Raw genomic sequence first — 82,312 nt, forward strand, 5'->3', positions numbered from 1 at the left:
TGTGTATAAGAGACAGCTCTCGTCGTTTCGCTCACGCAGGAGGCAGGAAGGCGGCGAGCGGCTCGGACCCGGACCAGTCGTGGCCCCAGTAGCTGTCGGCGGTGATCTCCTCCGCGGTGTAGGAGGCCTCGTCGACGAGCATGCCCTCGCACCCGTACTCGAGGTCCCAGCCGCCGGGTGCGCGTACGTAGAACGACACCATCTTGTCGTTGGTGTGCCGGCCGAGGGTCGAGGAGAGCGAGAAGCCCGCCTTGTTGACCTTGTCGAGCGCGCGACCGACCGCGTCGAGGCTGTCGACCTCCATCATCAGATGGACCAGGCCGGGCGCCTCGCCGTGCGGCGCGGGGCAGACCGCGAGGCTGTGGTGGCGCTGGTTGACGCCCATGAACCGGACCCGGCGCGGCGGGAGGGCCGCACCCATCCGGATCGCGCCACGGGGCAGGAAGCCGAGCACCTCGGTGTAGAAGGCGACCGTCTCGTCCGCCACGGTGGTCGGGAGGACGACGTGGCCCATCCCCTGCTCGCCGGTGACGAACGACTGGCCGTGGCCGGTGAGGACCGGGCTGTGGTCGAGCACCGGGCCGAAGAACACCTCGACAGGCGTACCGGCGGGGTCGTCGAAGCGGATGGCCGCCTCGACCCGGCGCTCGTCGCACTCCTCCTGGCTCAGCTCCTTGACGGGTACGCCGGCGGCCTCGAGCGCACCGGCGATCTCGGCGAGGCCGAACTGGTCGCGCACCTCCCAGCCGACGGCGACCACGCGGTCGTCGTCACCGGGCAGCACGACGAGCCGGGCGTACCGCTCGTCCATCCGCAGGTAGAGGCCGTCGGCCACCGGGCCGGTGGTCTCCTGCATCCCCAGGCAGTCCACCGTCAGCTCGCGCCAGCGGGGCAGGTCCTGGCTCTGCACGATCAGGTAGCCGAGGCCACGGATCGCCTTCATGTTGGTTCTCCTCAGTGGTGGGGTCAGATCATCGAGAGCATCGGTCCCGGCGGCGGCGTGACGTCCAGCGCAGTCAGCGACTGCACGTGGAAGACCGAGCCGGGGACGTGGATCGCGTGCGCGAGGCCCATGTGGCCGTCACGCCAGAACCGCTGGATGGGGTTGTCCATCCGCATGCCGTTCCCACCGGACCGGGCGACGATCTCGTCCATCGCCCGGACCGCGCGCCAGGCGGCGGAGACCTGGGTACGCCGTGACTCGGCCCGTTCGGCGAACGTGACCTCCTCGCCGCGTACGGCCTTGTCGTAGAACCTGCGGGCGTTGTCGAGCATGGTCACGCGGGAGGCGTGGATCTCGGCGGCCGACTGGCTGATCGCGTTCAGCACGTGCGGGTCGTCCTTCACCTTGGTGCCGGTGATCTGGACCCGGGTGCGCTGGTAGGCGAGGTGCGCGGCGAGCGCGCCCTCGGCGATGCCGATCACCGCCGAGGTGATGCCGAGCGGGAAGGCCGTGGTGAACGGGATGTGATAGGTCGCGTTGGTCAGCCCGGCGTCACGCGGCTGGCTGCCGTCGGTGAACCGGGAGAACCGGACGACGCGGTAGTCCGGGATGAAGGCGTCCTCGACGATGATGTCCTTCGAGCCGGTGCCACGGAGCCCGACGACGTCCCAGGAGTCCTCGACGATCGTGTAGTCCGAGCGCGGCAGGATGACGTGGTGGACCTGCGGCGGCACGGTCGCCTCGCCGTTCTCGTCACCGAGGAAGGCGCCGAGGAAGATCCAGTCGCAGTGGTCGGTGCCCGAGGAGAACTGCCAGCGGCCGTTGAAGACGTAGCCGCCCTCGACCGGGCGGAGGACGCCCATCGGCGCGTACGGCGAGGCGATCCAGGTGTCGTTGTCCTCACCCCACACCTCCTCCTGCACGCGCGGGTCGCACATCGCCATCTCCCAGGGGTGTACGCCGACGATGCCGGCGACCCAGCCGGTGGAGCCGTCCAGGCTCGCGAGCCTCATCACGGCCTCGGCGAACTCGGCGGGATGCGCCTCGGCGCCGCCGTACTTGGCGGGCTGCAGCATCCGGATCACGCCGGTCTCGCGCAGCAGCTCCGCGGCTCGGTCGTCAAGCCGGCCCAGCTTCTCGTTGCTGGGGCCCAGCGCGGCGATCTCCTCGGCGCGGGCCTCGATCCTCTCCAGCACACTGCTCATCTCGCACTCTCTTCCTGCTGCGTCCTGGACGCGTTGTCCATCGATCCCACGGTGGCACCCGGCACGGTCGTGGCGGGTGGTGTCTCCCGGTGATCGGAAAGGCCGGCGGCGTGGCGCGCGGCCAGGTAGCCGAAGACGATCGAGGGGCCGATCGTCGCGCCCGGACCGGCGTAGTCGTTGCCCATCACCGACGCGGCGCAGTTGCCGGTGGCGTAGAGGCCGGCGACGACGGAGTCGTCCTCCCGGAGCACCTGGCCGTGCTCATCGGTGACCAGGCCACCCTTGGTGCCGAGGTCGCCGACCTCGATGCGGACGGCGTAGTAGGGCGCCCTGTCGATCAGGTCGAGATTGGGGTTGGGGAGGGTGGGGTCGCCGTAGTAGCGGTCGTGGGCGCTCTCGCCGCGGTGGAACTCCTCGTCGATGCCCGCCCTCGCGTAGCCGTTGAACCGGGTCACGGTCGCTTCGAGAGCCTCGGCAGGTACGCCGATCGCGGTCGCCAGGTCGGAGACCGTCTCGGCGCGGTGCACGATGCCCTGCTCGTAGAAACCCTGCGGGAAGGGCGCTCCCGGCAGGATCTGGGCGAACGGGTAGCGCGAGCGGGCCCGGGAGTCCATGACCAGCCAGGCCTTCTCGTTGCCGCTGGCGAGCTGGTCGTGCACGAAGTTCACGTAGGGCGAGGCCTCGTTGGTGAACCGCATGCCGCTGGTCCCGACGATCACCTGGCCGGGGATGGCGCGCTCGGAGACGAGCGGGATCGTGGCGCCGGCGGGGTGGGTCACCGACGGCATCCACCAGGCGTCGTCCATCAGGTCGACGGCACCACCGACGGCGCTGCCGGCGAGGATCGCGTCACCGGTGTTCTCCACTGCTCCGAGGCTGTGATCGGGACGGGCACCTTCGGGAAGGTGCTCGCCGCGCATCGCCGCGTTGTGGTCGAAGCCGCCGGCGGCGAGCAGTACGCCCTTGCGACCGCGGACCCGGATCTCGGCGCCGTCGCGGGTCGCGACGATGCCGGCGACGCGGCCGTCCTCGACGACGAGCGAGGTCATCGTGGTCTCCAGCCACAGCGGGATGTCGGCGTCCTTGAGCGCCATCCGCAGCCGTGCCACGAGGGCCCGGCCACCGGTGGCCATGTGGCGGCGGCGAACCGCGTTCGAGCTGACCCGCCACGCGGCGCGCAGCGAGGCGCGGCGTCCCTGCCAGGTCCGCTTGACCATCGCGAGGTCGTGGTAGTCCTTCGCGGTGACCCACAGCCCGAGCGGGCCCTTCATGTTGTTGGGCCGCTGGAACGCCTCGTCCGCGCCGAGCTTGCGGGTGTCGAACGGCTTGGCCTCGATCGACCGGCCCTGGGGGCGGCCGCCGGCGAACTCCGGGTGGTAGTCGGCGTAGCCCTTGGTCCAGTCGAACCTCACCCACGTCGAGCGCTCCAGGAGCTCCATCGCAGCCGGGCCGTGATCGACGTACGCCTCCAGGCGAGCGGCCGGCACGTTGCCCGCCGTGATGGTGGTGAGGTAGTCCAGCACCGAGGCGCGGGAGTCGTCGTGGCCCGCCCTGCGCAGGGTCGGGTTGTTGGGCACCCAGATCCCGCCCCCGGAGATGCCGGTGCTGCCACCGAACTTCTGGCCCTTCTCGATGACGACGACGGACAGGCTGGCGTCGACCGCGGCCAGCGCCGCCGTCATCCCGCCGCCACCGCTGCCCACGACGACGAGGTCGAACTCGTCGCTCCACTCGCTCATCGGGTGCCCTCCTCGTCCTGCTCGGTGAGGAAGGCGAGGACGGTCCGCTCCCAGGCGCGCTCTGCTCGATCATCGCCCAGTGCCCGCAGTTGGGGAACACGTGCACCTCGGCCTCGGGGATCGTGCGCATCGGGATGAGCATCATGTCGAGCGGGCTGACCCGGTCGTCGCGGCCCCAGGTGAGCAGGGTGCGCGCCTTGATCTGGTCGAACTGCGCCCAGCCGGGCGTCGCCTGCGCGGAGCTGCCGGCGCCGGCGAAGGCGGCGGCGATCGCGGCGCGGCCGTACATCCGGCGCGCGACCTCCAGGGTGTCGGGGTCCGTGGCCTGCGCCCAGCGCTGCTCGATCAGGTCCTCGGTGACCATCGACTGGTCGTAGACCATCGAGCGCAGCCAGGCGACGAGGTTCTCGCGGTTCGGGTTCTCGACGAACTCGACGAGCAGGTTGATGCCCTCGCCCGGAGCAGGGCTGAAGATGTTGCGGCCGATACCGCCGACCGTGACCAGCCGCCGCACCTGGTCGGGCCGGCTGATCGCGAGCCGGGTCGCGATGCCACCGCCCATCGAGTTGCCGATGACGTCGACCCGGTCGAGGCCGAGGCCGTCGAGGAAGCGCTGCACGGCGGGCAGCGCCGCCATCATCGGGTGCTGGTCGGTGGTGTCGCTGACCCCGAAGCCCGGCAGCTCGAGGACCAGGCACCGAAAGTGCGGGGCGAAGGCGGAGAGGTTGTCGCCGAAGTTGCGCCATCCGGTCACCCCGGGTCCTGACCCGTGCAGCATCAGCAACGGCGGGCCGTCGCCGGCCTCGTGATAGCGGAGTACGCCGGCGTCGGTGACGAGCTCGCGGCGGGTGGAGTCATGGGTCAGGTCTGTCACGTCCCTCACGCTAGGACCCGCCGCCTCCACGCACCGGCCGCTTTCCCGGTGACCGGAAGTGCCGTCCTCACCCGGTCACTCAGCGGGACATCGCCCCATGCCCGGCACCTCGACGGCCTAGCGTCCGATCATGACCACCGACGCACCAGGAGGCGAGCAGATGACGACTGACGTGGCGTACGAGGACGGGGCCGTGGGCACCGCCCCGTCCCCTCTCGAGATGCGGGCCGCCATGGGTGGTTTCGCCACGGGTGTGACGGTCGTGACCGGCATCGAGGACGGCGAGCCGGTCGGCTTCGCCTGCCAGTCCTTCGCGTCGGTCTCGCTCGATCCCCCGCTCGTCCTGTTCTGCGCCGACCACCGCGGTCGGGCCTGGCCCCGGATCCAGCGATCCGGGCGCTTCACCGTCAACGTCCTCGGCGAGGACCAGACCGACCTGTGCCAGCGGTTCGGTTCGAGCCGCGGGAGGAAGTTCGAGGACCTTGCCTGGGAGCCCTCGGCGCTCGGCACCCCGAGCCTGCCCGGCGTCCTGATGCGCGTGCACGCGACGGTTGAGACCGTGCACGTCGCCGGCGACCACGACGTCGTCATCGGCCGGGTGACCGGCCTCGAGACGCCCCACCGCGAGAACCCGATGCTGTTCTTCCGTGGGAAGTTCGGTGTGGAGGACCAGCACGAGCACGTCGCGCCCGACCTGTGGGGCTGGGGCGAGCACTGGGGATGAGCACCCGGGAGTGAGCACCGGAAGGCCCCGGCCCGAGAAGCTCGGGCCGGGGCCTTCGGCGACCTGACGACCGATCAGGCAGCGGGCGAGGGTTGGTGCAGATCCGTACGCTCCCGGAACTGCGGGAAGAGCTCCTGCGACGCACGTTGGGCCGCCTGGAGGACGAGCGGCGCGACCCGCTCGACGGGCGCGCGCAGGTCGCCGACGAGAGAGATCGCACCCACCGGCCCCTCCGGGCCACGGATCGCCGCGGCCACACAGGCGATGTCGGGGTGTGCCTCGCCGCGCTCGAAGGCGACGCCGCGTCGCGACCGGACCAGGTGCAGCTCCTGGTGGAGGCGGGCGAGGTCGCCGATGGTCGCCGGGGTCAACGGTGAGAGCGCCGGCGCGACCAGGTCATCGACCCGCTCCGCGGGCAGCCAGGCGAGGATCGCCTTGCCGAGGGCCGTGGCGTGAGCAGCCACCCGACCACCCACCGTCGAGGGCACCTTGACCGCGAACCGGCCGCCGATCTTGTCGAGGTAACGGACCTCGGCCCCGTCGAGCACGGCGAGGTGGGCGACCAGACCGGTCGTCACCTGGATCTCGTGGAGGTGCGGGGCGGTCACGCTCCTCAGCTCGGTGTCGGCCCGGCCGCCACCGCCGAGGCCGAGGGAACGCGGACCGAGGCCGAACCCGAACGGCGTCTGCGTGAGCCACTCGAGCCGGACCAGCTGATCCAGGATCCGATGGACGGTGGTGCGAGGGAGGTGAGTGATCCGCGAGACCTGTTCGGGGGTATGACGGATCCCCGGCGTCTCGAAGGCATCCAGAATCAGCGACACCCGCTCGACCATCGACGGCGGGAGGTCCCGTCGGGTGCGGTTGTCCGGCTCGACCGCTTGTGCGCTCATGGTGACCCCATTTCCCCAAAACTGAAATGAATTCTTGTTTTCTGATCGCACCGTAGCAAACGGCTCGGCCGCTGCCAAGACTCTTGACCCCCGGAGACACCAGCGAACCGCTCAGCGGGATGACGGGGTCTCCGCGGCCCGCACGAGTGCTTGACTCGGCCGGATCGAGTGACCTACCCGCAGGAGGAGCCGCCGTGAAGCTCGGCATCGTCAGCCCGATCGTCACCGCCAACCCCGGCGCCCACGCGGCGTGGGAGGCGAAGGCGGGAATCGCCGAGCTCGCGCAGGTCGCCCGCACCGCGGACCGGCTCGGGTTCCACCACATGACGTGCAGCGAGCACGTAGCCGTCCCTCGAGAGGCCGCTGCCCAGCGAGGCGGCACGTACTGGGATCCGCTGGCGACCTTCGGCTATCTCGCCGCGGTCACCGAGCACCTGCGGCTAATGACCCAGGTGCTGGTCATCGGCTACCACCACCCCTTGGAGATCGCCAAGCGCTACGGCACCCTCGACCTCGTCAGCAACGGCCGGCTCCTCCTCGGGCTCGGCGTCGGCTCGCTCGAGGAGGAGTTCGCGCTCCTCGACCGGCCCTTCGCCGGTCGGGGCGAGCGCGCCGACGATGCCCTGGCTGCCCTGCGCGCGAGCCTCGGACGCCGCGAGCCGACCTACCACGGCAGCCACTACGAGTTCGACGATCTCGTCGTGGAGCCGTCCGCCCTCCAGGAGCGGGTGCCGCTCCTCATCGGCGGACGTACGGCCCGCAGCCTGCGCCGCGCCGTCGAGCTCGGCGACGGCTGGGTGCCGTTCGGGCTCGCGGTCGAGGACCTTCGCACCATGCTGAGCGCCCGCGATCTCCCCGACGGGTTCGAGGTGGTCCTCTCGCCCGGCCGCATGGTCGATCCGATCGGCGACGCAGAAGGTACGACCCGACGGCTGACCAGGCTCCGAGCCGCCGGCGCCACGCTCGTCACCACCGCGGTGGAGGCCACCTCGGTGGATCACTACTGCGACCAGCTGGAGACCCTGGCCGTGCTGGCCGAGGAGATCTCATGACTCTTCAGGAGACCACGATGGAAGACCGCCTCGCCCTGCTCGAGCGCCGCCTGGCGTCCCTGGAGGACGAACGCGAGATCGTGCAGCTGCTCACGACGTACGGGGCGCTGGCCGACTCGGGAAGCTCCGCGGAGGTCGCCGCGATCTGGACGGAGGACGGCGTCTACGACAACGACGTGATCTCGATGACCGGTCGCGACCAGATCTTCGCGATGGTCGAGTCCGCAGCTCACCAGGGCTACATCGCGCGCGGCTGCGCCCACTTCAACGGGCCGGTGTCGGTCCACGTCGACGGCGACACGGCCGTCGCCGTGAGCCACTCGCTGATGGTGCTGCACGAGGACGGTGCCTTCAGGATCAACCGGGCGACCGCCAACCACTGGCAGCTGCGGCGTACGGAAGAGGGCTGGCGCGCGACCGCTCGAGTCGGCCGGATCCTCGATGGCAACGAGCTCGCGCCGCTGCTGCTCCGGACCGGCGCGCTCGGGCAGCTCCCGCCCGACCCTGCCAGCTGACGCCGCCCGGCCGCCCGGTCAGTCCGCGGGGCGGAGCACGGCGAAGTCGCCGAGCCCGATCCTGATCGTGAACGTCCGCCGGCTGATCAGCCAGCCACGATCGGTGCGGGACCAGCGGTCGTCGTACTCCCCCAGGCACTCGTAGAAGGAGCCTTCCTTCGGCCCCGCCCCCACGTGGTAGACGCGGGCATAGGTGAGCGTGCGAGCACGATCCCCGTCGACCTGCACCCGATGGTTGCCGAGCAGGTGCTGGGTCGCGCCCACGCCGCCGAGGTGGGCCTGCATCCTGGCGACGATGGCCTCCGGACCACCGTCGACGCCATAGCCGTGCGCGTCATCGGTGACGGCACCGCGGATCGTGTCCCAGTCGCGGGCGTCGATGGCGGCGGCGATCTCCGCGAGTCGCTCGATCAGGGTGTCGCGGTCGTTCATCGGATGCCTCCTGTGGAAAGGGTGGTGCCCCGGACGTGCAGCACGTCCGGGACACCGGGCTGTCAGGGTCGGTCGGGACCGGTCAGTTGTCCACCCAGGCGTCGTCGAAGAGCACGGCGGTCTGCGTGGTGGGAGTGATGCCGTGGACGTTGTCGTTCCACGCCTCGAAGAAGCCGCCGAAGCCCACGTTGACGTAGGCGGCATCCTTCTTCCACAGCTCCTCGATCTCGGTCATGACCGTCAGGCCGTCCTCCGGATCGGTGACACCGCGGAGCTCACCGAGCAGGCGGTCCATCTCCGGATTGGCGTAGCGGCCCGGGTTCGCGGCCGACGTGCTGTTCATCGCGGTGTCCAGAGCGCTGTACGGGTCGGCGTCGGGGATGCTGTTGGAGGCGCGGGCGAGATCGAACGCACCCTCGACATAGACCTTCGACACCACGTCGGCGACGGAGCTGACCAGGTCGAGCTGGACGTCGAAGCCGACCGCGTCGAGCATCGCCTTGATCGCCACGGCCCCGGCCTTCGAGTCGGCGTCACCCATGCCCACATAGCGGAGCTTGCCGTCGAAGCCGTCGGCCTTCGCCTCCTCGACCAGCTTCTTGGCGGCCTCGGCGTCGGTCTCGACCGGCTCGACGTCCGTGCGCCAGATCGACGTCGGTGCCATCAGGCCGCGGTCGGCGAGGTCTTCCTGGCCGGTGGTCCGCTTGAGGTAGTTCTGCGCGTCGAAGGCCAGCTGGATGGCCTGCCGCACCCGCAGGTCGCTGGTCGCGGTGCCTTCGCGGTGGTTGAGGTTGAGGACCGGCGCACCGCTGATCCCGCTCATGTTGCCGCTCACGCCGTCGTCGACCAGCTGAGTGATGACCTTGTCCTGCGAGACGTAGATCAGGTCGGCCTCCTCGGCCTGGAGCGACTCGAGCTTCGCCTGGTCCGGGCCCAGCTGGAGGAACTCGATGCCGTCGAGGTTCGGGCGTCCGTCGAAGTAGTCCTCGTTGGCCTTCACGACGGTCTTCTCGCCGGGCGACTGGCTCTCGAGGACGAACGGACCGGCGCCGATCGGCTTGAACGCCTTCTCGTCCGCGTACGCAGCAGGCGCCAGGATCAGGCCGGGACCGGCCGCAAGGAGGGCCGGGAAGCGGGGCCAGGGCGCGGTGAAGGTGAAGGTGACCGTCGAGGCGTCGGTCGCGACCATCGACTTCAGGTTCGCCTGCAGGATCTGGCCGTGGAGCCCACGGTTGGTGATGAAGCGGTTGATGCTGGCGACGACCGCGTCCGCGTCGAGGGGTGTGCCGTCGGTGAACTTCACGCCGTCGCGCAACGCGAGCGTCCAGGTCGTGGAGTCGTCGCTCGAGAGCGACTCGGCGAGCTGCGGCTCGTACTCCGTCGTCTCGGGGTCGTAGCGCATCAGGGTGTCGTAGATCGAGGCCATCACGTTGAGGCCGGTCGATCCGGTGGGATAGGTCTTGGTCGGGTCGAGGACGGCGGCCTCGGAGTACTCCGCGACGCGCAGGGTCCCACCCTTCGTGGGCTCACCCGAGTCCTTCTCCACGTTGATGAGTCCGTCGCGGTAGATCTCCTCCGGCGCAACCTTCCTGGCCGTCGCGGAGCCATCGTTGCTGCCGCTGCCGCAGCCTGTCGCGGCCACTGCGAGTACGCACAGGGTCGCGGCCAGACGCGTGCGCATCGAGATGGGTGTCTTCACTGTTCACTCCAGTTGGTCTCGTGCATCGGAACGTGCGGTGCCTGCAGGCCCCCGAACGACCTGTGTTCGCCGTCACACTAGAAACCGTGCGATCGACCCACGACCGACGCTCCCGCTCAGTGGGTCGACAGCGGCGACGCGCCCCTGTGCTCGGCCGTCTCCGCCTCGATCCGGTCCCGGCCCTCGGCGTCGAGGAGGCGGTACTCCGCTGTCCTGCCGACGCGCATCCAGACCTGATCCGGCGTCCTCCACGCCGCCCGGCGCAGCGGGGCCTTGTCGATCTTGCCGCTGCCGGTGAGCGGCATCTGGTCGACCACGCGGACGTACGTCGGCCACCACTTGGCACCGAAGTCGGGCTGCGCCGCGAGGAACTCCCCGAACGCCACCGGGTCGAAGGAACCGCCCGGCTCCAGCTCGAGCGCCACCATCACGTTGTCGCCGGTGCGCGGGTCCGGGACGGCGTACACGGGCGCGGCGGCCACCCAGGACAGGCGCTGGATGACGCGCTCGACGGGCGCGGCGGAGAAGTTCTCGCTGTCGACGCGCAACCAGTCCGAGGATCGGCCGGCGAAGTAGAAGTAGCCCGCAACGTCTCGGTAGGCGAGGTCGCCGGACCAGAAGTCGTCGCCGCGGACCCGGTCGGCCATCGCGCCGGCGTTCTTGTAGTAGCCCTCGAAGGTGGGGACTGCTCCGACGGCGACCATCTGGCCGACCGCGGCGGCGTCGACCAGCCGCCCTCCGGAGTCGAAGCGGGCGCGGGGGCATTCCTCGCCCGTGGCCTCGTCCAGGACACGCACGTCCACACCGGCGGCGGGGAGACCGAGCGAGCCGACCGGGGTGTCGGGCGTCCGATTGATCCGGAAGACGCCTTCGCTGAGGCCGTACCCCTCCATCACCTCGCACCCGAACCGCTCGCCGAACAGACGGACATCGGTCTCGGAGGCCTCCGTGCCGAAGGCGAGCTCGAGAGTGCCGGTCCGGTCCTGCGGGCCCTCGGGGCGGGTCAGGACGTAGGAGAGCGCCCGGCCGACATAGTTCACGTACGTCGCCCCGTGGCGGTGGATGTCCTCGGCGAAACCGCTGGCCGAGAACTTCCTGGTCATCGCGACGGTCGCGCCCATGGCGATGGCCGGCGCGAGGTTCATCATCACGGCGTTGCCGTGGAAGAGCGGCATGCACAGGTACGTCACGGAGTCCCGCCGCATCCGGACCCGCTCGGAGATGGTCGCGGTGAGCCGCCCGAGCCGGCCCTGGCTGACGATCACCGCCTTCGGCGCACCGGTGCTGCCGGAGCTGAAGAGCAGCAGGGCGAGCCGATCGGGATCCGGCATCGCGGACTCCGCGGGCAGCCCGGCACCGCGATGTGGCGCCAGCCAGTCGTCGTAGGCGGGACTGAGGACGTCGAGGATCCGCACGCCGCTGATGTCACCGGCCAAGTGCCCCAGCCGGGGCTCGGTGACGATCAGGTCGACGTCGGCATGCCGAGCGTCCTGGGCGATCTCCGCTGCGCTGCGGCTCGCGTTCAGGCCCACCACCACGGCATCGGCAAGAGAGGCCGCGACGATCCAGAACACGTAGTCGGGCACGTTCTCGAGCAGGACGCCGACATGGACCTGCCGCCCCGCCGGGGCGGGCACGGCGCTCCGCAGGGCCGCGGCACGCACCGCTCCCTCGCGGAGCACCTGGCCCCAGGTCCACTGCCGGTCCTCGAAGCAGAGGCCGGGCGCATCGTCGCCGGCTCGGCTCGCCACGATCTGGGCGAAGGTCTCCATCACACTCACTCCTCGGCCGGCTGCTGCGCCGGCTGGTCGACACTTTCGGGACGTTCGGGACTTTCGGGTGCGGCCCTCCCGGTGCGGCCGAGGACCAGGCACGTCAGCGCCGCGAGCAACGACACGGCCGCGCCGACCAGGCCCGCGGCGACGAACCCGGACTCGCTCGTCTGCCGACCTTCCTCGGCGAAGACGTCGAGCACGGCCAGCGCGAGCGCGCTGCCGACCGACATCCCGAGGAACCGGAGGACCAGGTTGAAGCTGAGCGCGCTGCCCGTCTCGGCGGCAGGCACGAAGCGCACCATCAGCCAGGGCATCGAGTTGAAGGTCATCCCGCTGCCGAAGCCACCGATGACGACGGCGAGCGTGACCTTCACCAGCGAGTCGTGACCCACGGCCAGTGCCAGGCAGGCCGCGGTGAACAGGGCGCAGCCGCCGGCCAGGAGCCGGTCGGGTGTCACGAACCGGCTGGCCCACAGCGCGATCCGCGATCCCAGGACGCTCGTGACGGCGTACGGGGCCAGCATGAGGCCCGCGACGGCGACCGAGCGTCCGAGACCGTAGCCGTGCTCCTCGGTGGTCTGCACGAGGATCATCGCCAGCGAGAGCAGCAGGAACATGCCGAGCGCGGCCAGCAGTCCGCAGACGTTCGCGACCAGTACGCCGGGGCGGACCGCCACGCGCAGGTCGACCAGCGGGCGCTCGACCCGGAGCAGCCACCAGCCACAGGCCAGGTAGCACGCGACGCCGGCCAGGAGCAGCCCCAGCGTCAGCGGGGACGTGATCCCCCATGTCTTCGCCTGCGTCACCGCGAACAGCACGGCCGCGGTCGCGGCGCTCAGCAGCAGCGCGCCACCCCAGTCGACACCGCGGGGTGCGTCCTCATCGCTGTCCGGAACGACCACGAGCGCGACGACGAGCGCCGCGACCGACAGGCCGCACGCCCACCCGAAGGCCCCTTTGGTGCCCGCGAACGTCGCGATGAACGCGGTCACCGGGAAGCCGAGGCCGGCGGCGGTCACGTTCGCGACCGAGATCGCTGCCACCGCGCCTCTGACCCGAGGCTCCGGCAGCTCGCTGCGGGCGATCGAGAAGGCCAGGGGCACGATCGCGAAGGCGAGGCCCTGCAGGATCCGGCCGAACAGCAGCGGCCCGAAACCGAGCGGCAGCGCACCGAGCGCGGTGCCGAGCACCACGAGAACCAGGCAGCCGATGAGCACGGGCCTGCGCCGGCGTCCCACCCCGAGGCGGCCGGCGATCGGGCACACCACCGCCGCGGTCACGAGCGTCGAGGTGATCGCCCACTGGGCGGTCACCAGCGACACGCCCTCGGTCCGGGCGACCCCGGTCACCAGGGGCGTACCCAGGCTGCCGACGACCCCGGTGACGGTGGTGACCAGGAGGATGCCCGGGAGCACCCAGCGGGTGTCCCGGACATCCGTGCCTGCAGTCATCCGGATCAGTCGACCCAGGCGTCGTCGAGCATGATGATCGAGTTCGCCGCACCCGTGATGCCGTGCACGTCCTTGTTCCACACGCTCAGCTCGGAGTACGGACCGAAGGTCACGAACGGGACGTCCTCGTTGACCTGCTCCTGGATGGAGGCGATCGCGGCGAGCTGATCCTTCTTCGTGGTGGCGGCCTGGAAGGAGGCGATCAGAGCGTCCATCTCCGGGCTGGTGTGCATGCCGTAGACCTGCGTCCCGCCGCTGTGCATGGTCGCGTACATCCGGGCGAAGGGGTCGGCCTCGACGAAGTTGATGCTCCAGCCGGCGAGGTCGTAGTCACGCTCGACCGCGATCTTCGTGATCTGCTCGGAGATCGTGCGCGTCGGCTGGGGGTCGAGGGTCATCCCGACCGCCTCGAGCGATGCCTTGACCGCCTGGATCGAGGCCCGCGAGGCGGGGTCGGTGCCGTCGACGTAGGTGATGACGCCGTCCCAGCCGTCGGCCTTGGCCTCCTCGACGAGCTTGGTCGCCTCGGCACGATCGGGCTGGAGACCGGCGACGTCGGTGTGCCACACCGAGTAGTCGGGGAACAGGTCGGAGGAGGCGATGCCGGAACCGCCGAACATCCGCTCGAAGATCAGCGCGGGGTCGATGGCCAGGGCGATGGCCTTGCGGACCCGCGGGTCGTGGCCGGCCGCTCCTTCGGACGCGTTGATGATGGCCACGTTGCCGGCGGCACGCATGTTGACGTACGCCGGCAGGTCCTCCTCGAGCACCTCGTCGACCAGGTCGGGGTCACGAATCAGCGCGGAGTCGACGCCGCCGCTCAGCAGCGAGTCGAGGCTCGTGCGCTGGTCACCGAGGAACGCCATCTTGACGGTGTCCAGGTGAGGGGAACCGTCCCAGTAGTCCTGGCGCGCCTTCAGCTCGAGAGACTCACCGGGCTCCCAGGCCCCGAGGGTGAACGGGCCCGCACCGACGGGCGTGAACGTCCCGTCCGCTCCGACCGACGACTTCGCGACGATCAAGCCGGGGCCGGTGCTGAGAACACCCGGGAAGAGCGGCCACGGCCGGGCCAGCTCGTACGTCACGGTGTGCTCGTCGGTCGCGGTGACCGAGGTGACGTTGTCGACCCACAGAGCGGTCTCAGGTGCCTTCGCCGAGCCGTAGCGCTGCTGGCTCCAGACGACCGCCGCCGCGTCGAGCGGGGTGCCGTCGGAGAACGTCACGTCGTCGCGGAGTCTGAGCGTCCAGGTCGTGAAGTTCGCGTCCGGCTCGATGGACTCGGCCAACCGCGGCACGAACTCCTGCTTCTCCGGGTCGAAGGTCACCAGCGTGTCGTAGATGTTGGCCATCTCGTTGCCGCCGGTCGTCGCCGCGGCGATGGTGACGGTCGGATCGAGCGACGTCGGCTCCGTGTAGGCGCCATAGGTCAGCGTGCCGCCGTCCACCGGGTCGCCGCCGTCGGCGACGTTGCGGATCCCTTCCTCGAGGGCCTGCCCCTCCCTCGCGGGCTTCTTCCCGTCGCTGGACGCGCAGCCACTGGCGAGCATCGCCACGGCGATCAGGGCGGCAGCGGCGCTGCGCCCGATCAGACGTACGGACATGCGGACTCCTTCTCGTCGGTCCCCTGCCTCGGGCGAGGTGGGGCAGCTGTGCTCAGGTCAGCCGGACGTCGCGGCGGTTGACCTTGCCGGTCGCGTTGCGGGGCAGCTCGTCGAGCGTGATCTGCCAGCGGGTCGGCACCTTGTAGCGCGCGATCCCGGCCGCGGTGTGAGCGCACAGGTCCTCCGACGAGACGCTCTCCCCCGGGTGCAGCACCACGACCGCAGCGACCGCCTGGCCGTAGTCGGGGTCGGGGACACCCATCACGATGCACTCGCGCACCGCCGGGTGAGCGACGATGCGGTCCTCGACCTCGGCCGGGTAGATGTTCTCGCCGCCGCGCAGGATCAGGTCGGACCGGCGGCTCGCGATGTGGAGCTGACCGTCGGCGAGATGGCCGAGATCGCCGGTGCGGAACCACCGGTGCGGCGCGGTCGACGCGGCCGTCGCCTTGGCGTTGTTCCAGTAGCCGAGCATCATCTGAGCGCCGCGAAGGTGGATCTCACCCTCGATCCCGTCGGCCACCGGGCGGCCGTCGGTGTCACGGATCTCGACCTCGACCGTCGGCACCGGGCGTCCCACCGTCGACGGGTCCGCAGCCAGCTCGGCCGCCGAGGCGAGGGTCGCTGCGGTGCAGGACTCGGTGAGGCCGTACGTCGTGCCGAGGGACCGGCCGGCCTGGGGAATCGCGGTCCGCAGCGCCTCCTTGAGGCCGGGCGAGGACGGTGCGCTGCCGACCGAGAGGCTGCGCAGGGAGGAGAGGTCGAACTCCGCAAGCCGGTCACCGAGCTCGATGATGCGGGTCAGCATGGTCGGCATCGCACCCCAGTTGGTGACCCGCTCCTTCTCGATGAGCCGCAGCACCTGCTCGATGACGAACTTGCCCTGATAGATGACCGCGACGTCCCCGACGACGAGCCGGACGACCGCCAGGTTGTGCAGCGAGGCGATGTGGAACAGGGGCGAGACCAGCAGGAACCGGCGGTCCGCCTGCGGCAGCCCCAGCTCGGCGGCGACGGCGTCGTTGAGCAGGTGGAACCACACCGCGGCGATGACGTTGCGGTGGGAGTGGGTGGCGCCCTTCGCCCGACCGGTGGTGCCGCTGGTGAACAGGATCACCGCGGGATCGTCCTCGTCGATCTCGTGGTCCAGCTCCGGCAAGGGCGCGCCCGGGTGCTCGGCCGCGATGCGCGGCAGGTCCGACTCGACGCTCAGCAGCGGGACGTCCAGCCCCTCGGCCAGTCGGGCCCGCGGCTCGTCGACGATCAAGACCTTCGGCTCGGTGAGCTCGACGCCGTGGGCGAGCTCGGGTCGGGCCCACATCGAGTTCATCCCGACGGCGACGGCGCCGAGCGAGACCGCGGCCCAGAACCCGACGATCCACTCGGGGCAGTTGGCCGCGCACAGTCCGACCCGGTCGCCTCTGCCGACGCCGTGCTCCTCACGCAGCACCTTGGCGAGAGCGGCGACCTCGTCGTAGTGCTCGGCGAAGCCGATCCGCCGCTCTGCCGTGACCAGATAGTCCCGATCACCGTGGCTTCGCGACGACTCCAGGAGCTCACGCAGCGACCGTTGCCGGTTCACGTAGACGTCCATGGGCTCGCCGAGGACGTCCTCCGTCCGGATCTCGAGAGGCGCTCCGGGCGCGGTCAACAGGGCGACGGCCTCGTCACGGGTGCTCATGCTGCTTCGGTGTCCTCTCGTCCTTCGATCTGTGCTGGCTGAGTGCTGGCGACGCGGTCATCTGACCGTCAGCTGTCCGCCGTCGACGTTCCACGCCTGCCCGGTGACCCACGCGGCCTGGTCGCTGGCGAGGAAGGCCACCACGGCGGCGACCTCGTGCGGTTCTCCGCTCCTGCCGAGTGGCAGGTTGGCGCGGACGTACGCGCGCCACGACTCCGGGTCTCGATCGTCGAGACGTCCGGTCTCGGTCACGCCGGGGCAGACGGCATTCACCCGGATGCCGTGCGTGCCCAGCTCCTTGGCGGCCGAGGACGTCAGCGACTGCACCGCGGCCTTCGACGCCGAGTAAGCACCGGTCCCGGCTCCGCTCAGCTTCCCGCCGATCGAGGAGATGTTGATGATGCTGCCGCCGTCACCCTGCGCGACCAGGTGTCCCCCGAAGGTCCGCATCATCAGGAAGGTGCCCCGCAGGTTGACCGCCATCACCTGGTCGAACGCCTCGATCGACAGGTCGGTCAGCGGTACCCGGTCCTCTCCTCGTGAGGCCGCGGCGTTGTTGACGACGACGTCCACCCGACCGAGCTCGGCGAGCGTCAGATCCAGGAGCCGGCGTACGTCATCGGGATCTGCGACGTCGCAGACCACGGCCAGCGCCCGGCGGCCGAGGGCCCGGACCTCGTCGGCGACGGACTCGATGTCCCGCCACTCGGCGGCGACCTCGTCGGCGGGACGGTCCTCGGGACGCCGCCCGGTCCCGGTGACGACCACGTCGCAGCCGGCCCGGGCGAGCTCGACGGCCAGGGCGCGACCGATCGAGCGCATCCTGCCCGCGCCGGTGACGACCGCGACCTTGCCGTCGAGGCCGGTCAGCTCGTAGCCCATGGGATCTCCTCGAGCTCGATGAAGAGGCCGGTGGCCTCGACGGTGCGCTCGCCGTCGACCTCGACCCAGGACTCCGCGACGATCTTGCGACCCGAGATCTTCACGATCCGCGCCGCGAGGTCGACGGGGACGTCGAGCGGAGTGCGAGCGCGATATCTCATGTCGAGGGTCGCGGTGACCGCCCGGCGCCCGGTGGCCTGCACCAGCGTGCCGACCATGCAGTCCATCAGGTGCGCCAGGAACCCACCGTGCACCGAGTCCGGCGGCCCTTCGTAGAGCGCGTTCGGGACCGTCCTCGCCCGCGCCGTGTCGCCCTCGAGGTGCAGCGCCAACGGGAGCGCCTGCGGGTTGAACCGGAAGATCGGCAACGGCTGGTCCGCACCGGCCTCGCGGGCCCGCGCCGGGGCGTGGAAGTCGGCGCGCAGCACCCGGGCACGGCTCCGGCGGCCGAGCTCGTCGGTGAGTGCGTCCATCCGGGTCCTGGCAGCGCGGAGCTCGTCGACGTCGAGGTCGGCGGTGGCCGCGGCCAGCATCAGGCGCCGCGTGGCCGACGCGAGGGCGGCGACCTCCTCGGCGAGCTCGTCGGTGTGCTCCGGCGTGAGGGTCACGAGATCAGATCCTCTCGATGATCGCGCCGGTCACCTGGGCACCACCGGCACAGATCGCGACCATCGCGAACTGCTGGTCGCGCCGTTCGAGCTCGTCGAGCGCGGTCGCGATCAGGCGTACCCCGGTCGAGCCGACCGGGTGGCCCAGGGCGATCGCACCACCGTTGACGTTGAGCCTGTCGAGGTCGACGCCGTGCACGCGGGCGAAGGACAGCGGAACCGCGGCGAAGGCCTCGTTGACCTCGAACAGGTCGATGTCGCTGATGCTCATCCCGGTCCGCTGGAGGAGCCGCTCCCCTGCCCGGACCGGGCCGTCGAGGAGGTACTTCGGCTCGGCGCCGAGCAGGGTCTGGGCCACGATCCGGCCGCGGGGACGCAGCCCGAGCTCGGCGGCACGTGTCGCGGACATCAGCAGCGCGGCGGTGGCGCCGTCGGAGATCTGCGAGGCGGTGCCGGCGGTGTGCAGGCCACCCTCGCGGATCGTCTTCAGCCCGGCGAGCGCCTCGAGGCTGGTGTCCCGCAGGCCCTCGTCGCGGGTCACGACGGTGCCGTCGGGCAGCTTGACCTCGATCACCTGGTGGGCGTAGCGGCCGGCGTCCCACGCCTGCCGGGCCCGCTGCTGCGAAGCCAGGCCGAAGGAATCGAGGTCCTCCCGGGTCAGGCCCCGACGATCGGCGATCCGGTCGGCGGCCTCGTACTGGGCCGGTAGGTCGATGGTCCAGTCGTCGGGTCGGGGCCGGCCGACCGTGCCGTCGCCGAGGTTGGCGAGCAGGGGCACCCGCGACATGGCCTCGACACCGCAGGCGATGCCGGTGTCGATGTATCCGGCGGCGATCTGCGCCGCGACCAGGTGGACGGCCTGCTGGGCCGAGCCGCACTGGGCGTCGAGGGTGGTCGAGCCGACCTCCTCGGGGAGACCCGCGTGCAGCCAGGCGAAGCGGACGACGTTCCCGGACTGCTCTCCGGCCTGGGTGACGCAGCCGCCGATGACCTCGTCGACGGTGGCGGGGTCGACGCCGGTGCGCTCGAGGATCCCGCGCTGGGCGCGGCCGAGCAGGTCGACCGCGTGCAGGCCGGACAGGACACCTCCGCGGCGGCCGTACGGGGTGCGGATCGCGTCGACGATGACGGGCTCGGACATGGGGATCTCCTCGGTGGTCAGGCGGGCGCGCCGATGCGCGGAGCGGTGGGCAGTACGTCCCCGAGCTCGGCCGCGATCGCATCGCCGCTGCCGAAGGAGAAGGCGACCTGGCGGCCCCACAGGAAGTAGCGGTGGATCGGGTAGTCGATGTCGGCGCCGATCCCGCCGTGCAGGTGCTGCCCGGCGAGGACGACCCGCAGTCCCCCGACCGAGGCCCACCACTTGGCGACCAGGCTGGCCGGCTCGGCCGGCTCCTCGCCGCCCTGCTCGGGGTTGTCGAGCAGCCAGGCAGCCCTGTGGGTGGTCAGCCGGATCGCCTCGGTGTCGAGGTAGGCGTCGGTGGCGCGTACGGCGACAGCCTGGTTCGTGGACACCGGACGGCCGAACTGGACCCGCTCGGAGGTGTAGGCCGCGGTGATCCGCAGGTCCTCCTCGCAGACGCCGAGCGCGACCGCGGCGAGCGCGATCCGCAGCCGGCGTCGGGTCCACGCCGTCACGGTGGCGCCGTCGGCAGGCAGCAGATCGTCCTCGGTGAGGACGACGTCCTCGAAGACGATCGCACCGGCGCTCTCGTTGCTGGTGGCCGCGACGGGCACCACGGTGACGCCGGCCCGGTCGAGCGGGACGAGCGCGACCCGGAGGCCACCGTCCTCCGCCGTCACCGGTACGACGACCGCCTGGGCCACCGGCGCCGCGGGCACCTGGGGCAGCTCGCCGGTCACCCGCAGCCCGCCGTCGACCGCGAGACCGGTCAGCCGGGCGACCTGGCCGGGAGCGGCGTCGAAGGCACCGGTCACGATCGCGGTGCCTTCGATGATCGGGCCGACCCACTGCTCCACCTGGGCGGGCGAGCCGAACTCGGCGAGCGGCAGCGCGGCGCCGGCGACGACCGACCACAGCGGCACCGGCGCGACGTGGCGGCCCTGCTGCTCGAGGAGAGCGACCAGACCACCCATCCCGAGGCCCGCACCCCCGACGTCCTCGGAGAGGGCGATGCCGATCAGGCCGGAGGAGGCGAGCGTCTCCCACAGCCGGGCGTCGAAGCCGCCCTCGTTGCGCTCCACCTCGACGACGCGCTCCACCTGGGCCAGGTCGCCCAGGATCTGCGCGGCGAGGTCGCGTACCTCGGCGTGGTCCTCGGTGAGGTCGAAGTCCATGTCAGCTCCCCTTCTTCGTGTCGGTCGTGGCGGTCTGCGGAGTCTCCTTGCGGCGGGCGCCGAGCGTCATCCCGAGCGTCTTGGCCGCGACGATCTCGCGCATCACCTCGTTGGTGCCGCCGCCGAAGGTGTTGTTCTGGGCACGCCGTCCCAAGGACTCGACCCGGCCGTCGATCGCGGCCCCCGGCGAGCCGGGCCGCAGCAGCCCGGCCGCGCCGAGCACCTGCTGGAGCCTTCCGTACGCCGTCACGACCGCCTCGGTGCCGAAGATCTTGGCGGCGGCGGAGTCGCCCGGGCCGAGCGTGTTGGCGGCGACGTCGGAGACCAGGCGCAGGTTCATCAGGTCGGCGGCGCTGAGCAGCGCGTAGACCTCGGCCAGCGCGCTGCGCACCCACGGGACGTCGTAGAGGGTGGTGCCGGGGCCGAGCTTCTCGGCCTGCGCCCAGGCGAGCACGGCGTCGTACATCTGGTTGGCGATCCCACCGCGGGCGGCCAGCGCGACGCGCTCGTGGTTGAGCTGGCTGGTCATCAGCCTCCAGCCCTGGTTGAGCCCGCCGACCACGTTGCTCAGCGGAACGCGTACGTCCTCGTAGTAGGTCGCCGACGTGCTGATCCCACCCACGGTGTGGATCTCGGTGACCGAGAAGCCGGGGCTCGAGGTCGGCACCAGCACGACGGAGATGCCCTGGTGACGCGGGGCGTCGGGGTCGGTGCGGACCGCGAGCCAGACCCAGTCGGCGAACACACCGGCGCTGGTGAAGATCTTGTTGCCGTTGATGATCAGCTCGTCGCCGTCGATCCGGGCCCGGGTCTGCAGGCTGGCGAGGTCGGTGCCGGCGCCGGGCTCGGTGTAGCCGATCGCGAACATCAGCTCGCCGAGCAGGATCTTCGGGAGGAAGAAGTCCTTCTGCTCCTGCGAGCCGTGCTTCATCAGCGTCGGCGCGACGGTGTTGAGGGTGACCAGCGACAGCGGGGCGCCGGCGCGCAGCGCCTCGTCGTAGAAGACGTAGAGCGCCTCGGGGTCCTCGCCGCGGCCGCCGTACTCGGTCGGGAAGCCGAGGCCGAGCCAGCCGTCCTTGCCCATCCGGCGCAGGACCCGGTCAAAGACCGGACCACCCTCGGTCTGCTCGGCGAGCGCCGCGCGGTCCTCCTCGTCGATGGTGGCGGCGAAGTAGGCACGCAGCTCGGCGCGCAGTGCCTTGGAGCTGTCGGAGAGCTCGGGGTACATATCGCAGTTCCTTGCGGTCGATGGTGGAGGTCAGCGCGGGAGCCGGAGCACCCGGCGGGCGATGACGTTGAGCTGGATCTCGAGGGTGCCGCCGCCGACGAGCACGGCGGGCAGGCCGATGTGGTCGATGACCGGGCCGTCAGCGTCGTCGGTGTGCCTGCCGGTCGGGGGCACGGCGACCAGGGCGTGGCGGCCCAGGACGCGGAGCAGGTCACGGGAGTTGTCGCGCTGGGCGATCGCGTTGCAGACCTTCTGCACGCTGATCTCGGCGCCGAGGTCGAGCCCGTCGATGCGGGCCAGGACCGAGCGCAGGTTGAGCGCGGACAGCGCCATCTCCCGGCCGACGCACCGGCCGAGCACCTCGACGACGGCGTCCCGGGAGGCCTGGTGGTCGCCGGAGTCGAGCACCGCGCGGACGAGGTCGCTGGAGCCGTGGCTGAGCCGCGCGCCCATGCTGAGCCGCTCGTTGGCGAGCGTGGTGACGGCCAGCCGCCAGCCGGCGCCCGCCTCGGCGACCAGACAGTCGTCGGGCACGAAGACGTCGTCGAGGAAGACCTCGTTGAACTCGGAGAGACCGGTCGCCTGGCGCAGCGGACGTACGTCGACACCCTGGCTGCGCATGTCGACCAGGAAGTAGGAGATGCCTGCGTGCTTGGGAGCGTCGGGGTCGGTACGCGCCAGGCAGACTCCCCAGTCGGCCTCGGCGGCCATGGAGTTCCAGACCTTCTGACCGCTGATCAGCCAGCCGCCCTCGACCTTGCGGGCCCTCGTGGACAGGCCGGCGAGATCGGATCCGGCGCCGGGCTCGGAGAAGAGCTGGCACCAGAGGATCTCGCCGCGCAGGGTCGGGTCGAGGAAGCGCTGCTGCTGCTCGGTGGTGCCGTGCACGAGCAGGGTGGGCAGCACCCACTCGCCGATCACGGTCGAGGGCTGCGCGAGCGCCCGGCGGGTGAACTCCTGGGCGATGACGGCCTGCTCCTGCGGCCCTGCCGCACGCCCCCACGGTGCCGGGTAGTGCGGAGCCACCAACCGTGCCTCGGCGAGGTGCTCCTGACGGCGACCGCCCCGCGAGGACCCCCACCCGGAGGCAGGTACGCCGTCGTCGGGCAGCTCCAGCGCGGCGTCGAGGATCGTGGCGAGCTCTGCTCGCAGCTCGGGCAGCGCATCGTCGGCGACGAAGCCGAAGTCGCGATCGGCCTCGAGCGCCACCGCGCCGAGCCGGGCCGCCCACCTGCTCTCCTCACCGAGGACGGCGGAGAGGCTGATCGCGCGGCGCCAGTAGAGGTGGGCGTCGTGCTCCCAGGTGAAGCCGATGCCGCCGAAGAGCATGACGCCCTCCCCGGCCACGTCGACGACGGCCGGGAGTGCGGTGAGGCCGACCTGGGCGGCGGCGAGACGCTGCTGGTCGGCGGTGTCGTCGCCGGCACGCGCGGCGTCCCAGGCGACGGCGCAGATCATCTCGGCCTTGACCAGCATCGATGCGATCTTGTGCTGCACCGCCTGGAAGCTGCCGACCGGGACGCCGAACTGCCGGCGGGTGCCGACGTACTCGACGATCGTGTCGACGAACCAACGGGCGACACCGGCCGCGTCGGCGGCCAGCAGCGTGGCGGTGAGCAGGTCCACCGCGTGGTCGCTCGGCGCGGCCAGGACCGCGCTCGCCTCGACGGCGTGGCCTTCGAGGACCAGGCGGCCCACGGGACGGGTCAGGTCGGTGGCGGGCTCGACCCGGACCTCGCCGGCGGCAGGCGTCAGCGCGCACCACACCGGCTCCCCGGTCGCCGTGAGCGCGCGCACCACGACGATCTCGGCGCCGGGTAGTCCGAGCACGGGCAGGCTGGCGCCGGAGAGGGTCCAGCCGCCGTCGCACGGTGCCGCCGCGATGCCCGGTCCGTCGACCAGGGCGCCGGTGGCACCTTCGACGAAGCGCTCCAGCACCTGGCTCCGGACGAGACCGGTCGGCGCTGCCGCGACGGCGCCGCTGGCCAGGACGGTCGGCAGGAACGGACCTGGATGCAGGGCTCGGCCGAGCTGCTCGGCGACGACGGCGAGCTCCATCAGGCCGCCGCCCGCGCCACCGTCCGCCTCGGGCAGGTGGATGGCATGCAGGCCCTGCCGCAGCAGGGCGTCCCAGGCCTCCGGACGCTTGCCGGCGGCGAGGTCGTCGAGCCGGTCACGGGTCGCCTCGATCGGGGCGGCGCGGCGGGCCCAGGCGGCGACGGAGTCGGCCAGGTCGCGGTGGTCGTCGGTGAGAGCCAGAGGCATGTCAGAGCCGTTCGAGGAGGAGGCAGGTGGTGGCGGCCGAGGCGCAGATCGCGACCATCGCGACCTGGGCGTCACGGCGCTCCAGCTCGGCGAGCGCGGTCGCGATCAGCCGGATGCCGGTGGCGCCGGCCGGGTGGCCGAGGGCGATGGCGCCACCGTTCGGGTTGAGCCGGTCCTCGTCGACGCCGTGGACCTGCGCGAAGGACCTCGGGACGGAGGCGAAGGCCTCGTTGACCTCGAACACGTCGACGTCGCCGATCTTCATGCCCGCGCGGGCGAGCACCTTCGCCGCGGCCTCGATGGGGGCGTCGAGCATGTACTCCAGGTCGCCGCCCATCACGCACTGGTTGAGCAGTCGCGCCTTCGGCTTCAGCCCCAGGTCGCGGGCACGGTCCTCGGACATCAGCAGCGCGGCGCTGGCGCCGTCGGAGACCTGGGAGGAGGTTCCGGCCGTGTGCAGCCCACCCTCCTTGACCGGCTTCAGCTTGGCCAGGCCCTCCATCGAGGACTCCCGCAGGCCCTGGTCACGGGTGACGCCGGCCACCGGGATGATCTGGGGGTCGAAGACCCCGGCGTCCCACGCGGCAGCGGCGCGCTGTTGGGAGCGCAGGCCGAAGGCATCCAGGTCCTCGCGACCGAGGCCGCGGCGTACGGCGATCCGGTCGGCAGCGGTGTACTGGTCGGGGTTGGTGACCGACCAGCTCTCCGGCCGCGGAGTGCCGAGACCCTTCCCGGCCTTGTACGTCAACGGGACCCGCGACATCAGCTCGACGCCGCAGGCGATACCGACATCGAGCGAGCCGATCGCGATCTGGCCGGCCACCAGGCTGACCGCCTGGGCGGCGGTGCCGCACTGCGCGTCGATGGTCGTGGTACCGGTCGCGGTCGGCAGCCCGGCGTGCACCCAGGAGGTCCTGGTGATGTTGCCGAACTGCTCACCGATCGGGGTGACACAGCCGCCGATGGCCTGCTCGACCAGCTCGGGATCGATGCCGGTGCGTTCGAGGACGCCACGCTGGGCGTACCCGAGGAGCTCGGCGGCGTGGATGCCCGAGAGCCAGCCCTCGCGCTTGCCGAACGGGGTGCGGGCGGCGTCGACGATGACGGGTTTCATGCCGATCTCCTCAGCGGTCCGCGGACAGGACGAGGGCCGAGTGCGGCACCGGCGAGCCACCGGTGACCAGCACGTTCTCGAGCGTCTTGGCCGGTTGGTTGACCGAGGTCCCGCGGATCAGGCGTACGCCCTCGGCGATCCCGTTGACGCCGTGGATGTAGCCCTCGCCGAGCTGGCCGCCGTGGGTGTTGACCGGCAGCCGGCCGTCGACCTCGAGGTTGCCGTCGGCGATGAAGTGGCGGGCCTCGCCGCGGCCGCAGAAGCCGTACTCCTCCAGCTGCAGCAGCACCATCGGGGTGAACGCGTCGTAGAGGATCGCGGCGTCGATGTCGTCGGGACCGATCCCGGCCTGGCGCCACAGCTGCCGGGCGACCAGCTCGACCTCGGGCATCGCGTCGATGTCGTCGCGGTAGTAGCTGCTCATCGAGATCTGCTGCGGGCCGACGCCCTGCGCGGCGCCGGTGATGACGGCCGGCGGGTGCGGCAGGTCGCGGGCGCGCTCGGCGCTGACGATGACCAGCGCCTGGCCGCCGTCGCTCTCCTGGCAGCAGTCGAGCAGGCGCAGCGGGTCGGCGATCAGCCGCGAGGACTGGTGGTCCTCGATGGTGATCGGCCGCTCGTAGAACCACGCCTGCGGGTTGGTGGCGGCGTGCTTGCGGGAGAGCACGGAGATCTGGCCGAAGTCGGCACTCGTGGCGCCGTACTTCTCCATGTAGAGCCGCGCCAGGAAGGCCTCCTGCTGGGCCGGCGTGAGCAGGCCGTAGGGGTTGATCCAGTTGCGGTACTCCTGGTCGGTGTTCGCGGTGTAGGCGAACGGCGGCGGGCCCTGACCGAAGCGGTGTCCCGAGCGCTCGTTGAACGCGCGGTAGACCACGACGACGTCGGCGACACCGGAGGTGACCGCGAGCGCCGCCTGCTGGACCGGGGCGCAGGCGCCACCGCCGCCGTGCGGGATCCGGCTGAAGAACTTCAGCTCCGGGATGCCGAGGGCACGGGCGACCGCGATCTCCGGGTTCGTCTCCATGGTGAACAGGGCGAACCCGTCGACCTCCTCAACACCGATCTGGGCGTCCTCGAGGGCGGCGAGCACGGACTCGCATGCCAGCTGCCACTCGCTGCGCCCGGACTTCTTGGAGAACTCGGTCGCGCCGATCCCGGCGATCGCGGCGCCGCCGGAGAAACTGCTGCTCATCGGTTGCCTCCGGTGGACTGGTCGGTGGACTGGTTGGTGGGCTGGTCGAGGGTGACGGTCGCGGTGACGTGCGCACCGCGGGCGTTGCGGCCGGCGACGTTCAGCACGACAGCGCTCTCGGTGACCTCGGCGACGTCCCCGGAGAAGGTCATCGTGTCGCCGGGGAAGTTGGGGACGCCCAGGCGCAGGGCCACCTTGCGGATCCGGGTCGCCGGGCCGAACAGGTCGGTCACGTAGCGGTCCAGGAAGCCGTTGGTGGAGTTGATCGACATGAAGATGTCGGGCGTGCCCCGCTCGTTGGCCTTGCCGGGGTCGTGGTGGACGTCCTCGAAGTCCTGGCTGGCGATCGCGGTGGCCACGATGGTCGTGCGGTCCAGCGGCAGGGCCAGCTCGGGAAGGGTGGCGCCGGTCGTCACGGTCGCGAGGTCGAGGCTCACGCGGCACCTCCGACCGGACGCAGCTGCGGCAGCATCTCGCCGTGGGCGTGCTCGGCGAACCCGACCTCGAGCTCCATGCCGAGGCGCAGGTCGTCGTGGTCGACGCCGCTGATGTCGGCGACCAGGCGGGTCCCCTCCTCCAGGTCCACGAGCCCGACGGCGAGCGGGTAGGTGAAGGCGGGGTCCTGGGGGTGGTGGATCACGGTCCAGCTGTGCAGCGTGCACCGACCGCTCGCGGTCACGGTGTCCCAGGCGAACGACCGGCACGACGCGCACGCGGGCGCCGGCGGATGGCGTAGGGTCTTGCAGTCGCCGCACCGCTGGATCTCCAGCCGCCCCTCACGGGCCGCGGTGAAGAAGAACTCGTTGTCCTGGGTGACGGTCAGACCAGGGACGGACGTACGCCGCTCCTGAGGTGCTTCGGCGCTCATGCTGCGGGCTCCTTCGGGGCGTCCTTGGTGGTGGGATCGAAGCGGAGGATCACGAACCTCTCGTCCACGAGGAGCTGGTCCTCCTGGTCGACGTAGCGCTTGCGCAGGGTGATGAAGCAGCCGTTGCCGAGGCCGGTGCGCTTGATCGGCGAGATGTCCTCGATCGTGAAGTGGCAGGTCACGCGTGTTCCAGGAGTGAGCTCGCGGACGTACTCCTGCTCCTGGGCCGTGGCCACCACGGAGGTGAAGCCGTGCTCGTCGAGGAGGGCGAGGAGCCGGGAGTACGCGTGGTCCTCCTGAACGCCTTCCGCGCGCAGAGCCTGGACCTGACGCCAACGGCGGTAGCCCTGCATCACCCAGGTCGTGACCATGGCCGGCGGGCAGACGACGTCGTCGCGGCCGGTGGCGCGGGCGGCCTCGGCGTCGACGTAGACCGGGTTGAGATCGTCGTGGGCCTCCACCCAGTTGCGGATCATCGCCTCGTTGACGGCGTACCGCGACACCCGGGGTGGTTCGGCCACCTCGCCGACGAAGTCCCCGAATCGGGCCTCGAGCTCTTCCATCGATCGTCCTCCACCTGGCCGGAATTGAGCAAGCGCTTGGTCCATCATGTGCCTCGCCGCCGATCGGCGCGAGGAGTCCTCCCGCCCAGCGGACGTTCTCCCCCTCGATCAGCGCCGCAGCATGTCCTGGACCGCGCGCCAGCCGAAGGCCATCGCCGTCCCGATCGGGACGCCCGGACCGGGGTAACAGGCTCCGGAGAGCGAGGCGCTGGCGTTTCCGGTGGCGTAGAGCCCCTCGACGGGACGGTCGTCGGCACCCAGGACCCGGGCGTCGACGTCGGTGCGCAGACCGCCCTTGGTCCCGAGGTCGGCAAGGACCATCCTGGCGGCGTAGAACGGCGGCCGGTCGAGCGCGACGAGCGCCGCGTTGGGCCCGTCCCCGACCGCGAAGAACCGGTCGTACTCGTCCTCACCTCGGCCGAAGTCCGCATCGGCGCCGGAGGCGGCGAAGCCGTTGAACCGGTCGACGGTCTCCTGCAGCGCCTGCTCCGGGAGGCCCGTGCCGGCGGCGAGCTCGGCGAGCGAGTCAGCCCGGACCCAGGTCCCTGCGGCGAGGTGCTCCTCGGCCGGCGCGGCCGGCATCGTGATCGCCGGCGCGACGCCGCCGGAGCGCGAGTCGAAGACGAACCAGGCCGGGATGCGGTCGGGTTCGGCGGAGAGCCGGCGGCCCATCTGGTCGTAGGGCAGCGACTCGTTGGCGAACCGGTGCCCGTGCTGGTCCACGATGACGCCGCCGCGGAAGCCGAGCGTGAACGCGGCCTGGCCGTCGGGGGTGACCAGGCCCGGGCACCACCAGCCCTCGTGCATCAGCTCGGTGGTCGCGCCCACCGCCGTGGCCGCCGCGATCGGCTCGCCCGTGTTGGTCCCGGCCGGCGCCATCGCCCACTCGGCAGCCCCCGGGACGGCGTACTTCGTCCGCAGGTCCTGGTTGCGCTCGAACCCGCCGCTGCCGAGGAGGACCCCGCGCGTCGCGGCGATGCGCCGCGGTCCGTCCATGGTCGAGACGACCACGCCGCTGACCCGGCCGTCGGTCGTGATCAGCTCCGTCATCGGCGTCTCGGTACGCACCGTTCCGCCGTTGTCGTGGAAGGCGTGCAGCATGCGTCCGATCAGGGCGCGACCGCCGACCAGCGGCTGGTCGGGATCGTGGCCGAGTCCGGCGCGATCACGGTCGACGACCGGGCGTACGAGCTCGGCCAGGCCGGCCGGCAGCGCGTCCTGCGCCAGTGGGCGCGGCACGATCGAGCGTCCGCCCGGCACCCGCCCGGGCGCCTCGAAGTAGTCGGGGAAGGCCTGGGCGACCAACTCGATCGCCGGCTCGGCCTCCAGCTCGGCCACCACGGCGGGCGCGGCCTCGAGGAACGCCTCCTGGCGGTCCAGCTCGTCCTCGCCGAGCAATGCCCGCAGGTACGTCCTCCCCGACTCGGTCGAGTCCGCCGACCCCGCCCGGCGGGTGGCGTCGTTGCCCGGCAGCCAGGCCGCGGCCCCGGAGTACGCCGACGTACCACCGAGGAGCGCCGACTTCTCCAGCACCACCGTGCTCAGGCCATTCCGCGCCGCGGTGACCGCGGCGGCCATCGCGCCGGCTCCGGAGCCGACCACGACCACGTCGTAGGTCTCGTCGTACTGGGTTGTCATGGAGCCTCCTGCCTCGGGGGATGATCCCGGCCACTGTGGCGTCCGCGCGCGATGCGCCGAGCGTCTCCTCCCGATCAGCGGGCGCAGCCCGTCCCTGAGACCCGGAAGAGCGGCACGCTGCCCCGGTGCAGACCTCGCCACCCAACCCGACCTTCAAGCACCTGCTGAGCCCCGGGGCGATCGGCCCGATGAGCCTCGCCAACCGCGTGGTGATGCCCGCGATGGACATGAACCTCTGCGACGAGGGTGTCCTCGAGGACGGGGACATCGCCCACTACGCCGCGCGCGCCGCCGGCGGGACCGGCCTGGTGATCACCTCGGCAGCCGCCGTCGCGTACCCGATCGGGGCGACCAGCCGCAAGGAGCCCGGCCTCTCCGACGACAGGTTCATCCCCGGCCTGCGTGCGCTGGCCGACGCCGTCCACGCCGAGGGCGCCAAGCTCTGCGTCCAGGCCACCCACCACGGCAAGATGTCGAAGGTCGACACCGCCGACGGGCGCCCGCTGTTCGTACCGTCGATGCCGGTCGGCGAGCGGGACATGTCCGCCCTGCGCGACAACACCCCCACCGAGCTCGGCGCGATGGCGACCGCCGTGTCCGAGGGCAAGACACCCAGCTTCCGTGAGGCGACCGAGGAGGACATCGCCTGGCTGGTCGGGCAGTTCGCCGACGCCGCCCGCCGAGTCATGCGGGCCGGAGCGGACGCGTTCGAGATCCACGCCGCCCACGGCTACGTGCTCGGCACCTTCCTCAGCCGCGCCGACAACCGTCGTACGGACCGGTGGGGCGGGTCGCTGGAGAACCGGGCCCGGCTCGCCTGCGACGTCATCCGCGCCGTCCGCGCCGCTGTCGGCGACGGCCTGGCGATCCTGGTCCGCGTCGCCGGCAAGGAGTACGGCGAGGAGGGCTCGCTCACCACCGAGGAGGCCGTCGCCGCCTCCCGCCTGTTCGAGGAGGCGGGCGCCGACGCGATCCACGTGACCGGCTGGGCTCGCAACCCGTTCCGCGACTTCACCGACGGCCCGCTGCCCAACCTGGTGGGCGCGTACGTCGACCTGGCCCGTGCCGTGAAGGCCGCGGTCACGATCCCGGTGATCGCGGTCGGCCGGGTGCTCCCGGCCGTCGGCGAGGAGCTGATCGCCGGCGGCGGCGCCGACTTCGTGGCGATGGGACGCCAGCTGCTCGCCGACCCCGAGCTGGTCGGCAAGCTGCGCGAGGGTCGCGCGGCATCGGTGCGCCCGTGCATCAACTGCTACGTCTGCGTCGAGCAGAACTTCTGGGACGGCGTCCCCGTGTGCGCGGTCAACCCGGCACTCGGCAACGAGACCCTGCTGCCGTTCCCGAAGCTCGCCGCGCGCCGCCACGTCGTGGTGGTCGGCGGCGGGCCTGGCGGCATGGAGGCGGCCCGCGTGGCCGCCGAGCGCGGCCACCGGGTCACCCTGGTCGAGAAGGGCGACCGGCTGGGCGGATCGGCCTGGTTCTCCCAGCTCACCACCCCCGCCAACGGACCGCTGCTCGACTGGCTGCAGCACGAGGTGGAACGGCTCGGCGTCGACGTACGCCTCAGCGAGACCGCCGACGCCGACGCGCTCGCAGCCCTCGCCCCGGACGTCGTCGTGCTGGCGACGGGCGCCCACCGCGGCATCCCCTCCGTGCCCGGCGCCGACCTCCCCCACGTCCACACCGGCGACACCCTGCGCGGGCTGATCACCGGCGAGAGCGACTCCGGCAGCCGTACGCTGCGCCTGCTCGGCAAGGCGGGCCGGATGAGCGGGCTGACCCGTGACCCGGAGCGGATCCGGGAGCTGACCCGCAAGGTGCTGCCCATCGGCAAGGACGTCGTGGTCATCGGCGGCACGCTCGTCGGCCTGGAGCTGGCCGAGTTCCTCGCCGAGCGCCGCAAGAGCGTCACCGTCCTCGAGCACGGCTCCCAGGCCGGGCTGCCGATGGCGATCCCGCGCCGGTGGACCGCCGTGCGCCAGGCCTCCGAGCACGGCGTCACGATCCATCGCGACACCGAGGTCGTCGAGATCACCCCGACCCAGGTCCGCTACCGGCTCGGCGAGGAGACCTCCGCCGTCGCCGCGGACCTCGTCGTCGTGGCCTCCCACGTCGAGTCCGGCGCGCCGCTCGCCGACGACCTCCAGGCCCGCGGGCTGGAGGTCCACGTCGTCGGCGACGCCGGCGAGGTCGGCTACATCCAGGGCGCCATCCACTCGGCCTGGCGAGTCGCCCGCGCCCTGTGAAACACATCCCATCCACCGAGGAGACCGTCATGACCGAACGCATCACCTATGCCCGAGCGACGCACGGCGAGGAGGAGATCCAGGCCGTGCTCGACGTCCTGCACCGGGGACACCAAGGCCTGCGGATCGGACCGTCCGTCGCCGAGATGGAGACGCGGGTCGCCGCACTGAGCGGCAAGGAGTACGGCGTGATGTGCAACTCCGGCTCCTCGGCGCTCTACGTCGCCGTCGAGCTGCTCGGCCTGCCCGCGGGCAGCGAGGTGATCACCTCGCCGCTCACGTTCTCGACCGACGTGGCTCCGCTGGTGCGCGCGGGCCTGGTGCCGGTCTTCGTCGACGTCGAACCGGCCACGTTCAACGCCGATGCGGCGAAGATCGAGGCGCTCGTCACCGAGCGCACCGGTGCGATCCTGCTCCCGAACCTCGCCGGCAACGCACCTGACTGGGACGTCGTACGCGACGTCGCCGACCGGCACGCCCTCAAGGTCATCGAGGACACCTGCGACGCGCTCGGCGCGACCTTGCGCGGCACCCCGACGGGCGCACGAGCCGACTACAGCTGCACCAGCTTCGCGATGGCCCACATCATCACCTGCGCCGGCACCGGCGGCATGGTGATGACCGACGACGTCACCGACCGCGACCAGGCGCTGCTGCTGCGTCGCTGGGGTCGTCGCTCGGAGCCCAACCTGTTCGGGAACGGCACCAGCCGGGTCTTCCGTGAGCAGCTCGACGGTGTCGACTACGACAACGACTTCATCTTCGACACCCTGGCGTGGAACTTCGAGCCCTCCGAGCTGGGCGCCGCCTACGGGGTCGTCCAGCTGAACAAGCTGGCCGCCAACTACGAGCGCCGCAAGAAGACCTTCGCGGCCTACACGGCGGCGTTCGGGGCGTACCCGGAGCTCTTCACCACCCCGGTCGAGCTTCCCGAGCTCGACACCGCCTGGCTGTGCTACCCGGTCCTGGTCGACGCCGACGCGCCGTTCTCCCGTGGCGACCTGCAGGAGGCGATCGAGGCGGACGGCATCGACACCCGCACCGTCTGGAGCGGCAACGTGACCAGGCACCCGATGATGGCCGGCATCGACCATCGGGTCCCGGACGACGGGCTGCCCCACGCCGACGCGGTCTTCGAGCGCGGGATGAGCCTCGGCATGAGCCACGGCCTCACCGACGCTCATGTCGAGCGGGTGACCGACTCGATCCACCGGTACGCCGCCCGCTGGGTCTGAGCCGAGATCGACTCTGCCGCCCCACTCCAGGAGTGGGGCGGCAGAGTCTTTCGTCGGAGATCAGCCGAAGAACGCCTGGCCACCGTCGAGCGGGATCGTGGCGCCGGTGAGGTAGCGCATGTCCTCGCCCAGGAGAGCGACGACGGCACGGCCGATGTCCAGCTCGCAGTCCCCGATCCGGCCCATCGGGATGGCGGCGACGAACTCCTCGGCCTCCTCGGGGTTCTGCTCCGTCCACCACTTCAGCCCCGGCGAGAGCGCGTGCGGGGCGATGCTGTTGGCACGGATCCCGTCGCGGGCCCACTCGACGGCCGCGGTGCGGGTGAGGGCGCGGACGGCCTGCTTGGCCGCGGCGTACACGCCGTAGGTCGTCGGGTCCCAGCGCACCATCGCGGAGGTGACCAGGTTGACGACGTTGCCGCCGCCGCGGGCGACGAAGTGCGGGTGGCACGCCTTCATGAACGCCAGCGTCGCGAACGGGCCCGACGCGAAGCTCCGCTCGACGGCTTCGTCGTCGATGGTGAGCAGCGGCCCGTACGCACCGGAGTAGGCGTTGTTGACCAGGATGTCGACACCGCCCATCGTCTCGACGACTTGGGCGACGGTGGCCGGGATCGTGCTGGTCTCGGTGATGTCGCAGACGAACGGGACGGCGCGCACCCCGCGCTCCACGAGCAGCTCGCAGGTGGTCTCGAGCTTCGCCGCCGTACGACCGACGACAGCCACGTCCGCGCCCTCGGTCGCCAGTGCCAGCGCGATGCCTTGCCCGACGCCCTGCCCCGCTCCGGTCACCAGCGCGACCTTTCCCACCAGGGAACCCATCTCCAACCTCCTAGATCATGACCGCACGACGCGGCACGCAGTCATGATGGTTCTCGGCGGCGGGATCGGTAGGGGTCGTTACTGCTGAGCGGAATCAGCCGAAGACCGCCCGGGCGGCGGTGATGGCCGGCCCGCGTTCGGTGACCACGTCCAGGCCACCGTCGGCCCAGCCGCGGACGGTCAGCGGCTCGCCGGGGAACACGGGAGCGGCGAAGCGTCCCTCGAGCTGGGTCAGGTCGGCCGGGTGGGCGCCGGTCTCGCGCGCCGCGACGAGGGTCGCGGCCGACAGGGTCGCCAGGCCGTGCAGGATCGGTCGCGGCTGGTCGATGGCCGCCGCGGCCGCGGGGTCGACGTGGATGTGGTGACGGTCGCCGAGCAGCCGGTAGATCAGGGCCGCGTTGTCCGCGGTGGCGAGCTCGGTGCTCCACGCCGGAGCATCGTCCGGGGGCGACACCCGACCGGGGCCCCGATCGCCGCCGAACCCGCCCCGACCGGGGGCGAACAGCGACCAGGTGGCGACGAAGTGCTCGCTCTCGACAGCGAGGTCGTAGACCGCGGCCGCGCCCTTGTCCCAGACGCCGGTCACCCGCGCGGTCATGGTGATCTCGCCGCTGGCCGGCAGTGGTTTCAGGACGGTCAGCGCCTGAGCACCGTGCAGTGCCGTACGCGTGTCCCAGGCCCCGGCCGCACCGAGCACGTCCGGGGCCCACTGAGCGAGCGTGAGAGCGAAGCCGGGAAGCACCCGGAGCCGCTCCTCGAAGACGAGGTCGATCTCGTCCGGCCGGGCGCCGACGGCAAGGGCGAACAGGATCGGGTCCCGGTCGGACCAAGCGACCGTACGCTCACCGACGGTCAGCCCGATCCAGTCACCGGCCGGCGCATCGGCGTGGGGGAGGGCGCTCACGAGCGCCGACGCGACCTCACCTGTCCTGTCGATCTCGTACGCCATGGTGCTCCCGTTCTCGAGTCTCAGCACGAACAGACGCATCCTGCTGACGCGCGAGATACCGGTCGAGCCGCGCTCCCGCTCACCGGGCGCCGACCCGATGAGCGGGAGCACTGCTCGCGCCCGGGCCTTCGGCGTACCTATCGTCACGGGCGCCGACCCAAGACCGACCGAAGGAGCAATCGTGGGCAACATCGACCTCACCGGACGGACCGCCGTGGTCACCGGAGCAGGCGCCGGGCTCGGCCGGGCCGAGGCGCTCGCCCTGGCCGGGCAGGGCGCGAACGTCGTCGTCAACGACATGGGCGACGCGGCCGACCAGGTTGTCGCCGAGATCGAGGCCCTCGGCCGCAAGGCGATCGCCGTCAAGGGCGACGTGAGCAGCTGGGCGATGGGCCAGCAGCTCGTCGACGCCGCGGTCGACACCTTCGGCAGCCTCGACGTCGTCGTCAACAACGCCGGCATCCTGCGCGACACGATGCTCTTCAACATGAGCGAGCAGCAGTGGGACGACGTGATCCGGGTCCACCTCAAGGGCCATGCCGCGGTCTCGCGGGCGGCGTCCGTCTACTTCCGCTCCGCCTCCAAGACCGCCGGCGGCCCGGTCTTCGGCCGGGTCGTCAACACCGCCTCGGAGGCGTTCCTCTTCGGCGCCGCCGGCCAGTCCAACTATGCCGCCGCCAAGGCGGGGATCGTGGCCCTGACCCTGTCGACCTCTCGCGGTCTGGAGCGCTACGGCGTGACCGCCAACGCGATCTGCCCGCGGGCGCGCACCGAGATGACCTCGCACGTCTTCGCCGAGGACGGCGACACCGAGCGCCTGGACATCCTCGCCCCCGAGCGGGTGGCCTCCTTCGTCGGCTATCTCGCCTCCCCCGCTTCGGCAGGCATCAGCGGCCAGGTCTTCGTCGTCTACGGGGACATGGTGGCCCTGATGGCGGCCCCGACGGTCGAGAACAAGTTCGTCGCGGCCGACGGCACGTTCTCCGTCGACGAGCTCGACGCCCAGCTCACGCCCTACTTCGAGGGCCGCTCGCCCTACCAGACCTACGCCGCGTTCAGCGTGGCGAAGCTGGACACCACCGGCATCGAGAACGTCGCCGGCTGATGACTCCCGCTCCCGACCCACGCACCGTGGCCGAGCTGATCGACGCGGGAGCGAGACGCTTCGGTGACCGGCCGGCGCTCGTCGAAGGCGCCCGCACCTGGACCTACGCCGAGCTCGCCGAGGACGTACGCCGCACCGCGCGGGCCCACATCGCCGCCGGGGTCCGCCCCGGCGGCCGGGTCGCGATCTGGGCGCCCAACCGGTCCGAGTACGTCCTCGCGATGCTGGGTGCGCAGCTGGCCGGCGCGGCCGTCGTACCCCTCAACACGCGCTACCGAGGCCGCGAAGCGCGCGTCGTGCTCGAGCGGTCGCGAGCGGTCTCGCTCGTCGTCGCGAACGGCTTCCTCGGCAACGACTACCTGGCGATGCTGCGAGAGTCCGCGCCCGGCGGCGGTCTCCCCCATCTGCGCACGATCGTCGATCTCGACGGCGGCACGAGCGAGGGGGTCCTGAGCTGGCCGGACTTCATGGCCGGAGCCGACCGGGTCACCACCGACGAGCTGGCGGCCGCGGAGGCGACGCTGACGCCGGACACGATGTGCGACCTGCTGTTCACCTCGGGCACCACCGGCGTACCCAAGGGCGTGATGAGCGCCCATCGGCAGACGTTGGGCGTCGCTCAGGTCTGGGCGGAAGGCGCTGGGCTCACCGAGCTCGACCGGTACGCCATCGTGAACCCGTTCTTCCACGGGTTCGGCTACAAGGCAGGGATCATGGCCGCGCTCTCGGCAGGCTCCGCGATCCACCCCGTCGCCAGCTTCGACCCCGAGAGGCTCATGGCCCAGGTGGAGCGTGAGCAGATCACCGTGCTCCCGGGGCCGCCGACGATCTTCATCACCCTGATCGACCATCCGCGCCTCGCCGACTTCGACCTGTCCTCGCTGCGGTTCGCGATCGCCGGGGCGGCCACCGTCCCGGAGACGCTCTTCGAGCAGATGCTCGACGTGCTCGGGTTCGACCAGGTGGGCCAGGCGTACGGACTCACCGAGTGCCTCGTCGCCACCCAGTCCCGGCCCCACGAGGACCCGCGTCACGTCGCCGACACCACCGGTCCCGCCGTGCGCGGGATCGAGGTGCGGGTGGTCGACGCCGCCGGCGTCGATGCGGCGCTCGGCGAGGACGGCGAGATCTGGCTGCGCGGCGAGAACGTCATGCTCGGCTACTTCGAGGACCCCGAGGCGACCGCCGAGGCCATCGACGGCGACGGCTGGCTGCGCACCGGTGACGTCGGCCGGCTCGACGAGCACGGCTGTCTGAAGATCACCGACCGGATCAAGGACATGTTCACCGTCGGCGGATTCAACGTCTATCCGGCCGAGGTCGAGAACGTTCTCACCGGTCACCCCGACGTCATCGAGGCTGCCGTCGTCGGCGTCGCGGACGAGCGGATGGGCGACGTCGGGCACGCCCACCTCCGGCTCCGTGCCGGTGCCGCACTCGACGACACCGTCCTGACGGCGTACTGCCGTGAGCGGCTGGCGAACTTCAAGGTCCCGCGGGCGTTCACGGTCGTGGAGGAGTTCCCGCGCAACGCGAGCGGGAAGATCCTCAAGCACGCCCTCTGAGCTGCCGGTCTCCCTCAGCCGTAGGTGACCTTCACCGTGTCGGTGACCGGCACCGACTGGCAGCCCAGCCGGATGCCGTCGGCGAGGTCGTCCTCGTCGAGCACGTCGTTGCGGAGCATCTTCACATCGCCCTCGAGGAGCTGGACCGCGCAGGCGGAGCACTCCCCCTCACGGCAGGAGAACGGCGCCTTCACCCCCTTGCTCTCCAGGAAGTCGAGCAGGGTGGTGCCCGGGTCCCAGTCGTCGAAGATGCGCTCGCAACCGTCGAGCTCGACCTCGAGCTTCACCGGGGCTGCTGCGCTCTCGTCGACGGCGAGCGCGGGCTCCGGCTCGGTCTCCCGCTCGACGTGCCCGAACGGGTTCCCGCCGAGCGACACGAACTTCTCCTGGTGCCTCCGCTCACGCGGGAACCCGAGCTCTTTGAGCGCGGCCGTGACCATGCTCATGAACGGCGCCGGGCCGCAGGTGAACGCATCCGAGGAGAGATGCTCCGCCGCGTACGCCTTCAGCTGCTCGGTCGTCGGCAGCCCCTGGACCGACTCCAGCCAGTGGACCACCTGGAGCCGATCGGGATGCCGGGCCGCCAGCTCGGACAGCTCGGGGGCGAAGATGACCGAGTCCTGGTCGCGGTTGGCGTAGAAGATCACGATCCGGCCGTTGCCCTCCGACAACGCAGCCCTCGTGATCGACATGATCGGGGTGACGCCCGAGCCCGCGGCGAAGAGCAGCAGGTCACGGTCGTACGAAGCCGGGGTGAAGATGCCGGAAGGCGGTAGCACCCGCAGCGTGTCGCCGACCACGAGCTCGTCGCAGATCCAGTTCGAGGCGTACCCGTCGACCGTACGCTTCACCGTGACCGTCAGGTATCCGCCGTCGTAGGGGCTGCTCGACAGCGAATAGCAGCGGGCCGCTATATCGGTGGTGTCGCTCGGGACGGCGACCGTCAGGAACTGGCCGGGCCGGTAGGCGAACGCCTCTTCCGCACCTGCCGGCACGGCAAAACGGATCGACTTCGCGTGCTCCGTCTCGTCGACGATGTCGACGATCTCCAGAACGAAGGACTCGGTGTCCAAGGATCTCCCCTAGCGCGGTTGAGAGGGTGGCGACGATGCTGCCACCGACCGCCCGCCGGATCAGGTGCCCCTCCCGCCCACCGGAAGCCACCGCTCACGCCTCAGCGCGTGACATCGCCACCAGACTCCTCACGACGGTCACCGCCTGACGACCCAACGCCGATCGGTCGTCCCGCGACAACCGATCGGCTGGGCCCGAAACTGTCTACCGCGCAGCCACGCGGAGCGTGCTGTTCGCGGGCAGGTCGACGCTCTCGGCGTTGGAGCTACCCTCGAAAGATGCGGTGACCTCCTGACCCGGCCGCAGGCCGCGGTCGAGAGTGCAGGTCGCAACCCCCGTGTCGTCCGTGACAGCGGTGCAGATGTCGCGGGAACCAGTCACACCGAAGGTCACGGTCTGGCCGGCCACGACGCCCCAACCCGGCTCTGTGTCCGGTGATCCCCACCCGGTCTCGAGCTGTGCCGTGACAGTCTTGGCCCGGGCCTCGGGCTGCTCGATCTCGAGCGAGACCACCCGCCACACAGGTACGTCGGTAGCCGGGTCGACGCTGGCGAGCCAGGCGGCCGCACACCCGCGCCAGATCGCGGCGGCACGCAGCGTCCGGTCCTCCCCGATGACGAACGGGTTCGGCGAGCGGGTGCCCGCGCGGTCGATGGCCTGCATCCTGACCAGCGACCCGTCTGAGGTGGGGTGGGTCAGGATCGAGCCGTCCGCGTCGTACTCGTCTACGAGTCGGTAGGTGCGCTCGGTGCCGGTCAGATAGCCCTTCGCCGCCTCGACTCCACGCGGGTGGCCCTGGCGGCCGCCCAGGAGCATCAGGTGTCGCTCCTTGCCCTGGCTCACCGGGATGAGGAAGTTCAGCGCTCCCGGAGTGTGCCCGGGGATGGACTGGACGACGATGGTGGTGCCGCCGACGGTCATCTCCTGCGGCTCTGCGATGCCGGAATCGATGAGCTCGGGGTCGTACGCCTTTCCGGGCGCGTCGGCGGAGCCGATGTAGATGTCGAGGTCGGGACCGAACTCGGCGCGGAGCTGGTTCGCACCGCCGTCGTGATCACCGTGACCGTGGGAGACGAAGACGGCCTCGAGCGGGTGTTTGTCCCCCAGGCCGAGCGTACGCAGGGATGGCATCGTGTATTCGGCGACCTCTGCGGCGTTGTTCTGGGTGTCGAAGAGCACGAAACCGCCGGTCTCGGTCCGGAGGATGTACTGGCCGACGTACTGAGTGCCGACGTACCAGAGATCGTCGAAGACCCGGGTGAGCGGCACCTTGGTGTCGTGGCGCTCGGCGCTGGTCCGGTCATAGAAGTCCGGATCCTCCACCGCATCGCACGAGTAGGTCCGGATCGTGTTGACGAGGTCGAGATCACCGCCTGAATTCTTCGTCGCCTCGGTGAGATGCTCCTCCACCTCGCTCGCCTGATCCTGCGCGCCGGCGGCCGTCCCACCCGCCGCGTTCCCGACACAGAGCGCCGCGGTCAACGTCAGAGCAACGGCCGCCTTCGTCGCCACACCGCGACTGAGGACACCGGTTCTTTTCCGCATGATGCTTCCTTCCAATCGAAGTCCCGCATAGGTTCGAACGCCCGATCGTTTCTCACACAATGAGAAGCTTTATCACCAGATGTGACGGAGGTTACGCCGCAGCGTTTTGAACCGTCAAGGGCTCGTCCGCCGAAGTGCGCGATCGGCAGCTCCGGCCGGACAACGGATCCATCCAGTGGAGAAGCGGCCCGAGGAAGGACATGAAATAGACGAAACCCGGTCCTGACGGCCATGTCACGGCCGGCCAGAACCGGGGTTTCTACTGGCGGAGCTGAAGGGAGTCGAACCCCTGGCCTTCTCGGCGGGTTTCAGAGAACCGCCGTTTGACCTGGGCAGGAATCTGCCATCGACGTAGGTGACACTCTTCACGCTACCCCGTGGTCTCGGGCGATCGCGGGGCCCTCGGAGGGCTTTCGCGGAGTATTCGCGGAGTCGGCCCGGCAACGCCTGGACTCGGATCGCATGTCCGGCGCCCACCGGCCGGGTGCTTGTCCGGCCGACCGGTATTGGCGCAGCGAGCTCAGGGTAGGTTCACGAACCCGGCGAGGAAGTCGCGGGCGGCTGGGGTGTCCACCCGGTAGGTCACGTCGATGGCTTTACAGAAGGTGTCGCCGGTAACCGTGATGGACGTCACGACGTTGGTCTCGGTTGCTCCGGCGCCGAGGAAGTGCGGCCCTCCGGAGTCCCCGGAACAGGTGCCCCCGTCGCCGGTGGCCTGGTTGGCCGACAGGGTCAGCCAGGTGCTGGTCAGCGATGCCGGGGTCTGGACGGCGAATCGTCGCTCGGTGTTGTCCAGGATCCCCGCAGGCCCTCCCTTGCGGGTCTCGCGGACCGCCCCGTAGCCGACGGTTGTGAACTCGGTGCTCCTCAGCTGGTGTGCGGCCTTGAGGCCATCCAGGAGGCCGGCTTCGGGGAGCTGGGCCGGCTGGATCCCGACGGGTTCGTCGAGCACGATCACGGCGATGTCGTGCGGCTCGGAGCGGCCACCGGCCCCGGAGTAGCCGTAGTCAGGGTGAGTGTGCGCGGTGCCGCGGTGCAGGGTCATGCCCGGGCCGATCTCGTCGTCGAAGGTCACCACGGCCTCACCCTCGCCGACGCCTTGCGCGTCGAGGAAGGCGGTGCAGTGCGAGGCGGTCAGGAACACGGTCTGCGAGATCAGGGTCCCCGAGCACGCCTGGTCCAGCGCACCGTCCCCGTCGAAGTCGTAGACCAAGCTGCCCACGGCCGGATGCCGCCCTTGGTCGGGCGCCCCGTACACGATGGCAGCCGCCGGTGACACCACCGCCAGCACCACCGCGCTCGCCGCCGAGACCACCAGTGCGGACCGAAGCCAAGCCCCCATGATTCCCTCCGCTAGTCGCGGTGTGTCGTTGCGTCCCGAGACCCTTGCAGCATGCCCAGCGCAGCACGTCGGCGTCATGCCCCATTTGGGGCGATCCGTCCGAGTAGCGGCGAGATCCTCCCGACCCACCAGATCGAACCCGAGAAGAGCGACTGGCGACACACGCGAAGAAGCCCGGGCCGATGGCCCGGGCTTCCTGTCGCGCAAGTCGCGACTCAGGGGTCACCTCTGTCGCGACCAGAGTTCAGGACCATCCCCGGGCCTCAGCCCGCCACTGCGCAGTACCTATGGCATCCGCACTCAACACCGGGTCGGCGAACCGGACCGCCATCGCCACGACGTCCTCGAAGGTCGCAGGGAGATGCTCGCCATCAGCACCCAGGCCGCGTCGATACGCGACGTACGCGGAGGCCCTGACCCTCACCAGGTCACCGATGGCGTCAGACAACGGCCTGACTTCGACCCCTCGGAAGGCCATGGTGGCAGCGACCGCCGTACGCACCTCGGCGCAGCCGAGGTCATGGGTCGTGACGAGCGTGTAGATGTCGGCCCAGTCGCGCACTCTCGTGCTCGCGGGCCCGAGGTCGATCGCGGTCGAGATCTTCTCCGCGAGCACTGTTGCGATCGGGTAGCCCAAGATCCGCACCGGCGCCGTGCCGGGCCGCAGCGCCGGAAGCTCGACCACCGACGGCTCCGGGGTGACCGGGTCTCCGAAGTTGATGTCCAGCTTGAGCTTCAACCTCGCCGTACCAAGCTCCGCGTCCATGGTCACGCGGACCCCGGAATAGAGCGCATCGTCTCGGATCATCGCCGCCTTGACGGTCTCGGTCAGGTAGATGACTCCGTCGTCAGGGTCGGCCAGACCCGCGATCTCGACGACACGGGCCGCGACAGCGCTCTCATCGGCCGGCATGTTCCGAGCCAACGCGTCCGCATCGGTGGTCGGGCGTCGGCTCCCGAAGCTCGCCAGGAGCATCCCGCCCTTGAGGACGAAGTCACCGGCGTACGGCGATGTGCTCATCCGGGCCAGCCATCGCTCCACGACATACATCGTCAACAGGTCCTGGGTACGTCTGCGCTCCCGACGGGCACGATTCTGCAGGTCCAGGTAGGCGCGCCCCGCGGCGGTCTCTCGCGTCGCTCGACTCATCGTGCCCCCGCGATGTCCAGCGCCAAGCGCACTGGCCCCACCGCACCCAGGACGCTGGCGTACTCCAGCACCCTCCCCGGCTTCGCACCTGGCGATGCCAAGTATCTGTTCAGCACCGTGTGTGCCAACGGCTCACCAAGTCGGTGCCGCAGGCGCATCAGGTCCACCACTGTCCGCGCGGAGTCGTAGATTCGCGTGTATTCATCCGGGGCGACCTCCATCCGCGTGAGTCCGACCTCGAACGTCTCAGCGTCGAACCGGAACACCGTAGTCGGCGGATAGGCGATGCGCACCGGATGCCGTCCGGAGGAGACCGCGATCTGGACGGCCGGCTCCATCTCATCAGTGAGTCCGTGTGCCACCGCTGCGCTCACACAACACACAATCGCGTGCGGAGCCCGCATCCCAACCGCCAACAGATCAGGAAACGAAGGCTGCGGCGCATCCGCGTGTCTGAACACACCCCGCGAGAGCTCGATGATGTCACCCTCGTCCCGCCATCGATACAGGTCCCGCGGATGCACTCCTGACCGCAGGGCCGCCCGCGTCGTGAATGTCACCGGAAGTGACTCCAAACCCGTCATGGATAAAAACCATACACTCTCAAAGTGAGGGTGTATGGTTTTTATCCATCCTCACAGGCCCGCACGGACGCGTCAGAACCTGACATCTTCGTAGAAGCGACCACGCCGTAGCTTTCATGAAAGCGAGCGGGCACAGGCCGAGGTGGCGCCTGGGTCACGAGTCGATCGCGACCACGAATCTCTACCTTCACTTCCTCGGCACAGGTGCCGATGCTGCGGGCCTGGATCGGCTCAACGACACGGGCCACAGGGTGCTCGGAAGCCTCCGGGGGACCAGGGGGCACATGACGAGGAGACCGGCGAATGACAAGCAAGAAACCCGGCTCTCACCGCCGTGTTGTGGCTGGTCAGAACCGGGTTTCTACTTGTGGAGCTGAGGGGATTCGAACCCCTGGCCTTCTCATTGCGAACGAGACGCGCTACCAACTGCGCCACAGCCCCAAGCGATGAGAAACGTTAGCACCTCGTCGCGGGTGTTACCCAATCAGGAGCCCGTGGCGCGACCGCGTTCTGCCTCGGCGGCCTCGGCGGCGGCACGCTCGGCTTCCTCGGCCTGGCGGACGAGCTCGGAGTCGGCAGCGTTGCGGCCCGAGCTCCACACGCCGGTGGCGTCGAGGTCGATGGTGCGGACGGTGCGGCGCGGCGCGGCCTCCTTGGAGACGTACGTCGGCAGCGGGGTCTCCACCGGCTTCCAGGAACCCGCGGGGAGGTGCTCGCCGGTGTCGTCGTGCTCGACGACGGCCACCAGGTCGCCGGTGTCCTGGTCGATGTCGAAGGTGACCCGGGGCGGGGCGACGGGCTCCGGCTCGGGCAGGTCCTCGGGGAACGGGATCCGTGCCCAGACCTCCCGCTGGTGGCGGACGCTGAACCGGCAGGTGACCAGCCAGGCGACGACCAGGCCGGCCGGGATCGCGATCCAGACCGGACCGAAGACCCCGAAACCAGCGAGAGCGCCGACCACGGCCAAGCCGAGGACCAGCACTCCCAAGACGATCGAGCGGCGCTTGGCCGCGGCGCGAGCCGCACGGCGGCGTACGGCCATCGGGACGGCTCGCGGTACAGGCTCCGCGGCTGCCTCGGCCTCCGCCTCAGGCTTCGCCGACTTCTCGGTCACCAGATCGGTGGAGTCCTTGCCGGTGGCTTCTCGTCGAGCGAGGATCCGGCGGGACTTGGAGATGGCGGCGCTGGCCCGGCTCTTGGTCCCGTCCTCTGCCGCCGCCGACTGTTCGAGCGCTTTGGGCACCAAGTACACCGCCCACGCCACGGCGAGGGCGACGAAGATGAGTGCGCTCGGGTCCACGTTAAGAAGCGTAGGAGCCATTACCAGCCCGTAGGCGGACGTGCAGTGGTGTGTCGCGTGTGACTTGTGTGATTTCAGCAGGACACGCCGAGTCAATGCCTCATTCAGGTGACAAACCGAGCCTGGCCAGCATTCCTTGGTGACATTCTTCAACCGTTATCGCGAAGATACGGTGATCTCTCCAGGCCCCGTCGATATGCAGAAATCGGGGCGCATATCCGATCTCGTCGATGCCCAGTTTCTCCACGACGCGGAGCGAGTTGGAGTTCTCCGGGCGGATGCAGATCTCGACCCGGTGCAGCCGCGCGGTGGTGAAGCAGTGGTCGATGACCAGCGCCACCGCCAGCGGCATCACGCCGCGGCCGGCGAAACTCTGGTCGATCCAGTAGCCGATCGAGGCGAACTGCGCGGAGCCCCGCACGATGTTGTTGACCGTGACCTGACCAGCGAAAACACCGTCGACCTCGATCGCGAACGGATAGGTCACGCCACGCTTGGCCTGACGCCGAAGACGACGTACGAGGCTGGCGAACGTCGTGGGCCGCGCGCTCGAACCCGGCGGAACGGTCGCGTCCCACTGATGCAGCCAGGTCGCCGAGCGGCGGCGCGCCTCGGTCCATGCCTTGGCATCGGTGCGGTCGAGAGGGCGTAGGGTCACCGCGCCGTGGGAGAGGACGGCAGGCCAGCCGGGATCGGTCACCGGTGGTCGCTTCCCACAGACTGTTCGACGGCGTGAGGCAGCACCGGACGCAGCACGTCGATCGCATCCTTCACGCCACCCCGGGACCCGGGAAGGTTCACCACCACGCACGCTCCGATCTGACCGGCCAGACCGCGGGACAGTAGCGCCGTCGGGATCCCCTTGGCCACTCCGGCCGCCCGAATGCCCTCGGCGATGCCGGGGATCTCGCGGTCGAGCAGCGGACGAGTGACCTCGGGGGTGCGGTCGGTCGGGGTCAGCCCCGTGCCTCCGGTGGTGAGGACGACCCGCGCCCCCTCCTCCGCCGCCCGCGCGATCGCGTCGCCGACCGGGTCGCCGTCGCGTACGACCTCGGGAGGGCCGACCACGAATCCGAGCTCTTCCAGAAATGTCACCAAGAGGGGGCCGGTGGTGTCCTCGTAGACACCCGCCGAGGCGCGGTTGGAGGCGACGACGACGGTCGCTTTCAGACTCATCGGGCGACCTCCGTAGCGCAAGCGCCAGGATACGGACGCCGCCCGATGAGGTATTCGATGGTCGCTCGCTGGCGCTCGCTCATCGGGCGAAGTCTCCCGACTTTCCACCGGTCTTCGTCTCGACGCGGATATCGGTGATGACCGCCCGTTTGTCGACCGCCTTGATCATGTCGACCACGGTGAGGCCGGCGACGGCGACCGCGGTCAATGCCTCCATCTCGACACCGGTGCGGTCGGCGGTCTTCACGGTCGCGGTGATCTCGACGGCGTCGTCGGCGACGCTCAGCTCGACCTTGACGCCGGAGACGGCCAGCGGGTGGCACAGCGGGATCAGGTCGGGGGTCTTCTTCGCGCCCATGATCCCCGCGATGCGGGCCACGGCGAGCGCATCACCCTTGGGTACGCCCTCGCCGCGGAGCAGCTCGATGACCTCTGGTGAAACCAGCACCCGCCCGGATGCGGTCGCGGTGCGGGTCGTGACCGCCTTCTCGGAGACGTCGACCATCCGGGCCGCGCCGGTCTCGTCGACATGGGTGAGTCGGTCAGCCATCAGAACTCCACATCCAGCTCGATCACGTCCACCTCGGCGTCCTTGTCCAGCGAGGTCGTCTCCGGCGGGATGACGATCAGGCAGTTGGCGCCGGCGAGATCCCCGATCAGGTGGGACCCCGGGCCACCGATGGGCGAGACGCCGGCACGGGAGCCGTCGTACCAACCGCGGAGGTACTGCTCCTTGCCCTTCGGGGACCGCACCGGGTGGGTCAGGGCGGCGCGACGTACGGGCCGGGCCTCGGGGGTCATGCCCATCAGCCGGCGCAGCGCCGGGAGCACGAAGAGCTCGAAGGAGACGAACGAGGAGACCGGGTTGCCGGGGAGGCAGAGGACCGGCACCCCCTCCTCGCCGATCCGGCCGAACCCCTGCGGCTTGCCCGGCTGCAGGTTCACCGGGCCGAACCAGACACCCTCCGGGGTCAGCGCCTCCTTGACCACGTCGTAGTCGCCCATCGAGACGCCGCCGGAGGTGACCACCAGGTCGGCACGGACGAGCTGGTCGGAGAGCGCCGTCATGAACGCCCGCGGCTCGTCAGGGACGATCCCGACGCGGTACGCGATCGCGCCGGCCCGGCGGGCGGCGGCGGCCAGAAGGAAGGAGTTGCCGTCGTAGATCGAGTCGTGGCCGAGGGTCTCGCCCGGCTCGCGCAGCTCGGTGCCGGTCGAGAGCACCACGACCCGGGGGCACGGGCGCACCGCGACCTGGGCACGGCCGACGGACGCGATCAGGCCCAGATGGCGCGGGCCGAGCACCGTGCCCGCCGGGATGAGCAGGTCGCCCTTGGCGACGTCCTCGCCCGCGTAGCGAACGTGCTGAGCCTCCTCCGGCGTCTGCCGGATCTCGACCTCGGCGACGCCGCGGTCGGTCCACTCGTACGGCACGACCGTGTCGGCACCCGTCGGCAGCGGAGCGCCGGTCATGATCTTCGCCGCCGCGCCCGGCGGCAGCGCCAGCAGCGAGGCCTGCCCCGCGCCGATCTCACCGAGCACTGGCAACCGCACCGGAGCCTCGGCCGAGGCGCTCGCGACATCGGCGTAGCGGACCGCGTAGCCGTCCATCGAGGAGTTGTCGAAGCCCGGCAGCGAGACCTCGGCATGGATGTCCTCGGCCACCGCCAGCCCGAGGCAGTCCATCAGGGGCTGCGGGTAGGCCGACATCGGCTCGAGGTCGGCCAGGATTCGCTCGCGGTACTCGGCGGGGGTCACCCCGCCAACACTAGTCGGAGAGGACTGTGGCCGGAGCGACCCGTTCGGCGTTGGCGCCGTCGAGCGAGACCGCGCCGATGACCTGGACGCCCTTGCCGAAGGTCCAGTCGCCGTTGACGGTGAGCGAGGCCGCCTGGCGCAACGACGGCGCGCCTTCGGGGAAGCGCTCGTCGAAGTTCGCGACGTACTTGTAGTAGTCGCCGTCCAGGTCGATGAACGGCACCACGTCGGCGACCTGGTCGAGCACGAAGTTGTCGCCGATGTCGTAGACGTCGGAGCGGAGGACGAGGAGGTCGTTGGTCGTCTTGACCGGGACGAACCGGTCGCGGCCGACCTCGATCAGCTGCGAACCCTCGAAGACCTCGATCGCGGCGCCCATGGCGGTCTCGATCTGGACGACCTTGGGGGTCTTCGGGTCGGCGGGGTCGACGGTCTTCTCGTTGCGGATCAGCGGCAGGCCGAGGATGCCGTCGCGCTCGGAGAGGACCTTCTTGAGCGCCTTGAGGTCGAACCAGATGTTGTTGGTCGAGCAGTACTTGTGGCGGTTGAGGTCCTGCAGCGTCACCTTGTCCGCGTCCAGCGTCTGCGCCGTCTCACGCAGGATCAGGCGGCCGTCGGACTTACGGCGCGCGAAGTGACCGCCCTTGCGGTCGCTCGGGGTGCGGCGTACGGCCTCGATGGCGAAGGGGGCACCGGACTTGGCGAACCAGCCGGCGACCTTCTCGTCGGGGACGGCGCCGAGGTTGTCGGAGTTGGAGACGAAGACCCGCTCGTAGCCCTGCTCGATGAGCTGGTCGAGGAGCCCGGTGTCGAGCAGGGCGGTGTAGATGTCTCCGTGGCCGGGCGGGCACCACTCCAGCTCGGGATCCTTCGGCCACTCGACCGGGCTCAGGTCGTCGACCAGCAGGCGCGGCTCGCGGTTCTGCAGGAACTCCAGCGGCAGACCCTCGACGGGCAGGTCCCGGTAGCGCTCGAGCGCGGCCAGGCTGTCCTCGGAGGTGCGGAAGGAGTTCATCAGCAGCAGCGGGAGACGTACGTCGTACTTCTCGCGCATGTGCAGGATCTGGCGGGCGATCACGTCCAGGAAGCTCAGACCCTTGCGCACGCACAGCAGCGACTTCGCGCGGTCCATGCCCATCGAGGTGCCGAGGCCGCCGTTGAGCTTGATCACCGCGGTGGTCGAGATGGCGGCGTGCGCCTCCTCGTCGGTGACCTCGACATCGCTGATCGACGGGATGTCGACCGGCTCGATCGTGTCCTCCGGGATCATCCCGGTCTCACCGTGCTCGAGCTGGCGGTAGTAATGTGCGAAGGTCTGCACCGCGACGTCGTCAACGCCGGCATCGCGCATCTTCGCCATTGCCTTGGCCAAACCTGGGCTACCCATAGAGGAAAGCCTAGGCTGTCGTTGTGTCGGGTTCACACACCCCTCCGGGTTCTGATGGTCCAGCCCCCGCTGACTTCGTGGGGCGCAAGACTGCCTTACGTGACCAGTTGTTGACTACCCGGGGGCGCATCGGGCTCCCCCGCCTGGGTTCGCTGGCGCGCTCCCTGTCGCAGGTGGTCACTGATATTCCAGACGTACGCAGCGCCGCAACGGTTGCGCTCTACGTCTCGATCGGCACCGAACCGGGCACCGGACCTCTTATCGACGAGCTGGACGCAGCCGGGAAACGCATCCTGCTGCCCTGTCTTCTACCGGACAACGACCTGGACTGGGCCCTCTACGACGGAGAGCTGGTCCGGGCGCCTCGTGGCCTGCTGGAGCCCGGCGGGGAGCGCTTGGGGGTCTCCGCGGTCACGGGTGCCGACGTCGTGCTCGTCCCCGGCCTGGCGGTCGACTCGCACGGGCATCGGATGGGACGTGGCGGCGGTTCCTACGACCGCGTCCTGGCTCGGGTGCCGGCCGGAACGTTCACCTGCATCCTTCTCTATCCGTGGGAGATCGACGTCGCGGTGCCGGTCGAGGCGCACGACCGGGCGGTGGGAGCGGTCGCGAGCGCGGAGGGAATGCGGCGCTTCTCCTAGGCGTTCGCTAATATTGGCAGTCGCGCCCGTCGAGTGCCAGATTCTGTTCTAGGAGAAACGTGCCCACCTATCAGTACGCCTGCACCGAGTGCGGCCACGCCTTCGACCAGTTCCAGAGCTTCAGCGATGCCTCGCTGACCGAGTGCCCCGAGTGCGGCGGCAAGCTGCGCAAGGTCTTCAGCGCCGCCGGCGTCGTCTTCAAGGGCTCCGGCTTCTACCGCACCGACTCCCGCTCCGGGTCCTCCTCGTCGACGTCGTCCACGTCCTCGACGACATCGTCCTCGAGCACCTCCTCCTCCCCGGCGCCCGCCTCCTCCGGTTCCTCGGACTGAAGCACCTAGTTATCCACAGGGCTGTCCACAAGCTCTGGAGCGCTGTGGATAGCGAGATGCGGGAATCGCGCGGGCGACTTAGCGTGCCCGCATGTTCACTCGAATCACGTCCTTCTCCCGCCGCGTACGCCGCGGGGTCCTCGCCCACCGACGCCTGCTGGCGTTCCTGCTGACCGCCTCCGCGGTCGCGGTCGGGTTCTCGGCCACCCGACCGGACCCACCCGACACCTCGACGATGGCGGTCGCCTCCCGAGATCTGCCGGTCGGCACGGTCCTCACCGCCGCCGACCTCACCGACGTCTCGACCGACCCCGCCAGCGTGCCCGTCGACATCGCCGAAGCGCCGCTCGGTGAGCGCCTCGCGGCTCCCCTACGGCGCGGCGAGCCCGTCACCGACGTACGTCTCGTGGGCCCCGGGCTGACCGAGGGACACCCCGACCTGGTGGCCGTTCCTGTCCGGCTTCCCGACGCCGAGATGGCCGGGTTGCTGCATGTCGGCGACACCGTGGACCTCTACGCCACCGACCCCGCCACCGCCGAGACCGCCCAGGTCACCACCGACACGCTGATCCTCAGCCTCCCTCAAGCCGCGGAGCCGAGCCGGGATGATTCCATGGCACAGGGAAAGACCGACGGATTTGGCGTCACGAACGCTTCGGCGGGGCGTCTGGTCATCGTCGGAGTCGCCGCGAACAGCGTCGAGGACGTCACATCAGCAGGGGTGGGTGGCTACCTCACCTTTGCGTACTGACGGCCAATCGCACGCCATATCCGGGGTCTCCTTCACCTCACACAATGAGCAACAGGAGAAAGCAAGACATGGACGGTTTCAAGAAGTTCCTGCTCCAGGGCGACCTGATCAAACTCGCGGTCGCCTTCATCATGGGTGCCGCGTTCGCCTCAGTGGTGACAGCCACCGTCGCGGTGATCATGGATCTGCTCGGCAAGCTCGGCGGCACGCCGGACTTCTCCAACTGGAAGCCCTATGGCATCCACTTCGGCGACTGGTTCACCGCAGTCATCGCCTTCCTCATCATGGCTGCGGTCGTCTACTTCATGATCGTGAAGCCCTACACCGCCGCCAAGGAGCGCTACTTCCCGGACCCCGACCCGGGCGAGACCGAGATCGACATCCTCAAGCAGATCCGCGACAGCATCGCCGTTCGCTGACGCATTCGCGCCAGAACGGATTGCCTCGGGCTCCGCTTCGGCAGGTGCCGTCTCACCCACCGTGGTGAGGCGGCACCTGCGATTTCAGCCATCGATCCGACGCCGACTCCTCCGACTCCGCCGACGACTCCCGCTCGTCGCTGGTCGTCTCGGGGAGTACGTCACCGAAGATCCGCGCCAGCCGCTGCTTGCGCTTCCACTCCGGCTCCTCGGGCGCTTCTGGTTCTTCGGGGTCGGCCATCAGCACAGTCCCGCGCGCTCGCGCTCAGCCTTCGCCTGCTCGGCGATCTCGGCCAATTCTTCCTCGGTCGCTCCGCTGCTGGCGTTGCCGGACGCGTCGCTCGAGGCGTCGCCCGAGGCGGCGCCCGACGAGGCATCGTCGGAGGGCTCCGAACCAGCGGTCTCGCCGTCGGTGCCCTCACCCGAGTCACCGGACTTCTTGTCCTTATCGCCCGAGGCCTGCCCGGCGTCCAGCGATCCTGCCGCGATCTTCTTGGTCAGCGGCTTGTCGTTCGCGATGGCCTTCCAGACGTTCTTGGCCTTCTCCTCGTCGAGGACGACTCGGTTCTCGTTCTGCGGGTCCGCCGCCACGGGGATGGTGAGGAACTTGATGTTCTCCATCCCGATGCTCTGGAAGCCGGCACCGATCTTGGCCATCGTGTCGAGGTTGTCCTTGAGGCCCTCGTCCATCGTGAGGCCCTTCGTCGCCGCATTCAGGAAGCCGAGGACCTTCGTCGGACTCGACAGGGTGTCGCCGGAGAGCAGCTTCCCCGCCATCGAGCCGATGAACGCCTGCTGGCGCTTCGCCCGCAACAGGTCGCTTCCGTCACCGAAGACGTGGCGCATGCGAACGTACTGAAGCGCCTGCTTGCCGCTCAGCGTCTGAGGGCCTGCCTTGAACTTGGCGCCCGAGTAGCTGTCGTCCACTGCCTCCGGGAGGCACACGTCGACGCCGTCGATCGCATCGACCATCCCCTTGAAGCTTCCAAAGTCGACGACGACCAGATGGTTGATGGTGATGTCGCACTTCTCACCACACATCTCAGCAGCAACCGACTCCACCTGCTCCACGGTGCAGGTCGGACCCGCAGTGGAGTACGCGGCGTTCCACTGCACATAGTCAGCGGGAGCGGTCTTCCCGTCCTCCGTCTTGCATGAAGGTCGGTTGACCATCGTGTCGCGCGGGATAGAGACGCCGTAAGCGAACTTACGGTTCGCCGAAAGGTGCAGCAGGATGGTGGTGTCCGAACCACCACCGCTCTCGCCGTCGAGGCCGCATCCCTTGCAGTCACGGCTGTCCGAACCCATCACGAGGATGTTGATCGGTTCCTTCGGGCCGACATCAGCAGCCTCTTCGCCGAGGCTGACAGTGTTGATGTTCGAGGTGAGGGATCTGTAGGTGTAGACCGCGAACAGCCCGACGACCAGCGCCAGCACGAGCAGCGAGGAGCCCAGGACCTGCCACACGCTGATCCGGGGCTTGTCGCGGTCCTCGCGCTCGTCCTCCGGGTAGGGGGCGTAGGGCTGCTGGTAGCCGCCCTCGGGCGGATAGTCGTCATAAGGCTCGTCGTCATACCCGGACGCGTACGCGGCGTCTCGGCGCCCCGGCGCGGGATAGGCCTCGTGGCGGGCCTCGTGCAGCTCATCGCGGGAGGACGTACGACCTCGGGGCCGGTCGGCCGGATCAGGCCGGGGCGCGACAGCGGTCGCGCCGGGGTCGTTCCAGTCGAACTCGCGAGCAGCAGGCGGCGCGAGCTGCTGGTCGGGGGCCTTGGGCGAGGGAGGAGCGGGGTGAGGATCCTGGCGATACCACTCCGGCGCAGGCGCGACCGCGGTCTCCTCTGCGGAGGGAGCCGGGGCCGGCGGCGGTATTCGGCGCGCGGGGCGCGGGGTCTCGCGCAGCGGCGGGGCTACGGCCGTCGCGTCCGGGGCATTCCACTCCTGGGGCGCGGCGGGCGCCGGCGACGGACCCGAGCTGCCACGGCCCAACGCCTGATAGCGCTCGGCCCGGGTCGGCTCTCTACGCACCGGTTCGGCGCGCGGCTGCTCGACGGCGGGCGGATCGGGCTGCGCCGGCTCCTGACGCGCGGCCCGACGGCCACCGCCCGACGATCCCGGCCCGGGAGGCGGCGGCGACACGAACTCGGACTGCGGACGCGCGGCCCGACGGCCACCACCGGGCTCCGCGGACGGCTGGTCGGTCGGTACGTCGGCGACCCGAGCACCACGGCCGGACTGAGTCCCTCCGGACTCGTCGCTCGCAGGGCCGTCGGCGCCGTACATCCACTCGAATCCGGACACGCCGGAGCCTGAATCCGCACCCCCACGTCGGGGAGGCATGGAGGAGTCAGGCATAGGTCACCGTCATTCGTCGCTTGTCTTCGGGGGGATTCGGGCTGAGTCGACGGTGACTCAACCTACGCGAGCGACCCAAGTCTGGCCCCTGACCGCATCGAACCCCAAACCGTAGTATTACCCGCCACCATGGCAAGATATCCGCGAATGCCCCAGTAGCTCAGTGGATAGAGCAGCCGCCTCCTAAGCGAAAGGTCGCAAGTTCGACTCTTGCCTGGGGCACCACGACAACCTCAAGCGACGACCTCGAACCGGATCCCTGCGGCCTGGAGCCGCTCGAGCAGCGCATCGCCCATCGCCACCGCCGTGGTCACCGACCCGGCGGTCTCGGGAAGCGTGTCGAAGGCGAGGCAGAGCGCCGACTCGGCGAGCATCTTCGCCGTCTCCGTGTAGCCCGGGTCGCCTCCGGAGACCTTGGTGTGGATCTTCCGGCCGCCGGACTCGGCGACGAAGTCGACCGTGAACCACGACTTCTCCCGCCGGCCCTCGGAGGGTCCGGTGCCCTGCTTGACCCGCTCACCGAGCTTGGACCGCAGCGGCGGCACCTGCATCGCGAGGGCGAGGGCGCCGACGCCGACCGCGCCACCGACGGCGTACCTCAGCGTCTTGGTCCCGGCGAAGTGCGAGTAGGTGAAGGCAGGTCCGTACGCCTCCAGAGCCCGCCCGGAGCGGGCGACGATGAACGGGTCGATGGTCGGCAGCGGCAAGAGCCAGTAGCCCAGCTCGCCATCGCGGCCCAGGCTGGGCTTCGCCGCGCGCGACCTACGCCCCACCGGCCGCTCCTCGAGCGCCCGGCGCTCGCGGGAGGCCGCCGCCATCTCCCGAGGCCGGGACATCTGCCCCAGCGCCGAGTGGAAGGTGCCGCCGGAGAAGGTGGCGTTGGAACGGACGACGCCCTTCATCGTCAGCGGCCCGGTGATCTCGCCGCCGGCGGCGAGCTCGCGGACCGTGAAGAAGGCGCCGAGGTCGTGCGGGATCGAGTCGAACCCGCAGGCGTGCACGATCCGGGCGCCGTTGGCGCGGGCGGTGGCGTCGTACTTCACGAACATCCGGTCGACGAACTCGGGCTCTCCGGTCAGGTCGACGTAGTCGGTGCCGACCTCGGCGCAGGCCTTGACCAGCGGTTCGCCGTACTCCAGGTAGGGCCCGACGGTGGTGATCACGACGCGAGCACGAGCCGCGAGCGCGGCCAGCGACGAGGAATCGTGCACATCGGCCTGGAGGAGCTCGACGTCGGCGGAGCCGAGCGCGTCGCGGACGGCCTCGAGGCGCGACAGGGAGCGACCTGCAAGCGCCCACCGCAGTCCCTCGGGCGCGTGCTCGGCCAGATATCCGGCGACCAGACCGCCCGTGAATCCGGTCGCGCCGAACAGGACGATGTCGAGATCGCGGGAAGACGTCATAACCGCTACCTTTCCAGAAGCAACGAAATCCGAGACGGCACGGGCCTCTCAGTGATCAAATGTTGCATCAATAGGGATACTCTTGAGCGGTTTCTTTCGGCATCATCCCCAACGACGAGATGAGTGAGACGAGCCTGTGGGCGACGCGGTGATCAGCGTTCTGCTGGCCGACGGCCACGACGTCGTGCGTGTCGGCGTGCGTACGGTCCTGCAGCCCGAGCCGGGCATCGAGGTCGTGGGTGAGGCCCGCACCGCCGCCGAGGCACGCATGCTGATCGCGACGCTCCGTCCCGACGTACTCATCATGGACGCCCACCTGCCCGACGCCTCCGGCGTGGCGCTGTGCCGCGAGGCGCTGGCGATGAAGAGCGACATCCGCTGCCTGATCCTGGCCACCGACGCCGACGACGAGGTGATGAGCCAGGCGATCATGGCCGGTGCGGCCGGTTACGTGCTCAAACAGATCGAGGCGACGAGCCTGGTCTCCGGCGTACGCCTGGTGGCCAGCGGCCACACCCTCTTCGACCCCGAGGCGGCCGCCAAGGTGGTCCAGAACGTCGAGCAGCGCCGTCGGATGCACGAGGTGGTCGCCGACCTGACCCCGCAGCAGCGACGGATCCTGGTGCTGCTCGCCGAGGGCATCTCCAACCGCCAGATCGCCGACCGCCTGGTGCTGGCGGAGAAGACCGTGAAGAACCACATCACCGGTCTGCTCGCCAAGCTGGGCGTCAGCCACCGCACCCAGGCCGCTCTGATGGCGAGCCAACTGCTCGAGGAGGGCGTCGTGCCGCGGCCGGCTCCCCCGGCCGACGACCTGCGGCAGCCCAAGGGAACCGCGCCCAACGGCGGGCCGATCCCCCCGCATCCGCGCGGCCAGGCCCCCTCCCACGCCCCCGGCCGATCCCGATAGCCGTCGCGCCGATCCAGGTACCGTGGATGGCATGTGCCGCAACATCCGCCCGCTCCACAACTTCGAGCCGCCCGCCACCAACGACGAGGTCGCCGCAGCCGCCCTGCAGTTCGTACGCAAGGTGAGCGGCACGACCAAGCCTTCGGCCGCCAACCAGGAGGCCTTCGACCACGCCGTCGCCGAGATCGCCCACATCACCCGGCATCTCCTCGACGATCTGGTCACCAACGCCCCCAAGAAGAACCGTGAGGTCGAGGCCGCGAAGCGCAAGGCTCGCGCCGAGGCGAGGTACGCCTGATGCCGATCGCCCCCGGGGCGATCGCAGAGGAGTCGTACGCAGCGGCCCTGGCCCTCCTCCAGGACCGGCGCCTCGTGGTGCTGACCGGGGCCGGCGTCTCGACCGACTCGGGCATCCCCGACTACCGCAGCCCGGGCAGTCCGTCACGGCAGCCGATGACCTACCAGCAGTTCATCTCGGGGCCGCAGGAGCGGCAGCGCTACTGGGCGCGCAGCCATCTCGGCTGGCGGCGGATGGGCAGCGCGGTGCCGAACGCCGGCCATCGCGCTCTGGCCGCGATCGACCCCGAGCTGCTGATCACCCAGAACGTCGACGGTCTGCACGAGCAGGCGGCGCCGGAGCTGGCCCGGAGCGGTCGGATCGTGACGCTGCACGGCCGCGTGAGCGACGTGATCTGTCTGTCCTGCCGCACGCTGAGCCCGCGCCGCGACCTCCAGGAGCGGATGGAGGCGCTCAATGCGGGTTGGGCCGAGGCGCACGCGGACGTGGAGACCCGGCCGGACGGTGACGTCGCGCTCGAGGAGACCCAGGACTTCGTCGTGCCCGACTGCGAGATCTGCGGTGGCATCCTCAAACCGGACGTCGTCTTCTTCGGCGAGAACGTCCCCAAGGACCGGGTCGCCCGGTGCATGGCGGCGGTCGACGCGTTGGCGGGCCCGGGAAGCCTTGAGCTCCGCGGCGAGCGGCACGAGGGGGAGGGCGTGCTGCTCGTCGCGGGCTCGAGTCTGGCGGTGATGAGTGGCTATCGGTTCGTGCGCCGGGCGGCGAAGGCCGGGATCCCGGTCGTCATCGTGAACCGCGGCGCCACCAGGGGCGATGGGGAAGCTGCGTACAAGCTGGAGGTCGGAACCAGCGAGTTTCTCACCACCTTGGCATCACGCAGAGCGTGACTGCGGCAGGTCGGCCATCCGACCGGCGGCCTCGTCGACGGAGAGTCTGGCACCGATGAAGAAGTGGTAGACCGGGCCTTCGTCGATCAGCAGCACCTTGGCGCTGTGGTAGTCGCCGCCGAGGTCGGTGAGCACGATCTCCTCGCCGCGCTCGAGGTGACGGGTCAGGCCGGTGTCGGTGTGGTGGACGGCGACTGGGCGGAACGTCTCATCCAGCTCGCGGCCGCGAGCGGGCAGATGAACGACCTCCATAGAGCTCTCCCCTCCGGAGACCCCCGCAAGTCTCGACATGACAACTGCTGAAGGTCTCGCTCCAGCAGGTCTTGCACGTCAAACATAAGCATCTAGGACGTAATCGGTCCAGAGTCGTGTGCCAGATTCTGCCGACGTCGAGAGAATTTCACCCACGGTTACAAAAGTGGGCACGGCGTTGCCACATCGAAGACGACTCGTGGAGCCGCCTGGGGACGAAACTGCGGGTCAGAGGGCCTTGACGAAGATATGGTCCGCGGCCTCGGGGATGATCTCCGCGGTCTCCCCACCGGAGCCGAGCATGACCCCATCGGCGGTCGCCTTGATGGCGACGGTCTGGTCCGGGGTCGCACCGACCCGGCGCAGAGCGCTCATCAGCGACTCGTCCTTCTGCATCTCCTCGGAGATGCGGCGCACCAGGACCGTGGCGCGCTCGGAGGTCGCCGCGGCCGTGAGCGACTGGACGCCGGCCATGAAGTCCTCGTCGGCGGGCTTGCCGCCGAGCTCGTCGAGACCGGGGATCGGGTTGCCGTAGGGCGACTCGGTCGGGTCGCCGAGCAGGTCGAGCAGTCGCTTCTCGACCGTGTCCGACATGACGTGCTCCCAGCGGCACGCCTCCTCGTGGACGAGCTCCCAGTCGAGGCCGATGACGTCGGTGAGCAGCCGCTCGGCGAGGCGGTGCTTGCGCATCACCCGGGTGGCCAGGCGAAGGCCCTCGTCGGTGAGCTGCAGGTGGCGGTCACCCTCGACGGTGAGCAGACCGTCGCGCTCCATCCGGGCGACGGTCTGGGAGACCGTGGGACCGGACTGGTGGAGGCGCTCGGCGATGCGGGCGCGCAGCGGAACGATTCCCTCTTCGACCAGCTCGTAGATGGTGCGAAGGTACATCTCGGTGGTATCGATGAGATCGCTCACGGGCTAATCCTACATCCTTGAATCAGTCAGAAAAACCGAACCCAGCAGGGTGTGTCCCGAGCGAAGTCGGCCTGCAGGAGAGATCATCGCTGCGCGATCCCCTAGGAGCCCTGGCGTTCTAGGGCTTCGTTGTATCTGGCAAGCATAGCGCTGAGCCCGTCGATGTCGTCGGGACTCCAGTCGGCCAGCCGGTCGTTGAAACGTACGCGGCGCTCCCGGGTCACCCGGTCGAGCCCGTCGCGGGCCTCGGCGGTCACCGAGACCAGGCTGGCGCGCCCGTCCTCGGGGTCGGGGTGGCGCTCAAGCAGGCCCAGGTCGATCATGGCCTGCACCATCCGGCTGACCGCTCCCTTGTCGATCCCGAGTCCGTCGACCAGCGCGGAGGCGCGCACCGGACCACGCTCGGCGATCCAGGTCAGCATCATGTAGCCGCCGGGCGGCAGATCCGGGTGAATCATCCGGCCGCGCGCCTTCATCGCCCGCTTGGCCCGCCACACGAGCACACCGACCTCGGACTCGAGCCGGCTGAGCGAATCGGCGCGAAGGCCGTCGTCGATCTGCTCGCCCTGGGCGGCGTTGTCCATGGCTGGCACCTCTGTCATCTCCGGCCGGCTCCTCCCGCCTCGAGCTCCGCGGCGACCTCAGGAGCGATCTCGTCCTCGGTGAGGTCCTCGATCGTAGTCTTGAGCGGAACCTCCTTGATACCCAGGATCGCAACCAGCGCGATGACCGCGCAGGGGATGGCCACCAGGAAGAGATCGGCCGTGGCGACGGCGAACGCGTGCTCGTAGAGCGCCTGCATCGCGCTCGGCATGCTCGCCGGGTCGGCAAGACCGCCGCTCTGCAGGCTCTGGAGCTCCTCGGGGGTGACCTTTCCGCTGGCCACCAGCTCGGGGATGCCGTCGGTGATGACGTCCTCGACCCGGTGGGAGAGCACGGCGCCGAGCGCGGCGATGCCCATCGAGCCGCCCATCGACCGGAAGAAGGCCACGACCGAGGACCCGGCACCCATGTCCTTACTGTCGAGGTTGTTCTGCACCGCGAGGACGAGGTTCTGGTTGGTGGCACCGACACCGAGACCGACGACGGCCATGAAGGCGCCGACCAGGGCCAGGTTGGTGTGCTCGTCGATCGTGCTGAGCAGGTAGAGCCCGATCGGCAGCATGATGCCGCCGAAGACCAGGTAGCGCTTCCAGCGCCCGGTGGAGCTGATCAGGCGTCCGGTGACCATGCCCGCGCCGGAGAGCCCGAGCACCATGCAGATCGACATCAGGCCGGCGTGGGTCGGCGTCATCTCGCGAGCGGTCTGGAAGTACTGCTGCAGGTAGACCGTCGCACCGAACATCCCGGCACCGACGAAGAACGAGGCAAAGGTGGAGAGGACCATCGTGCGGTCACGGAAGAGACGCAGCGGGATGATCGGCTCCTTGGCGAACCTGCCCTCGACCAGGATCGCGAGGCCCAGCACGACGACGCTGCCGGCCACCAGGGCGTACGAGGTCAGCGAGGCCCACTCGAAGGAGCTGCCGCCCAGGGTGACCCAGATCAGCAGCGTCGAGACGCCGGCGACCAGGAGGAAGGCGCCGAGGTAGTCGATGCTCACCTCGCGGCGTACGTGCGGGAGGTGCAGGGTCTTCTGGAGCAGGATGAAGGCGACCACGGCGAACGGCACGCCGACGTAGAAGACGCCGGGCCAGCCGACCGGGGAGTCGACGATCACGCCGCCGACCAGCGGGCCGATGACCGTCGCCAGGGCGAAGACGGCACCGATGTAGCCGGAGTAGCGGCCGCGCTCACGCGGGGGAACGATCATCGCGATGATCACCTGGATCAGCGCGACGATGCCACCCATGCCGAGGCCCGCGATGACGCGGCCGGTGATGATCACCGGCATCGAAGGCGCCAGTCCACAGATCGCCGAGCCGACGATGAACAGGCCGAGGGCGACCTGGACCAGGACCTTCTTGTTGTAGAGATCGGCCAGCTTGCCCCAGATCGGGGTGGTCGCGGTCATCGCGAGCATGCTCGAGACGACGATCCAGGTGTAGCCGCCCTGGGTGCCGTCGAGGTCGGTGACGATCCGCGGCAGGGCGTTGGCGACCGACGTGCTGGACAGCATGGCGACGAAGAGCGCCATCAGCAGGCCGGAGAGGACCTCCATGATCTGGCGGTGGGTCATCTGCGGTGCCGCGATGGCCGGCGAAGACTGCTGGGACTCTGACAAGTGTGGACTCGGCTCTCACGCGAATTGGTTGAACATTGGCAACCAATGTACGTCGGATTAGTTGCTAAACACAACTTGTCGCCCGGCCGTAAAAACGGGGCGACCCGCAGGCGGGCCTGGTGGCCAACCCGGTGGATGAGTCCGGTACGCCTGCGGGTCGGGTGGCTGCCGTTGGATTGCCAGCCCTTATCCATAGTTGGAGAAGCTGCTAGCGAGCAGCCACCTCACGCATCCAATCGTTCTTCATCTGATCGGATCACCTCCTTTCCCGTGTGCCTCAACGGTAGGCGCCGGGCCGCACCGGGATCAAAGGGTTATTTCTCAGGCCGGCTCCTCCACGAGAGCGTGGCTGAACTGCGACTGGTAGAGCTCGGCGTACGCGCCCTTGGCCTCGAGCAGCTCGGCATGGTTGCCCTGCTCGACGATCGCGCCGTCGCGCATGACCAGGATCAGATCGGCGTCGCGGATCGTGGAGAGCCGGTGGGCGATCACGAAGGACGTACGGTCCGAGCGCAGCGCCGCCATGGCGTGCTGCAGGAGCAGCTCGGTGCGCGTGTCGACCGAGGACGTGGCCTCGTCGAGGATCAGCAGCGACGGCTCGGCGAGGAAGGCTCGCGCGATGGTGACCAGCTGCCGCTCGCCCGCCGAGAGGTTGCCGCCCTGGTCGGTGATCAGGGTGTCGTAGCCGTCCGGCAGCGAGTGCACGAACCTGTCGACGTACGTCGCCCGCGCCGCCTCGAGGAGCTCCTCCTCGGTCGCGTCCGGCCGTCCGTAGCGGATGTTGTCGCGGATCGTGCCCTCGAAGAGCCAGGTGTCCTGGAGCACCATGCCGGTGCGTTCGCGCAGGTCGGAACGGGGAATCGAGGCGATGTCGACGCCGTCGAGGGTGATCCGGCCGGCATCGAGCTCGTAGAACCTCATGATCAGGTTGACCAGGGTGGTCTTGCCGGCACCGGTGGGCCCGACGATCGCAACGGTCTGCCCCGGACGGGCCACCAGGGACAGGTCCTCGATGAGCGGCCTGTCCTCGTCGTAGGAGAAGCTGACGTGCTCGAACCGGACCTCGCCGGCCCCGGCCCCGCTTCGGGCGGCGCCGACGTCGGGCGACTGCTCCTCGGCGTCGAGCAGCTCGAAGACCCGCTCGGCCGAGGCCACGCCCGACTGGAGCAGGTTCATCATCGAGGCGAGGGTGGTGATGGGCTGGGTGAACTGGCGCGAGTACTGGATGAAGGCCTGCAGCTCACCCAGGCTCAGGGCTCCGCTGGCGACGCGGAGCGAACCGACCACGCAGACCACCACGAACATCAGGTTGCCCACGAACATCATCAGCGGCATCAGGATCCCGCTGATGAACTGGGCCTTGAAGGACGCGGCGAAGAGCTTGTCGTTCTCCTCGCCGAAGGTCTTCTCGACCTCCTCCTGACGCCCGAAGACCTTGACCAGGTCATGGCCGGAGAACGTCTCCTCGATGTGGCCGTTGAGCTTGCCGGTGTGGCGCCACTGGGCCACGAACTGGCCCTGCGACCGCTTCATCACCGCGCCGGTCACCACCAGCGAGACCGGCACCGCGAGCAGCGCGATCAGGGCCAGCACCGGGCTGATCCAGAACATCATGAACAGCACCGTGACCAGCGTGAAGAGAGCGGTCAGCACCTGGCTGAAGGTCTGCTGCAGGGTCTGGCTGATGTTGTCGATGTCGTTGGTGACGCGGCTGAGCAGCTCGCCTCGCGGCTGCTTGTCGAAGTAGGACAGCGGGACGCTGTGGACCTTCTTCTCGACGTCCTCACGCAGGCCCTTCACGGTGCCCTGGACGACCGAGTTGAGGATCCAGCCCTGCACGAAGGAGAGCACGGAGGCGACGAGATAGACGGCGAGCACGATCATCAACGCGTTGCGCAGGGCGTCGAAGTCGACGCCGTGGCCGGGGTTGACGTGGTCCATCCCGGAGAGCATGTCGGCGAGCTTGTCGTCGCCCTGGGCACGCAGACCCTCGACCGCCTGCTCCTGGGTGACCCCCGCCGGCAGCTCCCTGGAGAAGACACCGCCGAAGATGATGTTGGTCGCCTTGCCCAGCAGCCACGGGCCCAGCGACATCAGCGTCACGCTGATCAGGGCGAGCACGATCGTGGCGGACGCATGGATCTTGTACGGCGCCATCCTTCGCAGCAGCCGTTTCGCCGAGGGGACGAAGTTCATCGCCTTGTCCCCCACCGCGCCACCGCCACCCATCGGGCCCGGGCCGCCCTGGGGACGTACGATCCGCTCGGTCTTCTTCATCTGGCCGTTCTGGCCGGCCTTCTGGTCGCTCATGCCGCGGCCTCCTCTGCGCTGAGCTGGGAGGAGACGATCTCCTGGTAGGTCGGGTTGTCGGCGAGCAACTGCTCGTGGGTGCCCTCGCCGACGATGGCGCCGTCCTCGAGCACGAGGATCTTGTCGGCGTCGCGGATGGTGGAGACCCGCTGGGCGACCACGATGACCGTGGCGTTGCGGGTCTCGGGGGCGAGCGCAGCACGGAGCCGGGCGTCGGTGGCGACGTCGAGCGCGGAGAAGGAGTCGTCGAAGAGATAGATGTCGGGCCTCCTCACCAGCGCCCGGGCGATGGCCAGGCGTTGCCGCTGGCCACCGGAGACGTTGGTGCCGCCCTGGTCGATCTCGGCGTCGAGACCGGTGCCGTCCTCGGGGGCCATCCGCTCCACGAAGTCACGCGCCTGGGCGACCTCGAGCGCGTGCCAGAGCTCCTCGTCGGTGGCGTCCGGCTTGCCGTGGAGCAGGTTGGACCGGACGGTGCCGGTGAAGAGGAACGCCTTCTGCGGCACCAGCCCGAGGGAGCTGCGCAGGGTGGCCGGGTCGAGGTCTCGTACGTCGATCCCACCCACGCGGACGGCTCCGGCCGTCGCGTCGAAGAGCCGCGGGACGAGGCCCAGCAGGGTCGTCTTGCCGGCGCCGGTGGAGCCGATGATCGCGACGGTCTGCCCGGGCCTGGCCTCGAAGGTGAGGTCGTGGAGGACGGGGTGGTCGGCGCCGGGGTAGGTGAAGCCGGCGCCGGTGAAGTCGACGTGCCCGTGCCGGGAGATCTCGGTGACACCCGCCGCCGGCGGGGTCACGCTGGTCTCGGTGTCGAGGACCTCGGCGATCCGGTCGGCGCAGACGGCGGCGCGGGGCACCTGCATGAGCATGAAGGTGCCCATCATGATCGACATCAGGATCTGCATCAGGTACTGCAGGAACGCGGTCAGCGGGCCGACCTGCATCAACCCGTCGTCGACCCGGATGCCACCGAACCAGATCACCGCGACGCTGGCGACGTTGATGACCAGCATCATCAGCGGGAACATCGTCGACATCCAGCGCCCGGCCCGCAGCGCGACGTCGGTGAGCTCGTCGTTGGCCTTCGCGAAGCGCTCGGTCTCCTGACGCTCGCGGACGAACGCGCGGATCACCCGGATGCCGGTGATCTGCTCGCGCAGGATGCGGTTGACCGCGTCGATGCGCTCCTGGACCTTGCGGAAGTTGGGGACCATGCCACGCACGACGACGGTCATGGAGACGAGCAGCGCGGGGATGACGACCGCGAGCAGCCAGGAGAGCCCGGCGTCCACCTGGATCGCCATGACGACACCGCCGACCATCATCATCGGCACCATCACCGCGAGCGTGCAGGTGAGCACGGCGAGCATCTGGACCTGCTGGACGTCGTTGGTGGTCCGGGTGATCAGCGACGGGGCGCCGAAGCGGCCGACCTCGCGAGCGCTGAAGGAGCCGACCTTCGCGAAGATCGCAGCCCGCAGGTCGCGCCCGAAGCTCATCGAGCTCCGGGCGGCGAAGTAGACGCTGGTGATCGAGGCGAGGATCTGCACCAGCGCGACGCCGAGCATGATCGCGCCGATCTGGAGGATGTAGCCGGTGTCGCCCTCGGCCACGCCCTTGTCGATGATGTCGGCGTTCAGGCTGGGCAGCAGCATGAAGGCCGAGGTCGAGAAGAGCTGCAGGATCGCGATGACGACCAGGAATCTCTTGTACGGGAGCAGGTAGTCCCGCAGCAGTCGAAGGAGCATCAGGGGGTCTCTCTGGTCTCTCTGATCAGGATGCCACCGAGCAGCACGTCGATGACGTCCTCGCTGCTCAACGGCTGGTTCGTTCGGTTCAGACCGGGGAGCCAGGCCCCGATCGTGAGGCTGCGCAGCACCTGCGCGGCCTTGCGTGGCGGCAGCCGCAGCTCGTTCTCGTGCGGCTCGAAGACGAGTGTCGTCAGGTTGTCGATCAGGGTCTTGTTGGCCTCGATGAGGAACTTCGGAGGACCGTGCTGCGGACGTACGCCTTCGGGGTCGGTCTGCTCCATCACGGCCGAGCGCACCGCCATCATGACGAGGACACCTCGCTGGGAGGACGCGGCAAGCAGGTCGATGACGGCCCGGAGCTTGTCCTCGATGTCCGTCTTGCCCTCCACGACGTCGGCCATCGACTGGCCGGCCCGGACGGGGTTGAAGACGTTCTCGGCGACGGCCCGGTAGAGCTCCCGCTTGTCGCGGAAGTGCCGGAAGATCGTGCCTTCGGCGACTCCGGACGCCTCGGCGATGAGCCTGGTCGTCGTCGCGGTGCCGTGCTCGATCAGCAGCGTCTCGGTCGCCGCGATGATCGCTGCGCGCCGGTCTGCTGCGGGAATCGGCTTGGCCCGCGTACGTCGTTCGTCCACGTCGACGAGCATAAGTGAGTGAGCACTCACTCACAAACCAATTATTGGGGGGATCGTCCCGCCAAACCCTGTTCGAGCCGATGCCGACTAGGGCATGCTGGGTCGCTATGTCGGGCCGACAAGGGCCATGGCAGCGGTGGTCCCGACAATCTCGGCCACCGGATCCGGAATGGAGACAGCATGCGTAGGTTGTTGACAGGCGCGACTGCGGTCGCGCTGGGGGTCACCGGCACCCTCGTCATGGCGAACTCGGGCAACGCCACCTCCGACCAGGAGGTCCGCTATGTCGTGGCATACGCCGAGGGATCCTCGGCCGCCAGCGCCCGTGCCGCGGTGAAGGCCGCGGGGGGCGAGATCGTCTCGGAGAACAGTGACATCGGGGTCGCGACGGTCACCGCGGGCGAGGACTTCGCCCAGGCGGCCAACGCCTCGAGCGCCCTCGTCGGCGCAGCCCAGGACAGGATCGTGGGCGCCACCACCCCTGACGCGGCGAGCAAGGCCCGCAAGCAGGACGTGTCCAAGGTCGAGACCGAGTTCCGCGGCAGCAAGGGCACCGCGCCCAAGGCGCCGAAGCCCAAGGGCAAGACCGAGCCGCTCTCCGGTCTGCAGTGGGACATGGCCCAGATCGACGCCGCGGCGGCCAACAAGACCGAGCGCGGCGAGGGTGTCCGCGTCGGCATCCTGGACACCGGTGTCGACGGGTCGCACCCCGACATCGCCCCCAACTTCGACGCGAAGCTGAGCCGCAACTTCACCACCGACATCCCGGTCGACGCCAACGGCGCCGCGGTCGACGGTCCGTGCGAGGACGAGCCCGACGCCTCCTGCACGGACGCGGCCGACGTCGACGAGAACGGCCACGGCACCCACGTCGCCTCGACCATCGCCTCGCCGGTCAACGGCGTCGGCATCTCCGGCGTCGCCCCGCAGGCCGACATCGTCAACCTGCGCGCCGGCCAGGACTCCGGCTACTTCTTCCTGCAGCCGTCCGTCGACGCGCTGACCTACGCCGGCCGCAACGGCATCGACGTGGTCAACATGAGCTACTACGTCGACCCGTGGCTGTTCAACTGCACCAGCCACCCGGCCGACTCCGCCGCGGACCAGGCCGAGCAGGCCACGATCATCACCGCGATGCAGCGTGCCCTCGACTACGCCCGCGCCCGTGGCGTCACCCTCGTCGCGGCCGCCGGCAACCAGGCGATCGACTACACCAAGCCGCAGACCGACGCGAGCAGCCCCGACTACGCCAGCGAGCCCGGCGAGGCCGCCTACGTCCGTGACCTGCTCGACCCGGAGTCGTGCATCTCGATGCCCACCGAGGGCAACGGGGTCATCGCGGTCAGCGCCACCGGTCCGTCCGAGCGCAAGTCCTACTACTCCAGCTACGGCAACGGCTTCGTCGACGTCGCGGCGCCTGGTGGGGATGCGTACGACACCGCGGACGGCACGCGCGACTACGCCGCCACCATCCTGGCCGCCTACCCCTACGACCTGGGGGTGGCCGAGGGTGCGATCGACCCGGCGACCGGCGAGGTCCTGGTCCCGTGGGCGGTCTCGGACTGCTCCAGCGGTGAGTGCTCCTACTACCAGTACCTGCAGGGCACCTCGATGGCCTCCCCGCACGCCGCTGGTGTGGCCGCGCTGATCGTCGGCAAGTACGGACACCACGACCGCTCCGGCAAGACCCTCTCGCCGCGTACGGTCGAGAAGATCCTGCGCAAGTCGGCCACCGACAAGGCCTGCCCGGTGCCGGCCGACTTCACCTACGTACGCCACCTGCCCAACGGCACGACGGCGACCTCCACCCACACCTGTGAGGGTGGCAAGGCGCCGAACGGCTTCTACGGCAGCGGCATCGTCGACGCCAAGGCGGCGGTCGGTCGCTGACCTCGTCCGACGGACCTGTGAAGGGCCCGGATGCTCATCTCGAGCATCCGGGCCCTTCGATTCCTTTAAGGTTCGGCCATGCAGAGTTGGTTGGTCGCGCACTGGGTAGAGATCGCGGGGGTGGTCACCGGGGCGGCATGCGTGATCCTGGCGGCGCGGCGGAGCATGTGGACCTATCCGATCGGGATCGCGAACACTGCTCTCTACCTGGTCGTCTTCGCCGAGAGCGCGCTCTATGCCGACGCGGCGCTGCAGGTCATGTTCATGGTGCTCTCGGTGACCGGTTGGGTCGACTGGGCCACGGCCCGGCGGCGGGAGTCGGAGGCCCACCTACGCCGTGACGAGGCGTTCGTCGGTGTCGCCTCGCCCGGCACGCTCCTGCTCCTGGCGCTCGGGTTCCTGGTCGCGCTGGCGGCGATCGCGTACGTCCTGCACGCCTTCACCGACTCCACCACCGAGGTCCCGGACGCCGCCGTCACCGCGGGCAGCGTGATCGCGCAGATCATGCTCAACCGGCGCTGGTGGCAGTGCTGGCTGGTCTGGCTGGCCGTCGACGTCGTCTCCGTCGGCCTCTACGCCTACAAGGGGCTGTGGCCGACCGCGGTGCTCTACCTCGGCTTCTGTGTGATCGTCCTGGTCGCGCTGCGGGACTGGCGCCGGGTGCTCGTCGCCCCGCGCGAGCCGGAGGTCGCGGGTGTCTGAGCCATACCAATCCAACACTGTCTACGGGCACGGGCTCGTGCTCGGGAAGTTCTACCCGTTCCACGCCGGCCACCAGGCGCTCATCCGTGCGGCCCTGCGCGCCTGCGACCGGGTCACCGTCGAGCTCCTCGGCTCGCAGGTGGAGACCATCCCGCTCGAGGTGCGCGCGGAGTGGCTGCGCGAGGAGCACCCGACCGCCCACGTCGTTGCCGCGGTGGACGAGGCCAGGGTCGACTTCGACGACCCGGCGGCCTGGGACGAGCACATGGTCGTCATCTCCGAGCTGCTCCCGGCCCCGGTCGACGCGGTCTTCTCCTCCGACGCCTACGGCGAGGAGCTCGCCCGGCGGCTGGACGCGACCTGGGTCCAGGTCGATCCCGGACGGGCGTTCAACTCCGTGTCCGGCACGGCGATCCGTCGCGACCCGGCCGCCCACTGGGCCGAGCTGCCGGCACCGGTCCGCGCCTGGCTCACCGAGCGCGTGGTGGTGCTCGGCGCGGAGTCGACCGGGACCACGACGCTGGCTTCGAGCCTGGCCGTCGACCTCGGGACACACTGCGTCCCGGAATACGGCCGGCTCTGGTCCGAGATCCGCCCCGGCGGCCTGTTCACGCCTTGGCGCAGCGACGAGTTCGACCTGATCGTGGACCGGCAGATCGGCTGGGAGGACGCCGCCCGGCGCCGGGTGCCGAAGCCCGTCCTCGTCTGCGACACCGACGTGCTGGCCACCACGCTGTGGCACGAGCGCTACGTCGGCCCTGCCCCTGCCCACCTGGTGGCTCGTGCCGCCGTGCACCGGCCGGTCGCCTACGTCCTGACCGGGGACGAGATCGACTTCGTGCAAGATGGCATGCGCGACGGCGAGCACGTCCGGCACGGGATGCAGGAGCGGTTCCGCGAGGTGCTGGCCGGCCAGCCGGTGCCGTGGATCGAGGTCCGCGGCTCGGTGGCCGAGAGGCTCGCCGCGACCACCGAGTTTCTCGAGCCGCTGCTCGGGCGAAGCAACCGGATCGGCCCGTCACTGGAGGAGCTGGACAGATCATGAGCGATCGTTGGCAGAAGACGTCGGCGTCACCGACCGTGCCGCACGTGCAGCACGGCGGGCCGCGCGACGGGCTGACCGCCGCCGACCTCTTCAGGTCCCCGGACGAGACCGTGGAGCTGGACGAGAAGCTGCGGCGTACGTACTTCTGGCTGGTCAACAAGGCCGTGATCTCGCCGTTCTACGACGTCGAGTTCGACGCGGCGAAGGCCAACCGGTTCCCGCTCGGCGACGCCGGGGCGGAGATCACGCTGCCGACCCGGCCGGCCTACTCCTCCAACGTGCTGCTGCCGCTGCTCACCTTCGCGGTCGGCGGGAAGTGCCTGATGATCGGCGGGCCCGGGCGCGGCAAGACGACGCTCGCGGTGCTGATGGGGGTGCTGTCCGGGGAGACCCCGGAGGACGTACGCCGCCACCTACAGCAGGGGCAGCCGCAGCTGACCGTGTCGGACCTGGTCGGGCTGCCGCTGCCGCGCGACCTCGTCTCGGCGGGGTCCCTGGCGGAGATCACGATCGCCTGGAAGTCGTGGCTGACCCGATGCGTCAAGATCGTCGACGAGTACAACCGCATCCCCACCAAGACCCAGTCCGCGCTGCTCACCATGGTCGCCGAGGGGTATGTCGAGAGCCACGACCAGCTGCGTCGGACGGCGCCGGCCGAGGGCGTCGAGAGCTGGTTCTTCACCGCCAACGACGACTCCGGCGGCGGCACCTTCCAGGTCATCCAGGCCCTCAAGGACCGGCTCGACGTCACCGTGCAGGCGTTCGGCTTCAACGGCCGCTTCTTCGACGAGCTGGTCACCCGGGTCGAGGCCGGTGAGCGGCCGGAGGAGCACGTGCCGGCCTCGCTGGTCTTCTCCCCCGACGAGCAGACCACGATGCTGGCTGCCATCCGGGCGGTGCCGCTGCCCGCGGACGTACGCCGGAAGCTGGAGTACTTCACCGGGCAGTTCGAGTTCGTGCAGCACGGCGGGCGGCGCTTCGAGTACCGCACCAAGGACGTCGTCGCGACCGCCGGCGGCGACGTGAGCGCGGTCATCGACGCCAACTCCGGCGCCGACCTGGTCGTCGACCTCGGCGCGCAGACCCTCAACGGACTCTCCGTCCGAGCGCTGCAGACCCTGATCCTGTACGCCAAGGCGTCGGCGTGGTTCCGCGGCGCCTCCTCCGTGGGGCTCGACGACGTCCGCGCCATGGTCCCGTTCGTGCTCCGCGGGAAGCTCCTGCCCAACCCGCAGCACCCGCGCTTCGAGGCCGGCGACAAGGAGCTCGCCCACGACCCTGCCTCCTGGCTCGTCGACCTCTTCGACACCGCGATGAAGCAGTTCGTCGCGCTCGGTCTCGAAGGTGCCGACCCCGTCGGCGACCTGCTCGCCGAGCTCGGGGGTGGGCTGGACGGGCTCGACCGGCTGACCGTCTCGCAGCGGCTGACCCGGATCGAGTCGGAGGTCGGCAGGATCTCGAAGGTCGGCAAGATCTACGGCCGCGACTACGACGACCTGGTCGCGCTGAAGTATCTCCACCAGCGCTACTCCAACTACCTCCACTGGCTGGAGGGGTCATGATCCGGCGCCCCGGTCATTCGGTGAACGCCTCGGTCCAGCTCGGAGCGGCGTCGTTGCGGTCCGTGCCTGGTCTCGATCTCGATCTCGCTGCCGCGAACGTCGCACGCTGGGGTGGAGATCAGGGTCTGTACGCCACGTTCCTGGCCGCCGGGCTGGCAGCTCCATCGGCGGATGCTCACCGAGGTACCTCGGTGAACGATCCAGTGCTCGTCCGGGATCTCGCCGCCGTCGCCGCCTGGCGAGCAGGCGTCATCGGGCTGCGCACGGACGCGCTCCGGGCGGTGTCCGACCTGTCGGATGCCGGGATCGCGGACGCCGTCGGCGCGACGCTCGGGATGCCGAGCACGGACGTGGCCGGATTCGCCGAGGGGCAGCGTACGGACCGGTTCTTCTGGCCCGCCTGGCAACACCTCGACCGCGCCTATCTCCTGGCGAGGATCGGCGGGTTCGCCGGGCTCGGCGGGCCGTGGCTGGCGCACCCTGGTGACGTCATCGCGGCGGGTGAGGGGCGGTGGCTGGTCGAGGTCGGCGAGGAGCTGTGGCAGGTCGACGCCGACCTCTTCGGCCACTCGGCCTCCCTGGCGAGCGACGATCCGGTGGACTCTGACGCAGGCACCGCCGGCATTCGGGTGGTCAGCGTGCCCACGTCCTACCTGCTCGAGGTCGTGCGGGAGGCGGCGTGAGGGCGCCGACCGCCGCCGAGCGCGAGGCCTGGGAGCAGGCCCTCGACCTGTGGGGCGTGGACCTCCACGACCCGGTCGTGCACACCCGCTCCGACCAGGGCAGCTTCGCCTGGTTCGGGTTCCCACCCGAGGTCAACGTCGACCCCGGCGAGCTCGCCCGCCACGGCGGAGAAGGGCATCTGACCAGCGTCTTCGCTCACGAGATCGGTCACCACCTGCTCTCCCCGAGCACCCGGGCCGACTCGCTGAAGATCCGTCAGCAGATGGCCCGGGTGATCGACCTCTACGACCGGCGGCACCGGCTCGACCTGGCCGCCGCGAGCGGGTTCTGCGCCAACCTGTGGTCCGACATGCTGATCAACGACCGGGTCATGCAGCTGCAGCGCGCCCGGCTCGCCCCGGACGAGACGCCCGACATGGTGCAGCTCACCGAGGCCCTTGCGGCGCCCGCGCTGACAAAAGGCCCGCGCGGCGCCGAGGACAACGAGCTGTGGTGGGTGGTGCAGCGGGCCTACGAGCTGCTCTGGCGGCTCCCCGAGGGCACCCTCGCCTGGCCCGATCCGCCGGTGGGGTGGAAGGCGGCCTACGAGCAGGAGATCGACCGCCTCCGACAGCAGGTCAAGAACCAACGTCGCAAGACCCCGCCCAAGGAGCGCGCGAACCGGTGGCGGGCCCAGCGGGAGGTCGCACAGCGGGAGTGTGATCTCGCCGACCTCGAATACGACCCGCGAGCAGGCCTCGACCCGGCTCACGACGCGACGACGGTGGCCGACGTGGTGCGTACGCTCGCCGCCGACCCGGTCAGCGGCGCGGTGCCGTGGGCCATGGTGATGGTGCCCTACCTGCTGCTCGGCTTCCAGGGCACCGGATGTCACGAGGACTCGCCAGGCGCACCCAGCGCGGCCGAGCTCGCCGGGGCGATCGGCGACCCGCGGCTGCAGAAGCCGTTGGTCCACCCGGATGACGCCGAGGTGGTCGTCGCGGAAGGCGAAGCGGGCGGCAGCGGTTCCGACGGCAGCGGGCAGGCGCTCGGACTGGCCCGGACGCTGGAGCTGATGGCCGGCGCCGACCCCCATGCGGTGATGGCGGCCTGGTATGAGGCCGAGGCCCGCCCCCACGTCGCACCCCTCGTGCAGCGCGGGCTCGCCCCCGCCGGCCCCGCGATCCCCGGTCCGTTGGAGGAGTGGGAGCTCGGCGACGACCTGGCCGACCTGGACTGGCCGGCGACGCTGACCACGGGAGCGGTGTTCGTGCCCGGGGTGACCACCCGAAGGCGTACGTTCATCGCGGACGAGCCCGAGATCGACCACGAGCCGGTACTGCTCGACCTCTACCTCGACTCCTCGGGGTCGATGACGAACCCGCAGCGCGGCTCGGCGGCGATCGTCGCCGGCACGATCCTGTCGCTCTCGGTGCTGCGCGGCGGCGGGCGGGTGCGGGTCACCTCATGGAGCTCCGCCGGGCAGGTCGCCGGCGACAGCGCCTACACCCGCGACCGGGTCGAGATCATGCGCCAGCTGACCACCTACTTCGGCGGCGGCACGACCTTCCCCCTCGACCTCCTGCGCGCCCGCTATCCCGCTGCGCGTCAGCCGAAGGACGGGCAGCGCCACCTCGTGGTCCTCTCCGACGCCGGCCTCGACACGTTCCTGGGCCGCGGCCAGGAGGAGTACGCCGACGTGGCCGCCTCCGTGCGACGCGTGATCGACACCGGGTCGCTGATGATCATCGGACACTGGCGCGGGCAGTCGCGCGAGGAGGCCGAGCGGCTCGGCTACGACGTCGCCGAGATCCCGGACGTGATGCAGGCGCCCGCGGCGTGCGCCGCGCTCGCCGAGCGGATCGCCACCTACACCCCGGAAGGAGCAACCCGTGGCTGACGAGGAGCTGTTCGAGGCCTGGCTCGACGAGGAGCTCGACCCCGACGCCGCCTGGGACGGGCTGGCGCCCGGGCCGTCGGTCGACGAGGTGATGGCCCGGATCTCGACCACGCCGTCGTGGTTCCTCGACGACGCCGTCGACATCGTGGCGCTCGCCGGGGACGTGCTCGACACCTCCGGCGGGCCGTTCATCACCGCGGCCCGGAGAGTGGCGGCGACCGGGAAGACGGTCGCGCGGCAGGGAGCCGGGGTCGTCCTGTGGCTGGTCGCCTCCCAGGAGCTGGCCGGCCCGCTCTCAGCGGTGTTCCGCGAGGACCGGCTCGACCGGGCTCTCCTGACCCTGTCGATGCGCGTAGCGGCGGTCGTCGAACCGCAGCGCTGGGTCGAGGAGTCCGAGCGTCGGGAGGAGGCGGCGCGGACCTTTCTGCTGTGGAACGGGCAGCTGCCGGCGCGCGAGGACGAGCGCAACGCCCGCGCGCTGTTGTCCCGCCTCGACTCCGCCGCCCGCGCCGAGGCGCTCGAACGGGCCCGGCGCGACCGGGAGCACCGCTCGGAGATCCGCAAACGCCTCGAAGATGCCCGCGCGCGTGAGGCCGCCAGCCGCTACAGCCCGGAGTGACCGTGAGCGAGACACCGGACCCGCTTCACCTGGCCGAATACACGCCGATGGCCTCGGCCGCCCTCACCGACGCCGAACGCTGGCCCGGTCTCTCGGCTGCAGGACAAGCACGGTTGGCCGCGGCGGACACCCACCCCGCAGCACCGCGATGGCGGCACCGGGTCGGCCACCGACTCACTCCGGCCGAGCAGGAGGCGGCCCGGGCGCAACTTCCGCTCACGGGCTGGCTGGAGCAGCACCTGGCGGTGGCGCGGTCACTGCCTGCGTACCGTCGGCATCAGGGGCCGCTCGACACGCTCGGCGACTTCCCGCTGATCACCCGCGAGAACCTGGTCGCGGACATCGGCGGGTTCGTGCCGCTGGACGCCGACTACGGGCGGATGCTGCACGGCACCTCCTCGGGAAGCACCGGGGCGGCGCTGGTGATGCCGGACGATCCCGACGAGCTGGCCCGCGGGTTCCACTGGCTCCGTGACCTGATCGCCGGCCTGACCGGCGGCTGGGCGCCGGATCCGGAGCGGTTCGCCGTGGTGCAGGTCGTGTGGCAGCGCCAGGCGTTCACGTACGTCTCGGTCGCACCCGGCTTCGGCGAGAGCCTGGTGGCGCGCGTCAACCTCCATCCCGGCGAGTGGCCGACGGCGGACCAGCGGGCGTTCCTCGGCGACGCGGACCCGCAGGTGATCTCCGGCCACCCGACATCGCTGGAGCATCTCCTCGACCTCCGCGACGTCGTCCGCCCGATCGCGATCATCTCCTCCGCGATGGCGTTGAGCGCGACACTGCGCGCGGACCTGGAGCACACCTTCGCGTGCCCGGTGATCGACGTCTACGGGCTGCACGAGACCCGGCCGGTGGCGGTCAGCACCGACGGCGGCCCATTCGTCGTCGCCGACCGCCGGGTGCACGTCGAGATCCTCGCCCCCAACGGCTCTCCGGTCCCTGAGGGGCAGATCGGCGAGATCGTCGTCACCGCGGGTGAGAATGGCTTTCTGCCGTTGGTCCGCTACCGCACCGGCGACACCGGCCGCTTGGTCCACGTCGGCAACCGGCCCGCGATCGACGCCCTCGAAGGACGCGAGGCCACCGTCTTCACCACCCCGTCCGGCGCCCCGGTCCCCTGCGTCGACCTCACCCAGCACCTCCAGGACGCCGGCGCCCGCGGCTGGTCGGTCGAGCAGGCCGCCGACGGCACCGTCGTCGCGACCATCGCCGGCGGCGACGCGGCCCTCGCCGGAGAACGCCTGACCACCATGCTCGCCCGCGACGTCACCGTCCACCGCGTCGACACCCTCGCCGACCTCGGCGAGGGCAAGCCCCGCCGCTACCGGTCTAGCGCCACGCTCCCAGAAGGTCGTCGGCAGTCCAGACCTTCGTGAAGGCGGACTCCGGGGCGGCGCCTGCGGGGCAGACACCGACCAGGTCGGTGCGTGGGTCGACACCGGGAACAGCAGCCGAGTCGCGTGCCAACTGGTGCCGGTCTCGCTCGCTCAGCGGCTTGTCCGTGCGCCACTTCACGGTGCCCACGAACGCGATCTGATTCGCGGGGCGCGTGTCCGCACCGACCAGGTCGATCTCGGGATTGTTGCTGCGTGGCCACCAGCCGCCGACGGCCCGCACCTCGGGCCACTCCTCACGACCGAGTCTGAAGACGGCATCCCGAACGACCGGCTCGATCACCCGTCCACGCCACGACGAGTAGCCGCCGCGCACTCGCGCGAGCGCCACGTCGGGGCGGCCCGAGTCGACGTCGAGCAGAGAGGGCTCGACGAAGGCCAGCCAGAACTTAAGCGCCGGATCAGCGATCCGATAGCGCCGGTCCTTCGACGCGGACCTGGTCGAGAGTGGCTCGTCGGCGACGGTCACCCGTTTGTCCGCGAGCAGGGCCAAGGTGCGAGTCAGCGTCCCGCTGACAGCGGTCGGCCCCAGAATCCCTCGCTGGATGGAGGTGAACGTCCGCTCCCCCTGGCCGCCGATCGCCCTGAGCACCTGCCGGGCCGCGCTTCCTTCTCCGAACTCCGAGTCGAGGATCCGGGACCCGTGGACCATCAGGGCACTGGTGGAGTGGCTGAAGCTGTCCGTCAGGAAGTCGTCGAGAGTCATTCCCGGCTCCCACTCCTGTGCCACGAGCGGCTGGCCACCCGTGACCAGATGGGCATCGAACGCATCGGCCCCGCGCGTGCCCGTCATCTCCGCGACATCGCTCGGCGACAACGAGTGCAGCACCATCTCCGTCGCCCGTCCGTGGAAAGGCTCCTCCGGGCCGGTCAGCCGCTCCATCATCCCGAGGTCGCTACCGAGCAGAAGAAGGAGCACCGGCTTGCGGGACAGGTGCAGATCCCATGCGCGCTGGAGCTCGCCACCTCCGCCCGGCGTCGACTCCAGCAGCCACGGGATCTCGTCGAGGATGACCACCGATGCCGTGTCGTCAGGGAGCAACGTCGCGAGCTGCTGAAGGGCGGTCGTCAGACTCTGGCCCGACATGCCGCGGGCAAGATCGGCCATCGGCAGGTTCGAGTCCGCGATCGCCTCGTAGAAGGAGGCCAGCTCCTGAGCCAGCGAGGCGCCGCGGGCGGCCTGAAAGTGGACGTACGGCACCTGCGCCCGGGCGACGAACTCTGCCGCCAGACGGGACTTTCCCACGCGGCGCCGACCCCGGATCAGCATCGCGACCCCCCGGTCGAGCCGTCTGCCGCGCCTGACCGCCGCGAACTCGCGGTCGAGGGCAGCCAGCTCTCGACCTCGCCCTACGAACATGCGCTACCTCACCCTCAGAGAATACTTTCACCAATGATTGTATCGTAAGTGATAGTAATCTTCGGATGATCAGGAAACCTCCCGGATGACCGCGACCTGACCCGCGCGGACCAGGTGGGGGCCGCCGTCGTTGCCGGAGAGCAGGTCGGTGCCGCGCACAGGGACGATGACCGCCTCGTGGGTGTGGTTGATGACGAAGACGTACGTCCCCTGCTCACCGACCCGCCGGATCGCCTCGACGCCCTCGGGGAGGCCCCCGACGACCGGCTTGGTCGTGGTGAAGATCTGGGTGGCCAGGGTGTCGAGGGCGTTGGGGGCGAGCTCCGTGCCGACGTACCAGGCGGTGCCCTTACCCACGCGTCGACGCGTGACGGCCGGGTCGCCGGCGCAGTCGCCGGTGGCGTACGCAGCCACGACATCGGCCCCGACGGCACGGCCACGCTCGCTCCAGATCGCGCCGGAGCCGTAGGCGGTCAGCGGGATCTCGTCGCCCTCGGGAAGCGGGCAGAACTCCTCGATCCGGACCCCGAGAAGGTCGGACAGCGCGCCCGGGTAGCCGCCCAGCCGGATGTGGTCGTTCTCGTCGACGATCCCGGTGAAGTAGGTCGCGACGAGCGTGCCGCCGGCCTCGACGAACGCTGTCAGACGCAAGACGGTCTCGTCGGTGAGCAGGTACTGCACGGGCAGCACCACCACGTCGTAGCCGTCGAGCGGGTCGGCGACGCCGATGATGTCCACACCGAGGTTGCGAGCCCAGCAGGCCTTGTGCCACGCGCGGGCGGTCGCCATCGGGTCCACGTCGACCGACGGGTGCGAGTCGAAGGTCGCCGCCCACCACGAGTCCCAGTCGAAGACGATCGCGACGCTCGCTTGCCCCACCCGGGTGCCGGCGACCTCCGCGATCGCGGAGAGATCAGCCCCGAGGCGTACGACGTCTCGCCACAGCCGGCTCTCGGTGCCGGCGTGCGGGACCATCGCGGAGTGGAACTTCTCCGCGCCACCGCGCGACGCGCGCCACTGGAAGAACAGGGCGCCGTCCGCGCCGCGGGCGACGTGCTGGAAGGAGTTGCGGCGCATCTCGCCGGCGGTCTTGGCGATGTTGCGCGGCTGCCAGTTGACCGCGGAGGTCGAGTGCTCCATCAGCAGCCACGGTTCGCCGTGGGCCCAGGAGCGGGTCAGGTCCGCGGTCATCGCGAGCTGCGGGGTGCGGTCCTCGTCGGCGGCGATGAGGTAGTGGTCGTTGGAGACGAGGTCCCCGACATCGACCCAGCTCCGGTAGTCGAGCGACTTGCGGAACCCCATGAAGTTGGTGGTCAGGGGCTTGTCGGAGTGCGCCCGCACCGCCGCCGCCTCGACCCGGTAGATGTCGCGGATCTCGTCCGAGCAGAACCGCCACCAGTCCAGCTGCTGACCGGGGTTGGCGAAGTTGCCGTAGGAGACCTGGCGCGGCGGCCCGATCTGGTCCCAGCTGGTGTAGCGCTGGCTCCAGAAGGTCGTCGCCCACGCCTCGTTGAGCCTCTCGACCTCGCCATGACGGTCCCGCAGCCAGCGCCGGAAGGCCACCGCGCTGGCATCGCAGAAGCAGTGGTCGTTGTGGCAGCCGTACTCGTTGTTGACGTGCCACATCACCACCGCCGGGTGGTCGTCGTACCGCTTGACCAGCTCGGTGACGAGGGTCGTGGCGGCATCGCGGTAGGCGACCGACGAGGGACAGTACGCCTGGCGCGCACCGAACGCGCGCGGGTTGCCGATCTGGTCGACGAGCGTCGCCTCCGGGTGACGCTCGAGGAACCACGGCGGCGGGCTCGCGGTCGCGGTCGCCAGGTCCACGGCGATCCCGCCGGCGTGCAGCTTCTCGAGCACCCGGTCGAGCCAGCCGAAGTCGTACGTCCCCGGCGTCGGCTCCAGCAGCGCCCAGGAGAAGATCCCCACGCTGACCAGGTTCACCCCGGCCTCCCGCATGAGGCGTACGTCCTCGTCCCAGACCTCCTCCGGCCACTGCTCCGGGTTGTAGTCGGCGCCGTAGGCGATCCGCCCGCCCAGCGCCTCGGTGACGCGTTGCATCCCCGTCAGTGGACTCGTCATGGGGCCAGCCGCTCCGTGCGCCACGTGTCGCCCTCGCGTCGGTAGACGAGCCGGTCGTGCATCCGGCCGGGCCGCCCCTGCCAGAACTCCACCGCCGCCGGCTCGACCCGGTAGCCACCCCACTCCTCGGGCACCGGGACCGGCTGGTCGTCGAACTCCGCCTCGACCCGTTCGTACGCCGCCGCGAGCTCTTCGCGCCCGGTGACGACCCGGCTCTGGTGGGAGGCGTGGGCACCGAGCTGGGAACCGCGCGGGCGCTGGCAGAAGTAGGCCTCGACCTCGACGCGGGGCACCTCGTGGGCGATGCCGTCGATGCGTACCTGCCGCTCGAGGGGATGCCACGGGAAGAGCACCGCGATCCGCGGGTTGGTGGCGAGATCGGAGCCCTTGCGGGAGGCGGTGTTGGTGAAGAACGTGAAGCCGTCGGCCGAGAAACCCTTCAGGAGCACGAGGCGCGAGGAGGGCGCGCCTTCGGCCGAGACGGTCGAGACCACCATCGCGTTGGGCTCGACGATGCCCGCGTCGCGAGCCTCGGCGTACCACCTCTCGAACATCTCGAACGGGTCTGCCGCGAGGTCGCCCTCGGTCAGGCCGTTGCGCGTATAGGACTCGCGCGCGGCCGCCAGCTCAGCTGAGAGATCCATGGTCTCAACCTATCGACTCCGTCACGCCGCCAGCGCCGGACTCAGCCCATGCGGACTCAGCCCATGCGGACTCAGCCCATGCGGACTCAGCCCATGAAGGTCTTGACCTGCGTGCCCGACTCGTCGAGCTTGTCGCCCAGCTGCTCCAGCGCCGCGCCGACCTTCGCCAGCAGATCGGCGATCGTCTCGAGAGAACCGGAGAGATCGTCGAGCGCCGAGCCGGCGCTGCCGATCTCCTTCGCAGCGCTCGCGATCGACTTGGCCGGACCGTCGGCCATCGGCACCCGCCCGAGCCCCTCGGCGACGTCGGCGAGCCGGTCGACGCCCTTGGAGATCGCCGCCGAGATGCCACCCAGCGAGGCGGCGACGTCGCCCAACGTGCCCTTGACACCGTTGGCACCGTCTCCGACCAGCACGGCGCCGGCCTCACGGGCGCGCCCACCGGCGGCCTCGAGGCCCTCGCCGAAGGAGTCGAAGAGCTTCGGCAGCCGCTCGACCGAGGCCAGCACATCCTTGTTCTCGGTGATCAGCGTGATCACCTTGTCGATGTCCTTGGCGTTGAGACCACCGACGAGCTTCCCCAGGTCCATGCTGGTGACACTAGCGTCGCGCCGCCTCCCGCGGCCGCGCCCCACGCCCGGGGCGAAGCCAGGATGCGGCACAATGCCCAGTGACATCAGAGGAACGGAGAAGGCAGTGAGCCAGGTACAGCACGGTCTCGAGGGCGTCGTGGCCTTCGAGACCCAGATCGCGGAGCCCGACAAAGAGGGTTCGGCCCTCCGTTACCGCGGGGTCGACATCGAAGACATCGTCGGCCGAGTGCCGTTCGAGAACGTCTGGGGTCTGCTGATCGACGGCTCATACGGCCCCGGGCTGCCGCCCGCGGAGGCCTACAACCTGCCGGTGCACACCGGTGACGTGCGCGTCGACGTCCAGGCCGCCATCCCCATGCTCGCGCCCGCCTTCGGGTTCGGGCAGACCTACGACATCTCCGACGAGCAGGCCCGCGAGGACCTCGCCCGGGTTGCCGTCATGGTCCTCTCGTACGCCGGCCAGTCGGCCCGCTCCATCCACCTGCCGGTGGTGCCGCAGCGCGAGGTCGACAAGGGCAGCACCCTGGCCGAGAAGTTCCTGATCCGCTGGCGCGGCGAGGCGGACCCCGCCCACGCCCACGCGATCGACGCCTACTGGTCTTCGGCCGCCGAGCACGGCATGAACGCCTCGACCTTCACCGCCCGGGTGATCACGTCCACCGGCGCCGACGTGGCCGCGGCCTTCTCCGGCGCGATCGGCGCGATGAGCGGCCCGCTGCACGGCGGTGCCCCCTCGCGCGTGCTCGGCATGATCGAGGACGTCGAGAAGTCGGGCGACGCCGACGCCTATGTGAAGGGCCTGCTCGACTCGGGTGAGCGGCTGATGGGCTTCGGCCACCGCGTCTACCGCGCCGAGGACCCGCGTGCGCGCGTCCTGCGCCGCACCGCCCGCGAGCTCAACGCACCCCGCTTCGAGGTCGCCGAGGCCCTGGAGAAGGCCGCGCTGGCGGAGCTGCGGGCCCGCCGCCCCGACCGCGTCCTGGAGACCAACGTCGAGTTCTGGGCCGCCATCGTCCTCGACTTCGCCCAGATCCCGGCCAACATGTTCACCTCGATGTTCACCTGCGCCCGCACGGGTGGCTGGTCCGCCCACATCCTGGAGCAGAAGAAGACCGGCCGGCTGATCCGGCCCTCCGCCATCTACACCGGCCCCTCCGCTCGCCCCGCCGACGCGATCGAGGGCTGGAACGCCGACTGGGGGAAGTAGAGCCCCGCTGACCCCAGGAACCGACCGGCCGAGCCGGTCGGTTCCTGCGTCTGTGCGGCGAGCCGTCGAGGCGCTTGGCCGTGCAAGACCACGAGATCGTCGTCCTTGCAGTAGCCGAACGGCTCGACTCAGCCTCGATTCCGCTGGAAGAGCGTGGTGATCTCGTCGAGCGCTTGCGCCAGCTCGTCCGAGACCTCGCCGGTCTCGAGCGCCTCAGCAGACATCTCGCCGCCGGCTTCGACGTCACTGAGCAACGCCCCCACGGCACGCTGGACGAAGTCAGCCACGCTGTGGACGGTGCCATCGGCGACGAGCTCGCGGATCGTCTCGAGCTCGGGCGCCGACAGTGTGATCACGATCTGCTCAGCATCTGCCATGGCAAGGAGCGTACGCCTTCAGACGAGGCGCTTGGCCATGCAGACCACGAGGTCGTCGTCCTTGTAGTAGCCGAACGGCTCGACGTCGACGTAGCCGTTGGCTGCGTAGAGCCCGATGGCCTCGTGCTGGAGGCCGCCGGTGGTGAGGACCATCGCCTCGAAGCCGGTCTCGCGGGCCGAGGACTCGACGTGGGCGAGCATGCGTTTGGCGAGGCCTTGGCCCTGGGCCTCCGGGACGACGTACATCCGCTTGATCTCGGCGGTCACCTCGGTCCCGAGGGCGGACTCGCCGGAGCGTCGCCAGGCGCCGGAGGCGACCGGGACGTCGTCGAGGTAGGCCAGGAAGTACGCGCCCGCGGGCGGCTCGAACATCTCCGGCACGGTCGGGTCGTAGTCGGGTTCGCCGTAGCGCTCGACGTAGAACTCCTGGACCCGGCCGACCAGCTTCTGGGCATCCGGGTGGTCGTACGCGACCCGGCGAATCTCAACAGACACGTCGGTATTCTGGCCGATGCCCGCGACTTGCGAGAATGGGTTTATGACGCTGCAGATCCCCGCCGACCTCCTCCCCGCCGACGGACGTTTCGGCTCCGGGCCGTCCAAGGTGCCCACCGGGCGCCTGGAGGCGCTCGCCGCGACCGGGGTGTCGGTGATGGGGACCTCTCACCGGCAGCAGCCGGTGAAGGATCTCGTCCGCCGCGTCCAGACCGGGCTGGCCGACCTGTTCTCGCTGCCGGAGGGCTACGAGGTCGTCATCGGCAACGGCGGCTCGGTGGCGTTCTTCGACCTGGTGACGTACGCACTGGTGCGCGAGCGCAGCCAGCACGCCGTCTTCGGGGCGTTCGGCAAGAAGTTCCTCTCCGCGGCCGAGGCGGCGCCCTGGCTGGCCGATCCCTCGGTGATCTCGGCCGCCCCGGGGTCCCTGGCCGTGCCGACGCACGAGGACGACGTCGATGTTTACGCCTGGACACATAACGAGACCTCGACGGGCGTGATGGCTCCGGTCGTACGTCCCGCCGGCGCCGGTGCGGACCAGCTCACCATCGTCGACGCGACCTCGGCCGCCGGCGGGCTGCCGCTCGAGGTGACCCAGAGCGACGTCTACTACTTCGCCCCGCAGAAGTCGTTCGCCTCCGACGGCGGTCTGTGGCTGGCGCTGCTCTCCCCCGCTGCGATCGCACGGGCGGAGGAGATCGCGGCGAGCGGCCGCCACATCCCGTCGTTCTTCTCGCTGACCGAGGCGATCAAGCAGTCCCGCAGCGCGCAGACCGTCAACACGCCCTCCGTCGCGACGCTCTTCCTGATGGCCGAGCAGCTCGACTGGATGAACTCCTCCGGCGGGCTCGACGCGATGGTCGCCCGCACCACCGCCTCCTCCGACGCGCTCTACGCCTGGGCCGAGAAGGCTCCGTACGCCCGCCCGTTCGTCGAGGACCCCACCCATCGCTCCCTCGTCGTCGGCACCGTCGAGCTCGATGCCGGCATCGACAAGGACGAGCTGCGCCGCATCCTCTCGGAGAACGGCGTCGTCGACCTCGACGCCTACCGCGGCATCGGCACCAACCAGCTCCGGATCGCGATGTACCCCTCCGTCGACGCCGCCGACATCGCGGCCCTCACCGCCTGCATCGACTGGGTGGTCGACCGCCTCTGACCCACCGACTCGGCTCGTCCTGACACAAACCCTCGTCGAGTCGGCTCGTTCTAACG

Annotated in this window: 75 protein-coding genes, 2 tRNA genes and 2 pseudogenes; 25 read left to right on the forward strand and 54 right to left on the reverse strand. The window is 70.1% G+C overall.

Annotated features, from left to right (window positions below; genetic code table 11):
- Window positions 1–31 precede the first annotated feature (31 nt).
- The 4 genes and pseudogenes from ACFV9G_RS12300 to ACFV9G_RS12315 form a co-directional block, all read right to left on the reverse strand.
- On the reverse strand, window positions 32–943 hold the full coding sequence (locus tag ACFV9G_RS12300) for a VOC family protein (RefSeq protein ID WP_378727759.1): 912 nt from the start codon (window positions 941–943) through the stop codon (window positions 32–34).
- A 23-nt stretch (window positions 944–966) separates the two neighbouring features.
- Window positions 967–2,148, reverse strand: a complete 1,182-nt coding sequence (locus ACFV9G_RS12305; protein WP_378727760.1) for an acyl-CoA dehydrogenase family protein — start codon at window positions 2,146–2,148, stop codon at window positions 967–969.
- Window positions 2,145–3,887, reverse strand: coding sequence for an FAD-binding protein (locus ACFV9G_RS12310; RefSeq protein ID WP_378727761.1), 1,743 nt, complete (start codon window positions 3,885–3,887; stop codon window positions 2,145–2,147). The genes ACFV9G_RS12305 and ACFV9G_RS12310 overlap by 4 nt, the downstream gene beginning before the upstream one ends.
- Before the next feature lie 121 nt (window positions 3,888–4,008).
- Window positions 4,009–4,665: pseudogene (locus ACFV9G_RS12315) on the reverse strand (alpha/beta fold hydrolase); the annotation flags it as partial.
- A gap of 226 nt (window positions 4,666–4,891) precedes the next feature.
- Between ACFV9G_RS12315 and ACFV9G_RS12320 the strand changes: the two are divergent.
- Window positions 4,892–5,485 carry a flavin reductase family protein gene (locus ACFV9G_RS12320; protein ID WP_378727762.1) on the forward strand — a complete coding sequence of 198 codons (594 nt, stop codon included), beginning with the start codon at window positions 4,892–4,894 and terminating at the stop codon, window positions 5,483–5,485.
- Between the two features lie 74 nt (window positions 5,486–5,559).
- On the opposite strand, the gene ACFV9G_RS12325 is transcribed toward ACFV9G_RS12320, so the two are convergent.
- Window positions 5,560–6,378: an IclR family transcriptional regulator gene (locus ACFV9G_RS12325; protein WP_378727763.1), complete on the reverse strand. Its 819-nt coding sequence runs from the start codon at window positions 6,376–6,378 to the stop codon at window positions 5,560–5,562.
- A 194-nt stretch (window positions 6,379–6,572) separates the two neighbouring features.
- Between ACFV9G_RS12325 and ACFV9G_RS12330 the strand changes: the two genes are divergently transcribed.
- Both ACFV9G_RS12330 and ACFV9G_RS12335 read left to right on the forward strand, forming a co-directional pair.
- A complete protein-coding gene (locus ACFV9G_RS12330; protein ID WP_378727764.1) occupies window positions 6,573–7,430 on the forward strand; it encodes a TIGR03619 family F420-dependent LLM class oxidoreductase in 858 nt (285 codons plus the stop codon).
- Window positions 7,427–7,945, forward strand: a complete 519-nt coding sequence (locus tag ACFV9G_RS12335; RefSeq protein ID WP_378727765.1) for a nuclear transport factor 2 family protein — start codon at window positions 7,427–7,429, stop codon at window positions 7,943–7,945. The genes ACFV9G_RS12330 and ACFV9G_RS12335 overlap by 4 nt, the downstream gene beginning before the upstream one ends.
- 18 nt (window positions 7,946–7,963) lie before the next feature.
- On the opposite strand, the gene ACFV9G_RS12340 is transcribed toward ACFV9G_RS12335, so the two are convergent.
- From ACFV9G_RS12340 to ACFV9G_RS12425, 18 genes are all read right to left on the reverse strand, one after another.
- Window positions 7,964–8,377, reverse strand: a complete 414-nt coding sequence (locus tag ACFV9G_RS12340) for a nuclear transport factor 2 family protein (RefSeq protein ID WP_378727766.1) — start codon at window positions 8,375–8,377, stop codon at window positions 7,964–7,966.
- 82 nt (window positions 8,378–8,459) lie between these two features.
- Complete coding sequence (locus tag ACFV9G_RS12345) at window positions 8,460–10,076, reverse strand: ABC transporter substrate-binding protein (protein ID WP_378727767.1); 1,617 nt, start codon at window positions 10,074–10,076, stop codon at window positions 8,460–8,462.
- 116 nt (window positions 10,077–10,192) lie between these two features.
- Window positions 10,193–11,848, reverse strand: coding sequence for an AMP-binding protein (locus ACFV9G_RS12350; protein ID WP_378727768.1), 1,656 nt, complete (start codon window positions 11,846–11,848; stop codon window positions 10,193–10,195).
- 5 nt (window positions 11,849–11,853) lie between these two features.
- Complete coding sequence (locus ACFV9G_RS12355) at window positions 11,854–13,302, reverse strand: MFS transporter (protein ID WP_378727769.1); 1,449 nt, start codon at window positions 13,300–13,302, stop codon at window positions 11,854–11,856.
- A gap of 5 nt (window positions 13,303–13,307) precedes the next feature.
- A complete protein-coding gene (locus ACFV9G_RS12360) occupies window positions 13,308–14,903 on the reverse strand; it encodes an ABC transporter substrate-binding protein (protein ID WP_378727770.1) in 1,596 nt (531 codons plus the stop codon).
- Window positions 14,904–14,955: 52 nt separating this feature from the next.
- Window positions 14,956–16,584: a class I adenylate-forming enzyme family protein gene (locus ACFV9G_RS12365; RefSeq protein ID WP_378727771.1), complete on the reverse strand. Its 1,629-nt coding sequence runs from the start codon at window positions 16,582–16,584 to the stop codon at window positions 14,956–14,958.
- A 57-nt stretch (window positions 16,585–16,641) separates the two neighbouring features.
- Window positions 16,642–17,466 carry an SDR family NAD(P)-dependent oxidoreductase gene (locus tag ACFV9G_RS12370; protein ID WP_378727772.1) on the reverse strand — a complete coding sequence of 275 codons (825 nt, stop codon included), beginning with the start codon at window positions 17,464–17,466 and terminating at the stop codon, window positions 16,642–16,644.
- Window positions 17,451–18,074 carry a PaaI family thioesterase gene (locus ACFV9G_RS12375; RefSeq protein WP_378727773.1) on the reverse strand — a complete coding sequence of 208 codons (624 nt, stop codon included), beginning with the start codon at window positions 18,072–18,074 and terminating at the stop codon, window positions 17,451–17,453. The genes ACFV9G_RS12370 and ACFV9G_RS12375 overlap by 16 nt, the downstream gene beginning before the upstream one ends.
- A gap of 4 nt (window positions 18,075–18,078) precedes the next feature.
- Complete coding sequence (locus ACFV9G_RS12380) at window positions 18,079–19,215, reverse strand: steroid 3-ketoacyl-CoA thiolase (RefSeq protein ID WP_378727774.1); 1,137 nt, start codon at window positions 19,213–19,215, stop codon at window positions 18,079–18,081.
- Window positions 19,216–19,232: 17 nt separating this feature from the next.
- Entirely contained in the window at window positions 19,233–20,372 is a 1,140-nt protein-coding gene (locus ACFV9G_RS12385; protein ID WP_378727775.1) for an acyl-CoA dehydrogenase family protein, read from the reverse strand.
- Between the two features lies 1 nt (window position 20,373).
- On the reverse strand, window positions 20,374–21,600 hold the full coding sequence (locus ACFV9G_RS12390; RefSeq protein ID WP_378727776.1) for an acyl-CoA dehydrogenase family protein: 1,227 nt from the start codon (window positions 21,598–21,600) through the stop codon (window positions 20,374–20,376).
- Window positions 21,601–21,630: 30 nt separating this feature from the next.
- Window positions 21,631–23,865, reverse strand: coding sequence for an acyl-CoA dehydrogenase (locus ACFV9G_RS12395; protein WP_378727777.1), 2,235 nt, complete (start codon window positions 23,863–23,865; stop codon window positions 21,631–21,633).
- A gap of 1 nt (window position 23,866) precedes the next feature.
- On the reverse strand, window positions 23,867–24,979 hold the full coding sequence (locus ACFV9G_RS12400; protein WP_378727778.1) for a steroid 3-ketoacyl-CoA thiolase: 1,113 nt from the start codon (window positions 24,977–24,979) through the stop codon (window positions 23,867–23,869).
- A gap of 10 nt (window positions 24,980–24,989) precedes the next feature.
- Complete coding sequence (locus ACFV9G_RS12405; RefSeq protein WP_378727779.1) at window positions 24,990–26,171, reverse strand: lipid-transfer protein; 1,182 nt, start codon at window positions 26,169–26,171, stop codon at window positions 24,990–24,992.
- A complete protein-coding gene (locus ACFV9G_RS12410) occupies window positions 26,168–26,608 on the reverse strand; it encodes a beta-hydroxyacyl-ACP dehydratase (RefSeq protein WP_378727780.1) in 441 nt (146 codons plus the stop codon). Before ACFV9G_RS12410 ends, ACFV9G_RS12405 begins: the two co-directional genes overlap by 4 nt.
- Window positions 26,605–27,039 (reverse strand): Zn-ribbon domain-containing OB-fold protein, encoded by a 435-nt coding sequence (locus ACFV9G_RS12415; RefSeq protein WP_378727781.1) that lies wholly within the window; start codon window positions 27,037–27,039, stop codon window positions 26,605–26,607. The genes ACFV9G_RS12410 and ACFV9G_RS12415 overlap by 4 nt, the downstream gene beginning before the upstream one ends.
- Window positions 27,036–27,602 (reverse strand): MaoC family dehydratase N-terminal domain-containing protein, encoded by a 567-nt coding sequence (locus ACFV9G_RS12420; RefSeq protein WP_378727782.1) that lies wholly within the window; start codon window positions 27,600–27,602, stop codon window positions 27,036–27,038. The genes ACFV9G_RS12415 and ACFV9G_RS12420 overlap by 4 nt, the downstream gene beginning before the upstream one ends.
- Window positions 27,603–27,710: 108 nt before the next feature.
- The gene (locus ACFV9G_RS12425; protein ID WP_378727783.1) at window positions 27,711–29,240 is read right to left on the reverse strand and encodes an FAD-dependent oxidoreductase; all 1,530 of its coding nucleotides are present in this window, start codon (window positions 29,238–29,240) and stop codon (window positions 27,711–27,713) included.
- 125 nt (window positions 29,241–29,365) lie between these two features.
- Here ACFV9G_RS12425 and ACFV9G_RS12430 point away from each other — a divergent pair, with 125 nt between their 5' ends.
- The gene (locus tag ACFV9G_RS12430) at window positions 29,366–31,486 is read left to right on the forward strand and encodes an FAD-dependent oxidoreductase (RefSeq protein WP_378727784.1); all 2,121 of its coding nucleotides are present in this window, start codon (window positions 29,366–29,368) and stop codon (window positions 31,484–31,486) included.
- A 29-nt stretch (window positions 31,487–31,515) separates the two neighbouring features.
- Window positions 31,516–32,721, forward strand: a complete 1,206-nt coding sequence (locus tag ACFV9G_RS12435; protein WP_378727785.1) for a DegT/DnrJ/EryC1/StrS family aminotransferase — start codon at window positions 31,516–31,518, stop codon at window positions 32,719–32,721.
- A gap of 60 nt (window positions 32,722–32,781) precedes the next feature.
- Here the strand turns inward: ACFV9G_RS12435 and ACFV9G_RS12440 are convergent, their stop codons facing one another.
- Both ACFV9G_RS12440 and ACFV9G_RS12445 read right to left on the reverse strand, forming a co-directional pair.
- On the reverse strand, window positions 32,782–33,543 hold the full coding sequence (locus ACFV9G_RS12440; RefSeq protein WP_378727786.1) for an SDR family NAD(P)-dependent oxidoreductase: 762 nt from the start codon (window positions 33,541–33,543) through the stop codon (window positions 32,782–32,784).
- Between the two features lie 94 nt (window positions 33,544–33,637).
- Window positions 33,638–34,639 (reverse strand): MaoC/PaaZ C-terminal domain-containing protein, encoded by a 1,002-nt coding sequence (locus ACFV9G_RS12445; RefSeq protein ID WP_378727787.1) that lies wholly within the window; start codon window positions 34,637–34,639, stop codon window positions 33,638–33,640.
- Between the two features lie 34 nt (window positions 34,640–34,673).
- Between ACFV9G_RS12445 and ACFV9G_RS12450 the strand changes: the two genes are divergently transcribed.
- Together ACFV9G_RS12450 and ACFV9G_RS12455 are read left to right on the forward strand one after the other, a co-directional pair.
- Window positions 34,674–35,597, forward strand: a complete 924-nt coding sequence (locus tag ACFV9G_RS12450) for a 3-oxoacyl-ACP reductase (RefSeq protein WP_378727788.1) — start codon at window positions 34,674–34,676, stop codon at window positions 35,595–35,597.
- Window positions 35,597–37,162, forward strand: coding sequence for an AMP-binding protein (locus ACFV9G_RS12455; protein ID WP_378727789.1), 1,566 nt, complete (start codon window positions 35,597–35,599; stop codon window positions 37,160–37,162). The genes ACFV9G_RS12450 and ACFV9G_RS12455 overlap by 1 nt, the downstream gene beginning before the upstream one ends.
- A 14-nt stretch (window positions 37,163–37,176) precedes the next feature.
- Here the strand turns inward: ACFV9G_RS12455 and ACFV9G_RS12460 are convergent, their stop codons facing one another.
- The 13 genes and pseudogenes from ACFV9G_RS12460 to ACFV9G_RS12520 all read right to left on the reverse strand — a co-directional run bounded on the left by ACFV9G_RS12460 (window position 37,177) and on the right by ACFV9G_RS12520 (window position 48,478).
- The gene (locus ACFV9G_RS12460; RefSeq protein WP_378727790.1) at window positions 37,177–38,235 is read right to left on the reverse strand and encodes a 2Fe-2S iron-sulfur cluster-binding protein; all 1,059 of its coding nucleotides are present in this window, start codon (window positions 38,233–38,235) and stop codon (window positions 37,177–37,179) included.
- Window positions 38,236–38,440: 205 nt separating this feature from the next.
- A complete protein-coding gene (locus ACFV9G_RS12465; protein WP_378727791.1) occupies window positions 38,441–39,781 on the reverse strand; it encodes an MBL fold metallo-hydrolase in 1,341 nt (446 codons plus the stop codon).
- A gap of 520 nt (window positions 39,782–40,301) precedes the next feature.
- Window positions 40,302–41,123: a trypsin-like serine protease gene (locus ACFV9G_RS12470; protein ID WP_378727792.1), complete on the reverse strand. Its 822-nt coding sequence runs from the start codon at window positions 41,121–41,123 to the stop codon at window positions 40,302–40,304.
- 244 nt (window positions 41,124–41,367) lie between these two features.
- Entirely contained in the window at window positions 41,368–42,273 is a 906-nt protein-coding gene (locus tag ACFV9G_RS12475; protein ID WP_378727793.1) for a nucleotidyl transferase AbiEii/AbiGii toxin family protein, read from the reverse strand.
- Window positions 42,270–42,647, reverse strand: coding sequence for a hypothetical protein (locus ACFV9G_RS12480; protein ID WP_378727830.1), 378 nt, complete (start codon window positions 42,645–42,647; stop codon window positions 42,270–42,272). Before ACFV9G_RS12480 ends, ACFV9G_RS12475 begins: the two co-directional genes overlap by 4 nt.
- Before the next feature lie 90 nt (window positions 42,648–42,737).
- Window positions 42,738–42,857: pseudogene (locus ACFV9G_RS12485) on the reverse strand (type IV toxin-antitoxin system AbiEi family antitoxin domain-containing protein); the annotation flags it as partial.
- 368 nt (window positions 42,858–43,225) lie between these two features.
- Window positions 43,226–43,298: transfer RNA gene (locus ACFV9G_RS12490), tRNA-Ala, on the reverse strand.
- Between the two features lie 43 nt (window positions 43,299–43,341).
- The gene (locus ACFV9G_RS12495; RefSeq protein WP_378727794.1) at window positions 43,342–44,157 is read right to left on the reverse strand and encodes a hypothetical protein; all 816 of its coding nucleotides are present in this window, start codon (window positions 44,155–44,157) and stop codon (window positions 43,342–43,344) included.
- 100 nt (window positions 44,158–44,257) lie between these two features.
- Window positions 44,258–44,857: a GNAT family N-acetyltransferase gene (locus ACFV9G_RS12500; protein ID WP_378727795.1), complete on the reverse strand. Its 600-nt coding sequence runs from the start codon at window positions 44,855–44,857 to the stop codon at window positions 44,258–44,260.
- Window positions 44,854–45,333: a molybdenum cofactor biosynthesis protein B gene (locus tag ACFV9G_RS12505; RefSeq protein WP_378727796.1), complete on the reverse strand. Its 480-nt coding sequence runs from the start codon at window positions 45,331–45,333 to the stop codon at window positions 44,854–44,856. Before ACFV9G_RS12505 ends, ACFV9G_RS12500 begins: the two co-directional genes overlap by 4 nt.
- A gap of 79 nt (window positions 45,334–45,412) precedes the next feature.
- The gene (moaC, locus tag ACFV9G_RS12510) at window positions 45,413–45,883 is read right to left on the reverse strand and encodes a cyclic pyranopterin monophosphate synthase MoaC (protein ID WP_378727797.1); all 471 of its coding nucleotides are present in this window, start codon (window positions 45,881–45,883) and stop codon (window positions 45,413–45,415) included.
- Window positions 45,883–47,091 (reverse strand): gephyrin-like molybdotransferase Glp, encoded by a 1,209-nt coding sequence (gene glp, locus ACFV9G_RS12515; RefSeq protein WP_378727798.1) that lies wholly within the window; start codon window positions 47,089–47,091, stop codon window positions 45,883–45,885. The genes moaC and glp overlap by 1 nt, the downstream gene beginning before the upstream one ends.
- A gap of 10 nt (window positions 47,092–47,101) precedes the next feature.
- Window positions 47,102–48,478, reverse strand: a complete 1,377-nt coding sequence (locus ACFV9G_RS12520; RefSeq protein ID WP_378727799.1) for a UTP--glucose-1-phosphate uridylyltransferase — start codon at window positions 48,476–48,478, stop codon at window positions 47,102–47,104.
- 77 nt (window positions 48,479–48,555) lie between these two features.
- On the opposite strand from ACFV9G_RS12520, the gene ACFV9G_RS12525 reads away from it, so the two are divergent.
- From ACFV9G_RS12525 to ACFV9G_RS12540, 4 genes are all read left to right on the forward strand, one after another.
- Window positions 48,556–49,119 carry a 5-formyltetrahydrofolate cyclo-ligase gene (locus ACFV9G_RS12525; protein ID WP_378727800.1) on the forward strand — a complete coding sequence of 188 codons (564 nt, stop codon included), beginning with the start codon at window positions 48,556–48,558 and terminating at the stop codon, window positions 49,117–49,119.
- Between the two features lie 59 nt (window positions 49,120–49,178).
- On the forward strand, window positions 49,179–49,451 hold the full coding sequence (locus ACFV9G_RS12530; RefSeq protein WP_378727801.1) for an FmdB family zinc ribbon protein: 273 nt from the start codon (window positions 49,179–49,181) through the stop codon (window positions 49,449–49,451).
- A gap of 91 nt (window positions 49,452–49,542) precedes the next feature.
- Window positions 49,543–50,202 carry an SAF domain-containing protein gene (locus tag ACFV9G_RS12535; RefSeq protein ID WP_378727802.1) on the forward strand — a complete coding sequence of 220 codons (660 nt, stop codon included), beginning with the start codon at window positions 49,543–49,545 and terminating at the stop codon, window positions 50,200–50,202.
- Window positions 50,203–50,270: 68 nt separating this feature from the next.
- On the forward strand, window positions 50,271–50,621 hold the full coding sequence (locus ACFV9G_RS12540; protein WP_378727803.1) for an MscL family protein: 351 nt from the start codon (window positions 50,271–50,273) through the stop codon (window positions 50,619–50,621).
- 52 nt (window positions 50,622–50,673) lie between these two features.
- Here the strand turns inward: ACFV9G_RS12540 and ACFV9G_RS12545 are convergent, their stop codons facing one another.
- Entirely contained in the window at window positions 50,674–50,862 is a 189-nt protein-coding gene (locus ACFV9G_RS12545) for a hypothetical protein (protein WP_378727804.1), read from the reverse strand.
- Window positions 50,862–52,922 carry an LCP family protein gene (locus ACFV9G_RS12550; protein WP_378727805.1) on the reverse strand — a complete coding sequence of 687 codons (2,061 nt, stop codon included), beginning with the start codon at window positions 52,920–52,922 and terminating at the stop codon, window positions 50,862–50,864. Before ACFV9G_RS12550 ends, ACFV9G_RS12545 begins: the two co-directional genes overlap by 1 nt.
- Window positions 52,923–53,125: 203 nt before the next feature.
- Here ACFV9G_RS12550 and ACFV9G_RS12555 point away from each other — a divergent pair.
- A tRNA-Arg gene (locus ACFV9G_RS12555) sits at window positions 53,126–53,201 on the forward strand.
- A gap of 8 nt (window positions 53,202–53,209) precedes the next feature.
- Here ACFV9G_RS12555 and ACFV9G_RS12560 read toward each other — a convergent pair.
- A complete protein-coding gene (locus ACFV9G_RS12560; protein WP_378727806.1) occupies window positions 53,210–54,379 on the reverse strand; it encodes a saccharopine dehydrogenase family protein in 1,170 nt (389 codons plus the stop codon).
- A 148-nt stretch (window positions 54,380–54,527) separates the two neighbouring features.
- Between ACFV9G_RS12560 and ACFV9G_RS12565 the strand changes: the two genes are divergently transcribed.
- The 3 genes from ACFV9G_RS12565 to ACFV9G_RS12575 are packed head-to-tail and all read left to right on the forward strand — an operon-like array spanning window position 54,528 to window position 56,477.
- A complete protein-coding gene (locus ACFV9G_RS12565) occupies window positions 54,528–55,289 on the forward strand; it encodes a response regulator (RefSeq protein WP_378727807.1) in 762 nt (253 codons plus the stop codon).
- Window positions 55,290–55,320: 31 nt separating this feature from the next.
- Window positions 55,321–55,587, forward strand: a complete 267-nt coding sequence (locus ACFV9G_RS12570) for a DUF2277 domain-containing protein (protein WP_091044268.1) — start codon at window positions 55,321–55,323, stop codon at window positions 55,585–55,587.
- The gene (locus ACFV9G_RS12575; protein WP_378727808.1) at window positions 55,587–56,477 is read left to right on the forward strand and encodes a Sir2 family NAD-dependent protein deacetylase; all 891 of its coding nucleotides are present in this window, start codon (window positions 55,587–55,589) and stop codon (window positions 56,475–56,477) included. Before ACFV9G_RS12570 ends, ACFV9G_RS12575 begins: the two co-directional genes overlap by 1 nt.
- Here the strand turns inward: ACFV9G_RS12575 and ACFV9G_RS12580 are convergent.
- The 7 genes from ACFV9G_RS12580 to ACFV9G_RS12610 form a co-directional block, all read right to left on the reverse strand.
- Window positions 56,463–56,729 (reverse strand): hypothetical protein, encoded by a 267-nt coding sequence (locus tag ACFV9G_RS12580; protein ID WP_091042652.1) that lies wholly within the window; start codon window positions 56,727–56,729, stop codon window positions 56,463–56,465. The two genes, ACFV9G_RS12575 and ACFV9G_RS12580, sit on opposite strands and share 15 nt — an antisense overlap.
- A 228-nt stretch (window positions 56,730–56,957) precedes the next feature.
- Complete coding sequence (locus tag ACFV9G_RS12585) at window positions 56,958–57,644, reverse strand: metal-dependent transcriptional regulator (protein WP_091042654.1); 687 nt, start codon at window positions 57,642–57,644, stop codon at window positions 56,958–56,960.
- Window positions 57,645–57,745: 101 nt separating this feature from the next.
- A complete protein-coding gene (locus ACFV9G_RS12590) occupies window positions 57,746–58,246 on the reverse strand; it encodes a MarR family winged helix-turn-helix transcriptional regulator (RefSeq protein ID WP_378727809.1) in 501 nt (166 codons plus the stop codon).
- A complete protein-coding gene (locus tag ACFV9G_RS12595; RefSeq protein ID WP_378727810.1) occupies window positions 58,243–59,823 on the reverse strand; it encodes an MDR family MFS transporter in 1,581 nt (526 codons plus the stop codon). Before ACFV9G_RS12595 ends, ACFV9G_RS12590 begins: the two co-directional genes overlap by 4 nt.
- A gap of 366 nt (window positions 59,824–60,189) precedes the next feature.
- Window positions 60,190–62,178, reverse strand: coding sequence for an ABC transporter ATP-binding protein (locus tag ACFV9G_RS12600; RefSeq protein ID WP_378727811.1), 1,989 nt, complete (start codon window positions 62,176–62,178; stop codon window positions 60,190–60,192).
- Window positions 62,175–63,923, reverse strand: a complete 1,749-nt coding sequence (locus ACFV9G_RS12605) for an ABC transporter ATP-binding protein (protein WP_378727812.1) — start codon at window positions 63,921–63,923, stop codon at window positions 62,175–62,177. Before ACFV9G_RS12605 ends, ACFV9G_RS12600 begins: the two co-directional genes overlap by 4 nt.
- Complete coding sequence (locus tag ACFV9G_RS12610; RefSeq protein ID WP_378727813.1) at window positions 63,923–64,561, reverse strand: TetR/AcrR family transcriptional regulator; 639 nt, start codon at window positions 64,559–64,561, stop codon at window positions 63,923–63,925. The genes ACFV9G_RS12605 and ACFV9G_RS12610 overlap by 1 nt, the downstream gene beginning before the upstream one ends.
- A gap of 180 nt (window positions 64,562–64,741) precedes the next feature.
- Here ACFV9G_RS12610 and ACFV9G_RS12615 point away from each other — a divergent pair, with 180 nt between their 5' ends.
- The 8 genes from ACFV9G_RS12615 (at window position 64,742) to ACFV9G_RS12650 (ending at window position 74,318) form a co-directional block, all read left to right on the forward strand.
- Window positions 64,742–66,451: a S8 family serine peptidase gene (locus tag ACFV9G_RS12615; protein ID WP_378727814.1), complete on the forward strand. Its 1,710-nt coding sequence runs from the start codon at window positions 64,742–64,744 to the stop codon at window positions 66,449–66,451.
- A gap of 78 nt (window positions 66,452–66,529) precedes the next feature.
- The gene (gene pnuC / locus ACFV9G_RS12620; protein WP_378727815.1) at window positions 66,530–67,153 is read left to right on the forward strand and encodes a nicotinamide riboside transporter PnuC; all 624 of its coding nucleotides are present in this window, start codon (window positions 66,530–66,532) and stop codon (window positions 67,151–67,153) included.
- A complete protein-coding gene (locus ACFV9G_RS12625) occupies window positions 67,146–68,198 on the forward strand; it encodes an AAA family ATPase (RefSeq protein ID WP_378727816.1) in 1,053 nt (350 codons plus the stop codon). Before pnuC ends, ACFV9G_RS12625 begins: the two co-directional genes overlap by 8 nt.
- Window positions 68,195–69,760, forward strand: a complete 1,566-nt coding sequence (locus ACFV9G_RS12630) for a hypothetical protein (protein WP_378727817.1) — start codon at window positions 68,195–68,197, stop codon at window positions 69,758–69,760. Before ACFV9G_RS12625 ends, ACFV9G_RS12630 begins: the two co-directional genes overlap by 4 nt.
- Complete coding sequence (locus tag ACFV9G_RS12635) at window positions 69,757–70,443, forward strand: hypothetical protein (protein WP_378727818.1); 687 nt, start codon at window positions 69,757–69,759, stop codon at window positions 70,441–70,443. The genes ACFV9G_RS12630 and ACFV9G_RS12635 overlap by 4 nt, the downstream gene beginning before the upstream one ends.
- Complete coding sequence (locus ACFV9G_RS12640) at window positions 70,440–72,323, forward strand: hypothetical protein (RefSeq protein ID WP_378727819.1); 1,884 nt, start codon at window positions 70,440–70,442, stop codon at window positions 72,321–72,323. Before ACFV9G_RS12635 ends, ACFV9G_RS12640 begins: the two co-directional genes overlap by 4 nt.
- Window positions 72,316–72,942 carry a hypothetical protein gene (locus tag ACFV9G_RS12645; protein WP_378727820.1) on the forward strand — a complete coding sequence of 209 codons (627 nt, stop codon included), beginning with the start codon at window positions 72,316–72,318 and terminating at the stop codon, window positions 72,940–72,942. The genes ACFV9G_RS12640 and ACFV9G_RS12645 overlap by 8 nt, the downstream gene beginning before the upstream one ends.
- 2 nt (window positions 72,943–72,944) lie before the next feature.
- Entirely contained in the window at window positions 72,945–74,318 is a 1,374-nt protein-coding gene (locus ACFV9G_RS12650) for a hypothetical protein (protein WP_378727821.1), read from the forward strand.
- On the opposite strand, the gene ACFV9G_RS12655 is transcribed toward ACFV9G_RS12650, so the two are convergent.
- The 4 genes from ACFV9G_RS12655 to ACFV9G_RS12670 form a co-directional block, all read right to left on the reverse strand.
- Window positions 74,272–75,696 (reverse strand): ATP-binding protein, encoded by a 1,425-nt coding sequence (locus tag ACFV9G_RS12655; RefSeq protein WP_378727822.1) that lies wholly within the window; start codon window positions 75,694–75,696, stop codon window positions 74,272–74,274. The two genes, ACFV9G_RS12650 and ACFV9G_RS12655, sit on opposite strands and share 47 nt — an antisense overlap.
- 69 nt (window positions 75,697–75,765) lie before the next feature.
- On the reverse strand, window positions 75,766–77,781 hold the full coding sequence (locus ACFV9G_RS12660) for a beta-galactosidase (RefSeq protein ID WP_378727823.1): 2,016 nt from the start codon (window positions 77,779–77,781) through the stop codon (window positions 75,766–75,768).
- Window positions 77,778–78,425, reverse strand: a complete 648-nt coding sequence (gene pdxH / locus ACFV9G_RS12665; RefSeq protein WP_378727824.1) for a pyridoxamine 5'-phosphate oxidase — start codon at window positions 78,423–78,425, stop codon at window positions 77,778–77,780. The genes ACFV9G_RS12660 and pdxH overlap by 4 nt, the downstream gene beginning before the upstream one ends.
- A gap of 86 nt (window positions 78,426–78,511) precedes the next feature.
- Entirely contained in the window at window positions 78,512–79,015 is a 504-nt protein-coding gene (locus ACFV9G_RS12670) for a hypothetical protein (RefSeq protein WP_378727825.1), read from the reverse strand.
- A 73-nt stretch (window positions 79,016–79,088) separates the two neighbouring features.
- Between ACFV9G_RS12670 and ACFV9G_RS12675 the strand changes: the two genes are divergently transcribed.
- Window positions 79,089–80,225: a citrate synthase 2 gene (locus ACFV9G_RS12675; RefSeq protein WP_378727826.1), complete on the forward strand. Its 1,137-nt coding sequence runs from the start codon at window positions 79,089–79,091 to the stop codon at window positions 80,223–80,225.
- Window positions 80,226–80,353: 128 nt separating this feature from the next.
- Here ACFV9G_RS12675 and ACFV9G_RS12680 read toward each other — a convergent pair whose 3' ends face one another.
- Together ACFV9G_RS12680 and ACFV9G_RS12685 are read right to left on the reverse strand one after the other, a co-directional pair.
- On the reverse strand, window positions 80,354–80,602 hold the full coding sequence (locus ACFV9G_RS12680) for a hypothetical protein (RefSeq protein ID WP_378727827.1): 249 nt from the start codon (window positions 80,600–80,602) through the stop codon (window positions 80,354–80,356).
- Between the two features lie 18 nt (window positions 80,603–80,620).
- Entirely contained in the window at window positions 80,621–81,097 is a 477-nt protein-coding gene (locus ACFV9G_RS12685) for a GNAT family N-acetyltransferase (RefSeq protein ID WP_378727828.1), read from the reverse strand.
- 43 nt (window positions 81,098–81,140) lie between these two features.
- Between ACFV9G_RS12685 and serC the strand changes: the two genes are divergently transcribed.
- A complete protein-coding gene (gene serC / locus ACFV9G_RS12690; RefSeq protein WP_378727829.1) occupies window positions 81,141–82,256 on the forward strand; it encodes a phosphoserine transaminase in 1,116 nt (371 codons plus the stop codon).
- Window positions 82,257–82,312 lie beyond the last annotated feature (56 nt).

Source organism: Nocardioides sp. NPDC059952 (genome assembly GCF_042730435.1).
Lineage (GTDB): Bacteria > Actinomycetota > Actinomycetes > Propionibacteriales > Nocardioidaceae > Nocardioides.

What these genes read in the sequence shown, in the direction of transcription:
- ACFV9G_RS12385 (WP_378727775.1), bottom strand. Translation starts at nt 20,372, where the DNA reads ATGGACTTCGACCTCACCGAGGACCACGCCGAGGTACGCGACCTCGCC.
- ACFV9G_RS12535 (WP_378727802.1), top strand. Translation starts at nt 49,543, where the DNA reads ATGTTCACTCGAATCACGTCCTTCTCCCGCCGCGTACGCCGCGGGGTC.
- ACFV9G_RS12680 (WP_378727827.1), bottom strand. Translation starts at nt 80,602, where the DNA reads ATGGCAGATGCTGAGCAGATCGTGATCACACTGTCGGCGCCCGAGCTC.
- ACFV9G_RS12405 (WP_378727779.1), bottom strand. Translation starts at nt 26,171, where the DNA reads ATGAGCAGCAGTTTCTCCGGCGGCGCCGCGATCGCCGGGATCGGCGCG.
- ACFV9G_RS12435 (WP_378727785.1), top strand. Translation starts at nt 31,516, where the DNA reads ATGACCGAACGCATCACCTATGCCCGAGCGACGCACGGCGAGGAGGAG.
- ACFV9G_RS12415 (WP_378727781.1), bottom strand. Translation starts at nt 27,039, where the DNA reads ATGAGCGCCGAAGCACCTCAGGAGCGGCGTACGTCCGTCCCTGGTCTG.
- ACFV9G_RS12395 (WP_378727777.1), bottom strand. Translation starts at nt 23,865, where the DNA reads ATGCCTCTGGCTCTCACCGACGACCACCGCGACCTGGCCGACTCCGTC.
- ACFV9G_RS12390 (WP_378727776.1), bottom strand. Translation starts at nt 21,600, where the DNA reads ATGTACCCCGAGCTCTCCGACAGCTCCAAGGCACTGCGCGCCGAGCTG.
- ACFV9G_RS12325 (WP_378727763.1), bottom strand. Translation starts at nt 6,378, where the DNA reads ATGAGCGCACAAGCGGTCGAGCCGGACAACCGCACCCGACGGGACCTC.
- ACFV9G_RS12370 (WP_378727772.1), bottom strand. Translation starts at nt 17,466, where the DNA reads ATGGGCTACGAGCTGACCGGCCTCGACGGCAAGGTCGCGGTCGTCACC.
- ACFV9G_RS12520 (WP_378727799.1), bottom strand. Translation starts at nt 48,478, where the DNA reads ATGGGTAGCCCAGGTTTGGCCAAGGCAATGGCGAAGATGCGCGATGCC.
- ACFV9G_RS12360 (WP_378727770.1), bottom strand. Translation starts at nt 14,903, where the DNA reads ATGTCCGTACGTCTGATCGGGCGCAGCGCCGCTGCCGCCCTGATCGCC.
- ACFV9G_RS12545 (WP_378727804.1), bottom strand. Translation starts at nt 50,862, where the DNA reads ATGGCCGACCCCGAAGAACCAGAAGCGCCCGAGGAGCCGGAGTGGAAG.
- ACFV9G_RS12635 (WP_378727818.1), top strand. Translation starts at nt 69,757, where the DNA reads ATGATCCGGCGCCCCGGTCATTCGGTGAACGCCTCGGTCCAGCTCGGA.
- ACFV9G_RS12400 (WP_378727778.1), bottom strand. Translation starts at nt 24,979, where the DNA reads ATGAAACCCGTCATCGTCGACGCCGCCCGCACCCCGTTCGGCAAGCGC.
- ACFV9G_RS12570 (WP_091044268.1), top strand. Translation starts at nt 55,321, where the DNA reads ATGTGCCGCAACATCCGCCCGCTCCACAACTTCGAGCCGCCCGCCACC.
- ACFV9G_RS12590 (WP_378727809.1), bottom strand. Translation starts at nt 58,246, where the DNA reads ATGACAGAGGTGCCAGCCATGGACAACGCCGCCCAGGGCGAGCAGATC.
- ACFV9G_RS12600 (WP_378727811.1), bottom strand. Translation starts at nt 62,178, where the DNA reads ATGAGCGACCAGAAGGCCGGCCAGAACGGCCAGATGAAGAAGACCGAG.
- ACFV9G_RS12340 (WP_378727766.1), bottom strand. Translation starts at nt 8,377, where the DNA reads ATGAACGACCGCGACACCCTGATCGAGCGACTCGCGGAGATCGCCGCC.
- ACFV9G_RS12615 (WP_378727814.1), top strand. Translation starts at nt 64,742, where the DNA reads ATGCGTAGGTTGTTGACAGGCGCGACTGCGGTCGCGCTGGGGGTCACC.
- ACFV9G_RS12305 (WP_378727760.1), bottom strand. Translation starts at nt 2,148, where the DNA reads ATGAGCAGTGTGCTGGAGAGGATCGAGGCCCGCGCCGAGGAGATCGCC.
- ACFV9G_RS12300 (WP_378727759.1), bottom strand. Translation starts at nt 943, where the DNA reads ATGAAGGCGATCCGTGGCCTCGGCTACCTGATCGTGCAGAGCCAGGAC.
- ACFV9G_RS12475 (WP_378727793.1), bottom strand. Translation starts at nt 42,273, where the DNA reads ATGAGTCGAGCGACGCGAGAGACCGCCGCGGGGCGCGCCTACCTGGAC.
- ACFV9G_RS12660 (WP_378727823.1), bottom strand. Translation starts at nt 77,781, where the DNA reads ATGACGAGTCCACTGACGGGGATGCAACGCGTCACCGAGGCGCTGGGC.
- ACFV9G_RS12540 (WP_378727803.1), top strand. Translation starts at nt 50,271, where the DNA reads ATGGACGGTTTCAAGAAGTTCCTGCTCCAGGGCGACCTGATCAAACTC.
- ACFV9G_RS12380 (WP_378727774.1), bottom strand. Translation starts at nt 19,215, where the DNA reads ATGTCCGAGCCCGTCATCGTCGACGCGATCCGCACCCCGTACGGCCGC.
- ACFV9G_RS12560 (WP_378727806.1), bottom strand. Translation starts at nt 54,379, where the DNA reads ATGACGTCTTCCCGCGATCTCGACATCGTCCTGTTCGGCGCGACCGGA.
- ACFV9G_RS12350 (WP_378727768.1), bottom strand. Translation starts at nt 11,848, where the DNA reads ATGGAGACCTTCGCCCAGATCGTGGCGAGCCGAGCCGGCGACGATGCG.
- ACFV9G_RS12630 (WP_378727817.1), top strand. Translation starts at nt 68,195, where the DNA reads ATGAGCGATCGTTGGCAGAAGACGTCGGCGTCACCGACCGTGCCGCAC.
- moaC (WP_378727797.1), bottom strand. Translation starts at nt 45,883, where the DNA reads ATGGCTGACCGACTCACCCATGTCGACGAGACCGGCGCGGCCCGGATG.
- ACFV9G_RS12605 (WP_378727812.1), bottom strand. Translation starts at nt 63,923, where the DNA reads ATGCTCCTTCGACTGCTGCGGGACTACCTGCTCCCGTACAAGAGATTC.
- ACFV9G_RS12505 (WP_378727796.1), bottom strand. Translation starts at nt 45,333, where the DNA reads ATGAGTCTGAAAGCGACCGTCGTCGTCGCCTCCAACCGCGCCTCGGCG.
- ACFV9G_RS12335 (WP_378727765.1), top strand. Translation starts at nt 7,427, where the DNA reads ATGACTCTTCAGGAGACCACGATGGAAGACCGCCTCGCCCTGCTCGAG.
- ACFV9G_RS12420 (WP_378727782.1), bottom strand. Translation starts at nt 27,602, where the DNA reads ATGGAAGAGCTCGAGGCCCGATTCGGGGACTTCGTCGGCGAGGTGGCC.
- ACFV9G_RS12675 (WP_378727826.1), top strand. Translation starts at nt 79,089, where the DNA reads ATGCCCAGTGACATCAGAGGAACGGAGAAGGCAGTGAGCCAGGTACAG.
- ACFV9G_RS12470 (WP_378727792.1), bottom strand. Translation starts at nt 41,123, where the DNA reads ATGGGGGCTTGGCTTCGGTCCGCACTGGTGGTCTCGGCGGCGAGCGCG.
- ACFV9G_RS12310 (WP_378727761.1), bottom strand. Translation starts at nt 3,887, where the DNA reads ATGAGCGAGTGGAGCGACGAGTTCGACCTCGTCGTCGTGGGCAGCGGT.
- ACFV9G_RS12365 (WP_378727771.1), bottom strand. Translation starts at nt 16,584, where the DNA reads ATGAGCACCCGTGACGAGGCCGTCGCCCTGTTGACCGCGCCCGGAGCG.
- ACFV9G_RS12440 (WP_378727786.1), bottom strand. Translation starts at nt 33,543, where the DNA reads ATGGGTTCCCTGGTGGGAAAGGTCGCGCTGGTGACCGGAGCGGGGCAG.
- ACFV9G_RS12655 (WP_378727822.1), bottom strand. Translation starts at nt 75,696, where the DNA reads ATGTTCGTAGGGCGAGGTCGAGAGCTGGCTGCCCTCGACCGCGAGTTC.
- pnuC (WP_378727815.1), top strand. Translation starts at nt 66,530, where the DNA reads ATGCAGAGTTGGTTGGTCGCGCACTGGGTAGAGATCGCGGGGGTGGTC.
- serC (WP_378727829.1), top strand. Translation starts at nt 81,141, where the DNA reads ATGACGCTGCAGATCCCCGCCGACCTCCTCCCCGCCGACGGACGTTTC.
- ACFV9G_RS12355 (WP_378727769.1), bottom strand. Translation starts at nt 13,302, where the DNA reads ATGACTGCAGGCACGGATGTCCGGGACACCCGCTGGGTGCTCCCGGGC.
- ACFV9G_RS12425 (WP_378727783.1), bottom strand. Translation starts at nt 29,240, where the DNA reads ATGACAACCCAGTACGACGAGACCTACGACGTGGTCGTGGTCGGCTCC.
- ACFV9G_RS12320 (WP_378727762.1), top strand. Translation starts at nt 4,892, where the DNA reads ATGACCACCGACGCACCAGGAGGCGAGCAGATGACGACTGACGTGGCG.
- ACFV9G_RS12670 (WP_378727825.1), bottom strand. Translation starts at nt 79,015, where the DNA reads ATGGACCTGGGGAAGCTCGTCGGTGGTCTCAACGCCAAGGACATCGAC.
- ACFV9G_RS12465 (WP_378727791.1), bottom strand. Translation starts at nt 39,781, where the DNA reads ATGCGGAAAAGAACCGGTGTCCTCAGTCGCGGTGTGGCGACGAAGGCG.
- ACFV9G_RS12455 (WP_378727789.1), top strand. Translation starts at nt 35,597, where the DNA reads ATGACTCCCGCTCCCGACCCACGCACCGTGGCCGAGCTGATCGACGCG.
- ACFV9G_RS12595 (WP_378727810.1), bottom strand. Translation starts at nt 59,823, where the DNA reads ATGACCCACCGCCAGATCATGGAGGTCCTCTCCGGCCTGCTGATGGCG.
- ACFV9G_RS12580 (WP_091042652.1), bottom strand. Translation starts at nt 56,729, where the DNA reads ATGGAGGTCGTTCATCTGCCCGCTCGCGGCCGCGAGCTGGATGAGACG.
- ACFV9G_RS12575 (WP_378727808.1), top strand. Translation starts at nt 55,587, where the DNA reads ATGCCGATCGCCCCCGGGGCGATCGCAGAGGAGTCGTACGCAGCGGCC.
- pdxH (WP_378727824.1), bottom strand. Translation starts at nt 78,425, where the DNA reads ATGGATCTCTCAGCTGAGCTGGCGGCCGCGCGCGAGTCCTATACGCGC.